The following is a 113,905-nucleotide window of genomic DNA, read 5'->3' as shown; positions in this document are numbered from 1 at the left end:
CGTTCCTCGAGGGAGACAGCGTGCATCCGCCGGCGAACGTCGCAAAGATGAGCGCGGGCACGCCGCTGAACGACGAGGATCGCTGGCCGTGGCTGCAGGCGATCGCCGAATGGATGTCGCAGCGGCTGCAACGCGGTGAAAGCGCCGTCGTGGCGTGCTCGGCACTGCGCCGCGTCTACCGCGACTGCTTGCGCCAGGCCGGCGCCGGCGTGCGTTTCGCCTACCTGCACGTACCCCACGACGAGCTGGCCCGGCGCATGCGCAGCCGCAACCACTTCATGCCGCCATCGCTGCTGGACAGCCAACTGGCCACGCTGGAAGAACCGGGCGCGGACGAGGATGCTTTGCGGGTCAGCGAGGAACACGGCGTGGAGGCAAGTCTGGCCGCCATTATCGACTGGGCCTGCCGTCCGTCCGCCCATACGAGTGCACCGGCGGAAGAACGATAAACCGGTTTGCCGGCGCACCCCTCGATGCGAGGTGATGGCGCCGGCAGGGTTCGCCTCAGAACTTGCCGGCGCGGAAGTCGGCGATGGCTTCCTGGATCTGCTCGGGTGTATTCATCACGAACGGTCCGTAGCGCGCGACGCGTTCGTTGAGCGGTTTGCCGGCGACCACCAGCAGGCGTGAGGGTTGCGCGCCGCCGGTCAGTTGCAGCGTGTCGCCGTCGGACAGCACGCCCAGCTCGCTGCGCTGCAGCCGTTCGCCGCCAACGATGGCTGATTCGCCGTCGAACACATAGGCGAAACCGTGGTGGCCGGCGGGCAAGTCCAGCGCCAGCTGTGCGCCCGGTTGCAGCGCGATGTCGAGATAGATCGGTGCGGTGACCACGCCTTCGACCGGGCCGGTGGCGCCGGCCAGTTCGCCGGCGATCACCTTGACCTCGACGCCCTCGGCCGGGTGCACCACCGGGATCCGTTCGGGGCCGATGTCCTGGTAACGCGGGGCCGTCATCTTGTCGCTGGCCGGCAGGTTCACCCAGAGCTGGAAACCCCACATCAGGCCGTTCTCCTGCTGCGGCATTTCCGAATGCAGGATGCCGCGACCGGCCGTCATCCACTGCACGCTGCCGGGCGTGAGGTCGCCCCTGTTGCCGTGGTTGTCGTGATGCTGCATGCGGCCAGCCAGCATGTAGGTGACGGTTTCGAAGCCGCGATGCGGATGCTCGGGGAAGCCGGCGATGTAGTCGTCGGCACTGTCGGAACGGAATTCGTCCAGCAGCAGGAACGGGTCGAGCATGTCCAGTCCGGGCTGGCCGATGATGCGTTTGAGCTTCACGCCGGCGCCGTCTGAAGTATCGGTGCCGCGGATGCGGTGGGTGATGTGGCGGTCGCTCATGGCTTGCTCCGGTAAAGGGTGGGATTGCCCGCCAAGATGGCCCCGTTCGGCCGCTTATCCAAGCATCGGCGCGGGAACGGATTGTTCCCGGGGTGCAACGCTGAGGTCATTCCAGCCAGCGAAACGCACGGGCCAGCTCGGTCGCCGCGTTTTCCAGATAGCAGCGGCCATGGGCAAGGATCACCCGTTGCGGTTGCCATGCCCGCATGCGTGCAAGCGATGCGCGGGCCTGGGCCTTGTGCCCGGCGTAGGTCAAGCGCAGGTCCAGCGGTGCCTTGCCGTCGGGATCGATCACGCCGCCGAGCCGCGCCATCCAGCGCATCGCTGTCGGCAGTTTTTCGGCCTCGAAGTTCTCGATCAGGTCAGCCAGGATCAGCGTGGCGCTGGCGCGGTGCAGAAACACGATTTCCTGCATCGCCCGGCTGCCACGAAAGTGCAACTGGTCGATCGTGGCAGCCCAGTCCGGTGGCGGCGCATCGTCGAGGTCGGCATCGAAGTGCACCTCGATGTGTTGGCAGGCGGCGCGCTCGCGCACGCCGGGCGAGGCCCACGCGTGCGCCTGCGGGTAGCGCTGTTTCCACGCGGCGATGTGCGCGTAATGCAGCAGGTTCGGCGACACCAGGTGGCGCACCGGGCCGAGCGCGTCGATGGCCGCGAACAAGGCCTGATCCGGCGCGATCGGGGAATGGCACCACAGCTCGCCATCGGCCAGTTGAACCAGCGTCATGCGGGTGGGGAACGGCGCGCGCATGCCGAATGCAGCCATGTACACGAGCGGGCCATCGGCGATCCATATCCCGGCCGCCACCGGTTTGAGGATATTCAGCGGTGTGTACAGGCCCATTGCCGACATGGATCACCTCGCCAGATTCCCGTCCCCGCAATGTTCTGTCAGTGCACCCAGTGACCGCTGCGCTGGCGCGGCGGCGAGTGGTCGTCGTCGTTGCCCGGGCGCTGCTGCAGCACCATCGTCTCCACCTCGGCCTCGGTGGCCGGCTTGGCTTGCCAGTACTGGTTGACCGCCACCAGCACGGCAGCCACCTGTGCCAGGCATTCGTCGTATTCGTCGTCGCTGAGTTTCTCGAACTCGGCGTCGGCGCTGAGCACGCCTTCGTCGACCGCCAGCGCCATCACCGGCCCCAGCAGTTCCATCAGTTGCGGGTCTTCGCTGAGGCGGCTTTCCCACAGGCCGGCACGCAGGTCGATACCGCGGCTGAAGCCTTCGCACCAGCCCGCGGCGGACAGCATCATGCCGGTTTCCAGTTCCACCTCACCCAGGATCGGCTCGTACGCATCCACGTCGAGCTCGGCGCTGATCGAGTCGTTGAGCTTGGCCAGCAACGCCAGCACGCGGTTGCCCTCAGCCTCGTCGGCGAAGGGTTCGTGCAGCACTTCGGGCAGCCACTCCTCCGGCAGCACCAGCAGGGGGCCGACCGCCAGCGCGCTGAGCAGGCCATGCACGCCGTCGAGCAGCAGGTCGTCCGCGCCCGTGTGGGCGCGCAGGTAGCGGTCCAGTTCATCCAGTTCGCTGTCGTCCAGCGAGCTGGGCCATTCACTCTTGGCAGTCATCTCAAAACCTGTTCGTGGTCGCATCGCGCCCGTTGCGGGCAGCACGGGCGGCAGGGAAAGTGTACGTCGGTGCCGGATGATCGCCGGATGACGAGGCAGGCGGACGCGTTCACCGGCATGCCTCCAGATCGAGCTCGAGCATCACCGGGGTGTGATCGGAGGGCCGCTCCCAGCGTCGTGGTTCGCGGTCGATGGTGGCGGCGCGGGCGACGGATTTGAGGGCTTCGCCGATCAGGATCAGGTCGATGCGCAGGCCCAAATTTCGGCGGAACGCGGCCTGGCGGTAATCCCACCAGCTGTAGTGGCCGGGTTCGGATTCGAACAGGCGGAAGCTGTCGTGCAGGCCCAGGTCGGTGATGGCCTTCAGGCCCGCCCGCTCCGGCGGTGAGCACAGGATGTCCTCGCCCCATGCCGCCGCGTCGTAGACGTCGCGGTCGTCCGGGCAGATGTTGAAATCGCCCAGCACGACCAATCGTGGATGACGGGTCAGTTCGTCGGCCAGGAAGTCGCGCACCCGCGCCAGCCAGTCCAGCTTGTACGCGTATTTCGGGTCGCCCACTGCCTTGCCGTTGACGACGTACAGGTTCACCACGCGCAACCCGCCCACGCTGGCAGCCAGGATGCGCCGCTGCGGGTCGTCCAGGCCGGGGATGTCGGTGACGATGTCGCGCGGCTCGTCGCGGGCCAGGATGGCCACGCCGTTATAGGTTTTCTGGCCGGAAAACACCGCCTGATACCCGGCAGCCGCCAGCTCGTCGACGGGAAACTTCGCGTCTTCCAGCTTGGTTTCCTGCAGCGCCACCACGTCGGGCTGCGCATCGGCCAGCCACTGGGTCAGGTGCGGCAGCCGTACCTTCAGTGAGTTGACGTTCCACGAGGCAATTTTCATTCAGCCATTGTAGGCGATGAACGGATGGAAACCGGAGGAAACGGCGCCGTCAGGCGGTTTGGCAGGCTTGTCGGGCGGCGTGTTCCAGTGGTGCCAACGAGGCGCAAAACCCACGGGAAACTATATTCACCAAAAGCTTGCATTCCAGTGTATGCTGGCGAGGCAGGGGTTTGGGGCAACCCAGAGTGCCTGCTTCTATTGCGGTCAAGTGCATTTCGCTCCAAGCCGCAAACCATCAATGCTTCAAAGGTAATGTTACATGTCGGATCGTCAGAGCGGTACAGTCAAGTGGTTCAACGACGCCAAAGGTTTTGGCTTCATCACCCCGGAAAGCGGTGACGACCTGTTCGTGCATTTCCGCGCGATCCAGGGCACGGGCTTCAAGTCCCTGCAGGAAGGCCAGCGCGTCACGTTCGTCGTCACCAAGGGCCAGAAAGGCCTGCAGGCTGAGGAAGTCCAGGTTGCCTGAGTCCAGCCGGACTTGAGCGATCTTTGAAAAGCCCGCTTCGGCGGGCTTTTTTTATGGCTGTCGTACCGCGCGCACGCTCACGCGTCGGACTTGGCGCCCGCGTCGTACCGCTGCTGATTGGCGGTCACTTCCTCCATGTGGGTCTCGGCCCAGACCCGCAAGGCATCCAGCGTGGCGGCGAGTGTCTGGCCCAGGGGCGTGATCGCGTACTCGACCGTGACCGGCACGGTTGCGAAGGCCTTGCGGCTGACCAGTCCATCGCGTTCCAGGCTCTTGAGCGTCTGCGAGAGCATCTTCTGGGAAATGCCCTCAACCGCCCGGCGCAACCGGTTGAAGCGGATCGGGCCCTCGATCAGCAGCCCCAGCACCAGCACCGCCCATTTGTCGGCAACGCGATCCAGCACCTTGCGCGTGGGACAGTTGGACGAATACGGGTTGGCGATATTCATGGTGGTTTCCTTGAGGTAACCAGGTAAGGTGCAGGTTCCTTATTTACACCAGTATACGTTCTGGAGCCTAATTACCAAAAGAAACCACCAAGGAAATCAACATGCACGTCGCGCTTATCGGTGCCTCCGGCAATGCCGGATCACGCATTCTTGCCGAGCTGGTCCAACGCGGGCACACGGTCACCGCCATCGTGCGTGACCCGGCCCGGGTACCGGTGTTGTCTGGAGTCGAGGCAAGTGCGGGGGATGTCGCCGATGCGACGGGTCTCGCGGCGCTTCTGGCCGGTCACGATGCGGTCGTCAGCGCCGTGCCCTTTGCCACCACCGATGCCGCCAGGCTGATCGCAACCGTGCGCGCCGCCGGCGTGCCGCGTTACCTCGTGGTCGGTGGTGCGGGCAGCCTTGAGGTCGCCCTGGGTGACTTCCCGTTGGGCTTGCTGCTGATCGACGCGCCGAATTTCCCCGAGGCCTACAAGCCGGAGGCAGCGGCTGGATGCGTTTTCCTCGATCTGCTGCGCGCGGAGGAACAGCTGGACTGGACGTTCCTGTCGCCGTCGGCGATGTTCATCCCCGGCGAGCGGACCGGCACGTTCCGACTCGGCACCGATCTGCTGCTGTCGAACGAGAGCGGCAGCAGCATCTCCTTCGAGGATTTCGCCATTGCCCTCGTGGATGAACTGGAAAAGCCGACGCATTCGCGCGCCCGCTTCACCATCGGTTATTGAGCACCCGCACGGCTTGCCCACGCGCTCGGGCAAGCCGGCTGAAGCAGGATCAGGCCAACCCGTGACTGCGTAGCAAGGCCTCGGGTTCGGGCTTGCGGCCGCGGAACGCGATGAAGCTTTCCAGCGCCGGGCGGCTGGCACCGACCGCCAGGAATTCCTTGCGGAAACGTTCGCCGGTGGCCCGGTCGATCACCTCGCCGCTCTCGCCTGCGCGTTCCTCGAACTCGCCGAACGCGTCGGTGCTCAACAGCTCCGCCCACAGGTAGCTGTAGTAACCGGCCGCGTAACCGCCGGCGAAGATGTGGCTGAAGCCGTGCGGAAAGCGCTGCCACGCCGGCGGATGCAGGACGGCCACTTCCTTGCGCACCTGCTCCAGCACGGCCAGCGGCCGGGCGCCGGCGGCGGGGTCGTATTCCAGGTGCAGCAGGAAGTCGAACAGCGCGAATTCCAGCTGCCGCACCAGGAACAAACCGGCGTGGAAATGGCGGGCGGCCAGCATGCGTTCGAACAGTTCGTGCGGCAGCTTTTCGCCGGTCTCGTAGTGTTTCGCGAACAGATCCAGCGCCTGCCGGTTCCAGCCGAAGTTCTCCATGAACTGGCTGGGCAGTTCGACCGCGTCCCACTCCACGCCGTCGATGCCGCCGATCGACGGCAGCGTGATCTCGGTCAGCAAGTGGTGCAGGCCGTGGCCGAATTCATGGAACAGGGTGAGCACGTCGTCGTGGATGAGCAGCGCCGGCTTGTCGCCGGTGGGAGGGGCGAAGTTGCAGGTGAGGAAGGCCACTGGCAACTGCATGTGCTCGCCATCGTCGAAGCGGGCGCGACACACGTCCATCCAGGCGCCGCCGCGCTTGCCGTTGCGTGCGTACAGGTCGACGTAGGCGCCGGCGAAAATGCGGCCGGCCGCATCGCGCACGTCGTAATAGCGCACGTCGGGATGCCACACGTCGACGTCGTCGCGCTGCGCCAGCGTGATGCCGTAGAGCTTGCCGGTAAGCGCGAACAATCCGTCGATGACGGCGGGCAGCGGGAAGTAGGGTTTCAGCTGCTCCTCGTCCAGCGCGTATTGCTGCTGGCGCAGTTTCTCGGAGGCGTAGCCCACGTCCCACGGTTCGAGGTTGTCCAGCTGCAACTCGTCATGGGCGAACGCGCGCAGCGTGGCCAGCTCCTGCTGGGCCACGGGTTTTGCGCGGGTGGCCAGGTCGTGCAGGAATTCCATCACCTCGGTGGGCGAGCCGGCCATCTTGGTCGCCAGCGATTCCTCCGCCGCATTGGCGAAACCCAGCAGCTGCGCCGCCTCGTGGCGCAGCGCCATGATCTTCTCGATGCGCGCGCTGTTGTCGAACTTGCCCGCGTTCGGGCCCTGGTCGGAGGCGCGGGTCTGGTAGGCCCAGTACACCCGCTCGCGCAGTGCGCGGTTGTCGGCGTAGCTCAGGACGGCCTGCACGCTGGGTTGTTTCAGCGTCACCAGATAACCGTCCAGATCCCGGTCCTGCGCGTACTGGCGCAACACCGCGCGGCCGGATTCGGGGATGCCGGCCAGGTCGCGCTCGTCGGTGATCTGTTCGTACCATGCCTCGCTGGCGTCGAGCACCGCATTCGAAAATTCGGTGGACAGTTTGCTCAGTTCCACTCCGATCTCGCGAAAGCGCGAACGCGCCGGCTCCTCCAGCGCAATGCCGGAAAGCCGGAAGTCGCGCAATGAATGTTCCACCAAGGCGCGCTGCGGGCGCGGCAGCGTGGCGAAATCCGGCGCGTCGGCCAACGCCTGCACCGCGGCGAACAACGGGCGGTTCTGGCCCAGCTCCATCGCGTAGTCGGTGAGCTTCTCCTCCGCCGGCCCGTACACCTCGCGCAAGGCTTCGCTGTCGGCCACCGAATGCAGGTGGGAAACCGGCGCCCAGGCGCGTACCAGGCGCTGTTCCAGCCGCTCCTGGGTCAGCATCACGGTGGCGAAATCGCGCGGCGCGTCGGGTGCGACGAGGGCGTCGATGCCGGCGCGGTAATCGGCCAGGATCGCGTCGATCGCCGGCTCCACGTGTTCGGGTCGAATCTGCGAGAACGCCGGCAAGGTGTCGTCGGCAAGCAGGGGGTTGTCGTGGCTCATGAACGCTCCTTTTCAGGCACCCAGCGTGGCGACCGCGCGGGGCGAAATCAAGCGTGGCGGCGTGACGAAGGCTGCAGCGACGCACGCCGCTAGAATGGACCGATGAACTCCCTGCGCAGCTTCAAGGGCATCGCGCCCGTCCTCGGTGATCGTGTGTACGTCGACCCCGCCGCCAGCGTGATCGGCGACGTGGTACTGGGCGACGACGTATCGATCTGGCCCGGCGCGGTGCTGCGCGGCGACGTCAACCACATCCGCGTGGGCGCGCGCACCAGCATCCAGGACGGCAGCATCGTGCACGTCGCCCACGCCGGCCCGTACGGCCCCGGCTTTCCCTGCCTGATCGGTGAGGGCGTCACCATCGGCCATGCCGCCGCGGTGCACGCCTGCACCATCGGCGACTACTGCCTGATCGGCATGCACGCCAGCGTGATGGATGGCGCGGTGGTGAAGAAGTACGGCTTCGTGGGCGCCGGCGCGCTGGTGCCGCCGGGCAAGGTGGTGGGCGAGCGCGAGTTGTGGCTGGGCAACCCGGCGCGTTTCGTACGGCTGCTCAGCGATGCGCAGGTCGAGCAGCTGCACTATTCGGCCGACCACTACGTGCGGCTGAAAGACGTCTATCTGGCTGCCGGGTAGCGTGGGTGTGATCGTTTCCCGCGGTGGCGGCTTCAGCGTCGGCGGGCGGCCTGGATACGCTCGGCTTCCATCTCATGCTGCTGGGTCAGGATGTTGCGCGCGGCGGAAAGTTTGCCGCCGAGCAGGGCCAGCGTGAAGTTGTCGCGATCGAATTCGCGCAACAGGTCGATCTCGCGGCGGGCCTCCTCCAGTTCGCCGCCGTTGATGGTGCCTTCGATCTCCACCGCGGCGCGCGGAAAGGTTTCGCGCAGCGCCTCCCGTGCGGTGAGGTTCGACGGGTCGAGCTGCAGCACGCTGAGATAGAACTCGAACGCATTGCTGCCTTGCGGCGCCACCAGTCGCCCGTCGCGCATCGCATCGCGGGCAAGGTCCAGCAGGATGGTGACCCCGCTGTCGGCATCGCCGGTGGCATTCGCCCCGGTGGACGTGGGTGTGCCGATATGGGCTATCGACGCCGCCACGCTGACGCGGCTGTACCAGACGATGCCGCAGGCCGACACCAGCAGAAGCGCCAGCGGAATCAGTACCAGGGCGTGGCGACGCGACGTGGCCAGAAAGGAACGGAACATGACACCTGCTGCATGGGCGACCGCTCGCGGGGCCGGCGCCTGCGGCGCACCCCGGCGGTGGGCGCCACGGTAGCGACGATGTGTTTCAGTCCTGTGGCGGCCGGTGTTTCAGCCCGCTGTCGCCGCTTCCAGTTGCGCCAGCCAGGCCAACGCGTGGGGGCGATCACTGCCGCACATCGCCGGCTCCGGTCGCAGGCTGGCGCATACGGCGGGGCGGTCGGCGCGGCCGAAAATCGCGCAGCGGTTGTCGGCGGTCAGCTGCACGCAGCGCACGCCGGCGGGTTTGCCATGTGGCATGCCGGGGATGGGCGAGCTGATCGACGGCGCGATGCAGCAGGCGCCGCAACCGCTGCGACAGGCCAGTGCATCCATCAGCCGAACTGCTGGCGCAACGCGTGGTAGACCGGGTCGGTATCCGGCCGCTTGCCATGCCACAGTTCGAATGCGTCGGCGGCGGTTTCCACCAGCATGCCCAGGCCGTCGAACGCATAGCGGGCACCCGCGGTTTTCGCCCAGGCCAGGAAGCTGCCGGCCGCCGCGCCGTAGGACAGGTCGTAGCAAAGTGCCCGCGCGCCGACGAGCGAAAACGGCAGTTGCAGCGAAGTGCCGAGCACGCCGGCGGAGGTGGCGTTGATGATCAGGTCGAAGCTGCCGATGTCGGCCAGATCCTGCCAGTAGCGGGTATGCGCCCGTGCGGGATCGCCGATGGCATCGGCCAGCGCGTCGGCCGGCGCGGGCGAGCGGTTGACGATGGTCAGCGTGGCCACGCCCGCGTCCAGCAGATGCCACGCCACGCCGCGCGCCGCGCCGCCGGCGCCCAGCAGCAGGGCGGTGTGGCCGCGCAGGTCAGTGCTGTGGCGCTCGGTGATGTCGCGCACCATACCGTCGCCGTCGGTGTTGTGCGCGGCCAGCGTGCCGTCGCCCTGCAGGGTCAGCACGTTGGCGCTGCCCACGCGAATGGCCGACTCGCTGCGCTGGTTCGCCAGTGCAAACGCGGCGGCCTTGTGCGGCAAGGTGACGTTGGCGCCGCGGCCGCCGTCGAGGAAAAAGCGCCGCACGGCTTCGGCAAACGCCTCGGGCGCGGCGTCGATGGCGCGGTACTCCAGCTCGATGCCGAACTGCTGCCCGAAGGCATGATGGATCTGCGGCGACAGGCTGTGGCTGATGGGGTGGCCGAACACGGCGAACTGGGCGGCTGGCATGCGGATTCCCTGATGGTGATTGACGCCATTCTACTGGGGCGGGATTCGGGATTCGGGATTCGCAAGAGCCCAAGGAAAGCCTGAACAAGCCGTCATCGCAGCGCAAGCTGGGATCCAGCGCCTTGGTAGCGGCATGAGGGCACTGGATGATCAGCCTTCGGCTGTTGTAAAGCTCCTCCAGCTTAGGCTGGAATGACGAGCAAGTGCCACGCGCTGGTGTCGGGGTCGCAGTCCTTGAGATGGGCGGGTCGCAAGCTGCGGCTCACTTCATCGAACGGAGACTGCCATGCGTATTCCGCCGCCCTCACCGCACCACCCGCGCCTGGTGGCCGTTGCCTTGCTATGGCTGGTAGCCGGTGCCGCGATGCTGCTGACCACGCTGGTGCCAGCGCATACCGAATTGCTGGGCTGGACGCCGCTGTTCTGGCTGGTCGGCGCGCCTGTCGTCGCCTTGCTGGGGCTGGAGCCGGCGCTGTTGCCACAGCTAGCGCGTCGGCGCCGACGCGTCACCCACGGCGCCGTGTGGCATTGAAAGTGTGGGATTGGATCGGGCGCCGGTCAGTGCCCGCCGCCCTGTCGCTTGTGCTCCATCCGGCGCAGGAATTCGCGCATGATCCGCAGGTAGAGCTCATCGCCCAGGTGCGCGTCTTCCACGCCGGCGTCGATCGAGGGGTTGTCGTTCACCTCGATCACCACCGGCTTGTTGCCGACCTGTTTCAGGTCGACGCCGTAAAGCCCGTTGCCGATCGGATGGGTGGCTTTCAGGGCCAGCTTGACCACCTCCGGCGGCGCGTCGGCCACCGCGATCGTCTCGAAGCCGCCGCTTTTGGCCGTGCCCTTGGCGCCGTGGTTGTAGATCTGCCAGTGGCCGCGTGACATGAAGTATTTGCAGGCATACAACGGCTCGCGGTTGAGCACGCCGATGCGCCAGTCGAACTCGGTGTAGACATATTCCTGCGCCAGCACCAGCGCGCTGTGCTGGAACAGCCGGCCCGCCGCCTCGGCCAGTGCCTGTTCGTTTTCCACCTTTACCACGCCGCGCGAGAACGAGCCGTCGGGAATCTTCAGCACCAGCGGAAAGCCCAGCCGCTCCACCACCTCGTGCGTGCCCTTGGCGTCGTCGCGGTAGAGAATTTCCGTACGGGGGACGGCAAGCTTGCGCGACACCATCAGGTCGTTGAGGAAGATCTTGTTGGTGCAGCGGAGGATCGAGGTGGGGTCGTCGATCACCACCATGCCTTCCTTCTCTGCACGGTGGGAGAAGCGGTAGGTGTGGTTGTCCGAGGCGGTGGTTTCGCGGATGAACAGGCCGTCGTATTCGGCCAGCCGCTGGTAGTCGTTCTTGTCGATCGGGTCGACTTCGATGCCCAGCTCGCGGCCGGCGGCGATGAACGATTTCAGCGCGCGCTTGTTCGACGGCGGCATCGCCTCGTTCGGGTCCACCAGCATCGCGATGTCGTAGCGGTACAGCTTGCGCGCCCGCGGCTTGCGCCACAGCTTCCTGGAGAAGCGGTCCAGCTCCTGCGCGAAGGCGTCCTCCTGCGCGTCGTCCAGCGTGTGCAGGCCCACCGGTTTGATCGAGCTGACCTGCCACACGCGATCGCGCTCGAACTCGATCCGCAGCAGCGGGCAGGGGAACATCTCGAACAGCTGCCGCGCCAGATCCTGCAGCGCCGGATACGCGGTTTCGCCGAAGTAGACCAGGATGCCGAAGTCGGTGGTGTCGCGGCCGCCGGCAGGCAGGAAGTGGGTGAGCTTGTGGTTCAGGTCGACAATGTCCAGCCCGTACAGCGAGCGCCGGCGCAGGTCGTTCACCGTGCGCACCGACGGCATCACCTTGTGCCCGCGCGCCTCGGCCAGCAGCGACACGTAGTAGCCGGTGCCCAGGTATTTGTAGCTGCGGCAAAGATTGATGACGTGGGTGCGCTCGTCGTCGGCGGCCACCGGTTGGCGCAGGTAGTCCATCGCGCTCATGACGTCGACGGACGGGTAGTACGAGCCCCAGTCGGAGGCCTTTTCCACAACGATGACCAAACGGGCCATGACACCACTCGGGCGATGTTCTACTTTCGGCGGCGTGCCCGATGAAGGGCGGCCGGCTGGCGCAAAGCGCGCAGTTTGGCACAGCGTTGGCGGGGTACAAGGGTGAGCGCTGAAGGTTTGGTAAATGGGTGGGTGGGGTGTTTTTGGAAGGGGCCGCTCCTGCTTTCCCCTAAACTGCAAATCTCCCCATCACCGCACTCCGAAACGTGCAACCCACACCTCCTCCTCGCATCGAAGTCCGCCACGCCACCCCCTCCGATCTCGACGCCCTGGTCGCCTTGGAGCAGCACACCTTCGACAGCGACCAGCTCAGCCGCGCGCAATACCGGCGGCATCTGGCCAGCGACTCTGCACTGGTGTTGGTGGTCGATGGTGCCGGCCCATCCCTGACCGGAGCCGCCGTGGTGTTCTTCCGCAAGGGCAGCGTGGTGGCGCGTCTGTATTCGCTGGCCACGGCCGCCGAGGCACGCGGTAAGGGTGTGGCCTCGGCGCTGATGGCGGCGACCACGAAGGCCGTCCGCGATCGTGGTTGCCGCGTCCTGCGGCTGGAGGTGCGCGCCGACAACGTTGCCGCCATCGGCCTCTACGAGCGGCAGGGTTATCGCCGTATCGACCAGCTGCCTGGCTACTACGAAGACGGCGCCGATGGCTGGCGCTACGAGCGGGTGCTGGGAAACCTGGCGGCGGAAACCGGCTGAGCGGGCAAAGCGGTTTTTTGTAGGAGCGACTTCAGTCGCGATGCTCCTCCTTTGGAGTTCCAGAGCAAGAGCATCGCGACTGAAGTCGCTCCCACAGAGGAGAGGCGCATCATCAACGACGAACGTCGAACGTTTCCCCGTCCATCAAGGCCATGACATCGGCCACGCCGACCGGGCAGAAATCGCCGGGGATGGAGTGTTTCAGACAGCCGGCGGCGAGGCCGAAGCGGATGGTGGTGGCGCCGTCGAAGTCTTCCATCAGGCCATGCAACACGCCGGCGGCGAAAGCGTCGCCGCCGCCGATGCGGTCGACGATGCCATCCAGTTCCCGCACCGGTGCCAGCGCGCGGGTGCCGTCACGGCCCAGCAGCATCGCGCCCAGCGCATGGTGGCTGGCGTTGTATGCCGTGCGCTGGGTGCAGGCCATGTACTGCAGTTGCGGGAAGGCCGCGAACGCCGTGGCTGCGGCCGCGTCCACGCGAGCCTGCGCGTCGCCCTGGGCGAACTCGCCGCCCAGCACCACGCCGATGTCTCGATGGTCGGCAAACACGATGTGCGCGCAGGCGAACAAGTCGCGCAGGATCGCCTGCGCGTCGCCACCCCAGCGCTCCCACAGGCGGGGGCGGAAATTGCCGTCGAATGACACCTTGATGCCCATGTCGCCGGCGGCCCGTGCGGCGGCAAGAGTCGCCTGCGCCGCCTGCGGGCCCAGTGCCGGGCTGATACCGGAAAGATGCAGCCATTGCGCACCCCGCAACAACGTCGGCCAGTCGTAGCCGTCCGCCGGCGCCGTGGCAAAAGCCGACTCGGCGCGGTCGTACACCACTTCGCCCGGGCGCAGGCCGGCGCCGGCGGTCATGAAGTAGAGGCCCATGCGCCCGGCGCTGCGTCGTACGTGGCGGGTGTCCACGCCGTGCCGGCGCAGCTCGCCCAGCGCGGCGCTGCCCAGCGCGTTGTCGGCCACCACGCCGGCCATCGCCACGTCCTGACCGAAGCACGCCAGTGCCACGCCCACGTTGGCTTCCGCGCCGCCGACATGCACGTCGAGGGAGGGCGTCTGCAGCAACTGCTGTTGGCCGGGTGCGCCAAGACGCAGCAACAGTTCGCCAAAACAAAGCACACTTGAGCTCATGGAGGTTTCCCGTTCGAACGACGATGGAGAATGTTGGCACAGATGGATGGGTACCGGTGTCATGTGTGTGGTTGCGGTGTTACCGCTACCATTGCGTTGACACATAACATGCTATTTTTGATGGGTTTATTATGGATTTCATCACTCTGCTGCAGTGCAAGATGCGATGCCCGGAGGTAGCTGTTACGTTTCCGTATGACTAGCGGTGTCATTTGCTGTTCACATGTCGCGTGACCAGGTCGCGTGACCAGATAACGGGCAAACCTTCGGGAGGGGAACAACATGCATCTACTCAACAGCCAGAAAAAGACACCGGTTACCGCGCTTGCGCTGGCGATCGGTCTGGCCTTGCAAACGGGCGCCGTCATGGCCCAGGACACCAACACGTCCAGCCAGGACAGCAGCGTGGCGCCGAGCGCCGCCGCTGCCGACAAGGACGTGACCTCGCTCACCTCGGTGACCGTCACCGGCTATCGCGCCAGCGTCCAGAAGGCGCTGGATGTGAAGCGCGGTGAGCTGGGCATGGTCGACGCGATCATGGCCGAGGACGTGGGCAAGTTTCCGGATCTGAACCTGGCCGAATCGCTGCAGCGCATTCCCGGCGTGGTTATCACCCGCGATGCCGGCGAGGGCCGCAACATCACGGTGCGCGGGTTGGGGCCGGACTTCACCCGCGTGCGCATCAACGGCATGGAGGCGCTGACCACCGTCGGCAGCAGCGACCAGACCGGGGGCACCAATCGCAGCCGCGGTTTCGATTTCAATGTGTTCGCCGCCGACCTGTTCTCCAGCATGATCGTGCACAAGACCGCTTCGGCCGACGTGGAAGAAGGCTCGCTTGGCGCCACGGTCGATCTGAACACCGCGCATCCGTTCGACTACGAGGGTTTCACGCTGGCGGCCAATACCCAGGCCAGCTACAGCGACATGTCCGGGAAGACCGATCCGCGCGTGTCGGCGCTGATCGCCAACACCTGGGCCGATGGCACCTTCGGCGCCCTGCTTTCGGTGGCCTACTCTGAAAAGCAGACGCTGGAGGAGGGCAGCGGCACCGGCCGCTGGGCCAACGGGCCCAGCAACGGTGGCTTCAACCCCGATTCGTCGTTCACGGAGGCGTTGGGTGAGGACGTCTACACGCCGCGCTTCCCCCGTTACACGCAGATGCTGCACGACCAGAAGCGCCTGGGCGTCACCGGCTCATTGCAGTGGAAGCCCAGCTCCGACACCTTGTTCACCCTGGATGCGATGTATTCCAAGATCGACGCCGAGCGCGACGAGCATTACATCGAAGCCATTTCGTTCAGCCGCAACGTGACCAAGCTGCCCGATGGCACCTCCTTCACCGGCAAGCCCGAGACCCTGGTCAACGACGGCTACGTCGACCCCGCCACCGGCGGCCTGTTGTACGGCAATTTCGACAACGTGGACGTGCGTTCGGAAAACCGCCACGACGAATGGTCCACGGTGTTCAAGCAGCTCTCGCTCACCGGCAAGCACAGCTTCACCGATGATTTCATGATTGACGGCAAGGTCGGCACGTCGTCGTCCAATCACGACAACCCGGTGCAGACGACGATCATGATGGACAAGCGCGACGTCGACGGTTACAGCTACGACTACCGCGGCAACAAGTGGGCGCCGGTGATCGACTACGGCATCAGCCCGACCGACCCGACCGGCTGGAATCTCTCCACCATCCGCATGCGCCAGTCCACCGTGGACAACGACTTCCACACCGGCGAGCTCAACTTCAACTGGCGCCTGTCGGACGGCTTCTCGCTGCGTGGTGGCGTGCTGGCCAAGAACTACAAGTTCGCGTCGACGGAGGCGCGCCGCACCGCCAACGAGGCCATCGTGCCCGACTTTGCCGATGGCACCACGGTGGTTCCCACCAACCTGGTCGACCAGGTCAGCCTGAAAGGCGTATCCGGCTCGCCGGGTACCTGGGTGGTGCCGGACTTCGGCGGCATCGCCGACCATTTCAACATCTTCAACGGCCAGGACACCTTCGCGCTGAGCCCGTACGCGGCCAGCGAGCGCAGCGTTACCGAGAAGGATCGCGGCGGTTGGCTGATGGGTGAATTCAGCTTCAACGTCGGCGCGATCCCGGTGTCGGGCAACCTCGGTGTGCGTTACGTCAAGACCAGCCAGAGCTCGCACGGCATCGCCGTCATCAATGGCGAAAACACCCCGGTCGAGGCCAAGCGCGACTACAACGACACGTTGCCGTCGTTGAACCTGGTGGCCGAGCTGACGCCGGACTTCCTGCTGCGCTTCGGCGCCGCCAAGGTGATGGCGCGCCCGGGCCTGGGCAGCCTCACCCCCGGCGTCACGGTCAGCGTCAGTGGCGGTGCGCGCACGGTCAAGGGCGGCAACCCGAACCTGGACCCGATCCGCGCCAAGACCTACGACTTCGCGGCGGAGTGGTACTTCCAGGAATCGTCGCTGCTCAGCGTCGGGCTGTTCTACAAGGACATCGACAGCTTCGCGCAGAACACCAACGAGATCCGCCCGTTCAACACCAGCGGCCTGCCTGACAACGTGGCCACCGACCTGGGCGCCAGCCCCGACGACGACTTCTCGTTCTCGGTGCCGATCAACACGCCCGGAGGCGCGCTCAAGGGTGCGGAGGCGAACTACGTGCAGACGTTCACCTTCCTGCCCGGCAAGTTCAGCAATTTGGGCGCACAGCTGAACTACACCTTCGTCGATTCGAAGATCCAGTACATGACCAGCAAGGGCGACAATTCGCTGAAGACGGACCTGACCGGCCTGTCGCGGCATTCCTGGAGCGCCACCCTGTTCTACGAGGGTGACCGTTTCTCCGGCCGCGTCTCGGCCACCAACCGCGACGACTACCTGATCGACGTGCCGGGCAGGGAGCAGGGCTTCACCGACGATGTGCATGGCCAGAGCGGCAACACCTTCGTGGACGCCTCGCTGCGCTACAAGCTCAACGACAAGATGGAATTGAGCCTGGAAGGCACCAACCTCACCAACGAACCCTCGCAGACCTGGATCGGCGCCAGCTCCCAACTGCCGCTGGACTACAGCGAAACGGGTCGCGTGTATCTTGTGGGCTTCCGTTACAAGCTCTGACGCCGTCTGACGTCCCGGTCGCAAGGCCGGGACGTTGTCGCAAGGAGCGACACCTGCGCCCGCCGCGGGTGTCGCTCACTTTCCACCGTGTGCGAGACGGCATTCCGCGCATGTTGCCGGGGGATGCACGATGTCACCACGTTTCAACCGCTGTTCGCGTTACCTCCTCACACTGGTCGGCGCCTTCGCCGCCGCCCTGCCTGCCGCCGCGCAGGGCACCTCGCCTGAGCTGCTGTTCCACGTTTCGGCCGACCACGGCTTCACCGCCGATCATGCCGAAGGCGACGCCGTTCCCAACTTCAAGGACAAGGTCAGCCTGGTTGCCGATGGCGCCATGGGGCAGGCGATCCAGTGGCAGGACAACGGCGTGCTGGCATGGAATGCGCCGGGCAATATCCGCGCCGAGCGCGGCACACTTTCGTTCTTCTGGCGCTCACGCTATCCCGTGGGTGAGGCGCCGTTCGTGATCTTCCGCGTCGGTTATGCCGACCACAGCAGCTGGGACATGGTCTGGCTGCGCATCGACTGGAACGGCCACGGCTTCGACGCCTTCGTCACCGACGCCAACCTGGCCCGCACCCGCGTCTCGTTCAAGCTGGACAAGAACCCCGACCCGAAACAGTGGATGCACCTGGCCTTCGGCTGGGATGAGGACAAGGGCGTCACCCTGTTCGTCGACGGCAAGCAGGTGGCGCGCGCCGAAACCACCGGCGATTACGACGCGGCGCTGGACCAGTTGGGCCTGGCCGGCCGCGTGATGGCGCCCTACCAGGTGCAGAGCCGCTACAACTTCCTGCGCGGCAGCGACGTCGACGACATCCGCGTGTACGACCGCATGCTCGATGCACGCGATGTTTCCGCGCTGGCGCATCATGGCGAGCCGAAAACCATGGCCGACGCCGTCACCTCGCAGCGCGCCTGGTGGCACCGCTACGGCTGGGATCGCACACCGCCGCCCGCGTTGACCGCGCCCGTCACAAGCATCCGCAAGGTCGAGTTCGCCGACGTGCGCGACCACAAGCAGTGGATGTGGAAAGGCACCGACGGCATCGCCGAAACCACCTGGCCCGGCGTCTACAACCGCTCGCGCCTGGCCGGCCGCCACGACTACTTCACCCTGCCGGACTGGAACACCTACGTCGACGGCGGCAAGACGCTGGACCTGACCGTGCCTGCCGGCGAAGCGATCAATCGCATCGAGATCCGCGGCGCGGCCTACGGCACGCTGTCGGGCAGCGCCGGCACCTTGTTCACGCGGCCCGAAGGCGTGGTGCGAAGCGTCAACAGTTTCGCCGCGCAAACCGGCGGCAAACTGCGCTTCACCAACGTCGCCCAGGAAACCCCTATCCAGGAGATCTGGGGCTACGACGTCAGCAACGCCGCCGAGCCCGCGGGCTCGGTCAAGCAGCGCTACATCATCGACAGCAACGCGCTACCGGATTACACCAACCTTGACCGCCTGCGCGACTACATCGACGGCCGTTTTGCGCCGGACGAACGTTCCACGGTGATGGCGCTGCCCAAGGGTGCGGGCTCACGCCAGCGCGGCGCCGACAGCCTGCCCGCGCATCCGCTGCCGATCGTGCAGGTGCTGATCCCGTCGGGCATCGGCAGTGCACCGGCCGCCCAGCCGCTGATCCGCAGTTGGGCCTACAGCTGGGAAAACATGTACGACGGGCTGGACGGCATCGCCATCGACCTTCCCGCGCTCGACCTGCCGGCCACGCACACCGGCCCCGACGGCAAGGTGATTCCGCTCGACATCCGCATCAAGGACCCGATCTGGCCGGGACGCGACATGATCGACGTGTCCGTCTCGGTGAAGCCGGGCCAGAAGCGCACGCTGTGGCTGGACCTGCGCGACCGCATCCTCACTGCCGACAGCCTGTGGATTTCCATCGCCTCGGCCGCGCCCGGCTTCAACGCGAAGTCGCTCAATGGCGCCGAGATCCGGTTGGTGTTCAAGGATCGCCAGCAGGCGATCAAGGAACACGTGGCTGACCGCTTCAACCAGGTGCGCGACAACTGGGGCTTCATGGTGGAAGAGCACACCACCTCCCGCCGCCAGCGCCTGTACGACCGTCTGTACGCCGACATCAGCGACCTGCTGCGGGTGGACCCCGAGCATGAGCAGGGCCGCATGTACTGGAACGACATCAGCTACAACAGCCAGGGCCTGCCGCCGTTCGTGCAGCCGCAGCCGCCGGCCGGCGTGCCGCTGTGGGCGTTCCGCCAGGTGGAGGACCTGAAGTACGTGCGCCGCTTCGTCGACTGGTGGATCGACAACCGCCAGATTGCCTACGGCGACTTCGGCGGCGGCATCTCCGACGACACCGACCTCACCCAGCAGTGGCCCGGGCTCGCCCTGATGGGCGTGCAGCCCGATCGCCTCAACGCCTCGCTGACCGCGCTGTCCGACGCGGTGTACAAGAACGGCATGTTCTCCAACGGTCTCAGCACCATCGAGACCGACGAGCTGCATTCCTATGAGGAAGGCATCAACGCCGACTCGGAAATGCTCTACCTCAACTGGGGCGATCCGCTCACCGTCGAACGCCTGATGGCCACGGTGAAGGCGCTCGATGAGCGCATCATCCGGCGCAACCCGCAAGGTCACCTGCATTTCTCCACCGACTGGTTCGGCGGCAACAAGATCTACCGCGATCCGAACTGGCAGTGGCAGAAACCGTACTCGTTCCCGATCCTTCACCCGGCCTTCCTGCTCGGCGTGTACAACGCCGATCCCACCGGCCGCGAACTCGTCACCGGTCTGGCGGACGGCTATCTGGCCCATGCCTACACCGACGCCAAGGGCCGCTGGGCCCTGCCCAACGAAATCCAGTGGTCCACCGACAAGACGCGCGGCGGCGAACTCAATCAGGGCTCCGGCGCCGGCGATCTGATGCACCTGTTCTGGGCCGCGTGGCGCTGGAGCGGTGACGCCGACTACCTAAAGGCGCTGGACTATCGCGTGGCACGCGGCGGCCCGGATGCCATCGCCAACCTGGGCGAAAACTTCATCGACGTGCTGGGCCGCCAGGGCGACTGGGGCAAGCGTCTCGTCGACGAAGCCCAAGCCGGCAAGATCGGCTTCCCCAGCGTGGTGGCGTGGCAGCTCACCGGCGACAAGCGCTACCTGGAGCAACTGTTCGGCCAAGGCATCCAGGACAAGGCCCAGCACGAATACATGATGACCGAGGGCCACTGGTGGAGCGACCGTGTCGAGGCGCCCAGCGAACTGCTGCAGCGCGTACGCCTGGGCGGCATCGCGCTGAAGCGCAACCAGAGCTACCCCGGCAACACGGTGAGCTGGCGCTTCGACCAGCCCGGCGCCGCCGAGCAGGTAGCGCTGCTGGTCAACGCACCCTCGCGCGACCGCTTCACGGTGACCGCCTACAACCTCGGTGACAAGCCGCTGGATGCGCACATGACCGGCTGGAACATCGACCCGGGCACCTGGCGCATCCGCAGCGGCATTGACCGCGACGGCGACGGCAAGATCGACGGCAAAACCGCACAACACGACGTGCCTCTGGAAACCAGCGCCAGCACCACGCTGCGCTTCCCGCCACGGCAAACCCAGGTGTTCGCGTTCGAACGCATCAAGGCCGGCACACCCGTAGCCACCCGCGCCGACCTGGGCATTGGCCGTGGTGATCTGCATATGGACGGCCAAACGCTGAAGCTCACCGTGCACAGCTTGGGGCACGTCGCGACCTTGCCGGGCCAGGCGGTGGTCAAGGATGCAAGCGGGCGCGAGGTTGCGCGAGTGGCAATCCCGGCACTGCAGGCACCGCTGGATCTTGTGCCCAAGATCGTCAAGCTTGAACTGAAACTACCGCAGGGTTTCAAGCGTGCCGGCGCCAGCGTGCAGGTATCGCAGCAAGGCGATGCCGCGGAAGTCACCCGGCTCAACAACCAGTTACCGCTGGATTGATCGCAGACCTCCCCTTGTGGGAGCGACTTTAGTCGCGATGCTCTTGCTCCGGTCTCGAAGCAACAGCATCGCGGCTAAAGCCGCTCCCACATTCAGCGCTCGACGACCTCGATCACCTGCTCAAGCTCATGCCGCTCCCCCGGCTGCAGTTCAATGGCATCAGGCGCCACATTGGTGACTTCCACGCTGAGGTAATGGCGCCAACCCGCGCCGATATCGTCGATCCGGCGAACGGCCTGTTCGCCCGCATTCCACACCACCGCCGAATGACTGCCGCGGGTGCTGATGCGAATGTCGCGGCCCAGGCTCGGGTCGTGCAGCACGTAAGGGCCGCTGGCCCCGGTGTAGATGCGGTCGCTGTATCCCGCCGGCAGCAACTGCCAGTTGCCGTGCTGCACGTGGGCGCGGCCGGCGTCCTTCTTGTCCAGATAGGTCAGCCCGTCCAAGCCGGCGACAGTCACCTTGCGCACGTCGCCGACATGGAAATAGTTGTGCAGGGCCTGGGTGAATACCACCGGCTTGTCGCCGACGTTCTCGGTTGCCAGCGTTTGCGACAGCGTGCGGCCGATGCGCAGCGTCATCGTCAGACGCAAGGGCAAGCCCGCGAGGGTGGGCGGCGCCAGCTTCAGCACAACCGTGCCGTCAGCCTCGCGTCGGGCCTCGTGCACGCTCCATGCCGTGGTGCGCACCAGCCCGTGCGACGGCATGTCGCCAGCCTGGCCCATCTTGGCGAAGTACGGCCAGCACACCGGCGTGCCGCCGCGGATCGGTTCCGGCTGATGTTGGGTCAGCGGCGACAGCCACAACACGTCCGGGCCACCCTTCGGCACGAATGAAAGCAACTGGCCACCGAACACGCTGATGGCGGCAGTGGCGTAGGGCGTGTCCACCAGCCACGCGGGGAAGCCGTGAAATTCGCCGCTGCTGAGGCCTGCTACCCGCACGTCCGGGTCAAGCCTGGCCGGCGCCGGCGCGTTGACCAGCTGGCTGTAGCCGTCGGGCAAATGGAACGTGCTCAACGGCGCGGTCTTGTCCGGTTGGGCCGCGAAGGCCGGCGCGGCCAGCAGCAGCCCCAACACGATGGAAGCGCAGATCGATTTCATGCAACGCCACCTCCGATGAAACACCCATGCAGATTGGCAGAAAACCCACTGCCCACGTCCGGCCGAAGCCGGACGTGGGCAGTGGGCTTCCAGGCGGGCTTTACTTGCCCAGCACGCTGCTGACGTAGGCGCGCAGCTTCTCGTCCTTCGCGTTGTCGAAGAACGCCTTCTGGAAACGCTCGCCGCTGACCGCGTGCTTCACCAGCTCCGGGTCGATCGACTTCAGGCCTTCGACCAGATCCTTCGCCGCGCCACGCTTCACCGCCGCCAGGATGCCGGCATTGGTCTGCTGCGACTGGCGCCCCGAGGCCGGGTAGCCCTGGCCACGCTCGCCGTCGAACGCCTTCTCGAAGATGTAGCGCACGTTGATCTCGCCGCCCCAGCCAAAACCCTTGGCGTAGGGCAGGGCCAGCGCGTTGCCGTTGTTGACCTGGGCAAACAGGAACGCGTCGGTGGGTTCGATGCAGTAGCCGCAATACACGCCCGGCCACGCATTGAGCGACATCATCGCGCCCTGGCCGGTGCCGCAGCCGCTGACCACGAAGTCGGCGGCGCCGGAGTTCAGCATCAACGCGCCGCAGATGCCCAGGTGGATGTAGGTGAGGCGATGGTCGTTCTCGCCATCCATGCCCACGTTGAACACTTCGTGGCCCTGGGCCGCGGCCACGCCCTGCAGCTGCTCGAGCACGATCGGGTTTTTGGGAGCCTGGCTGAACTCCATCATCAAGGCGATTTTCATGGGTGACTCCTTCGGTTCAAAAGTGGTGCAGAGGTAAGGGAAGCAGTTTTTCGCTATGGCTCTTGCTCGTCATTCCAGCGCACGCTGGAATCCAGTGACTGCAGTCGCTGCCAAAGCGCTGGATGACCCGTCTTCGGCTGTTGTAAAGCGCCCCCAGCTTTCGCCGGGATGACGGCGTACTGGTTTTCTCAGCGCGCCAGCCAACCGCCATCGACGGGAATCACCGCGCCGTTGACGTAATCGGCGGCGCGCGAGGCCAGGAACACGGCGGTGCCGCCCAGGTCCTCCGGCTTGCCCCAGCGCCCGGCCGGGATGCGGTCGAGGATGGCCTTGCTGCGATCCTCGTCGGCGCGCAACTGGGCGGTGTTGTCGGTGGCCATGTAGCCCGGCGCGATGGCGTTGATGTTGACGCCCTTGTCGGCCCATTCGTTGGCCAGCAGACGGGTAATGCCGGCGATGCCGCTCTTGGAGGCGGTGTAGGAAGGCACCCGCACGCCGCCCTGGAACGACAGCATCGAGGCGATGTTGATGATCTTGCCGCCGCCCTGCGCGATGAAATGCTTGCCCGCGGCCTGGCTCATGAAGAAGGCGGACTTGATGTTGACGTTCATCACGTCGTCCCAGTCCTTCTCGCTGAAGTCCACCGCGTCCGCGCGACGGATCAGGCCGGCGTTGTTAACCAGGATGTCCAGCCGACCCAGGCCTTCGATGGCTTCGGCCACCACGCGAGCAACCGGCTCCACGCTGATCAGGTTGGCGTCGATGTTGACGAACCGGCGCCCCAGCGCCCGCACCTTCTCGCCGGTCTCGTCGGCCGGCACGATGCCGGCGCCGGCAATATCGGCGCCGGCGGCGGCCAGCGCCACCGCAATACCCTGGCCCAGCCCGGTATTGGCACCGGTTACCAAAGCGACCTTGCCTTCGAGACTGAATGGATTCGTCATGGTGTTCTTCTCTCCGAACGGTGTACGTGGGTTGGGAAGACGGCCGTGGTCGACGGTTTTGGTGGTCGACGCGGCCGTGTGCGCACGCGACGGTTTGGGCTTCCGTCATGAGGCGGCTGAGTTTCATTATGCCTATTTTGGTAACCGGTGTCATTTTTCCGGAGAGGGCCGGTCATTCGGGTGCTCAGAGTCCGGAAAGCCGGTGCGTATGAACCGTCCAGACCAAGGATGAAAGCGCAGGCTGCTTCCTTCCTCCGCTCGCGGGGGAAGGAATCTGGAGTGCCGTTTGCCGTCCGTTGCGCCGAGAACGCAAGCGGGGTTTACAACCCTAACGCTGCGGCGGCTGACAGGAATCGCGAACCACCACATGCGGCCGCACGCTGGCGGAAGCCAGCGGCCCCTGGCCTTCGGGCTGGAGCAGCATGGCGGCCGCTGTACGCCCGGTGTCACGCGTGTTGCGGCGGACCGAGGTCAGTGACGGTGACAGGCGCGAGGCCAGCGAGCTGTCGTCGTAGCCGATCACCGACAGTTCGCGCGGAATGTCGATACCGGCGCGCAGGGCCACCTTGTACACACCCGCGGCCATTTCGTCGTTGCCGGTGAAGATGGCGGTGGGGCGGCGGTCGCCCAGCAGCAGCTTTTCGGCCGCCGCCAGGCCCGATTCGAAGGTGTAACCGGCTTCGACAATGCGGTCGTCCGGCAGCGTGATGCCGCGCTTGCGCAAGGCGTCGAGGAAGCCGGCGGAGCGCTCCAGCGTGGAGCGGTAGGCCACGGGGCCGGTGATCAGGGCCACGTCGCGGTGGCCCAGTGACAGCAGATAATCCGCCGCTTCCGCCGCGCCGTCGCGGTCATGGGTGATCACCATCTGCGAGCTTTCGTCCATCGGCACGGCGGCGATGCGCACGTAACGGCAGCCGATGTCCTTGAGCATCTCGACCAGCGCCTGGTCTTCCGACGCGCGCGGTACCAGGATCACGCCGTGCAGCTTGTGCTGCTGCGCAAACCGGCGCACGCCTTCGATGTAATCAGCGCTGCGGGAATCGCAGGGGTGAACCACCAGCTCGAAGCTGGACCCGCGCAGCGCGTCGAGCGCGCCGTACTGCATGTCCACCACGTATTGGGCGGTGGGGTTGTCGTACACCATGCCGATCAGGAACGAGCGCCGAAACGCCAGCCCGCGCGCCAGCGGATCGGGCGCGTAACCGACTTCGCGCATCAACGCCTCGACCTTGTCGCGGGTGTCTTTGCGCACCAGCGGCGAGTTGTTGATGATGCGCGAGACGGTTTTCTTGGAAACGCCCGACAGCCGTGCGATGTCGTTGATCGTCACGGTTTTGGAATCGGCCTTCTTGCTCAAGGGAATCCTTTGGAATCCTTCTGCGCGGGCCTTCGACCATCGGGTTTCAGTCCAGCGCGCGGTAACGGAAATGGTGGAATGTCACAGCCCCGGTTCCGGCCGCATAGATCGCCGGTTTCAGGGCCAGGAAGCCACCGGCCACATTGTGATGGTAACCCGAGACGTCCATTTGCACGGGATACTTCTGCCAGTGCTTGCCATCCTGCGAAGTGTGCACGGTCAGGATGTTGCGGTTGTTGGTGACCCGCAGCCACAGTTTTCCACCCGTGCGGCTGGGCGGCAGTGACGCGGGACGGTCCTCGCCATAGCGGTGCAGGATGAACTGCTCGCCGTTGCTGCCCACGCCGGCATACAGGCGGTCGCTGTAGAACAGCAGCGCGCCGCCGATGGCGCCGGGGGCGATATCCATCTCCACCTCGAACTCGTAGGCGCGGTCGCCGGCGATGACCGTCAGCGGCGAGCTGTCGCGGGGGGATTGGCCCTTGCCCTGCACCGTGAGGTCGCCGTCCTTGAACGACAGGCGCCTGTACTCGTCCGGGCCGGGCTTGAAGAATGCCCACTGCGGGCCGAGCTTGTCGCCGCTGAAACCGTCCGACAGCGCCATGCCATGGGGCAACGCCTCGCCGGCCGGTTTGGCCAGCGGCTGGCCCAGGTCGCCGCCCTTGGCCACGAACCAGCCGTCGGCCGTCCACGCGATCGGGTCCAGCAGCATCTGCCGGCCCAGCGTGTAATAGCCGTTTTCGTAGCCGTGGTAGACCATCCAGTCGCGCCCGTCGATGCCTTCCACGATGGTGGCGTGACCGCGCGACCACCACGGCTCGTCGCGGCTGGCGGTGCGCACGATGGGGTTGTGCGGCGAGTTCTGCCACGGCCCGTGGATGGAGCGCGAGCGCGCGCTGATCACCATGTGCCCGGTCGGCGGGCCGGCGGTGCCGCCCACCGCGGTGGTCATGTAGAACCAGCCGTCGTGCTGGCTGATCTTGGGGCCTTCCTGCGAATAGCTCTCCACGTCCCAGCTTTCCGGGTAATGCCAGCCGTCGTAGACGTGCTTGGGCACACCGACCACGCTGAGGCCGTCGTCGGCCAGTTGCACGTAGTCGCCGCCGGACAGGAACAGGTAGCGCTTGCCGTCCTCGCCCACGGCGTGGCCGGGGTCGATGTGGCGGGGCAGGCCCAGGCTCACCGGCTCGCTCCACGGCCCGCCGATGGCGTCGGCCCAGACCACGTAATTGCCGCGCTTTTCCGCGGTGCGCGCCGCGAAGTAGATGTAGTAGCGGCCCTTGTACTTGACCAGGTCCGGCGCCCAGATCGCGCCCACGTCGGTGCGGATCGCGTGCGCCAGCGGCTGCCAGTTCACCAGGTCGCGCGAATGCCAGATCGGCAGGCCCGGGTAGGCGTCGAACGAGGACAGCGTGAGGTAGTAATCCTTGCCGTCCTTGAGCACGGACGGATCGGGGTGGTCGCCGGACAGCACCGGGTTGAGGAAGCGGCCATCGCCCAGGTCGGCCATGCGCTGGTGCTCGATGCCGCGCTTCCAGGGCTGCGCGGCGTCGGCGGCCAGCGCGGAGCCGGCCATCACCATGCAGGCGGCCAGCATCAGCAGCCGCCTGCATGTCGTATCAAAAAGCCGTCCGTGGCTGGGGAGTAACCGGGTGATCGATCGTGGAGTCATGGGGTACTCGCTTGTCAGTGCCGCATCAGCGCCGGCAGCCACAGCGACAGCTGCGGGAAGAAGGTCACCACCAGCAGGCCGGCCACGGCCGCCAGCCAGAACGGCCAGATCGTCTTCATCGATTCGGCGATGCTGATCTTGCCGATGGCCGTGCCGATGAACAGCACCGAGCCCACCGGCGGCGTCACCAGGCCGATGCCGCCGCTGATCACCAGCACCATCGCGAAGTGCACCGGGTCGATGCCGTAGGCCTTCACCACGGGCAGGAAGATCGGCGTGCAGATCAGGATCATCGGCGCCAGATCCATGAACGTGCCCAGGATCAGCAGCAGCACCACGATCATCAGCAGCACCGTGGTCTGGTCGTGGGCGATCATGCCCAGGAAGTTCACCATTGCCACCGGCACTTCAAGATAGGCCAGCAACCAGCCGAACACCGCCGCCGTGGCGATCACGAACAGGATCACGCCGGTGCCCTGCGCCGCATGGATTACGGTGTCGAGGAAGCCGCGCAAACTGAAATTGCGGTACAGCACGCCGGTGACGAACAACGCGTAGACCACCGCGATCGCCGCCGACTCCACCGCCGTGAAAATGCCGGCGCGGATACCGATGAAGATCAGGGCCACCAGCCCCAGCCCGGGCAGCGCCGCGATCAGCAGTTTCGCCACCTTGCGAAAGCCGGGGAACGCTTCCACGCCGTAGCCGCGCCGACGCGCCACGCAGTAGCCGGTCACCATCAGCACCACGGTCATCAGCAGTGCGGGCAGGATGCCGGCGGCGAACAGGTCGGTGATGGAGATGCTGCCGCCGGCGGCGGCCGAGAACAGGATCAGGTTGTGCGATGGCGGCACCACCAGCGCCACCAGCGCCGCCGTGATGCTGACGTTGACCGCGAAATCCCGGTCGTAACCGCGCTTGACCATCTGCGGAATCATGGTGCCGCCCACCGCCGACACATCGGCTATGGCCGAGCCGGAGACGCCGCCGAAAAACAGCGAGGACAGGATCGACACCTGGCCCAGGCCGCCGCGCAGGCGCCCCACCAGCGAGGCGGCGAACGCGATCAGGCGCTCCGAGATGCCGCCGCGCATCATGATCTCGCCCGCGAAAATGAACAGCGGAATGGCGACCAGCGATGCGGTACCGATACCGGCGCCGATCTGCTGCACCAGCACCACCGCCGGCAGATCCAGGTACCACAGCGTGGCCAGCGCCGCCGCGGCCAGTGAGAACGCCACCGGCACGCCAAGCACCAGCAGCACACCGAAGACGATGAAAAGAATCGCGATGCCCATGGCTCAGTGGCCCCCTGCAGTGGTCGTGGGGCGCAAGGCCAGCACCAGGCGGTTGATCGCGAACACCAGCATCAGCGCGCCGCCGATGCTCAGCGGCAGGTAGTTGATGCTCTGCGGGAAATCCGCGCCGGCCGTCTTGATGTGCACGCCATCCATCCACAGCATCCAGCCCCACCAGGCCAGCACGGCGCCGATGGTGGCGACCACGATCTCCACCACCACTTCCAGCGCGCACTTCAGCCGTGGGCCGAGCTGACCGGCCAGCAGAAAAAAGCCGAAATGCCGGTTGCTGTGCACCGCCGCAGCGGCGCCCAGGCTCATCGCCGTGCTCAGCAGCAGGATCGTCAATGGCTCGGTCCAGCCCGGCGAATCGTTGATGACGTAGCGGGCAAACACCTGCCAGCCCTGCACGGCCACCAGGCCCAGCATGGCGAACGCGGCGATGTGGATGGCGATGCGCGCAAGCACTTCCAGCCATCGCTGGGGGCCAGTCACGATCGTGCGGTCGTCGGTCTCGGACATCGATGCCATCCCCTCAGGTGAATTCACGGATACGGCGATAGATCTCGGCGACATCCGGCTGTTGCAGGTATTTCTGCAGCAGCGGGGCGGCCGCCGTGCGGAACGCGACCATGTCCACCGCGTTCGCCTTCACCCCGTGCGCCAGCACCGTCTGCCGCGCCTTGCCCTCGGTGGCATCCCACTGCTGGCGCATCACGGTGACCGAGCGGCGACCCAGATCCAGCAGTAACTCGCGATCGGACGGCGTCAGCTTCTCGAAATTGCGGCGCGACATCAGCAGGATGTCCGGCGCGTAGGAGTGCTCGGTTTCGGACCAGTAGCGCGCCGACTCGTAGTGGCGGCTGGACTGGAAGCTGAGCATGTTGTTCTCGGCGCCATCGATCATGTGCGTCTCCAGCCCGGAGAACGTGTCGCCCAGCGACATCGGCGTGGGGTTGGCGCCGAACATGCGGATCAGCTCCAGGAAAATGTCCGAGCGCGCCACGCGCAGCTTCAGGCCGTGCAGGTCGTGCGGTTCCACGATCGGGTGCTTGGTGTTGTAGAAGTTGCGCGTGCCCGAGTCGTAGATGGCCAGGCCGATCAGGTCGCGGCTTTCGAAACCGCGCAGCACGGCCGCAGCCACGCCGCCGTCCAGCGCGTGGCGCATGTGCGCCACCGAATCGAAAACGTAGGGCAGGCACAGCGCCTGGGTCAGCGGAAAGGCGTTGTTCAAGGCGCCCGAATACACGCGGGTGATGTCGATGGCGCCGAAGCGCGCCATGTCGATCGCCTCGGACTCACGGCCAAGCTGGCCGGAGTGGTACATGCGCAAGCGCAGGCGGCCGTCGGTCTGCCGCTCCAGTTCCTTGCCGATCCAGTCGACCGCGGTCACGGTGGGGTAGTTGGCGACATGCACATCCGACGCAGTCAGCAGGTGGCCGCCGGCACTGTCCTTGCCACCCATGCCGGCCGAGGCGCCGTTGGAACAGGCGGCCAGCGCGGAGGCGGCCAGCGTGCCCAGGCCGGCACCGAGAAAACCGCGACGTGTAATCATTTGCCCCTCCCCTGCATGATCAAGTTTTCCCCTCAGCCCGCCGGATCAAGTCTGCTCAACCCGCCGGGCTGGGCGTGGCCCGACAGACGATCTTGGCACTGCCGAAATCGATCAGCGCCAGCTGGCCCACGTCGATGTCATGAATGCCGGTGGCGTTGCCGGTGGCGATCAGGTCGCCCTTTTTCAGCGGCCGGCCGCGCAGGGCGGAGCGACGCAGGGCGAAGGCGAATGCACCGCGCAATCCACCCGGCAGGTTGGCCGCGCCGCCGGTGCCCACCACCACACCGTCGATTTCGGTGCGCGCGGTGAGCTTTGATTCGTCGCACGTCGTCCAGTGGTCGATTTCCGGCCCCAGCACCAGGCCGTTGTTGTTGCCGAAATCGGATACCACCACGCGCGGGCCCAGCTTGTTGATCGTGGCCAGCGGGCTGCTGGCCACTTCCACGCCGACATGCAGCCGGGTGGGCAACAGTCCTGCTTCCTCGGGCGTCCAGTCCAGCTTGTCGGCTGGCGCATCCGCTTCCAGTTGCAGCACATACTCCGCTTCCACCGCGGCAAAACCACCCGCGCCGGAAAACACCGGGATATCCACGATGGCACCGGTAGCATTCCAGAGATTGCGGCGAAATATGGGGCCCAGCAGGCGTTCGTCGCCGGAGACATCGCGGCGATCGGCGGCGATGTAACCTATTTTCCAGCCCACCACCGCGTCGTCCCACTGCGCGATGGCCAGGTCCTGCACCCGGTAGGCGCTGACCAGATCCGGCGGAATCTCGCCGGGGAAATCCGGCAGTGATCGACCGGCGCGCCGCGCTTCCACGAATCGGTGGGCAATGTCTTCCCATGCGGAAACGGTCGCGTTCCGGTGACCTTGCTCGTTGCTCAAGTGACTCTCCTGATAGTTGCTGCACTGCCCATCGACAATACGGTGATTGCTATATATGGTCAACCGGTGTCATCTGGCAATAGGCAGTGCACAAAATTCGCCCATCCCGCTCACCACGGAGCCGCACATGTCCCCATCGCATCGGCGCAAGCGACTGTTTGTCATGGCATTGACGCTGTTTCTCTGTTTTTGCGCCCCGCTGGCGGCGGCCACCGCCGACGGTGAGCCGGCGCCCGGCTCGGCCGACCGGATCAGCTTGTGGGCGGCCGGATTGGCACCGGGAGACAAAGCGCTCGACCAACCACTGCAGCTCGTCGAGCGCAGCGCCGATCCGGCCCTGCCGGATCGCTACGTCACCCACGTCAGCGAGCCGTACCTGGTCGTCTACCGCCCGGCCCGGCCCAACGGCGTCGGCCTGCTGGTCACGCCGGGCGGCGGCTACAAGCGGGTGGTGCTGGACAAGGAGGGTTCGGCGATGGCGCCGGCCTTCGTCGAGCAGGGCGGCGTGACCTTGTTCGTGCTGCGCTACCGCCTGCCCGGCGAAGGCCGCGCTGACCGCGAGGCGGCGCTGGCCGATGCGCAGCGCGCGCTGCGCCTGATCCGCAGCCGCGCCGCGCAATGGCAGCTCGACCCGCATCGCATCGGTGTGATGGGCTTTTCCGCCGGCGGCCATCTGGCCGCGCGGCTGGGCACCGGTTTCGACAAGGCGGTCTACCCGGCCACCGATGCCATCGACAAGGTCAGTGCGCGACCGGATTTCGAACTGCTGATCTATCCGGTGATCGACATGGCCGGGCCGGACACGCATGGCGGTTCGCGGGATCGGCTGCTGGGTCCCCATCCTGATGCGCAACTGCTGCGCCAGTACTCGATGCAATACCAGGTGCGGCCCGACACGCCGCCCACCTTCCTGGTTCACGCGCAGGACGATCCAGCCGTGCCGGTAGGCAACGCGCTGCAGTTCTACCGCGCCCTTTTGACTGCGGGTGTGCCCGCCGAGATGCATTTGTTTCCGCACGGCGGCCACGGTTTCGGTGTGCGCGGCACGCACGGCCTGACTACCGCCGCCTGGCCGCGGCTGGCACTGGACTGGATCGCCACGCAACCCGGGAAGGTTTCGCCATGAGCGCTGAAGAGATGGACCCGCAACGCCGCCACTTCCTGCGCGCCGGCGCCTTCGGCTCACTGGCCGTCGCCTTGCCCGCCGTGGCCATGGCCGGTTCGGTCAGCACCAAATCCAGCCCGATCGCCCGCCTGCGCAGTGGCCGCGTCGCAGGGCAGCTGGAGCAGGGCATCCACGTATTTCGCGGCATTCCCTACGGTGCCGACACGGCGCCGCGCCGGTTCCAGCGCGCCGTGCAGGAGTTGCCGTGGCGCGGTGTGCGCGACGCGTTCGATTACGGCCCCGCCGCGCCGCAAACCAGCGCCGAGGGCCCGGGTAGCGAGGATTGCCTCTATCTCAACGTGTGGACGCCCGCACTGCGCGATGGCGGCAAGCGGCCGGTGCTGGTCTATATCCACGGCGGCGCCTTCAGCAACGGCTCCGGCAGCAGCCCGCTCTACGACGGCACCCATCTGAGCCAGCGCGGCGACGTGGTGGTGATCACGCTGAACCACCGGCTCAACCTGTTCGGCTATCTGTACCTGGCCCAGCTCGGCGGTGAGGCGTTCGCCGACTCCGGCAACGTGGGTCAGCTCGACCTGATCCAGGCCTTGCAGTGGGTGCAGCAGCACGCGGCCGAATTCGGTGGCGATGCGGGCAATGTCACCGTGTTCGGCCAGTCCGGCGGCGGCGCCAAGATCGCCACCTTGATGGCGATGCCGGAAGCGAAGGGCCTGTTCCATCGCGCCTGGACCATGAGCGGCCAGCAGGTCACCGCCGCCGGACCGCGGGCCGCCAGCCAGCGCGCGCAACTGGTGCTGGATCACTTCCACGTCGACGCCGACGCCTTGCGCCGCATGCCGCTGGAAAAACTGCTGCAGGCGATGAAGATCCACGATCCCTCGCGCATGGAAAGCACCAACCTGTACCTCGGCCCGGTGCTGGATTCGCATGCGCTGCCGTCGCACCCGTTCTGGCCGCAGGCACCGGCGCAATCGGCCGGCATCCCCATGGTCATCGGCAACACCCACGACGAAACCCGCGCCTTCCTGGGCCACGACCCGGCCAACTTCAATCTGACCTGGGACGACCTGCCGGCCAAGCTGGAAAAACAGCAATACGTGGACCTGCTGCCGTCCGTGGTGATCGCCGAATACCGCCGCCTGTACCCCGACTACACACCATCGGACGTGTTCTTCGCCGCCACCACCGCCGGCCGCTCCTGGCGCGGCGCCGTCGAGGAACTGGAAGCCCGCGCGCGGCAGGGCGCACCCACCTGGGCGTACGAGCTGGACTGGTACGACCGCCACGGTGACGCCGCCAGACTGCGCGCCTTCCACACCCTCGACATCCCGCTGGTTTTCCACAACCCGCAGCAACCGGGCTCACGCACCGGCCGCAGCGAGGACGCCACACGCATGGCCGACGCCATGAGCGACGCGCTGCTGGCGTTGGCCCGCCACGGCAACCCCAACCACAAGGGCCTGCCGCATTGGGACGCCTATTCGCTGGCACGCCGGCAAACCATGCTGTTCGACACCCATACCCGCCAGGCCGACGACCCCCGCGGCGCCGAACGCCGTCTCTACGCCCAGGTCCCCTTCATCCAGCGCGGCACGTTCTGAAGCTGTCCCTTCTCCCGCTCGCGGGAGAAGCAAGCGTTGGTTGCCGCGCGAAATGTTCCTTCCCCCGCTCGCGGGGGAAGGTGCCCGACAGGGCGGATGGGGGCGCACTTTCCCTTCTCCCGCTTGCGGGAGAAGGTGCCCGAAGGGCGGAAGAGGGCGCTCTTGATCCGGGCTTTCCCGCAGGAGCCAAAGGCCCCCCTTCAGCCCTCCGGGCAGCTTCCCCCGCAGGCGGGGGAAGCAAGCGTTGGTTGCCGCGCGAGATGTTCCTTCCCCCGCTCGCGGGGTAGGTGCCCGACAGGGCGGATGGGGGAGCGCTTTCCCTTCTCCCGCTTGCGGGAGAAGGTGCCCGAAGGGCGGAAGAGGGCGCTTTTGATCCGGGCTTTCCCGCAGGAACGAAAAGCCCCCTCAGCCCTCCGGGCAGCTCCCCCGCGCAGCGGGGAGCAACAGCGTCGTCACAACGGGCTGGCGATACGCGCCGCCGTCGCCTCATCCGGCCGTGCCACCAGCGCGCCGGTGCGCATCAAGCTGACGCTGTAATGCCCCTCATCCACCAGCGGCAGATACGCGCCGCTGCCGAAGACGGTATCCACCTCGGGCAGCCATTGCGGATAGCTGCGCTTGAGGTTCAGCAGGTCGAAACCATCGGTCGAACGAAAGCTGATCACCGTGCGCGGTGCGGTGGCTTCCTGTTCCGGATCGTCGTAGCGGCCGGACAGGCGATCGAGCCGGTACAGCGGCGGCAGACCGCTCAGCAGCGCCGGCAGTTTCCACTTCAGCACCACCGCCTCCACCCGCCAGTCGTCACCGGCCAACTGCACCTGCCGCGTGCTGCCGTCGGGCCAGCTCAAGGTGAGCGCCCAGCGCTGCGGCGACAGGATGCGCGCGTCGATATCCACCACCGGGCTCTCCTGCGCCAGCAGCCGGTAGCCGCGCAGCGCGTAACCCATGCCGCCGAGCACCACGGTCAGCGCGAAGAACAGCAGGCACAGCAGCGCGCGCCCGCTGGCTGCAAACGGCTGGCCGCCGTGCAATCGCTGGCGCACCATCACCAGTTGCACCAGCGTGGCCAGCGCAAAAAGCGCCGCCAGCACCAGCAGCACGGTTGTCGGCAGGCGCAGCCATGTGCTCCATTCCATCGTGGTTCCTCGTTGCGCGTGATGCGCGAATGCAGTCGCGCATGATAACGGCAGCGGGATGAAGGCAGCGGGCAGGCGCCGCGGGCGGCTCGCTATACTGCGGCGAGTCTGGCGCCGTGGCGCCTCCACCGCCCTCCGGATACCGACATGCGCCGATCCCTCCTACTGCTACCCGTCTGCCTCGCCGTCACCGCGCTTGCCGGCTGCGGCTTGAAGGGTCCGCTGGTGATGCCGCCGGCCAAGCCGGCCAGCGCACCGGCGCCCGCGCCGGCGAGCAGTGCACTGCCCGCGCCCGCGCCGGCTGGGGCTGCCATGCCATCTACGCCAGCGGGCACGGCTACGCTCCCCGCCACCGAGCTTTGAGGACAGTCATGTCCCTGGCGTTTTCCAAGATGCACGGCATCGGCAATGACTTCGTGGTGCTGGATTGCCGCCAGCAGCCGTTCGCGCTGGACGTGGCGCAGATCCGCGCGCTGGCCGACCGCCACACCGGCGTGGGCTTCGACCAGTTGCTCAGCGTGGAGCCGGCGCGTGACCCCTCGTGCGCGTTCTACTACGGCATCTGGAACGCCGACGGCACGCCCTCGGGCCAGTGCGGCAACGGCGTGCGCTGCGTGGCGGCATGGCTGCATCGCGCCGGCGCGCTGGCGCTGGGCGAGGATGTGCGCATTGAAAGCCCCTCCGGCGCGGTCACCATCCGCGTGCTCGATCCGCACCGTGTCACCGTGGACATGGGCGAGCCGCAGTTCGATCCGGCGCGGCTGCCGTTCCAGGCCGATGGCGTCGCCGCCGATTACGTCATCGATGCCGATGGCGAGGCGCTGCGCATCGGCGCGGTGTCGATGGGCAACCCGCACGCCGTGATTCCGGTGCCCGACCTGCACGCGCCCGCGCTGGAGCGCATCGGCCCGGCGTTGTCCGTCCACTCGCGCTTTGCCGAAGGCGTCAACGCCGGTTTCGTGCAATCGGTCGATCGCGGCCATCTGCGCCTGCGCGTGCACGAGCGCGGCGCCGGCTGGACGCTGGCCTGCGGCACCGGCGCCTGCGCCGCCATGGCGGTGCTGCGTGCGCGCGGCGAGGTCGACGAGTCAGTGACGGTGGACCTGCCCGGCGGCGCGCTGCAGATCGACTGGGCCGGCCCCGGCCAGCCCCTGTGGATGACCGGCCCGGCCGCGTTCGTGTTCGAAGGCGAATGGCTGGCCGTCGACGTCATCCATTGAAGCGCGGCGGCGTCCATCGCACACTGGCCGTTCGCTGGCGGATCGTTTCTGCCGCCACCCGTAGCCCCGAGGATCACCGCGCATGACCGAAACGCTGCTCGACGACGCCACCCAGGGCCGCGTGGTCGCTGCCTACCTGAAAAGCCACCCGCAGTTCCTCAGCGACTACCCCGAACTGGCCGCGCAACTCACCATGCCGCACGAAAAAGGCGCGGTGGCGTCGCTGGCGATGTATCAATTGCAGAGCCTGCGCGACAAGAACGCGGAGCTGGAGCGGCGACTGGCCGACCTTATCGCCATCGCCGCCGACAACGAAAAGCTGATGGAGCGCGTGCATGCGCTCACCGTGGCGCTGCTGCGCGCCAACACGGTGGAAGTCACCGCGCGCAGCGTGGTGGCCAAGCTCAGTGCCGATTTCCACACCGACCAGGTGCGCCTGCTGCTGTTCGGCAACCAGCCGGAACTGCCGCGGGCGGCGTGGCTGCAGCAGATTCCCGGCGGCGCCGCCGAGCTGCCGGAGTTCGCCGATTTCCTGCAACAGCTCGAGCCCGTTTCCGGCCGTCTGTCGCCGCAGAAACTGGAGCGGCTGTTCGGCGATGACGCCGATCACGTGCATTCCGCCGCCGTGATGCGGCTGGACCACACCGGCATGCTGGCCATCGGCAGCAAGGACCCGGACCGCTTCCAGCCCGGCATGGGTACGCTGTTCCTGAAGATGATCGCCGCCACCGTCACCGCCGCCCTGGCGCGCGCACGGGACGTTGCCTGAGAGCTTGTGAAAAAGCCGCCCGCCTACTGCGACCGCCGCCGAACGCCCGTGTCGGCGGTGCGCGGCTGGCAAATCCGGGTCATTTGGTTCACCAAACTCCCCGGATTTGCCACCCCCGCACCTTGTCACGGGCGCCCGGCGACGCTCTCGCTACGGCGGTCGGATTTTTCACAACCTCTGAGCCGGCAATGAGCCCCGCCAGCCAGGTCGACGCGTGGCTGCAGCGCCTGGCCAGCGAGCGCCAGGCGTCCGCGCACACGGTCGACGCCTACCGCCGTGACCTGGCCAAGCTGTTGCGCTTCATGGAGGCGCAGGGCGTGGCCACGTTCGATGCGCTTGATCCCAACCGCATGCGCGCGTTCATTGCCACCGAACACCGCGCGGGCCTCGCTGCGAAAAGCCTGCAGCGGCTACTCTCCTCCTGCCGCAGCCTGTTCCGCCAACTGATCCGCGAAGGCGCGCTGGCGCACGACCCGATGGCCGGCGTGCGCGGCCCCAAGGTGCGCCGCAAACTGCCGCAAGTGCTGGACGTGGACGAAGCCGGCGCGCTGGTGGAAACCGACAGCGGCGGCAAGCTGGCCGTGCGCGACCGCGCCATGCTGGAGCTGTTCTATTCCAGCGGCCTGCGCTTGTCCGAACTGGTCAACCTGCGCTGGATCGACCTGGACCTCGACGGCGGCGAAGTACGCGTGTTGGGCAAGGGCAGCAAGACCCGCGTAGTGCCCGTCGGCCGCCCGGCCATCACCGCGCTGCGTGCGCTGGGCGCCGCCGAAGGCATGCCGCCGGACAGCCCTATCTTCCGCGGCCGCGGCGGCGCCCCCATCAACCCGCGCACCGTGCAGCTGCGCATGAACAAGCTGGCGCTGGGCCTGCCCAAACACGTCCACCCCCACCTGCTGCGCCACACCTTCGCCAGCCACATGCTGGAATCCTCCGGCGACCTGCGCGCCGTGCAGGAGCTGCTTGGCCACGCCGACATCGCCACCACCCAGATCTATACGCATCTGGATTTCCAGCACCTGGCGAAGGTGTACGACGCGGCGCATCCAAGGGCCAAGCGGAAGCCGTAACGCGATACGCGAAAAGCGAGCGGCAAACCGCAAACGCCGCGCCTCAACGTCACAAAAAAGCCGTAATACCCTCTCCCCTGCGGGGAGAGGGCAGGGGAGAGGGGCACACGCCGCGGGAAAGCCTCCAACGAAGCGGATCACGTCGCCGCAAAGCTCCCAACGAAGCCAGCCACGCCGCCATAAACCCTCTTCCTCCACACTCCCCCGCAAGCACCGCCCCCTCTCCTGTGTCCTCTCCCCAAATGGGGAGAGGAGATTATGGTGCCCTCGAACTTTCATGTTCGTCGTCTTCGATCAGCCCACAACCTCCTCCCGTCCTCGGCGCTGCATGCACAGGCGACAAACCCCGCGCTCTGCTCCCTCCCCTGCTCGCAGGGGAGGGCTGGGGAGGGGCCGCTCTTGATCCACCCCGCTATCGAACCCATCTCATCGGCCCAAGCCAACGACTCGCGGAGCCCCCATGGAATCGTTCCACGCCACCACCATCGTCTGCGTTCGCCGCGAAGGACGCGTCGTCATCGGCAGCGATGGCCAGGTCACACTGGGCAATACGGTGATGAAGGGCAACGCGCGCAAAGTGCGCCGGCTGGGCAAGGCGGGCGATGTGGTAGCCGGGTTCGCCGGCGCCACCGCCGACGCCTTCACCCTGTTCGAACTGTTCGAGCAAAAACTCGAGAAGCACAACAACAACCTCACCCGCGCCGCCGTGGAAATGGCCAAGGAATGGCGCACCGACCGCCGCTTCGGCAAGCTCGAGGCGATGCTGGCGGTGGCCGACAGGGAGGTGTCCCTGCTGATTTCCGGCAACGGTGATGTGGTGGAGCCCGAGCACGGCCTCATCGCCATCGGCTCCGGCGGCCCGTTCGCCCAATCAGCCGCCATGGCCCTGCTGGAAAACACCGAACTCGACGCCCGCACCATCGTCGAAAAGGCGCTGAAGATCGCCGGCGACATCTGCATCTATACCAATCACAACGTGTCGATCGAAGAACTGTAAGCCGCCTCGATCCCACACCGTCATTCCGGCGGAAGCCGGAATCCAGCGCCTTTCACGGCAACGACACTGGATCCCGGCTTTCGCCGGGACGACGGCCGAAAACTCCTCTTCCCGGTGACCTCATGTCCGAATTGACCCCCCGCGAAATCGTCAACGAACTCGACCGCTACATCATTGGCCAGCAGGACGCCAAGCGCGCCGTGGCGATTGCGCTGCGCAGCCGCTGGCGGCGCATGCAGCTCGAGCCGGACATGCGCAACGAGGTCACGCCGAAAAACATCCTGATGATTGGCCCCACCGGCGTGGGCAAGACCGAGATCGCGCGGCGCCTGGCCACGCTGGCCAACGCGCCGTTCGTGAAAGTGGAGGCCACCAAGTTCACCGAGGTCGGCTACGTGGGCAAGGATGTGGAATCGATCATCCGCGACCTGGCCGACGTGGCCTACAAGCTCACCCGCGAGCAGGCGGTCAAGCGCGTGCGCACGCAGGCCGAGGACCGCGCCGAAGACCGCATCCTCGACGCGCTGCTGCCGCGCCGCCAGGCCCAGCCTACCGACTGGAGTCATGACGCCGCCGCCGCGCCCGCGATCGACAGCGACACCCGCCAGAAACTGCGCAAGCAGTTGCGCGAAGGCGCGCTGGACGAGCGCGAGATCGAGCTGGATTTCGCCATGAACGTGGGCGTGGAAATCATGTCGCCGCCGGGCATGGAGGAGATGGGCTCGCAATTGCGCCAGATGTTCCAGAATCTGGGCGGTGCCAAGACCCAGAGCCGCAAGCTGCCCATCAAGACCGCGCGCCCGCTGCTGATCGACGAAGAGGCTGGCAAGCTGCTCAACGACGAGGAGCTGCGCGCGCAGGCGATGGAAGCGGCCGAGCAGAATGGCATCGTCTTCATCGACGAGATCGACAAGGTGGCCCAACGCGGCGACCACGGCCATGCCGGCGTCAGTCGCGAAGGCGTGCAGCGCGACCTGCTGCCGCTGGTCGAAGGCTCCACCGTGTCCACCAAGTACGGCCCGATCAAGACCGACCACATGCTGTTCATCGCCTCCGGCGCGTTCTCGCTGGCCAAGCCGTCCGACCTGATCCCCGAGCTGCAGGGCCGCCTGCCGATCCGGGTGGAACTGAACGCGCTCAGCGTGGACGACTTCAAGCGCATCCTGCGCGAGCCGCACAACGCGCTCACCAAGCAATACGTGGCGCTGCTGGGCACCGAGGGCGTGGGGCTGGAATTCACCGACTCCGGCATCGACCGGCTGGCCGAGGTGGCGTTCCAGGTCAACGAGCGCACCGAAAACATCGGCGCCCGCCGCCTGCACACCGTGATGGAGCGGCTGCTGGAGAAAATCTCCTATGAGGCCGCCGACAAGTCCGGTGAAAACTACCGCATCGACGCCGAACACGTAGACAAAAGCCTCGAAAGTCTCGCCCAGGACGAGGATCTCAGTCGCTACATCCTTTAAACAAGCCCAAGGGCCCGCTCTGTTAAAATGACCGTCATGAACAGCAACATCATTGAACTCAAGAGCACCGGCCAGCGCGCCCAGCTGCGCGAAGCGCAAGAAAAGCAGACCCTCGTGCGGCTATGGCGCGAGGAGCTGGAGCACGGCAGCTTCTGCGGTTACGTGGGCGGCGTCGGCCGCGAGTTCTTCCTGCTGTGGGTGGTCGGCGACGGCATCACCTACGACGGCATGTACATCATGCGGCACCGCGACATCTCCGAGCTGGAAGCCCCCGACAAGCACCACGCCTTCTTCGAGAAAGCCCTGGCGCTGAAACACATCCTGCCGCGCCCCCCGCGCGGCTTCCCGCTCGACAACATCCGCGACGTCGTCCAGGCCGCCGGCGCCCAGTCGCCCGTCATCGGCGTGCACGTGGACAGCGAAGACGAGGCTGAAGTCTGCTACATCGGCCGCCTCGTCGCCGTCGAGGAAGACGGCTTCACCATGCAGGAACTCAGCCCCGACGCCGAGTGGATGCGCGAGGCTTCGTTCTTTGCGTGGGATGAGGTTTCGACCATCAGCATCGAGGACGGCTACGCGATGTCGTTGCTGGCCGTGGCCGGGCCGGCTCCGGCGTTGCTGGAAGGCGAGGCGGGCGTGTCGGAGCTGCCGACGCGGCAGTAGTCGAAGCCGTCGCGTTTGGCGGCAGCGATATGACGAGTTAGCTCGCTGCAGCGACTGAGCCGTCGTCAACCTAATAAGGTGCCCGTGATCGATCCGGCGCCACTTTTATTGAGTACACACCTATTGATCGCGGCTGACACCTGCTGATCACGCGCCCCTGGGCGTGGACGTCGTTCAGCCCGAGCAACCGTTCTTGCGCGAGTGATGATATGGAGAGAGCCCGTTACATCCCTATTTTGCCGGTGTAACTCATACACCCGAAAAAGTGGCGGACAACAAGGGAAGGTATGCAACGGCTGATCGCAGAGCCTCCGCGCAACCCCATGATCTGTCGCGGAATCCCTCGCTTGTGCGGCCAGGAGCCGGACTGCATACTCGATGCAACACCTCATTTTCGGGGTCTACTTAGCGTTAGGCTCCAATCAACCTATGAAGCGGCCACCCACTGACCTGCAAGTGCTTGAAGAGATCTACCGTCGCTACTACGGTGAATTTGCCGCGTTCTCTCGGGACTCTCCGGAGCGGGATACCAAGGTCTATGTGCCAATCGACATCGCCGCGATTGCCAAGCACTTCAAGATCGACGGCGACATAATTCATGGCCGGCTTTACTACTACCTAGACCACAAGTATCGGATCATCCGTTCCGACGGTAGTGAGGTTCCATTCTTCCATTTCAAGGAAGACGCGATGCCTAGCGACCGGCATCAAGTGCAGTTTCCTATACTCGCCTCAGCAATCGCGCAACTCAGGGAGGCGCGTAACCAATTCCTGTGGGCCACATGGCTTGCAGCAGCATCCTTCGTTATTGCGGTTCTGGCGTTCATCGTTAGCGTGCGCTGCTAGCGTCGGAGCGCCTAACATCTCATTCAAGCGGACGGCTCCGCCGCCGCTTAATTCCAGCGTTAGACATCACCATGACCTCGTCATATACGGGTTGTACAAATGGATCAGTCCAAGGAACTCATCAACCTCTTGGCCAACGAAGATCTGGCTAAGTTTTTAAACATCGAGAAGCTAGTCACCTCCACGGAATTTTCGCGTATGGCTGAATATGCAGCCACCCATTCTGTGGCGCATGGCGACCATAGCTATATAGTCAAGCTTCTAAGGCCACTGACTAGCTCTCAATATTTTTATTCTGCCGTTGGCTGGTTTTGCTCAAGAGCAGCCCTTGAGTATGCGGATGTAAAGGGTGTGCCCACATTCACCAAATCAGCTTCGGCACCCAATGGCTCGTTGAAGATCCTGGATGTCATAAAGGCCAAGCCGGCCCGGCTAAAGTCTGGCACCAAGCCGGTTAGCGCATCGGCACATGCAATCGTCGAAACCAAGAAACCAAAGAAGCGCCTTAAAAAAGTGGACATGTTAGATTCGTGGGCGAGGCTACCAGGTAGCTTTGGTGGCGGGAAAAGAAGCTGAAGCAAAGTCATTCATGCACCATTTTTCCATCACTCACAATCGGCGAGCCGTCTAACATTTCGTTCGAGGCGGACGGCTGCGCCGCCGCTCAACTCCAGCGTTAGGCCGCATTGAAACGTCTGCAGCGCGCCCACAGCTGATTTATTCCACCGTAACGGACAGTCCCGATGCCGCAGCTTTTCAGGCTCCGCCCCTTAGCTCTTGCCTTGCTGCTCAGCGCCTCTACAGTCGCAGGCGCGCAAGGAAACAATTCCTATGTCGAGGGCCTAGAGGACTCTATCGCCGCGTACACGGTTTCCGACTTTGCGTCTCACGGCCCACAGCCGGACGGCTTTCGGCACGTGAAGCTGCGCTTCCGCGAAACGGATACGGGCACGCGCAGCTACTTGCTCTGCGGGCAGGTGCATATCGGCACCGGAGCAAAGGCGGAGTGGGCGGATTTCGCCACGATCAAGACGGACCCGTATGAACAATGGCTGGGTGGCCCCGCCGCGGACATGTGTGCCAAGGCCACGCCGGTAACCGGGGGTCGAGACCTCGCCCCCCTCCTTGAGCAACAACTGGGTCCCAAGGCATCTCAGCCAACAGCGCCGTAAGCTGGGGCAGCGGGGCTGCGGCCTAACAATTCGTCCAAGCCGACGCCGCTTCGCGGCGCGGCTTAACTCAGGTGTTAGGCTCAATAGATGAAAAACCTTCGCAACGTGTTTGGGCATTGGCAACCATGGCTTGGTCTCGTAGCGTGCGGTATCTGTGGCGCAGCGGGCGGGCACATCGGCAAGCTTAACGGGCATTCGGCCATTGGGGCGGCAATCGGAGGTGGCATTGGCGGGTACATTTTCCACCTCTCAACCCGTTACGGCTCGGGCAAAGCCTAACAATGCGTTCGAGGCGGACGGCTCCGCCGCCGCTCAACTTAAGCGTTAGGCCTCACCCACAGCAGGGGAACGGACAGTGAAAGGGATGACTGGCAAGGGAGATCGCTTCGTGGTGTTCAAAGACGGGAATCTTTGGCGCTGGCATCTAATCGTTTCCAACTCGCCATCTGCCGTCCCAGTTGCAACGAGCGGCAGAGGTTACGCATCAAAAAGCATGGCGCTAAAGGCGGTTCAATCAGCGCGTCTGGCGGCATCGCACGCGCCGGCTGATCCGCTCGTGGAGCCGTAGTTGCAAACCTCGCATATTCACACCTGGCCGCTCCCATGGCCTAACAGGTCAGTCAAGCGGACGCGCGAAAAGCCGCGCGCCGCTTACCTCCAGCGTTAGATGAGCTTGGAAACATTGAATGCCAATTGCCATCGTTTTGCGGACTTCCGGCATCGTGAACGCATTTCGCGACGCCATAGTTGACGCGCTCAGCTCAAGTCGAATTGATAATGCGCTGTTGTGCTCCGGTTTCTTTCAAGAGAATTTCAAGGGATCTACGTATCAAGCTAGCAATGAGCAGCAGCTTGGCACCGCTTGCGCTACCAGCGGCGTTAAGCTCACTACTGTCGGCATACACAACTACGCATGGAAGCAGTCGTACAAGAACTTCAAAGCAAACATGCTCGCCGCAGGTGCAAACATTTCCTGCTTATACAAGCCGGGCATGAGTTGGCACGCAAAGGTGTTCATCGCTTCATCGTCAGGCGTTCCATCGTTTGGCATTGTAGGTAGCTCAAACCTCACACGGAATGCGTTTTCTATCGGCGCCCAATACAACAATGAGTGTGACGTGTTTTTGTGGTCGAAGAGTTCGCCGATTGCCGGGATCGCTGAACGCTTGGCGGATCTTCTAGCCGGGCAAATCGTCATCCACGCTCCCTACTTGAGTCGCTACAATCAGGGTTTGAGTTTGCCTCTGAAGCTTGAAGCAATCAGAGATGAAGTGATGGGGCAGGGCTTGGCACCGCTCACCTAACAATTCGTTCAAGGCGGACGGCTTCGCCGCCGCTTAACTCCAGCGTTAGGCCGCAGCAACATGTACCCACCCCACGCACGCATGACATCAACGGCCTTTCTTGAGGCCTACCGGCGCTGCATGGATGAAACGATACAAAGCGGAAAAAGTGAGGCAATGTTCATTCCCGCGCTCGTTTGCGCCGCGTTCTCCGCGGAAGTCGGGCTAAAAGCGCTCTTACTTCAAGCTGGGAAGACTGCGCGCGGGCATGACTTGGTAAAGCTTTTCAATAAATTGCCGGACGAGGTCCAGATGGATATCTTTGGCCGTATGGGCATGGAGGCGCCACAATTTGCGGGCCAATTGAATCATGTACGAGAAGCCTTTAAAGATTGGCGTTATATGTATGAGTTCAACGATGAGCGTTTCATCAGCATTGCCTTTGTTGCCAATTTTGCAACAGCAGTCGCATCGGCAAATTCGCTCAACCGGGCTTCGGCCTAACAGTTCATTCGAGGCGGGCGGCTACGCCACCGCTCAATTCCAGCGTTAGGTGTCGCAATGGAAGTGCATCGCGATCTTGTAGTCACCATTGAAAGCTTTGATGGTTGGGCATGTCCCTCGGAGTTCTACCCAACGGTGTCTTCGTTGCTGGGTCCTAGTGCACGTGCCGAGTTTGCGCACGTCTGGGCTACATCTATAGACGCGGTTGGCTGGTCTACCTGCACAGACCTAGCTCACGGCTGCTCACTCGCAGATGGTCGTCTTTCAGCAAGCTATCCCTGGCTCTCAGCAGAGGCGCGGAAGCAGTTGGTCAACGGCGCTGCGTACGTCTGGCTGTAGCAGCACCTAACAATTCGTCCAAGGCGGACGGCTTCGCCGCCGCTTAACTCCAGCGTTAGGTACCAATGGAACACACATGGGCCGTTGCAAGCTACATCCTTGGCGCCTTCTGCATCTACGGCGGCATAAGCGGCTTATTGTTTAAGACAATGACGTTCGGAGTCGAAGACGGCGAGCAATCCAGTTTTAGCCTCAGTGGGCGAAGGGCTCAATTAATTGGGCTTCTTTCTCTAATTGTTGGCGGGGTTGTTCTTCTTAATTTCGTACTTGGCCTCATATGCATGGTTGCTCTATCCGTGTTGGCTTCAATCCTTAAAGATTGAGTCTGTTCGGCCAATTAGCGTTAGGGCACGCAGTCAGCACTTCTGGGAGCACATGAAAGTCAAACGAATCATTGCCAACATTCGGACGTCCGAGCCGTCTGAGGCGGATGATTTCTATCGGAACATTCTTGGCCTTGAACTTGCCATGGATCATGGCTGGATTCGCACGTATTCTGGTTCCACCAAAATGGGAGTACAAGTCAGCTTTGCCAGTCAAGGCGGCTCTGGCACTCCAGTACCTGACCTGTCCATTGAGGTAGACGATCTTGATGAGGCCTTGCGCCGAGTCCAGAAAGCCAAGATTCCCGTAGAGTACGGCCCCGCCAGTGAGCCGTGGGGCGTTCGGCGGTTCTATGTCAGGGATCCACTCGGCAAGCTCATCAACATTCTTCAGCATGTGTAGCCCGGTGCGCCCTAACAATTCGTCCAAGCCGACGGAGAGTTCCCACGCTTTAGTGGACACCCTGAACTACCACTTCAGGAGTGCTCACCATGCCCAAACCAGGTCCAGCGCCAGAATTTCACCAGCGAATGCACGCTCCGAGCTGCCGTACGCAGCTACATCGATTACTACAACAGCAAGCGCTTACACTCGGCACTTGGCTATCGCTCTCCCATCGAGTTCGAAGCCTTCGCTGCATAACCAAAGAGTGTCCACTTTTGCGAGGAACTCTCGGGCTTCGCCGCCGCTTAATTCCAGCGCGAGCGGACCACGCGGGCTTCCAGAAGGCATCTGGGATCACCACCGCCTCACGGCCGCTTGACCGCCCCAGCGCTATCACGGTGGCTTTCGCAACGGAGGCAATCATGGCCAACGACGACAAGCCGGGCATTTTCGAGTCCCGCGAGGTGGTTCGTGAGCAGGCGGCGCATATGGCGCCGGCGGACAAGGCGGATTTCAGTGGTTTGTCTGAGCATCTTGGCTCCACGGTGGATCGAACGAGCGTTCATGCCGTGGTGGAGGGCGACACGCTGTCGAGCATTGCGCAACAGGTTTATGGCGACGGGGGTGCGTGGGAGCGGATCTATGCCGCCAATCGCGACCAGCTCACCACGCCGGACAAGCTGGAGCCGGGTCAGATGTTGAAGATTCCCGCCAAGCCCTGACGCTGTGGAAATCGGCAACGGTGGTTTCCCGGGGTCTTCGCGCGAAGCGCTGATTGGGCGCCGATTGGAGTCAGCAGCACGCGCACGTATATGTCCGTGAGGTAGCGCGTTTGCGCATCGACGCGTGGCTCGAGTCGCCCACGACGGCTCCTGCCCGGAGCCGCAGTGGGCGATGCCTGTTTGTGCGCCGCCGCCCGCGCTTTCCCCTGTGGGGCTAAAACGCGACAATGGGCAGCTTTCCCGAGCGCCGCCGATCGCGCTGGCGCATCCCGAACTGTCGTCGCAGAGAGGTCAATACCGACAATGTCTTCCACGCCAAAGATCATCTACACGCTGACGGACGAGGCACCGTTCCTGGCCACGCAGTCGCTGCTGCCGATCATCGACGCTTTCACCAGCACCGCCGGCATCGCGGTGGAGACGCGCGATATCTCCCTGGCGGGACGCATCATTTCGCTGTTTCCCGAGGCGCTGAAGGAAAGCCAGCGCATCGCCGACGATCTCGGTGAGCTGGGCCAGCTGGCCAATACGCCCGAGGCGAACATCATCAAGCTGCCCAACATCAGCGCCTCGATGCCGCAGCTGAAGGCTGCCATCAAGGAATTGCAGCAGCAGGGTTACGCGCTGCCGGATTACCCGGACGAGCCGAAGGACGCGCAGGAAAAAGACGTCCGCGCGCGCTATGACAAGGTCAAGGGCAGCGCCGTGAATCCGGTGCTGCGCGAAGGCAATTCCGATCGTCGCGCGCCGCCTTCGGTGAAGAATTACGCGCGCAAGCATCCCCATCGCATGGGTGCCTGGAGCGCGGATTCGAAGACCCGCGTGGCGCACATGGACCACGGCGATTTCTACGGCACCGAGAAATCGGCGCTGATCGAGCGCGCGGGCAACGTGAGCATCGAATGGTTCGGCAAGGACGGCAGCCGCGCCGTGCTGAAGGAGAAAACCGCGCTGCTGGAAGGCGAGATCATCGATGGCGCGGTGATGAGCAAGCGCGCGCTGGCCGCTTTCATCGACGCCCAGGTGGCGGATGCCAAGGCAACGGGCGTGCTGTTTTCGCTGCACCTGAAAGCCACCATGATGAAGGTCTCCGACCCGATCATGTTCGGCGTGGCGGTCTCCGAGTTCTACCGCGATGCGCTGGCGAAACATGCCGCCGCGCTGAAGCAGATCGGCTTCAACCCCAACAACGGCATCGGCGACCTGTACGCGCGCCTCGGCAGCCTGCCGGACGATCAGCAGACGCAGATCAAGGCGGACCTGCAGGCGGAATACGCGCAGCGCCCGAGCCTGGCGATGGTCAATTCCGACAAGGGCATCACCAACCTGCACGTGCCCAGCGACGTCATCATCGACGCCTCGATGCCGGCGATGATCCGCGACTCCGGCAAGATGTGGAACGCCGAAGGCAAGCTGCAGGACACCGTGGCGGTGATCCCCGACCGCAGCTACGCCGGCGTGTACCAGGCGACCATCGAGGACTGCAAGGCGCACGGCGCGTTCGATCCGGCCACCATGGGCAGCGTGCCCAACGTGGGCCTGATGGCGCAGAAAGCCGAGGAATACGGCTCGCACGACAAGACCTTCCAGATTGCCGGCGACGGCACGGTCAAGGTGATCGACGACGCCGGCAAGGTGCTGCTGCAGCACGAGGTTGAGGCCGGTGACATCTGGCGCATGTGCCAGGCCAAGGACGCACCGATCCAGGATTGGGTGAAGCTCGCGGTGAGTCGCGCGCGGCTCTCGTCCACGCCGGCGGTGTTCTGGCTGGACCCGCAGCGCGCGCACGATGCGCAGGTGATCAAGAAGGTCGAGCGCTACCTGAAGGATCACGACACCAGCGGGCTGGATATCCGCATCATGGATCCGGTGGCCGCCACGAAATTCTCGCTGGAGCGCATCCGCAAGGGCCAGGACACCATCTCGGTCACCGGCAACGTGCTGCGCGATTACCTCACCGACCTGTTCCCGATCATGGAGCTGGGCACCAGCGCCAAGATGTTGTCGATCGTGCCGCTGATGGCCGGCGGCGGCCTGTTCGAGACCGGCGCCGGTGGCTCCGCGCCCAAGCACGTGCAGCAGTTTGTGGAGGAGAACTACCTTCGCTGGGATTCGCTGGGCGAATTCCTGGCGCTGCAGGCCTCGCTGGAGTTCGTGGGCGAGCAGACCGCCAACGCGCAGGCCAAGGTACTGGCGCAGGCACTGGACCAGGCCAACGGCAAGGTGCTGGACAACAACAGGTCGCCCGCGCGCAAGGTGGGCGAGCTGGACAATCGCGGCAGCCATTTCTACCTGGCAATGTACTGGGCGCAGGCGCTGGCCACGCAGAACGACGATGCCGCGCTGAAGGCGACGTTCGCGCCGCTGGCCAAGGCACTTGCCGACAACGAGGCGGCCATCCTGGCGGAGCTCAATGGCGCGCAGGGCAAGGCGGTGGACATCGGCGGTTATTACCACCCGGATATGGACAAGGTGGGCCGCGCGATGCGTCCCAGCGCGACGTTCAATGCGGCGTTGGCGACGCTTTCGAAGGGTTGATCGGGTAGCGCATATGGCCGTCTTTACGGCTTGTTGAAAAGAGGCGCCTTCGGGCGCCTCTTTTTTGGGGTGTGGGGTGGGTTTTCCAGAGGCAAGGGCCCTCTCCTCGGTCCTCTCCCGCAAGCGGGAGAGGAGGCCAGGAGCAAACCCCTCTCCCGCTTGCGGGAGAGGGGCGGGGGGAGAGGGCTCACGCCGCGAAAAGGCCCCCAGTCAGCCTTCCCCTGACACAATGGCGGCTTCCCTGGCTGGAGCATCCCATGCGCCTGCGCTCAGCGATTTCCCTGTTCGCCCTGATCGCCTTGATGGCAGGCGCGCCCTTGTGCGCCGCGCCACCACCGCCACCGTCATCGACCAACGTGGCCGATCTCCCCGCCGTACTGGTCACCGGCGTGCAGCCGGGGCCGGGCATGTGGCGGGTGTCGCGCGGTGATCACGAGCTGTGGATATTGGGCACGCTGTCGCCGCTGCCGCGCGGCATGACGTGGCAGTCGCGCGAGGTGGAATCGGTGATCGCCTCCGCGCAGCAGATCCTGCTGCCGCCCTCGGTGAAGATGAAGGTGGACACCGGCTGGCTGGGCAAGCTCTTTCTGCTGCCGTCGGCCTACAGCGCGCGCAAGAACGAGGACGGCAAGACCCTGCAGCAGGTATTGTCCGCGCCCACCTACGCGCGCTGGCAGGCGTTGAAGCAGACCTATCTCAGCGACAAGCGCAGCGTCGAGCGGTGGCGGCCGATCTTTGCCGCGCAAGAGTTGTACAAGGCGGCGATCAAGGCCAATGGCCTCAGCAATTCCGGTGGGGTGAAGGCCGCCGTCGATGCGTTGGCCAAGCAGCATGGCGTGGCCGAAACGGCGGTCGAGTATCCGGTGACGATCGAGCACCCGCGGGCGGCGATCAAGGCGTTCAAGCAGGCCGCACCCAACGACGTGATGTGCATGAGCCGCACGCTGGATGCGATCGAGCATGACCTGCCGTCGATGAAAGCCCGCGCCAACGCCTGGGCCACCGGCGACCTGCAGTTGCTGCGCGAACTGCCCGACAGCAACCGCCGCCAGGCCTGCATCGATGCGCTGGCGGACGCGGGTTTTGCGCGCCAGCTGGGTATCGACGACATCCCCGAGAAAGTACAAGCCATCTGGCTGGCCGCGGCGCGCAAGGCGCTGGAAACCAACCGGCAAACCTTCGCCATGCTGTCGATGGAGGAGTTGCTGAAACCCGATGGCTACCTGGCGAAGTTGCGGGCCGAGGGCTACACGGTCGAGGCGCCGGTGGAGTGAGCTCGCCCTTGTAGGAGCGACTTCAGTCGCGATGCTCTTCGCCGGGCTTCCAGAGCAAAAGCGTCGCGACTGAAGTCGCTCCTACAGGTACGGGAAGCGTCAGGCGCTGACGCGATCCAGCTCCGCAATTTCGTCCGCGCTCAGCTGCAGCTTCACGGCGCCGATCAGGTCATTCAATTGCGTCACCGTGGTGGCGCTGGCGATGGGCGCGGTGATGCTGGGGCGGGCGATCAGCCAGGCCAGCGCCACCTGGGCCACGGTGGCCTGGTGTGTCGCGGCCACCGCGTCCAGTGCGGCCAGCACCTGCAGGCCACGCGGGTTGAGGTAGCGCTTTACCGCGCTGGCGCGGGCGCTGCTCTTGGCCAGATCCGCTTCGTCGCGGTACTTGCCGCTGAGGAAGCCGCTGGCCAGCGCGTAGTAGCTGATCACGCCGATGTTCTCTGCGCGGATTAGCGGCTCCAGTTCGTTTTCGTAGCCGGTGCGCTCGAGCAGGTTGTATTCCGGTTGCAGCACTTCGTAGCGGGGCAGGTTGTGTTCGCGGGCCGCCGCCAGCGCGTCGGCGAAACGGATGGCGCTGTAGTTGGAGGCGCCGATGGCGCGCACCTTGCCTTGCTCGATCAGCCGCGCAAAGCCGCCCAGCGTGTCGGCGAGCAGCACGCTGGCATCATCCTCGTGCGCCAGGTACAGGTCGATGTAATCCGTCTGCAGGCGCTGCAGCGAGCGGTCCACCGCCTGTTGCAGGTTCACCGGCGACAGGCCCGGCTGCTCGGCCCATTTGCCGACCTTGGTGGCGATCACCACCTTGTCGCGCTTGCCGCTGCGCTTGAGCCAGCGGCCGATGATGGCCTCGGACTCGCCACCCTGGTTGCCCGGCACCCAGGCGGGGTACACGTCGGCGGTATCGATCAGGTTGCAGCCGGCGTCGACGAAGGCATCCAGCAATTCGAATGAACGCGCTTCATCGGCGCTCCAGCCGAACACATTGCCGCCGAAGGCGAGCGGGGCGATGGAAAGCGGCGAGTTGCCTAGCGGGCGTAATGACATGGAGACGTCCGAACGAAACGTGGGGAGGCCCAAGTGTGGCCATTGCGGCACCCAGTTTCAAATCGTGCCCATGATCGGGCTGGACGTTTGCGGTCATTTGCTGCGAAATCGCCGGTGTTCTGGCGGGTGTTCACACTCAGCGGGGCGCTTCGACTCTGGTCGCGGTGCGGCCGACGCTCAGGCCCGGAATGGTGGCCGCTCAGCGCGGCGCTGCAATGCGCGGCAATGCGGTCGTCACCGCGCAGCACGCCACGCCGCACTTCAGTGCGTCGGGCCTCGGCTTGTTCGTGGTGGCGGCGTCCTGATTCGTGGTCTCTTCGACGTCGGACCAGATCAGCTGGGCGTGGGTCAGGTGGCCATGCAGAAACAGCAGATCCTTCCATAACGAACTCATGACGAAGCTCCTCCGCGGGTGCGCAACGACTTGGTAGGCGTTCAAGGTACGCGCGGTAAGGGCCGCCAAAAAGCGATATATTCGCAAGCCAGGCTTGAGGGAAATTCAATATGGCGAAGCTTCCGCTGGGCTTGTTGCAACAGTTTGTGCTGGTGGCGCGATTGGGCAACCTGTCGCGCGCGGCGACGCAGGCGAACCTCACCGTGAGCGCGCTCAGCCACCAGATGAAACAGCTGGAGGAGCGGCTGGATCGACGTCTGTTCGAGCGCGGCCCGCGCGGCGTCACGTTGACGGTCGAGGGTCACGCCCTGCTGGAGGCGGTGGGCGGGCATGTCGATGGCATTGAACAGGCGCTGGCGGCATATCGCACGCGCCACCACGACGCGCTCACGCTCAGCGCCAGCCCCGGCATCATGTCGAGCTGGCTGGTGCCGCGGTTGCCGCGCCTGGTGGCGGTGCATCCGGAGCTGGAGCTCACCCTGCAGTCGGGTTCGACCCTGGTCAATTTCGCACGCGAGCCGGTCGATGCCGGTTTGCGTTATGGCCGTGGCGAGTGGCCCGGTTTGCATAGCGAGCGCCTGTTCGGCGAGTGGATCGCGCCGGTGGCCGCGCCCGAGCTGATCGCGCAGATGGGCGATGCCGATCCCGGCGACCTGTCGTGCTGGCCGCTGCTGGGTGAGCCGGCCTCGTCCCGGCGCTGGCTCGACTGGTTCGAGCATCGCGGCGGCACGCCGCCGAAGCGCTACGTAGCGCAGTTCGACAGCCTTGATGCGCTGCGCCACGCGGCGCTGGAAGGGCTGGGCGTGGCGCTGGGGCGGATGGTGACGTCGAAGTCGCTGATCGACGCGGGCCGCCTGCAGGTGCTGGGCGACAACTACCTGCCGGTGTCCGAGGCGTACTGGCTGGTGTATCCGCCGCGTTCGCTGGAGCATCGCGGCCTGCAGGCTTTCCGCGAGTGGCTGCTGGCCGAGGCGGACGATTACTGCCGGCAACTGCCGGCCACGAGCCGCTGCGGCGCGGTCGAGGATTGAAGCGGCGAGCGGGTACCATGGAGCGTTCAACGCATCCGCACCGCATCGAGGAGCCGCATCATGAAATCACGCGCCGCCGTCGCCTGGGAAGCAGGCAAGCCGCTGTCGATCGAGCAGGTCGACGTTGCCGGTCCGAAAGCCGGCGAGGTGCTGGTACGCATCGTCGCCACCGGCGTCTGCCACACCGATGCGTTCACCCTGTCCGGCGCCGATCCGGAGGGCATGTTCCCGGTGATCCTGGGCCATGAGGGCGGCGGCATCGTCGAGGAAGTGGGCGAAGGCGTCACCTCGCTGAAAGTCGGTGACCACGTGATTCCGCTGTACACGCCCGAGTGCGGCGAGTGCAAATTCTGCCGCTCGGGCAAGACCAACCTGTGCCAGAAAATCCGCGTCACCCAGGGACAGGGCCTGATGCCCGACGGCACCTCGCGCTTCTCGTTGAACGGCAAGCCGCTGCTGCATTACATGGGCACCAGCACGTTCAGCGAATACACCGTGCTGCCGGAGATCTCGCTGGCCAGGATCAACAAGGCCGCGCCGCTGGACAAGGTGTGCCTGCTCGGTTGCGGCATCACCACCGGCATCGGCGCAGTGCTGAACACGGCGAAAGTGGAGCCGGGCGCCAGCGTGGCGGTGTTCGGCATGGGCGGCATCGGCCTGTCGGTGGTGCAAGGTGCGGTGATGGCGAAAGCCGGCCGCATCGTGGTGGTCGACACCAACCCGGCCAAGTTCGAGATGGCCAAACTGCTGGGCGCCACCGACTTCATCAACCCGAAGGACTACCCCGATACGCCGATCCAGCAGGTGATCGTGGAGCTCACCGACGGCGGCGTGGATTATTCGTTCGAATGCATCGGCAACGTCAACGTGATGCGCTCCGCGCTGGAGTGCTGCCACAAGGGCTGGGGCGAGTCGATCATCATCGGCGTGGCCGGCGCGGGGCAGGAAATCAGCACGCGGCCGTTCCAGCTGGTGACCGGACGCGTGTGGCGCGGCTCGGCGTTCGGCGGGGTGAAGGGCCGCTCGCAGTTGCCCGGCTACGTCGACCGCTACATGGCGGGCGACATCAAGATCGACGAGATGATCACCGAAGTGTTGCCGCTGGACGACATCAACCGCGCATTCGACCTGATGCACGAAGGCAAGGTGATCCGGTCGGTGATCCGCTACTGACGAAAGGGCGGCTGGCTGCTCAGCGCAGCCAGCGCCCGGCGAATTCATCCGCGGGGACGGGGCGGCCGATCAGGTAACCCTGCACAAGGTCGCAACCCATCGCGACGAGAACCGACAGCTGGGCCTCGTCCTCGACGCCTTCGCCGACCACGGTGTACGACAAGGTCTTGGCCAGGGCGATGATGTGCCGGACGATTTCCTGCTGCCGCGGGTCGTCGGGAAGGCTTCGGATGAAGGCCTGGTCGAGCTTCAGCACGTCGGCCGGTATGCGGGTCAGGTAGACGAGCGACGAGTAGCCCGTGCCGAAATCGTCGAGCGCGACCCGAATGCCTTCCGCCCGAAGCGCGACCAGGGTCTGCCTTGCCTTGTCGGAGTCATTGACCGCGGTGGCTTCCAGTATCTCGATTTCCAGGCAGCTGGCGTCCAGTTGATAGCGCTCCAGGCTCGCCCGCACCACTTCCAGGATGGACGTCCGTTCGAACTGGGCGGGCGACATGTTGACCGAGACGGAAATCGAGACTTGGCCGCTGTCCTGCCACTCCCGCATCTGCGCGCAGGCGCGGTCGAGCACCCACTCGCCAAGCCACACGCCCAACCCCATTTCATCGAGCAGGTGCACGAAAACGCCGGGTGACACCAGCCCGCGCGTGGGCGAGAGCCAGCGCACCAGCGCTTCCGCACCCACGATTTCCCGCGTGCGGGCATCGACCTTTGGCTGGAAATGCAGCACGAGCTCGTCGTTCTGGACCGCCCGGCGCAGTTCCTGGGTCAGGTCGAAGCGGGCTTTCGACTGCGTGTTGAGTTCGTTCGAGTAGAACTGGAACCCGCCCCGCTGCTCGCGCTTGGCCTTGTACATGGCGGCGTCGGCCATCTGCAGCAGCTCATTGAAATGGCCGGCATGCGCGGGATAAAGCGCCACGCCCATGCTGGCCGGGGTGTTGATCCGGTACTCGTGCACGGTGATCGGTACGGACAGGTCGCTCATCAATGCCCGCAACCGTTCGTCGAGAACGGTGCGCTCCTCGCCGTTCGCGAGGCCTTGCAGCAGGAGAACGAATTCATCGCCGCCCAGCCGGGCGAGCGTGTCGTCCTGGTGCAGGCGCTTCCTGAGGTTGGTCGCGCATTGCAGCAGCAGCTCGTCACCGGCGGCGTGGCCGAGGGTGTCGTTGACCTGCTTGAAGTTGTCCAGATCGATCAGGATCAGCGCGACCGAGGTCTGCTCGCGTTGCGCGCGGTCGATGGCTTGCTCGCAGCGCTGGCGCAGCAGCACGCGGTTCGGCAGGTCGGTCAGCGAATCGTGGTGGGCCTGGTGATGAAGCTTTTCCTCCTGCGCCAGGCTGGACAGCGCGATACCCAGCCGGTCGGCCAGCGCCCGGCCGCCCTGCACGATGTCGTCGATGGGCTCGGGCCGCTTCGCATGGGCCAGCACAAGCACGTGCTCAAGCCGATCGCCGTGGCGGATCGGGAAGGCCACCAACTGCGCCGGCGGGGTGGGGCAAAGCCGATCCAGGAATTCGTTCGGCAGGCTGTCGGGCGGGAGGACGGTGGCGGGCCGGGCGGGGCTCAGCCGGGTCGTATCGATTTTCCGGGTCGACGTGCGCAGGCAGCCAGCGGTGTGCTGGGGGTCGCCGGTCAGCAGGTAATGGCCTTGCTCGCCGCTGGGTACCAGCAGGCCGGCACCGTCGCAGGGGATCGCCTTGCGGACATGCCGCAGCACGTCGCTGGCGAGTTGCTCCATGCCGGATGCGCTGATGATGGCGCGGTCGAGTTCGCTCAGCATGGCGAGCATGTGGAACCTGTATTCCAGGTTGCCCGCCATGTCGTTGAACGTCTCGCCCAGCTCGGTGAACTCGTCGTTGCCGGCCAGCGCGATGCGGGCGCCCAGGTCACCCGCCGCAAGTCGCTGGCTGGCGTCCGTGAGCAGGTCGAGCGGCTTCATCTGGCGCTGGACCTGCCTGACCGCGAGGGCGGCGGCCAGGATCAGCGCCAGCAGGAAGGTGAGCGGGAAGAAATGCCGGAAGTTGTTCAGCGTGCGCAGGGCGTCGGCGCGGGACGCGACCTGCATGATGACGAAGCCCGGGCTGTCAAACGCGGGCAGAAACTTGGGGCGCCACAGGCCCACCAGCAGATCCTCGCCGGCATGAGTCCAGCGCACGGTGCCACCCGTGCCCGTCCCCAACGCCGAATACAGCATCTGCCTGCTTGGCGGCACCAGCCCCGGGGTGCAGAAGAGCGCCACAAGGTCGGCATCGAGAACGCAGTAACGTTCGGGTGAGAAATCGTTGATCCACAACGAGGCGGCTTCGATTTCCCCGGCCAGGGCCGTGCCCGGCGAGGCGGAGGGAGCAACCAGTTCGATGGGGTTTCCGGCGGCCAGCCGCAACACCACGCCGCCATGGTCGAGCCGGGTCCGTTGCTCCGCCGTCAGCGCTGCCAGCGGCTGCATGGAGGTGCCGGTGAAACCGGATCGGGTCGCCGCTTGCGCGTTGCCGACGTCCGCGTGCGCAAGCTGCTTCAGCGCGCTGGCGTGAACGTTCAGGCTTTCGATCACGGCCATGCCGAACGACTTGCTGTCGGCGCGCAGGTGCTCGTAAGCCGAGTTCAACAGCAGCGTGCTGGCCTGATGGTAGGCATACCAGGCCACGCCGCTCATGGGGACCAGCGCGGCCAGCACGAATTGAAGGATGAGCCGCCGGCTGACCTTTCCGCGCAGGTAAGTACGCATCGCGTACCTAGAAATCCTGCGCCTTGCCGACGTAGCTGCCGTTGCCGGCGCGCACGATGTCGTCGCGGGCAAATCGCGCCATCAGCTGGGTCTGGCTGCGACCATCCGGGCCGGCGCTGTACAAGTCATAGTCGGTGTTGATCGGATTCATGTTCTTGTCCCGGCGCACCTTCCCCTTGTTCGGCGGCGGATCGATGTCGATGGGCAGGTACTGGTAGGGATTTCCCCAGGGATCGATGGCGTCCTTGATGCCGATGTCGGACAAGCTGGCGGGGTAGCTCAGGTGCTGGGCGTAGTACGCCTCGAGGCCCAGCGACGTCGTTGTCATGAACTGCACGGCCTGGCTGGTCCTCACGCGATTGATGTACCGCGAATAGGTAGGCAACGCGATGACCGTGAGCAGCGCCACCATGGCAAGCACGATCATGAGTTCGACCAGCGTAAGGCCATGGCGCCGCGTGTTCAGTGTGTTGTGCATGGCCAATGGTTGAGCCGTGTAGACAAGGAGACAGCGACGGCACGGGGGTCGGATGGACGGCAGAAGCTCCTTGTGGTTAACGGCGCCGGTTGGCCGGCCTTGAATGTCGGCGGTTACGGCTGCCAGCGCAGGTCCACGCCCAGCAGGAAGGTGCGGCCGGCGCCAGGCTCGAAATAACGGCCATTGCCATCGTTGACGATCACCGAGCCCACGTAGCGACGGTCGGCCAGGTTGTCGATGCGGGCGAAGGCGTGCGTGCGCCAGTGGCCGCCTTCGACGACGTAACCCATGCCGGCGCCGAACACGGCGTATGGCGGCGCCTGCACGGTGCCCAGGTCGTCGGTGGGCACGGCGGCCATGTAGCTGCCATCGAGATCCGCCTGCCAGCCGGTTTCGCCGCCGAAGCGCAGCGCGGCGTAACCGTTGGAGCGTGGCACGCCGGCGATCCGCGCACCCGCGTCGACGGGGGTATTCGGCGCGGTGCAGCGGCCGGCGCAGGCCAGGAACGGCGAGCGGAAGCTGGCATCCAGCCAGGTATAGGCCAGCTGCAGTTTCCAGCGCGGGGCGAGCGTCGTGGTCAGCGATGCTTCCGCCCCCTGCCGGCGGGCGCGCGGGATGTTCTGGTACGTGGTGCGACCGCCCAGGCTGGTGGCCACCGCGACCTCGTCGCGGCTGTCGGCGCGGAACAGCGCGATATCGGCTTGCGTGCCCGGCCCCGGCCGCAGCTTCAGGCCCACTTCGGCGCTGCGCGTGCGCGAGGGTTGCAGGCCGAAGTTGAGCCCGCTGCCGCCGTCGTTGCGGTAGCCCAGTTCGGAAAACGTGGGTGTTTCGAAGCCCTTGCCGTACGACGCGTACAGGTGCGCGGTGGGCGACAGGCGATACAGCACGCCGGCCACGGGCGTGGTGGCCGAATAGTCCACGCGGCCGCTGTCGTCGGGGTTGCGGGCGGTGATGTAGCGGTCGTCGGTGGCGAACTTCACTTCGCTGTGGCGCAGGCCGGCCATCACCGTCCACGCATCGGCCACGCGCCAGCTGGCCTGGGCGTACTGGTCGAAATCGTGGACGCGATCCTGCTCGTCGCGACGCAGGGCGCCGCGCACGCCCACAGTGTCGTCGACGAAGTTCTCGAAGCCGCGGCGGTGCTGGTGCTGGTTGTCGTAGCTGGCGCCCACGGTCAGCTCGAACGGCAGCCCGGCCAGCGTGCTGGCCCAGGTCCAGCGCGCGTCGCCGCCGCCATATTCGTTGCCCAGGTCGACCACGCCGCCGGCGCTCAGCGGACTGATCTGCGCCGTGGCGGGAATCGACAGGTATTGCAGCACGCTGCGCTGGCCGTAATAGCCCATCAGGCGCAGGTGGCTGGCGTTGCTGAGCTGGTCGTCGTAGATCAGGCCGGCCTGCTGCTGCGACACGCTTTTGCGCGTGTTGAACGTGGTGGCGGCCTCGTCCGCCTGGCGCGGGTTGTCGTGGAACTGCTCGGGCGTCAGGCCCAGCGGGTCCTGCGCGCCGGGCAGGTTCATCGTGTTCAGCACCACGGTGAGCTTGCGGCGGTCATCCAGTTTCCAGCCCAGCACGGCGTTGCCCGACTCGCGCTGCGCGCGGCTGTGGTCGCGGTAGCCGTCGGTACGGAAATGGCTGAAGTCGAGGTTGTAATCCAGCGCCTCCTGCACGCCGCGGGCATTGAGCGCGGCGCGCAGCATGCCGTCGCTGCCGCCGGCCAGGCCGAGGCGCACTTGCGGCGGGTCGGTGCCCTCGGCGCTGAACAACTGCACCACGCCGCCGGAAGCGTTGCCGTACAGCGCCGAGAACGGGCCGCGCAACACCTCGATGTGGTCGGCGGCATCGAGATTGAAATGCGACACCTGGCCCTGGCCGTCGGGCATGGTGGCGGGGATGCCGTCGCTGTACAGGCGCACGCCGCGGATGCCGAAGGTGGCGCGCGCGCCGAAGCCGCGGATCGAGATCTGCGTGTCCTGCGCGTAGTTCTGCCGGTCGCGCGCCAGGATGCCGGGCACGCCCTGCAGCAGCTCGGACGCGTTCACATCCAGCGAGCCGCTGGCCGGCGCGGCCACCACGTCGACCGAGGCGGCCACGTCGAACGGCGATTGCGCCGTGCGCGTGGCGGTGACGGTGATCGGCGCCACCTCGGCCCGCGGCGCGGTTTGTGGTGCGGCGGCGACGGTGGTGGCCAGTGCCCATGTGGGCAACAGCAGGCCGCGGCGAAACATTCGCTGGGTACACATGGGGGAGAGGATTCCTTCAATGCGCTTGCGGCGGTGGCAGCGCGATACGGCCATGGTAAGCGGCCGGCGCCCGCCATGCATGTAAACGGTATCGTCACGCCCGCGTACAAGAAAATGATGAACCGATTATCCTTGTCACTGGCGGGCCGGATTCATCTTCCCCCACGGGTCTCGCGCCCGGCCTGCGCGCCCGAAGTCTCCACCCATCAGCCACCGGCGGTGCATGACGCCACCGCTCCGGGATCAGGATTATGTCGATGACGCACTTGAAGAAGTTCGGCCTGCTTCTCGCCCTGTCGCTGGCGGGCAGCGGTCTGGGAGCCAGCGCGCAGGTGGTTGCGGCCGGCACGGCCGAGCCCGACCAGCCCACCGACGCACTGGTGCCGCCTACCAGCGCCAGCGACTTCACCGCCAGCCAGCTCGACGACGTGCTGGCCGGCAGCTGGCGCAGCGAGGCCAACCGCGCCCGCGATGCGTGGCGCCACCCCAAGGCCACGCTGCAGTTCTTCGGCATCCAGCCCGACCAGACGGTGATCGAGATCACCCCTGGCGGCGGCTGGTACGCCGAACTGCTGGCGCCGCTGCTGCACGACAACGGCCACTACATCGCCGCCGAGCAGGCGCCATCGACCGACAGCGAGGCACGCACCGACGACAGCAAGCTGCGGCGCAAATTCGCGGCCGATCCGGCGCACTTCGGCAACGCCGCCATCGTCAGCTTCGATCCGAAAAAGCCGGTGTTCGGTGCGCCTGCCTCGGCCGATCTGGTGCTGACCTTCCGCAACGTGCACAACTGGGTCATGGCCGACACCGCGCCGGCGATGTTCAAGGCGTTCTACGCGGTGCTGCGGCCGGGCGGCGTGCTGGGCGTGGTCGATCACCGCGCCGCTGACGGCGCCACCCTGGCGGCGGTGAAGAGCAGCGGCTACCTGCCCACCGCTGCGGTCATCAAGCTGGCCACCGACGCCGGTTTCAAGCTCGATGAGCGCAGCGAGATCAACGCCAACCCGGCCGACGACCACGGCCATCCCAAGGGCGTGTGGACGCTGCCGCCCACCCTGGCGCTGGGCGATACCGACCGGGCGAAGTACCAGGCCATCGGCGAGTCCGATCGCATGACCCTGCGTTTCGTCAAGCCGGCCGCCGCCACGCATTGAGTCGTCGCACCGCATGCTGATCGCCCTCAACAAGCCGTTCGGCGTGCTGTGCCAGTTCACCGACGACCGCGGCCGGCCCACGCTGGCCGGTTTCGTTCGCCAAACGGACGTCTATGCGGCTGGACGGCTGGATCACGACAGCGAGGGATTGCTGCTGCTCACCGACGATGGAAAGCTGGCCCACCGCCTCACCGACCCGCGCCACAAGCAGCCCAAGACCTACCTGGCCCAGGTCGATGGCGAAATCGACGACGCCGCGCTGGCGACCTTGCGCCGTGGTGTCACGCTGAAGGATGGCCCCACGTTGCCAGCGCTGGCCGAATACGCGGCCGAACCCGACTGGCTGTGGCCGCGCGATCCGCCCGTACGCTTCCGCAAGAGCATCCCCACCAGCTGGCTCAGCCTCACCCTGCGCGAAGGCCGCAACCGCCAGGTGCGGCGCATGACGGCGGCGGTGGGTTTTCCCACGTTGCGGCTGATCCGCGTGCGCATCGGCGACTACGCGCTGGAGGGTTTGGCGCCTGGCCAGACCCGCGTGCTGCAACGGTAGAACCGACTTCTGTAGGCGCGACTTTTTTGTGGGAGCGACTTCGGTCGCGATGCTCTTGTTCTGGAGCCCCAAAGAAGAAGCATCGCGACTGAAGTCGCTCCCACATCGGAGCCGCTTTACAGGCCCGCCAGCCCGAAGAACGCTTCCGCGGTGGCCGTGCTGTTCGCCGCCGTCACCTCGGCGCTCTCGCCGCGGTCGTGGGCGATCTCCTCGCAGATATGTCGCAGGTACATCGGTTCGTTGCGCCGGTGCGCGGGCGGCGGGCGCACGGTGCGCGGCAGCAGGTAAGGCGCGTCGGTTTCGATCATCAGCCGGTTGGCGGGAATTTCGCGCACCAGTTCGCGCAGATGCATGCCGCGGCGTTCGTCGCAGATCCAGCCGGTGATGCCGACGTGGCAGTCCAGCGCCAGGTAGTCGCGCAAGGCGTCGGCGGTGTCGGTGAAGCAATGCACCACGGCGGCCGGCACGCGGTCGCGGTAGCGGCGCAGCAGGGCCAGGAAATCGGCGTGGGCGTCGCGCTGGTGCAGGAACAGCGGCATGCCGCGGTCGACGGCGATCTGCAGCTGGCGTTCGAATACGCGCAGTTGCACATCGCGCGGCGAATAGTTGCGGTTGTAGTCCAGCCCGGTTTCGCCGATGGCGCGCACGATCGGGTCGAGTGACAACTCGCGCAGTCGCGCGTCAGTGGCGTCGTCGTAGTCGATGGCGTGGTGCGGATGTACGCCGGCGGTGGCGTACAGGCGACCGGGATGGGTGGTGGCCAATGCCAGCGCGTGTTCGCTGCCTTCGCGCGAGGCGCCGGTGACCACCAGTCGATTCACGCCCTGGGCGGCGGCGCGTTGCAGTACCGCGTCCATGTCGTGCTGGAACGATTCGTGGCCGAGGTTGGCGCCGATGTCGACAAGATCCATGCGATCCGCGTCCTGGCAAAACTCCCATTGTGGCGTGCCGGTGCGGCGGCGCAAGTGCAGGAAGACGTGAAAACCTGCATGCAGATTCGTCACGGTGGGCTGCGTATAAAAACCCGGTGCCGCAAGCGGTGAAGGGGGCGACAGCGTTCGCGCGGTCGTGCATCGCAAGCGGCATTCGGGGTTGCAACAGAGTGCACGAGGCGTCGTCCGACGGCTTTCGTGTCGAGCCGCATACCGTTGTCTGGGAGAGAGACATCATGCGTAGCCAGGTTTCCGTTTCCGTCGTATCGCAAACCCTTCGCCGCCGACCCATGGTGCTGCTGCGCTGAGAGCTGACTGACAGTCCGGGCGGTGGCGGCCGTGGTCATCGCGGCGCGTTGTCGTCCCCGGTTGTCGTCGGCTTTCCTGCTCATGGCCCGGCCATGCCTGTCGTTGCGCATCGTTCCGCGGCCTTCGCGGTGGCGTCGTTTGCCGTTGGCGGCGCATCGACCACGCGCGCGGCACGCAGCCCACCCGTATCCCTTGTCGCCCGGCACGACGAGCCGCGCGGTGCCGGGAGAAGGCGTCATCCGCGGGCCGCCGCTCGCCAACAGTAGCCCTCCGCATGCGGCAACGCAGCGGCCATCCGCTTGATACAGCGATCACCACCGTCTGGGAGTTCACATGAACAACAACGTTTTTCGCAGGGGCGTACTCGCCGCTGCGCTGGCCGCCGCCATGGCCAGCACGGTCAGCTTTGCCGCCGCGGTTTCGCCGACCGGCGATCCGGCGCGGATGGACCTCACCTCGCTGCAGGGCCAGCCAACATTCAACCGCTTCATCGTCACTTACCGCCAGGGCAGCAGCGAGCGCGCCAATCGCGCCGCTGCCGTGCAGACCGCCACCGCGGCGCTGAACCGGGCCGGGCTGGTGCGCGCCGGGCGTAGCGTCGCCGGCGCACCGGCCTCGGTCAGCATGCGTTTCCAGCGCAAGCTGGCGGTGGGCGGCGACCTGTTGCGCACGTCGCGGTCGCTCGACCGCACCGAGGCGGAGGCGCTGATCCGTCAGTTGTCGACCGACCCGGCGGTGGCCTACGTGGTGCCCGACGTGATGCGCCATCGCGTGCGCGACGTGGCGGCCTCGACGCTGCTGCAACCGCAAACCGTGACGCCGAACGACACCTACTACGCCAAGTACCAGTGGAACCTGAAAGCGCCCGACGGCACCGTCACCACCGAGGGCCACGCCAACCTGGGCGGCACCAACGTCAACAACGCGTGGGACCTGGCCGACGGCACCGGCGTGGTGATCGCCGTGCTGGATACCGGCATCACCACGCACGTGGACGTGGACACCTCGCTGGGCGACGCCGGTTATGACTTCATCGTGGACAGTTTCGTCTCTGGCCGCGCCACCGACGGCCGCGTGCCGGGCGGCTGGGACACCGGCGACTGGACCACCGAGGAGCCCTGGCTCACCGAGTGCACCGATGCCACCCACCCGCCGGAAGACAGCTCCTGGCACGGCACCCACGTGGCCAGCACCGCCGGTGCGGAGCTCACCAACAACGCGCGGGGCATGGCCGGCATCGCCCACGGCGCGAAGATCCTGCCGGTGCGCGTGCTCGGCCATTGCGGCGGCTATGACAGCGACATCAACGACGCCATCGTGTGGGCGGCGGGCGGCCACGTGGACGGCGTGCCGGACAACACGCACCCGGCGAAAGTGATCAACCTCAGCCTCGGCGGCCCCGGCACGTGCAAGGCCAAGGATCCGGCGGCGCAGGCGGTGGCCGCGGCCAACGCGCTGGGCGCGGTGGTGGTGGTGGCGGCGGGCAACGAGGATATCGATGCCTCGAAAACCTCGCCCGCCAGCTGCCCCGGCGTGATCACCGTGGCCTCCACCGGCATCACCAGCAGGCGCGCCTTCTATTCCAACTACGGCAAGGCGGTGGAGATCGCCGCACCCGGCGGTGGCGTGTACGAAAACGATGCCGACAGCGGCACCCCGGTCAACGACGGCTTCATCTGGCAGGCGCTGAACAGCGGTGCCACCACGCCGGTGCCCAACGACACACTCTACGGCGGCTATGCCGGTACCTCCCAGGCCACCCCGCACGTGGCTGGCGTCGTGGCCCTGATGCAGAGCGCGCGGCTGGCCGCCGGCATGGCCTTGATGACGCCGGCCGAGGTGCTGGCCACCTTGCAGCAAACGGCACACGCGCCCAGCGTGAAGCCGCCGGCCAACCGCCGCATCGGTGCCGGCATCGTCGATGCCGACGCGGCGGTGCGAGCCGCCGTCGGCGACGGCGACGCCACCGTGCTGACCAACGGCGTGCCGCTGATGGGCCAGTCCGGCAGCACCGGCAGCAGCACCGTCTACATGCTGTCGGTGCCGGCCGGCGTGCATACGCTGAGCCTGCGCGCCGATGGCGGGCGCGGCAACGTGTCGATGTACGTCAAGGCCGGCGCCGCCGGCGGCGCCTCGGACTATGACTACAAGTCCGCGCGACCGGGCAATCGCGAGTCGGTGGTGGTGCCGCGCCCCGCGGCAGGCAGCTGGTACGTGACCGTGGTGGGCGAGACGGCGTTTACCGGGATGAACGTGGTGGGCAGCTTCCGGGCGCCGCGTTGATTCACCGTTGAACCAGGCGGGCTCGCACCCGGCGAGCCCGCCGCTTCTTTCGATTCCCCAGCCGTCAGCCAGCGGCTGGGTCGGGTCGCCTCCATCAGGCTGCAACGCCAGCACCCATGCCATCGCCGCCGCCGCCGCGTTGTGCTACCAATGCGGGTTCGCGGCGCGTTGGAGCGTTGCCCCACCGGAGGAACCCATGTCGGCCTTGTCCAGCCCTGCGCAACCACGCGATACGGCCGTCGACGACGTGCAGGCGTGCGCGTTGCTGGTGGCGCGGGGGCGCTTGAAGGAGTCCGACCTGGGCCGCGCCCGGCGGCTGCACGAGGAGTCGCCCGAGGGCACGCTGACATCCTTGCTGGCGCGGCTGGGGTTGGTGTCCGAACGCGACCTGGCCGAAGCCTGGGCCGAGCTGCTGCAGGTGCCGCTGCTGGCCGCGCGCGATGCGCCGGAGTTGCCGCCAGCGGAGCTGGAAGTGTCGCTGCGCTTCCTCAAGCAGCAGCACGTGGTGCCGGTGCACGACGCGTCGGGCCTTGCCTTGGTGGTGGCCGATCCGGCCGATCCCTATCCACGGCAAGCCATGGAGCTGGCCGCCGGGCGACCGGTGGCGTTGCGCATCGGCCTGCGCTCGGACATCGACGGGCTGATCGAGCGCTATTACGGCAGCGGTCGTTCGGCGATGGGCACCATCGTGGAAAACCTTGACGGCGGCGCGGCCGAGGAAGACGACGTCGAGCATCTGCGCGACCTGGCCTCCGAGGCCCCCGTCATCCGGCTGGTCAACCTGATCCTGCAGCGCGCGGTGGAGCAGCGCGCTTCGGACGTCCATGTCGAACCGTTCGAAAACCAGCTGAAAGTGCGCTACCGCATCGACGGCGTGCTGCATGACGTGGAGGCGCCGCCCGCGTCGTCCACCGCCGCGGTGATCTCGCGGGTGAAGATCATGGCGCGCATGAACATCGCCGAGCGTCGCCTGCCGCAGGATGGCCGCATCCAGTTGCGGGTGCAGGGCAAGGAGCTGGACCTGCGCGTGTCCACCATGCCGACCAGCTTCGGCGAGTCGGTGGTGATGCGTATCCTGGATCGCGAATCGGTGGTGTTCGATTTCGCCGCGCTGGGCTTCACTGACAGCTTCCAGCAGCGTTTCGTCGACGTGCTGCAGCGCCCGCACGGCATCCTGCTGGTCACCGGCCCCACCGGCTCGGGCAAGACCACCACGCTGTACACCGCGCTGTCGCGGATCAACACGCCCGACGTGAAAATCATCACGGTCGAGGACCCGGTCGAATACCAGATCGAGGGCATCAACCAGATCCAGGTGAAACCGCAGATCGGGCTGGATTTCGCCGGCGCGCTGCGCTCGATCGTGCGGCAGGACCCGGACGTGATCATGATCGGCGAAATGCGCGACCTGGAAACCTGCCGCATCGCGATCCAGTCCGCGCTCACCGGTCACCTGGTGCTGTCCACCCTGCACACCAACTCGGCCGCCGGCGGCATCACCCGGCTGCTGGACATGGGCGTGGAGGATTACCTGCTCGGTTCCACCGTCAACGGCATCCTGGCGCAGCGGCTGGTGCGCACGCTCGACCCGGAAACCGCCGTGGCGTACGAGCCCGCGCCCGAAGTCATCGCCCAGTTCGAGCTGGAGAAATACACCGATCAGCGCCCCATCCGCCTGTGGAAACCGGGCAGCAGCACCGCCAACCCCAGCGGCTACCGCGGCCGCCAGGCGATCATGGAATTCCTGCCCATGACCGACCCGCTGCGCCGCCTGGTGATGCAAAAGGCCGACGCCGGCGCCATCGAAAAACAGGCCCGCGCCGAAGGCATGCGCACCATGTACGAAGACGGCATCGCCAAGGCCGTCGCCGGCGTGACCACGCTGGAGGAGGTGCTGCGTGTTACGCAGGAGGGCTAAAAAGCACGCCGCCGCGCCGCTGGAAGCTGCCGTAATCCCCTCTCCCCTGCGGCGACCGAAGGGAGTCCCCTTGTGGGTGGAGGAGGGTAGGGAGAGGGGGACATGCCGCGGGGAAGCTGATCGAAGCGAAACACGCCGCGGGGAAGCTCATCGAAGCAAAACACGTCGCGGCAAAGCTCAACGAAGCGACGCACGCTGCGGGAGGGTTTCCTATCTGTCTTCCCCGCAAGCCCCGGCCCCTCTCCCCAACCCTCTCCCCCACGGGGAGAGGGGGCAAACGTGCCGTGCAGTTTCGCTTCTGGGTGAGCTCGCGGAGCTGTGCGGGGAGTGGGTTCCATGACCCTTTTTCGATACCGCGCCATCACTGGCGCGGGGGAATCCCTGCGCGGCCAGATGGAAGCGTCCAGCGCAGAGGAGGTGATCGCCCACCTGCAGGACCAGGGCCACACCCCGCTGGAAGCGCAGCCGGCCGACGCGGCCGACGGTGGCGCTGGCGTCGCGGCACTGTTCACGCGCGGCCCGTTCAGCGGTGACCAGCTGGCCCAGTTCACCCATCAGCTGGCGACCTTGCTGGGCGCCGGCCAGCCGCTGGACCGGGCGTTGGGCATCCTGCTGGATCTGCCCGAAAGCGAGCGGGCCAGGAAACTGATTGAGCGCGTGCGCGAGCGGGTGCGGGGCGGCAATACGTTGTCTTCGGCGCTGGACGAGGAGCACGGCGTGTTTCCCCGCCTGTACGTGAGCCTGGTGCGCGCGGGCGAGGCCGGTGGTTCGCTGGAGGAAACCCTGCGCCGCCTCGCCGATTACCTGGAGCGCGCCCAGCAACTGCGTGGCAGCGTCATCAACGCGCTGATCTACCCGGCGTTCCTGCTGGTGGGTGTGCTCGGTTCGCTGGTGCTGCTGCTGGCCTACGTGGTGCCGCAATTCGTGCCGATCTTCCAGGACATGCAGGTGCCGATTCCCTGGATCACCCGCGCGGTGCTGCTGTTGGGCAATACCTTGCAGGCGTGGTGGTGGCTGATCGCACTGTTGCTGATCGGTGGCGCGGTGGCGTGGCGCGCGCGGCTGCGCGATCCGCAGGCACGGCTGGCGTGGCATGCCCGCCTGCTGCACCTGCGCTGGATCGGCCCGCTGCTGCTGAAAGTGGAAACCGCGCGCATCGCCCGCACCCTGGGCACGCTGCTGAAAAACGGCGTGCCGCTGCTGAGCGCGCTGGCCATTGCGCGCCAGGTCACCGGCAACCGCGCACTGGATGCGGCGCTGGCCAGCGCCCACGAGCAGGTCAAGGGTGGCTCCGGCCTGAGCCTGGCGCTGGCGCAACCGGCCCTGTTTCCAAGGCTGGCGCTGCAGATGGTGCAGGTGGGCGAGGAAGCCGGCCAGCTCGACACCATGCTGCTGAAAGTGGCCGACACTTTCGAGATCGAATCGCGCCGCGCCATCGACCGCCTGCTGGCCGCGCTGGTGCCCGCGCTGACCATCGTGATGACGGTACTGGTGGCGATCATCATGGCCGCGATCCTGCTGCCGCTGTTGAGTTTGACCAGCAATATTCAATGAGGAGGAGTACGGCAATGGCGAAGTTTCTGGCGTCGGTGGGGCAGGGAATCGGGAATCGGGAATCGGGAATGGAGAGAGCGAAAGGCCGGTGCTTGCCAGCCTTCCCCATTCCCCATTCCCGATTCCCCATTCCCGGGCGCGCTTCGCGCGCCAAAGGCTTCACCCTCCTGGAAATGCTGGCCGTGATCGTGTTGATCGGCATCGTGGGCACCATCGTGGTGCGGCAGGTGGGCAACAGCGTGGACAAGGGCAAGTACGGCGCGGGCAAGGTGCAATTGCAGGTGCTGGGCCAGGCCATCGACAGCTATGCGCTGGACAACGGCTCACCGCCACGGCAGCTGCAGGATCTGGTGACCAAGCCCGCCAACGCGCCGAACTGGCAGCGTCCGTACGCCAAGCCGTCGCAGTTGCTGGATCCCTGGGGCCATGCGTTCGGCTACACCGTGCCCGGCGAACACGGCAATTTCGACCTGGTCTTCTACGGCCAGGACGGCAAGCCCGGCGGCGACGGTTACAGCCAGGATGTGGGTAGCTGGCAATGAAGCGGGGAATGGGGAATGGAGAATGGGGAATGGGAAGAGCGAAAAGCTGGCGCTCGCCGGCTTTTCCCATTCCCCATTCTCCATTCCCCATTCCCGGGCGCGCAACGCGCGCCCAAGGCTTCACCCTCCTTGAAATGCTGGCCGTGATCCTGCTGATCGGTGTGGCCACGGCGGCGGTGGCATTCTCGGTGACGCAGGGCCTGGCCGGCACCCGTGCCGCGGCGGCCAGCGCCGACCTGGCCGCCGCGCTGCGCGCCACCCGCGCCCAGGCGATCGTGCGCGGCAAGGCGCAGGTGTTCGACCTCGATACCCGCGACAACCGCTGGCGCAACGCGCGCGGACAAACCGTGCAGCTGCCACCGGACATGAAGTTGAGCATCACCAGCGCCCGCGAGGATGCGCCGGACGACCATACCGGCCGCATTCGCTTCTTTCCCGACGGCAGCTCCACCGGCGGCAACATCATCGTGCAGCGCGGCGAGCGTCAATGGCGTATCGACGTGGCGTGGCTGACGGGCGCGGTGGTGGTGCGATGAGAGCGGGGGCTTGGCGGGGCGCGCCCGGGAATGGGGAATGGGGAATGGGGAATGGGAAGAGCGAAAAGCTGGCGCGCGCCGGGCTTTCCGATTCCCTATTCCCCATTCCCCATTCCCAGGCGCGCGCTACGCGCGCCAACGGCTTCACCCTCCTCGAAGTCCTGGCCGCGATCGCGCTGCTCGGCATCGCGTTCGCAGTACTCATGCAGGTCGTCGGTGGCGCCATCGGTCTCACCGGGCAGGCGGCCGATGCCAGTGAGGCGGCGATGTGGGCGCGCAGCAAGCTCGACAGCGTGTACGTGGTTGAGCCGCTGCGCCCGGGTCACAGTGCCGGTCGTTTCAATCGCAAATTCCAGTGGCAACTGGACGTGACGCCATGGAACGCTGCCGCTACGGCCAATGACCAGACGCCGCTGCAGCTCTACCAACTGGATCTGCAGGTCAGCTGGGGTGTTGCCGCACATCCGCACACGGCGAATTTCCGCACCCTGCGTCTGCTCTCGACTGGCGCGGATGCCAACCCGATGGCGCCGAAGCCATGATTGGGCGCGGTAGTGGTGCGATGAGAGCCGGAGCTTGGCGGGGCGCGCCCGGGATTTGGGATTCGGGATTCGGGATTCGGAAAGCACTCGGTGCCCAGCCTGCCGGCACGGTGCCAACTCCACGGCTTGCTGAGAGGCGTTTTTGCTCTAACAAATCCCGAATCCCGAATTCCCAATCCCGGCTCCAACAAGGCTTCACCCTCCTGGAAGTCCTGGCCTCGCTGGCCTTGCTGGCCTTGCTGATGCTGGGTGTCTACGCCGGCGTCCGCATCGCCACGCGCAGCGTGCATGCCGGCAATGCGCGGGTCGACCGGCTCGACCAGGTGCGCGCGGCGCAGCAGCTGTTGCGTCGCGAGCTGGCGCAGGCGTTGAATCAGACCATTGATCACGATGACCACGGCGCGCCGCTGGTTGTCGATGGCGCGCCGCAGCGGTTGCGTTACGTAGCGCCGTTGCCGGGTTACCTCGGCCAGTTGGGGCCGCAGCTGCAAACCCTGCGCCTGGTTGATGACGGCACGGGCGGCTTCCGGCTGGAACTTGGCCTGACCCTGTTGCCGCCCGATGGCAGTGAACCGCAGCCGGTGGGTGAACCGCAGGTGCTGGTCGATCATGTGCGTGCCGGCCGTTTCAGCTATCGCGGCGTCGACGTGCGGGGGCGCGCCACGCCGTGGCTCGCCAGCTGGCCCGATGGCCGCGTGTTGCCGCGGCTGGTGCGGGTGGAATTGCAGCTGGATGGCATGGTGCCCTGGCCCACACTGGAGGTACCGCTGCGCGTGGAGGCTGGCGATACCCGTCGCGATGCGTCGACCCTCCCGATCCGTCGCATGGGGACGCAGTGATGCGCGCATGTCCATCACCTCGACGGCAGCGCGGCGTGGCCTTGCTGCTGGTGTTGTGGGCGTGCGCGCTGCTGGCCGTGCTGCTGGGCGGCTACGCGGCCGTGGTGCATACCGAGGCGGTGCTGGCGCGCCATCAACTGGCGCAGACCCGCGCCCACTACGCCGCCGAGGCGGGCCTCATGCGCGCCTTGCGCGGGTTGCACGATACGCGCGCCAAACAGCGCTGGATCGGTGATGGCCGTCTGTACACGATGTCTTACGACGGCGCCGAGGTGCGGATTCATGCCGTGGACGAGAGCGGCAAGGTGGATTTGAACAGCGCCACGCCAGCGGTGTTGCAGGGCTTGTTCCAGGCCGCGGGCGTGGCCCCGGATGCGGCGCAGGCGCTGGCCGTGCGGGTGGTGGAATGGCGCAGCCCTTCCGTGTTCGATGGCACGACCGGCGATGCCGCGGGATACGCGGCGGAGGGTCGCCGCTACCGGCCGCGGCACGCCCCCTTCGCCAGCGTCGAGGAGTTGCAGATGGTGCTGGGCATGACGCCGGCGCTGTATCGCACGCTGGCGCCGCACATCACCTTGTGGTCGGGCCAGGCCAGCCCGGACCCGAACGTGGCCACGTCGCTGGCGCTGGCCGCGATTCCCGGCATGACCGCCGGGCGCGTGCAGGAAATCCTGGCCGCGCGGCAGCGCAATGCCGCTGATCCCGAGCTGACCGTTGGCAGCGGAGTCACCCACAGCGTGCGTTCGCAAGCTACGCTAGCGGATGGCACGCAAGCGGTATTGCGGGCCACGGTTCGCTGGCGGGCGGGGAGCGCCGCTGCGCAACCTTACGCGGTGTTGCGCTGGCAGGAGGGAGACGAGGAATGAATACGCTGCTGCCGCCGCTGCGGTCGGGGCGCGATCGCCTGCGCCAGGCTTGGCGCAGCTCGCCGTGCCCGGCGTTTTTCGCCTGGTGGGGTACTGAACTGCGCGCGCTGTTGCCGCCGCGCTGGCGTGGCTGGCTGGGCGATGGCGTGGCGTGGCATCTGCTGCAGCAGGAACAGGGGCAGTGGACTTTGCGCCGCGTCGGCGAGGTGCAGCCGCTGGCGCGCTGGTCCGTCGACGACGGCGCGCCCGCCCAACGCACCGCGGTGAGCACGGCGCTGCAAGGTGTGGACCGCGAAGACCGCCGCCTCGCCTTGCTGCTGGATCCGCGCACGGTATTGCGGCGCGCCGTTTCGCTGCCGCTGGCCGCGCGCAGCCAGCTGGCGCAGGTGATGGCGTTCGAGATGGATCGGCAGACGCCGTTCACCGTTGAACAGGTGCATTACGCCGCGCGCGAACTGCCGTCGGCCACGCTGGCCGCGGCCGGGCTTTTCCGTGCCGAGCTGCTGGCCACGCCGCGCAACAGGCTCGATCCGTTGCTGGCGTCCCTGGCGGCCGTCGGTGTGGTCATCGATGCGGTGGATCTGCCCGAGGGGAATGGACGGCTGGGCATCAACCTGCTGCCGCCCCCGCGCCGGCCGCATCATGTCCATCCGCGCCGCCGCTGGAATCGCGCGTTGGCGGTGGCCTGCGTGACGCTGCTGGCGCTGGTGCTGTGGCAATACCTGCACAACCGTCGGCAGGCGCTGGTGCGGATGCAGGCGCAGGTGGAAAGCCTGCACGCCGATGCGCAGCAGGTGCTCGCCCTGCGCCAGCAACTGCAGGACAACGCCGGCGCCGCCGGTTTCCTGGTGCAGCGCAAACAGCATGCGACGACCATGCTGGCGCTGCTTGCCGACCTGACCAGACGTCTGCCTGACAGCGCCTGGCTGGAGCGGCTCAGCATCGATACCGATGGCCAGGTCGGCATGCAGGGCCAGAGCCGGCAGGCGGCACGATTACTGGATGCCTTGAAGGATTCACCGCTGATCACCGACGCCAGTTTCCAGGGCTCGATCCAGCCTGATGCGCTCACCGGCAAGGAGCGTTTCTACCTGGTGGCGCAGTTGCGGCAGGCGCAGGCGCAAGCCGGCAGCGCCGTGCCGGCCAGCAGCGGCAGCGCGCCATGAGTTATTCGCCCACCCCGCGCGAGCGCCGCATCGCCGCCATGCTGTTGCTGCTGGCGGCGCTGGCGCTGGCCTATTTCCTGCTGCTGCACTGGTGGTGGGTGGCGCCGCTGCGGCAGATCGATGCCCGCATGGATGAGCTGCAACAGACGCACGCCCACTACGCCGCGGCGATCGCCGAGCAGCCACGGCTGGAGCAGCGGCTGGCTGCGTTGGGCGCGGGCCAGGCGGCCAGCAGTGCGTTCCTTCCCGAAAGCGATACCAACACCGCGGCGGCAGGTTTGATGCAGCGCGTGGTCGACGTGGTGGCCGCACAGACCGCCAACCGGGGTTGCGTGGTCAGCCAGAAAATGCCCATCCCCGATCCACCGGCGGCAGGCAACGAGCCTTATCGCAAGGCGTCCGCTCGCGTCAGCCTGAGTTGCGCCATCGAACCCTTGGCGGCGGTGCTGCACGCGCTGGAGCAGGGCACGCCGTACCTGTTCGTCGATGAGCTCAACATCTACCGCAACCCGACGGCAGCGCAGCAGGACGGTACCGCGCCGCTGGAAGTGCAGCTCACCGTATCGGGCTATCTGCGCCCCGCCCGCACCACCACGCAGGTGCAGCCATGAATGCCGCCAGCCAGCGCCGGCTGACCCCGGCCCTGCTGCTGTTGCTGGCCGTGCTGGCGGGTTTGTGGCTGCTGCTGTTGTCCGGCGCTGGCAGCCGCGCGCACTGGCCGGCCGCCAGCCCGCCGTCGGTGGCGCCGGTGGCGGATCGTGCCGCGCCGTTGCCGCCTCCGGTGCCGCGCAACCAGTTCGCCGTGGTCTGGCAGCAACCGCTGTTCAATCCCGATCGCAAGCCCGTGACGCCGTCGGCAGGCAGCGGCAGCATTGGCGAGCTGGAACTCACCGGGGTGATCATCACGCCGACCATGCAAATGGCGCTGCTGTACGACCACCAGGGCAATCGGCAGGTGCGGCTGCGTGCTGGCGAGCGGGTATCCGGTGGTGACATCACCCTGGTCGAGGTGAAGCCGCGCTCGGCGGTTTTCGACACCGCCAGCGGTCGCGTGGAGTTGTCCCTGCGCGCGGGTGCGCCGATCGATGGCCCGTTGCCGGCGCCGGGTCAGGCTGTTGGGCCAGGTCCCGGCAGCAGCGTGTCCTGGCCGTCGACGTCGCTGGTCACCCCGGCTCCAGCGGCCGGGCCGGGCGGCCGTCCCGGCGAGCCTGTTGCGGGTGTAATCCGCGCTCCGGCGCAGACGTCTCCCGACACTCAAACCAATACCCAAACGCAGCGCATCCGCGCGCTGCGCGAGATCATCCAGAAACGTCGCGCCGCGCAAGCCGCCGCGGTCCACGAAGGAGAACATTGAGCATGCATCGCACGCATAGACAGACCCATCCGCTACGTGCGCTGGGGTTGGCGCTGGCGGTATGGCTGGTGGGCTGCTCCAGCCTGCCGCAACCGCGCGACAACGATGCGTTGCAACGCGAGGCGGTGGCCGGCACCCGGAACCCGGTGCCGGCGCCGTTGCCGCTGAACACCACGGTCGCTCCCGATTCGGCATCGGCAATGCGCCCACAACTGAGCGAGGGCAGCGGCCAGTTCATCCATCCCAGCGGGCTGGCCACGCCGCGCGCGCCCGCGGCCGGCCCCGATGGCGTCACCTTCAACTTCGAGAACCAGCCGGTGCAGGCGGTGGTCAAGGCGATCCTGGGCGACTTGCTGAAAAAGAACTACACCATCGTGCCCGGCGTGCAGGGCAACATCTCGTTCTCCACCTCCGAACCGGTCGATGCCAGCGAGGCGTTGCCGATCCTGGAGACGCTGCTGTCGTGGACCGGCAACGCGCTGGTGCTGCGCGGCGGCAGTTACGTGGTGCTGCCGGCGAAGGACGCGCTGGGCGGCAACCTGGTGCCCAGCCTCGGTGCATCGGCGCCGCAAGGCGGCTTGCAGGCGCGGCTGTTTCCGCTGCGCTACATCTCGGCCACCGAGATGCAGAAACTGATCAAACCGTTCGCGCGGCCGGATTCGATCCTGCTGGTCGATCCGTCGCGCAACCTGCTGGTGATGTCCGGCACCTCGCAGGAGCTGGCCAATTACCAACGCACCGTGCGCACGTTCGACGTGGACTGGCTGCGCGGCATGTCGGTGGGCGTGTTCAGCCTGCAGCGCGCCAGCGTCGATGAATTGATGCCCAAGCTGGACGACATGTTCGGTCCCAAGGGCGACACGCCGCTGGCGGGCATGCTGCGCTTCATTCCGATCGAGCGCACCAACGCGCTGGTGGTGATCAGCACCCAGGCCGACTACCTGCGCGAAGTGGGCGACTGGATCGCCCGCATCGATCGCGGCGGCGGCAACGAGCCGCAGTTGTTCGTGTACGACGTGCGCAACATCAAGGCGTCGGACCTGGCCCGCTACCTGGCGCAGATCTACACCAACGGCGCCGGCACCGGCGCTGGCGACAACGGCGGCCAGGTCGGCCCCGGCCTGAGCAGCGCCACCCTGGGCAATGCCGATGGCGACACCGGCAACACCTTGGTCAGCGGTATCGACAACGGCGGCGCCATGACCGGATCGGCCACGCAGCCTGTCGACGGCAATGCCGCGCCCAGCAAGTCGTACAGCTCCAGCGACGGCAGCGTGCGCATCAGCGCGGTCGACAGCAACAACCAGTTGCTGGTGCGCGCACGGCCCTCGCAATGGAGCGAGATCGAGTCGGCAATCCAGAAACTCGACAGCGTGCCGCTGCAGGTGCAGATCGAAACCCGCATTCTCGAAGTCAGCCTCACCGGCGAGTTCAGCTTCGGCGTGCAGTGGTATCTGGAGGGGCTCCGCGGCGCCACCAGCACCACCGACAGCAACGGCAACATCACGTTTTCGCCGGGGGATGCCAACAACCCGCGACAGATCGCGCTGGGCCAGGGCGGCGTGAATTTCGGCGGCGAGCCGTTCTTCTATTCGTTCATGAACAGCAACCTGCAGGTGGCGCTGCGCGCGATGGAAACCAGCGGCAACACCAAGGTGTTGTCCGAGCCGTCGCTGGTGGTGATGAACAACCAGCAGGCGAACATCCAGGTCGGCAACGAGATCCCGGTCAACCAGAGCTTCATCAGCCCTGGCCTGGGCAACGCGGGCAGCGGCATCAGCACGCTGGGCGAGGTGCAGTACAAGCCGACCGGCGTGATCCTGAAAGTCGTGCCGCGGGTCAATCCCGGCGGCCTGGTGTACCTGAAGCTCAGCCAGGAAGTCAGCGCGCCCGGCATCAAGGACAACAACGGCAACTTCCCCATCCAGAAGCGCCTGCTGGAAACCCAGGTGGCCGTGCAGAGCGGCCAGACCGTGCTGCTCGGCGGCCTGATCCAGCAGAACGAAGGCACCACCGACACCGGCATCCCCGTGCTCAACAAGATCCCGCTGATCGGCCGCCTGTTCGGCACCACCAACCGCCACCGCGACCGCACCGAACTGCTGGTGCTGATCACCCCTCGCGTGATCACCAGCGGCAACGATGCGCGCCAGGTCACCGACGAGTACCAGCGCAAGTTCGAATCGCTGGCGCCGCTGCGGGCGAAGTAGCTGCTCTGCTTCCTCTCCCCTGCGGGGAGAGGATTGAGGAGAGGGGGCGGTGCTCGCGGGGAAGTTGGTGACGGGGCTCTCGGCGTCGTGGGCAACTTCGTTGGGACTTTCCCGCGGCGTGTCCCCTCTCCCCAGCCCTCTCCCCAAGGGGAGAGGGGATTACGGATTCTTCCAGCGTTGAGGCGGGGCGCGGGGTAGCCACACCCCTCGCCGTTATCATTCGCTGAATGACCGTCTTTCCCATCACTCCGCTGCTGCCCGGCATTCGTGCCTCGCTCGCCGATCATCCGCGGCTGGTGCTGGAGGCGCCGCCGGGCGCGGGCAAGACCACCCAGGTGCCGCTGGCCCTGCTCGACCAGCCGTGGCTGGCGGGTGGCAAGGTCCTGATGCTGGAACCACGCCGCATCGCGGCGCGCGCGGCCGCGCAATACATGGCGCAGCAGTTGGGCGAGGCGGTGGGGCAGACGGTGGGCTATCGCATCCGTTTCGAGGCGAAGGTCGGTCCTGCCACGCGGATCGAGGTGATCACCGAGGGCATCCTCACCCGGTTGATCCAGCGCGATCCGGAGTTGGCCGGCATCGGTGCGATCGTGTTCGACGAATTCCACGAGCGGCATCTGGCCGGCGACCTGGGCGCGGCGCTGGCGCTGGACATCCAGGCCACCTTGCGGCCCGACCTGCGGCTGCTGTTGATGTCGGCCACGCTCGATGGCGAGCGCATCGCGCAGTGGCTGGATGCGCCGCGCATCACCAGCCCCGGCCGCAGTTTTCCCGTGCACATCGTGCATCCACCCGCGCGCGCGCAGGAGAGCGTGGAGCAGCAGCTGGCCCGGGTGACGCGGCTGGCGCTGCAGGAGAACGCCGGCGACGTGCTGGCCTTCCTGCCCGGCCGGCGCGAGATCGCGCGGACGCAGGCCTTGCTGGCTGCACTGGCCGATGACTACCCCGCGCTGGAGATCGTGCCGCTGCATGGCGAGCTTTCGCTGGCCGAACAGCAGGCGGCCTTGAGCGATGCGGAGCCGGGGACGCGCCGCGTGGTGCTGGCCACCAACGTGGCCGAGTCCAGCATCACGCTGCCGGGCATCCGCGCGGTGATCGACAGCGGGCTGGCGCGCGAGCCGCGTTTCGATCCGAACTCCGGCTTCAGCCGCCTGGAAACGGTGAACATCTCGCAGGCCTCCGCCGATCAGCGCGCAGGCCGTGCCGGCCGCGTGGCCGCGGGTACGGCGTACCGGCTGTGGCCGCAGAGCAGGCGCCTGGAAACCGCGCGCACGCCGGAGATCGCCCAGGCCGACCTGTCCGGTCTGGCGCTGGAACTGGCCGCATGGGGCAGCGATGCACTGCCGTGGCTGGATCCGCCGCCGCCCGGTGCATTGGCGCAGGCGCGCGAACTGCTGCGCGCCCTGGCGGCGGTGGGCAACGACCACCGCATCACCGCGCTGGGCCGCGACCTGCTGGAACTGGGTGCCACGCCGCGGCTGGGCGCCGCTGCCTTGCGCGCGCCGGCCACGCTGCGCCCGCTGATCGCCGACCTGCTGGCGCTGATGGAGGCGCGCTCGCCGCTGCGCGGCGAGCAGTCGCGCAGCGATGATTTCCGCGACCGGGTCACCGCCCTGCATGCCTGGCGCGACCGGCGCGGCGCGCTGGCGCGGGGCGCGGTGGATGCCGGCGCGCTGGCCGCGATCGAGCAGGCCAGCAAGGGCTGGCGCAGACGTCTGGACGTCCATACGTCCGCCAGCGGTACGCCGGGAAGCCATGCCGTCGGCGACCTCCTTCTGCACGCGTTTCCCGACCGGGTGGCGCATCGCAGCGGCAGCGATCCGCTGCGCTACACGCTGGCCAACGGCCGTGGTGCACGACTGCATGAGAACACTGCCCTGCATGGCGAGCCATGGCTGGTGGCGCTGGATCTGCGCCACGAGGCGCGCGACAGCCTGATCCTGGCCGCCGCACCGCTGGACACGGACGTGCTGGAGCGCGATTACCCGGAACAATTCACCCGCCAGCGCACGCAGCGCTGGAACGACGAGCGCGGTGCAGTGGAGGCGTTCGAGGAGCACCGCTTCGGCGCCATCGTGCTGGAGCGTCGCAGCGTGCCGGTGGACGCGCGCGATGCGTTGCCGGCCTTGCTCGCCGCCGTGCGCAACGGCGGGCTTGACCTGTTGCCGTGGAGTGAATCGGCGCGCCGCTTGCGCGCCCGCATGCAGGCATTGCGCGCCTGGATGCCGGCGCTGGGTCTGCCCGACGTTGCCGACACCGCGTTGCTGGCCACGCTGGAACAATGGCTGGCGCCGTATCTGGACGGCGTGCACCGGCTCGATGCGTTGCGCGCCGACACGCTGTCGCAGGCGCTGTCGGCGATGCTCGATCATGCGCAGCGTCAGGCGCTGGACCAGCACGCGCCCGAAAGCCTCACCGTGCCCAGTGGCCAGCAGCGGCGGCTCGACTACGTGCCCGGCGAACCACCGGTGCTGGCGGTGAAACTGCAGGAACTGTTCGGCCTGGCCGACACGCCGCGCATCGGTGGTGGACGCATTCCAGTCACGCTGCATCTGCTGTCGCCGGCCGGCCGGCCGATCCAGGTGACCCAGGACCTGCACGGTTTCTGGCAGCGCACCTATCCCGAGGTCCGGCGCGAACTGAAAGGTCGCTATCCGCGCCACCCGTGGCCGGACGATCCATGGACGGCGCCACCGACCCATCGCGCCAAACCTCGCCCGCGCTGACGATTGTCGAGGAATTCTGGCGACCTTCACCGGGCTGCGTGGCCGGTCAACTGCGGTGTTCGCGCTGCGTGGTTATCTGTACCATCGATCACGCCATGGCTATCCATGGGGGACGTCTTGCGTACAACCAAACGCTCCATTGCTCCAGCAGCGCCGGACACCGCAGTCTTCGGCCCGGATCGGGGTATGCCCGCGCCGGGGCCTCGGCGATCCTCCGCTTACGGGTGGAGCCTGCTGGCGTTGTTGCTGGGCCTGGCGCTGACGATGCTGCTGCGTTACCAGCAGATCCAGCGGGAGCAAGCCGCGCTGGAGCTCACCCGCAGCGCCCTGGTCGACAAGAGCTCGGTCGCATTGATAACGCAGTTGCATGCGGCGGAAAGCCTGCTGCGCGCGGTGCAGAGCCTGTTCCTTTCCTCCGACGAGGTAAGCGAGCAGGAGTTCGCCAACATCTACGCCAACCTGCAGCCACGCCGCCGCTTCCCTTCGCTGCAGGCGCTTGCCTATGCGCGAAAAGAGATAAAGGCGGATGGCGTCCACTACGTCACTACCTGGGTGCAACCGCTGTCGGGCAATGCCGCCCTGGCCGGGCTGGACGTCAACGCGCAGCCGAACAACCTGCAAGGCGTGATCGCCTCGCGTGATACCGACCTGCCCACCTTGTCGGCCCCGTTCCGGCTGGCGCAGCAGACGGGTGCGTTGCCGCGCAACGACGGCATCACCCTGCGCATGCCGATCTTCAACCCCGGGTCGCCACCGGCGTCGGTGGAGGAGCGGCGTCGGCGCGAGGCCGGGTCGCTGGCGGTGTCGTTTCGGGTCAGCGGCCTGATCGGCAATGCGATTTCGCAAGACGTCACGCAGATGTTCCGCGTGCGCATCACCGACGTCACCGATGCCGGGCAGCAACTGCTGTTCGACTCGGCCGCGACGGCGAAGGTCGATGACGACAAGGATTTCCACCGTCGGCTTGCCTATGGCGGGCGGGTGTGGCGCCTGGACCTGCAACCGCGCGCGACCGCCCGGGCCGGCTTCGACCTGGGCGACTCGGCGCTGCCTGTCGGCGTGCTGGCCAGCATCCTGCTGGCGATGCTGGTGTTCACCATCGCCAGCACCCGCCAGCGGGCGATCGCCCTGGCGTGGCACATGACCAGTCGTTACCGCGAGAGCGAAGAGCGCTTTCGCGCGCTCAACGATCTGCTGCCGGCGCTGGTCCTGCTGGCCGACGGGCATGACGGCGCCATCACCTATGCCAACCGCGCGTCCCGCGAGCGGCTTGGCGAAAACGTGGGTGAGCGGCGGCTGTCGGACCTGTTCGAGGACCCGCGTCTGTATCCCGACATGGGGCAACCGGACCAACGCGATTTCCACCGCCTCAGCGCTCAGCTGTGCGATGAGCAGGGTTACCGGTTCTGGGCCGACGTGGCCATCTCCAAGGTGGTTCTGGACGGCGCCGACAAGTTGCTGATGGTGGCGATCGACGTCACCGAGCAGCGGCAGTTGAACGAGATGCTGAGCTTCCAGGCCAGCCACGACGCGCTGACCGAGCTGTACAACCGGCGCGAATTCGAGAGCCGCCTGCAAAGCATCCTCAACGCCACCGAAACCGGTGCGCCGATGGCGGTGCTGCTGTACATCGACCTGGACCAGTTCAAGCTGATCAACGACACCTCCGGCCATATCGCCGGCGATCATCTGCTGGCGCAATTGGCCGCCACCATGCACAAGCAGCTTTCGGCCACCGACGTGCTGGCGCGGCTGGGTGGCGACGAGTTCGGCGTGCTGGCGCTGGGCGTGCGCGATCGCGAGGACGCCGAAGCGGTGGCCGAGCGCGTGCGCCACTGCATCGACGAGTGGATCTTCGTGTGGGAGCAGCGCAGCTACACGGTCAGCGCCAGCATCGGCGTGGTGATGATCGACCAGCCGGGCATGACCATGAAGGACCTGCTGGCGCGCGCCGACACCGCCTGCTACATGGCCAAGGAGCTGGGCCGCAACCGCGTGCATTTCTATTCCGAGCGCGACGACGAGGCGGCGCGTCGCCGCGGTGAGATGGAGTGGGCCAATCGCCTGCGCTGGGCCATCGATGAAAAGCGTCTGGTGCTGGTCTACCAGGAACTGATACCGCTGTCGCCGCGGCCCGGCTCGGGCCCCCGGGTGGAGTTGCTGCTGCGCTTCCGTGACGATTCCGGCGCGCTGGTGCTGCCGGGCGTGTTCATGCCCGCGGCCGAGCGCTACAGCCTGATGCCGATGCTCGATCGCTGGGTGGTCGAGACCGCGCTGGCGCATTTCGACCAGTTGCACCCGGCTGGGGCCGACCTGCGGCTGGCGACGATCAACCTGTCCGGCGCCAGCGTCGAGGACGACGCGCTGGCCGACCTGATCATCGCCTTGCTGAAGAAACACGGGGTGGCGCCGTCGCGGGTGTGTTTCGAGATCACCGAAACCGTGGCGGTGCGCAACCTGTCGCGCGTGGCCCGTTTCATGGAGCAACTGCGCCAGGTCGGCTGCAAGACCGCGCTGGACGATTTCGGCGTCGGCATGTCGTCGTTCGCGTATCTGAAGAACCTGCCGATCGACATCATCAAGATCGATGGCAGCTTCATCCGCGACATGCTCACCGACCCGGTAAGCCACGCCATCGTGCGTGCGGTCGCCGACATCGGCCAGCGGCTGGGGCTGGAAGTGGTGGCCGAGTGGGTGGCCGACGAGGAAACGCTGCGAGTGCTCACTGCGATGGGCGTCGGCCACGCGCAAGGTTTCAGCCTGCATGCGCCGGAGCCGGCGCGATTCCAATCCGGCGGAACGGTGCATCCGCCTGCACCGTGATGCGCAGGCGTGGCCAGGTCATGCAACGTTCCTAGACGCGGCGTTCATCGCGGCTGTCGTCTGATGGCGAGATTCCACCCAGGAGAGGTCGCCATGAACATGCGTATCGGATTGGGAGTACTGGCGCTGGCGATGATGCCGCTGCTTGCCCACGCGTCCTGCGACACGGTGAAGGCGGATATCGACGCCAAGATCAAGGCCAACGGCGTGGCCGACTACACGCTGGCCGTCGTGCCGGCGGGGCAGGAGGCAGCGTCGGGCAAGGTGGTGGGGCATTGCCAGGGTGACCAGCAGATCGTCTACACGCGCGGCGCCGTCAGCGCTTCGAGCCCGACCAGCGACAGCCCGGCCAGCCCGGCCATGCCGATGAATGACGACAGCGCCAAGGGCAGCGAGCCGGCACCGGCATCCACCGCCGGTCATTGATCCGCGGGCGCCGTTGCGCCCATACAACGCTGATGTTGATGGCACGGATGCCATCGCGGGCGCCCGTGCGACCATGGACGCATGACGCAAGAAAACCATTCACCGCACCTGACCATCATCGGCGGCGGCCCCGCCGGATTGATGGCGGCGGAGGCCGCCGTCGCGGCGGGCGTGGCAGTCGACGTGTACGACGCGATGGGTTCGGTCGGGCGCAAATTCCTGCTCGCCGGCAAGGGTGGCCTCAACCTCACCCACGGCGAGCCACTGGCCGCTTTCGTGCAGCGCTATGGCGAACGCCAGCACGCCGTGGCGTCATGGCTGGCGGCGTTCGATGCCGACGCGCTGCGTGAGTGGGCGCGCGGGCTGGGCGTGGAAACCTTCGTCGGCAGTTCCGGGCGGGTATTCCCGCGCGACATGAAGGCCGCCCCGCTGCTGCGCGCGTGGCTGCGACGCCTGCGCGAATCGGGCGTGGGCTTTCACATGCATCATCGCTGGCTGGGCTGGAACGCCTCCGGCGCACTGTGCTTCGCCACACCCGCGGGAGAACAGGAACGACAAGCCGATGCCGTGCTGCTGGCGTTGGGTGGCGCCAGTTGGCCACGGCTGGGTTCCGACGGCGCCTGGGTCGGCGCGCTGGAGCAACTCGGCGCCGAAGTGGCGCCGCTGCAACCGGCCAACGGCGGTTTCGAGGTGCGCTGGAGCGAATACCTGATCCAGCGTTTCGCCGGCGCGCCATTGAAACCGGTGGTGGCGCACTGGCGCGATCGCGCCGGGCAGACGCACGCGCGCCAGGGCGAGTGCGTGATCAGCGAGTACGGCATCGAGGGCAGTCTCATCTATGCCATCGGCGCCGAACTGCGCGAGCAACTGGCCACGCGCGGCGAAGCGCAGCTCATGCTGGATCTGGTCCCCGGCTACAGCCAGAGCGTGCTGGCCGAACGGCTGGCGGCACCGCGCGGCAAACACAGCATCGGCGACTGGCTGCGACGGCGGGCGGGGCTCGATGGCGCCAAGGCGGCACTGGTATTCGAGCTGACCGACAAGCCCACCCTGGCCGATCCCGTCGCGCTGGCCGCACAGCTGAAAGCGCTACCGCTGCAACTATGCGCACCGCGCCCGCTGGCCGAAACCATCAGCACTGCCGGCGGCGTGCGGCTGGAATCGTTGGATGATGCACTGATGCTGCGCACGCGCCCCGGCGTGTTCTGCGCCGGCGAAATGCTGGACTGGGAAGCCCCCACCGGCGGCTACCTGCTGACCGCCTGCTTCGCCAGCGGCCTGATCGCCGGCCGCGGCGCCGCGCAGTGGTTGCAGGAACAGGCGCGCAGCAAATCAAAACCGTAACCGCCGCACCTCAGCGCCGAAAAGAGCCGTAATACCCTCTCCCCGGCGGGGAGAGGGCAGGGAGAGGGGGACACGCCGCGGGGAAGCTTCAACGAAGCCACCCACGACGCCGAAAAGCTCCGCCCGACCTCTCCGCAAGCACCGCCCCCTCTCCTGTGTCCTCTCCCCAATGGGGAGAGGAGATTAAGGTCCCTTCGGGCTTCTCTGTTGTCAGGAAGCGAAGGACAGGCCTTCGTTCGCGGCTCTCATCACCCCAACGGCCTTACCCGGAAATTCCGCCCCTTGATCCTGCCGGCGCGCAGCCGCTCCAGCGCCTTGTTCGCCAGTGCGCGGCTGATCGCCACGTAGGCGCGGGTGGCGAATACGTCGATCTTGCCGATGTCCTTCGCGTTCAATCCCGCGTCGCCGGTGAGCGCGCCCAGGATGTCGCCGGGGCGCAGCTTGTCCTGGCGGCCGGCATCGATCACCAGGGTTTTCATCGGCGCCAGGTGCAGGGTCTTGCCGCGCGACGGCGCGACTTTCAGCGGACGCCACGGCAGCGGCGCGCCGCTGAGTTCCTCGATGTTGGCGGCTTTCGGCCGCTCGCGCGGCGCGCACAGCGTGATCGCCAGCCCGGCCTGGCCGGCGCGGCCGGTGCGGCCGATGCGGTGGGTGTGGGTTTCCGGATCGTGGGCGATGTCGTAGCTGACCACCAGCGGCAGCGCGGCGATGTCCAGGCCGCGCGCCGCCACGTCGGTGGCGACCAGCACCGCGCAGCTGTGGTTGGCGAAACGCACCAGCACTTCATCACGATCGCGCTGTTCCATGTCGCCGTGCAGGGCCAGCGCGGAGAAGCCGCGGCGATCAAGCTCCTGCGCCACCGCATCCACCTCGCGGCGCATGTTGCAGAACACCAGCGCCTGCTCGGCGTGCGCGCCACCCAGCAATTGGGTCAGTGCGTCGATCTTCTGCGCCGGCTCCACTTCGTGGAAACGCTGCTCGATGGCCGGCTTTTCATCGGCCGGCGCTTCCACCGTCACTTCCATCGGATCGTTCTGCACGCGCTGGCTCACGGCGCGGATTTCATCAGGGTAGGTGGCCGAGAACAGCAAGGTCTGATGATGCTTCGCGATGCGCCCGATGATGTCGTCGATGGCTTCGGTGAAGCCCATGTCCAGCATGCGGTCGGCTTCGTCCAGCACCAGCACCTTGATGCCGCCGCCGTGCAGGCTCTGCCGTTTCAGGTGCTCCTGCACGCGGCCGGGCGTACCCACCACGATGTGCGGGTCGTGTGCGAGCGAGGCCAGTTGCGGGCCCAGCGGCATGCCGCCGCACAGGGTCAGCAGTTTCACGTTGGGGATGTTGGCGGCCAGCTTGCGGATCGCCTTGCTGACCTGGTCGGCCAGCTCGCGGGTGGGGCACAGCACCAGCGCCTGCAGCCGGATCGTGTCCACGTCGATCGCCTGCAGCAGGCTCAGCCCGAACGCGGCGGTCTTGCCGCTGCCGGTCTGCGCCTGCGCGATCACGTCGCGGCCGTCGAGCATCGGCGGCAGGCTTTGCGCCTGCACCGGGGTCATTTCGGTGTAGCCGAGGGTTTCCACGCTGGCGAGCAGGGCGGGTTTGAGCGGGAGCGTGCTGAAGGAAGTCATGCGCCATGATCGCATCTATGCCGCGCGCTCGTTGGGTGTGCGGCTGGCGGCCCTTCGACTCCGCTGCGCTACGCTCAGGGAGAACGGTGGTTGGATTGCAGCGCTACACGCCGATGGCCCTGAGCACAGCGGAGTCGAAGAGCATGCATCGCCACGCTTGCATCCGCCCGCGCACTGACCGACCCTGTGCGGCTACCGTCATCAGTGGTCACCGCCATGGATATCGTTTTCATCGAGGATCTGCGCGTCGATACCGTCATCGGCATCTACGACTGGGAGCGTCGCGTGCGCCAGACCCTGTCGCTGGATGTGGAGATGGCGTTCGACAACACCGTGCCCGCCGCCGACGACGACATCGAGAAGACGCTCAACTACAAGGACATCGCCAAGCGTCTCAGCGCCTACGTGGGCGAGTCCAGCTTCGGCCTGGTGGAGACGCTGGCCGAGCGTTGCGCGGCGATCATTCGCGAGGAATTCGGGGTGAGCTGGGTGCGGCTGAAATTGTCCAAGCCAGGCGCGGTGCGCGGCGCGCATGCGGTGGGCGTGCGGATCGAACGCGGCGAGCGGCCCGCTTGATGGCACGTGTCTATCTGAGTCTGGGCTCCAATATCGAGCCGCAGCGCTACCTGCCCGCCGCGTTGGCGGAATTGCGGCAGGCCTTCGGCCCGGTCACGGTATCGCCGGCGTATCGCAGCCGCTCGGTGGGTTTCGATGGCGCGGATTTCGTGAACCTGGCGGTGGGGCTGGATACACCGCTGTCGCCGGCCGCGCTGAACGACTGGCTGCACGCGCTGGAAGATCGCCACGGCCGTCGCCGCGATGGCCCGCGTTACTCCGATCGCACGCTGGATCTGGACATCGTGTTCTACGACGCGCTGGTCATCGACGGTCCGGGCCACCTGCAACTGCCGCGCAAGGAGTTGAAGCACGCGTTCGTGCTGCGGCCGATCGCCGATATCGCACCGGATTTCCGCCACCCGATCAGCGGCCAGCGCATGGCCGAGCTGTGGGCGACATTCCCGGTGGAACGCGAGCCGCTGACGCCGGAACCGTTGCCGGAGTGATGCCGAGCCGACGTGTCGCGTGCCAGTCGGCAACGCGACACGCGCCTGTTTACTCGCCGATGGTCAGCAGCGAGGCATTGCCGCCGGCGGCGGTGGTGTTGATGGTCAGCGTGCGCTCGGTGGCGAAACGCAGCAGGTAATGCGGGCCACCGGCCTTGGGGCCGGTGCCGGAGAGGTTCTCGCCACCGAACGGCTGCACACCCACCACCGCGCCGATCTGGTTGCGATTGACGTAGCAGTTGCCCACGCGGGTGTGCGTGGCCAGGTAGTCGACGGTATCGTTGATGCGGCTGTGGATGCCCAGGGTGAGGCCGTAGCCGGCGGCGTTGATCTGCGCCACCACGCCAGCCAGGTCGTTGGCCTTCCAGCGGATCACGTGCAGCACCGGGCCGAAGATTTCGCGTTGCAGGACATCGAGCGATGCGATTTCGTAGGCGCGCGGCGCGAAGAAGCTGCCATGCTCGGTGCGCGCGGGGTCGAGCGTCACCTCGGCGATCTTCTTCGCCTCGCGATCCATCCGCGCGGCATGGTCGACCAGGATCTTCAGCGCGTCCTCGTCGATCACCGGTCCCAGGTCGGTGGACAGCAGGCCGGGGTCGCCCACCTCCAGCTCGGCCATCGCGCCGGCCAGCATCGTCACGACCTTGTCGGCGATGTCGTCCTGCACGAACAGCACGCGGGCGGCCGAGCAGCGCTGGCCGGCGGACTGGAACGAGGACGCCATCACGTCCTTCACGATCTGCTCGGGCAGGGCGGAGGAGTCGGCGATCATCGCGTTCTGGCCGCCGGTTTCGGCGATCAGTGCGGCGATCGGCGCGTTGCGCGCTGCCAGCGCGCGGTTGATCGCCCACGCGGTGTCGGTGGAGCCGGTGAAGGCCACGCCGGACACGCGCGGGTCCTTCGTCAGCGCCACGCCCACCACGGCGCCATCGCCTGGCACGAACTGCAGCACCTCGGCGGGCACGCCCGCTTCGTGCAGCAGCTTCACCGCCAGGTAGCCGATCAGGCTGGTCTGCTCGGCGGGCTTGGCGATCACCGCGTTGCCCGCGGCCAGTGCCGCGCTGACCTGGCCCAGGAAAATCGCCAGCGGGAAATTCCACGGGCTGATGCAGACGAACACGCCGCGGCCGTTGAGGAACAACTGGTTGCTTTCGCCGGTGGGGCCGGGCAGTTGCTCCGGCTGGCCGAACAGGCGCCGCGCCATGGCGGCGTAGTAGCGCAGGAAATCGGCCGCTTCGCGGATTTCGGCGATCGCGTCGGGCAGGTTCTTGCCCGCCTCGCGCACGCACAGCGCGATGAATTCGCCGCGGCGCGCTTCCAGCAGATCGGCGGCGTGCTCGAGGATGGCGGCGCGGCTGGCGGCGGGCAGGCGGTCCCAGCCCAGTTGCGCGGCCAGCGCGTTGTTCAGCGCCTTGTCGACGGTGGCGGCATCGGCGCTGACGTAGCTGCCCAGGCTCTGGCGGCGGTCGGCGGGGTTGGTCACCGGCACGGTCACGTTGCCGGCGGCGGCGCCGGGCACCAGCGGTGTGGCCGTCCACGGACCGGTATGCGCGTTGACCGCCTCGGCCATCGCCTTCAATTCGTTGTCGTTGGAAAAGTTGACGCCCATGGAATTCTTCCTGGAGACAGCGTTGGGATTCTGCGCAAGCGCCGTGCTCTCGGCGTAGAGATTCACCGGCAGGGGAATGCGCGGATGCGGGATCGAGGCGAACGCGCGCACCGTCTCGCACGGGTCGGCCACCAGGTCGCGCACCGGGACGCTCTCGTCCACCACGCGGTTGACGAAACTGGTGTTGGCGCCGTTTTCCAGCAGGCGGCGTACCAGGTAGGGGAGCAGGTCTTCGTGCGTCCCCACCGGCGCGTACACGCGGCAGGGCACGTTCAAGTTGTCCGGCCCGATCACCTCGGCGTACAGGTCGGTGCCCATGCCGTGCAGGCGCTGGTATTCGAACGCGCGACCCTGGGCGATGTGATGCACGGCGGCGATGGTGTGCGCGTTGTGGGTGGCGAACTGCGGATAGATCAGCTCGCTGCCGCCATCGAACAGGCGACGCGCGCAGGCCAGGTAGGACACGTCGGTGTTCGGCTTGCGCGTGTAGACGGGGTAGCCGGCCAGGCCGGTTTCCTGCGCGCGCTTGATTTCGGCATCCCAGTAGGCGCCCTTCACCAGGCGCACGTACCAGCGGCGGTTGGCAGTACGCGCGGTTTCGATCAGCCAGTCGATCACGAACGGGGTGCGCTTGGCGTAGGCTTGCACCACGATGCCCAGGCCGTTCCAGCCTTCCAGCGACGGGTGGGCGAAGACGTCGCCGATGATGTCCAGCGACAGCTCCAGCCGATCGGCCTCCTCGGCATCGACCGACAACGCGATGCCGTGCTTCATCGCCAGCTGTGACAGCTCCAGCAGTTTTTCGCCGAGCGCGCGACGGGCCAGCTCGCGCTTGGCCACTTCGTAGCGCGGGTACAGCGCCGACAGCTTCACCGAGATCGACGGCGCGTCGGTGTGGTTGGCGAACGGGCCGCGTGCGCCGATGGCGGCGATGGCGCGGCGGTAGTCCTCCTGGTAGCGCTCGGCGGTTTCGGCGGTGATCGCCGATTCGCCGAGCATGTCGTACGAATAGCGATAACGCGCGTTTTCCTTCTTCGCGCAACGGTCCAGCGCTTCGTCGATGGTTCGGCCCATCACGAACTGGTGGCCCATGATGCGCATCGCCTGGCGCACCGCCAGGCGGATCGCCGGCTCGCCTGCACGGCCCACCAGCCGCCGCAGCGAGCCGGTGAAGTCATGGCGGGTGTCCTCGCTGAGGTTCACCAGCCGGCCGGTCAGCATCAGTCCCCAGGTGGAGGCGTTGACGAACAGCGACTCGCTCTGGCCCAGGTGCTTTTTCCAGTCGGCGTCGCCCAGCTTGTCGCGGATCAGCTTGTCGGCGGTGCCCTTGTCGGGAATGCGCAGCAATGCCTCGGCCACGCACATCAGCAGCACGCCTTCCTCGGAGGAGAGGTCGTACTGGCGCATGAAGGATTCGATTGCGCTCTGGTCATTCGATCGCGCACGCACGCGCGTGACCAGGCCGGCGGCGACGTCGATCACCTGTTCGCGTTCGACTGGCGGCAACGTGGCCTGCGCCAGCAGGTCGTTCACCGCTTCGGTTTCGTCGCGCAGCCAGGCGGCGGTGATGCGGGCGCGGGCGGGTTCGACAGTCTCCGGCAATTCGGGGCTGAGGATGGGTGATGCAGGGGGAGGGTAGTTCACGGAAGGACCGCAGGTATGCTGGGGAATCCGCCGGGGAGGGGCGGGAATCGCCGGATTGTACGCCGCGGCATGACCGCCCGGACCCCTGCCAAAAGGGGGGGTATGGCGTGCTGTCATGCATGCGCCTGACGGGCGACGCCGGGCGCTATTGGCGTTGCGCGACGGCGCGTCTTTCGGGCTGATCCAGGTCAGCAGGGTGCGACATTCTTGCCCACTGCCTCGCCGCGGCCTATCATTCCGTCGTTCCAGGCGCGCCGGATGTTCATGATCGTGCTTCGACCAACCGCCGCCGGGCTGCCGTGCGTGACGATGTGGCTTCGGCCCAATCGCATGCTGAGCCGGAGGGGGCTGGTACGGCTCATCGTGGCTCTGGTGGTTCTGGCGTTGATGTCGGCGGGGCTTGGCGTGTGGCAGGGGAATGTGTTTGCCCCGCTGTTTGCCGTGATCGAGTCGGTCGCCGTGGCCTGCGCGCTGAGCGTGGCCTGGCGTGCTGGCGATCGCGGCGAACGCATCACCCTCGACGAATCGTCGCTGGAGGTGCAATCGCTGCCTGGGCGGCGTTGCACGCGATTCCAGTCGTACTGGGTGCGCGTGGTGCTGGAGCCGGGCGAAGGACGCCATCGGCTTTTGCTGGCATCGCACGGAAACGCGTTGGAAATTGGTGCGTTCCTGGCCGAACAGGAGCGTGCCGAGCTGTCGAAGAAACTCATGGTGTTGCTGTCCGCCATTCACGGCCAGCCGCGCAAGTAGGTACAACAAAGGTGCAAGACATGACATCTGGCAGCATCAGGCATCACGGCATCAGGCGGGCATTCACCACACTGACCATTGGCGCGCTCGCGCTGTTCGGTGGCGCCGCCCAGGCCAATCCGCACTCCTGGCAGTTGAACCTGACTCGCGGCGCGAGCACCTGGTCCCCGGTGCCATATCACTTGAACAACATCTCGCTGGCCGTTTGCACGGTGATCGGCCTGCTGGTGTTCGGCGCGATGTTCGTCGCGATGTTCCGCTTCCGCAAATCACGCGGCGCCGTGGCCGAGAAGTGGTCGCACAACACCATGGTCGAAGTGGTCTGGACCACGATTCCGGTGCTGATCCTGATCACGCTGGCCTGGCTTGCCACCACCGGCGTCACCTCGTGGGCGGACACCACTGGCTCGCAGATGACGGTCAAGGTCACTGGCTACCAGTGGAAATGGCGCTACGACTACGTCGATTACATGGGCAAGCCGGTCGCCAAGGTCGGCTTCATGTCCAAGCTGGACCAGCAGAGCGACGACACCCGCCAGCTCGATTCGGGCATGGACCCGTACGCGGTCAAGGTCGGTGACGAAAACACCTACCTGCTGAATGTCGACAAGCCGCTGGTGGTTCCGGTCGACACCAAGATCCGTTTCGTGATCACCAGCGGCGACGTGATCCACTCATGGTGGGTCCCGGCAACCGGCTGGAAGATCGACGCGATCCCGGGCATCGTCAACTCGGCGTGGGCCAACTTCACCACGCCGGGCACGTACCGCGGCCAGTGCGCCGAACTGTGCGGCCAGGATCATGGCTTCATGCCGATCGTGGTGGTGGTCAAGTCCAAGGCGGATTTCGCCACCTGGCTGGCCGCGCAGGAAGCTGCTTCCGGCGCGCCGGCAGCGGCGCCGCAGACCGCGCAAGTGGCCGCACCCGCACCGGTACCCGCTGGCGGGCAGGGCTGATCGCTCCGCACTCTTTTCGCCCTCCGCAGTTTCACGCAGTCGCATTCAATATTTCAGGTTAGAGGTGCACGGCCATGTCCTACGCAGCCACCCATGATCAGCACGACGATCACCACGGCGCGCCGAAAAGTTTCTTCCAGCGCTGGTGCATGTCCACCAACCACAAGGACATCGGCACGCTGTATCTGGTTTTCGCGCTGACGATGTTCTTCATCGGCGGCTCGTTCGCCATGGGCATCCGTGCCGAGTTGTTCAAGCCCGGCCTGCAGCTGATGCAGCCGTACTTCTTCAACGAGCTGACCACCATGCATGCGCTGGTGATGATCTTCGGCGCGATCATGCCGGCCTTCGTGGGCCTGGGTAACTGGATGATCCCGTTGATGGTCGGCGCGCCGGACATGGCGCTGCCGCGCATGAACAACCTGTCGTTCTGGATCCTGCCGTTCGCCTTCATCCTGATGCTGTCCACCCTGTTCCTGCCCGGCGGTGGCCCGGCCGGTGGCTGGACGATGTACCCGCCGCTGTCGCTGCAGAGCAACTCGCTGGCGTACGTGGTGTTCGCGATCCACCTGATGGGCATCAGCTCGATCATGGGCGCGATCAACATCATCGCCACCATCCTCAACATGCGCGCGCCCGGCATGGACCTGATGAAGATGCCGGTGTTCGTGTGGAGCTGGCTGATCACCGCGTTCCTGCTGATCGCCGTGATGCCGGCACTGGCCGGCGCGGTGACGATGCTGCTCACCGACAAGTACTTCGGCACCAACTTCTTCAACCCGGGCGGCGGCGGCGACCCCGTCCTGTATCAACACATTTTCTGGTTCTTCGGCCACCCCGAGGTCTACATCATGATCCTGCCCGCGTTCGGGATCATCTCGGAAATCGTGCCGACCTTCGCCCGCAAGCCCATCTTCGGCTACAAGGCGATGGTGTTCGCGATCGCCTGCATCGCGTTCCTGTCGTTCATCGTGTGGGCGCACCACATGTTCGCGGTGGGCCTGCCGCTGGGCGCCGAAATCTTCTTCATGTACGCCACCATGCTGATCTCGGTGCCGACCGGTGTGAAGGTGTTCAACTGGGTCGCCACCATGTGGGGCGGTTCGATGACGTTCGAGACGCCGATGCTGTTCTCGATCGCCTTCATCATCCTGTTCACCATCGGCGGCTTCTCCGGCCTGATGATGGCGCTGGTGCCGGCCGACTTCCAATATCACGACACCTACTTCATCGTGGCGCACTTCCACTACGTGCTGGTGACCGGTGCGCTGTTCGCGATCATCGCTGCTGCGTATTACTGGATGCCGAAGTGGACCGGCAACATGTACAGCGAGTTCTGGGGCAAGGTGCATTTCTGGAACAGCGTGATCTGGGTGAACGTGCTGTTCTTCCCGCAGCACTTCCTGGGCCTGGCCGGCATGCCGCGCCGCATCCCCGACTACAACGTGGCGTTCGCCAACTTCAACATGATCAGCTCGATCGGCGGTTTCCTGTTCGGCGCCTCGCAGTTGATCTTCATCGGCGTGCTGATCCATTGCGTGTTCTTCTCGAAGAAGAAGGCCACCGACCGCGTGTGGGAAGGTGCCAAGGGGCTGGAGTGGACCGTGCCGTCGCCGGCGCCGTATCACACCTTCGAGTTGCCGCCGGTGGTTCGTGACGAAGAACTGGCCCACGGCCACGTGAACGACTGATTCTTCCCGCACCCTTGCGCCTTCGTGGCTGCAAGGGTGCAAAGAGAGCCGAGGACATGAGCGAGCATCAACAAGACGACGAAAGCCGCAAGGGTGTGAATCGCACCGTGAAGATACTTCTCGTCATCGTGCTGGTGTTCTTCGCGCTGTCGTTCGTGCAGATCCTGCTGATGAAGTAGCGGTTGCCACATCTTTCCTTTCAACCGGTCGGTTACTGACCGGCATGCAGTTCCCCGGGCGGCACGACGGGGCAAAAGTCATCAAGAGAAATCCACGGGGTCTCACCATGGGTCAGCAGCACGACGCGTATTTCGTTCCGACCAAGAGCTACTGGCCGATCGTGGCCGCAGTAGTCATGTTCATCACCGTGTTCGGTGCCGCGCACTGGTTGAACGCCGGCCCCGGCGAAGCCGGCTTCGGCAAGGGTGTGCTGACGATCGGCGTGATCGGCATCATCGGCATGTTCTTCGGCTGGTTCCGCTCGGTGATCAACGAATCGCTGGCTGGCAACTACAACGCCCAGGTGGACACCTCGTTCCGCATGGGCATGATGTGGTTCATCTTTTCCGAAGTGATGTTCTTCGGCGCCTTCTTCGGCGCCCTGTTCTACGTCCGCATGTACTCGCTGCCGTGGCTCGGTGGCCATGGCCACGGTGTACTGACCCACCAGTTCCTCTGGAGCGATTACGTCGCCTCCTGGGGCGCCAATGGTGGCGGCGGCCCGGAGCAGGTCGGTGGCGCGTTCCGCACCGTGCCGGCGTGGGGCCTGCCGCTGCTCAATACGATGCTGCTGCTCACCTCCAGCGTCACCGTGACGATCGCCCATCACGCGCTGCGCGCGGGGCAACGCGGCAAGATCCTGCTGTTCCTGGGCCTCACTGTTCTGCTCGGCGCCACCTTCCTGTATTTCCAGGCGCACGAGTACATGGAGGCCTACAACGAGCTGAACCTCACCCTGCGTAGCGGCGTCTACGGTGCCACCTTCTTCATGCTGACCGGTTTCCACGGCCTGCACGTGACGCTGGGCACGATCATGCTTCTGGTGATCTGGTTCCGCGTGTTGAAAGGTCATTTCAACAAGGATCACCATTTCGGTTTCGAGGCGGTGGCGTGGTACTGGCACTTCGTCGACGTGGTCTGGCTGTGCCTGTTCCTGTTCGTCTACATCCTCTGAACGACAGATCCGCCGCATGAAAAAACCCGCCATGTCGGCGGGTTTTTTTTGGCCGGTGATCCGGCGCGTTCTGCAAGGGGCGGTTCGTGCGTGTGGGGTGGGTGCGTTGCGAAAGCGTGCGCGAATGTCGCGTGCGGCGCGCGGGCGCCGCGGGGGCAGTACAATCAGCCGCCGACGGCGTGCGGTTGCAGCCATCCCATCCAGATGCCGAACGCGACCATGCCGATCAACACGATCGACAGGCCGATGCGCCGGGTCAGCGCCCACACCGTGCGCTTGTCGTCGTCCTTGTCGGTCATCATGAAGTACAGCGCCTGGCCGAGGCTGAAAATCACCACCAGCAGCATCACCACCAGCGCATATTTGTAGATGGTTTCCACGTGATTGATCCGAAGGAATTCGACATCGCCAGTATAACCACCGACGGCGGGCGTTCCGCATGATGCGGCTGCGTCGTCCGCCCTGGTGGGCGTTGTTGCTTGCCGTGGTCGGAGCGGCGCTGTTCGTGTATCTGGGCGTCTGGCAGCTGCATCGGGCCGACTACAAGGAAGCGCTTCTGCGGCGCTATGCCACATCCGTTTCGGCCGCGCCGCAGGACTTTGCCGGCGTCGCGGTGCGGCCGCCGACGGACAGCTTTCCGCGCGTTCGCGCTCGCGGCCGCTATCTGCTCGATCGCATCTATCTGCTGGACAACCCGCACCACGATCATCGCGGTGGCGTCGAGGTGTTCGTACCGTTTGCGGTCGAGGGTGAAACCAGTTTGCTGCTGGTCGACGCGGGCTTCCTGCACCCCGGCGCCAACGGCGCCACGCCAACGCTGCCAGCCTTGCCGAAAGAGGAAACCACGCTGCAGGGGTTGTACGTGCCGCCGCCGCCGGTTGGTTTCGAGATGGGCGGCAACGCGCTGGCGCGGCAGACGCACTGGCCGAAGGAAAGCATTTTTCTCGACCCGACCGAGCTCGCCGCCGATCTGGGCCGCCCGCTGTTTCCACGCGTGCTGGCGCTGGATGCAGACCCCGCTTCCGGCTACATCCGCCAGCATTCGCTTGAACTTTCGATGACGCCCGCGCGCCATCGCGCCTATGCGTTCCAGTGGTTCTCGTTTGCGCTGGCGGCGGTGGCGATCCTGCTGGTGTTGAATCGCGACAAGCGCCGCCGTTCCCCTTGAAGATGCCTGACCATGAATGAAACCCGCTCCCCTTCGTCGCCCCATTCGCGCAAGCGAAGCCGACTGTATCTGGTGCTGATCGCGCTGGTGTTTGCCGCGCCCATGCTGGTGGCCGGCCTGCTGACCCTGGCGGGGTGGCAGCCTGGCACCAAGGGCAACGGCGAGCCCATCGTGCCGCAGCGGAATTTCGTGGCGGAGAAGCTCGACGTGCAACTGGCGGATGGCCATCCGTATGCCTGGCGCGACAGCAAGCCGCGGATGACCCTGGTAGCGCTGCCGGGGCCCGATTGCGCAGCGCAGTGTTTCGACCTGCTCACCGGCCTGGCCAAGGCGCGGGTGATGCTCAACCGCAACCAGGGACGTCTGCGCCTGCTCTATCTCGGCGCGCCGCCGGCCGACCCGCAACGCCGCGAGGCGATGCAGCCGTTCTGGCTGCTGGGCAACGACGTGGGCGACAAGCTGGCCAAGTTCCGCCCGTCCGCGCCGGACAGCCTCAGCGTGGTGCTGGTGGAATCCAACGGCACCGCGCTGTCGTATTACCCGGCCGGCTTCGATGGCCCCGGGTTGGCGCGTGATCTGCAGAAGGTGGTCAAGTGATGTCGCCGCGAATGAAGGGATGGTTGCGCTGGCTGGCGGCCTTTGCGGCCCTGTTCGCGTTCGGGCTGGTGATGTTCGGCGCGTTCGTGCGGCTGTCCAATGCCGGACTGTCGTGCCCGGATTGGCCGACCTGCTATGGCCAGGTCACCTGGCCGCAGCATGCGCAGGCGGTGGCGCATGCCGACGCCAGTTTCCCGGATCGTCCCTACGAGGCGCACAAGGCCTGGCGTGAGCAGGTGCACCGCTTTCTTGCCGGTACGCTCGGCGTGATGGTGCTCGTGCTGGCCTTGCTGGCCAGCTGGCGCCGTCGCCGCGCGCTGGCGGCAGTGGTGGCAGGCGCCGTCTTCGCGGCCGTCGGCGTGGGCATGTACATGCACGGCGAACACCTGTGGTCGTCCGCGCTGGCCGCCTGCGCCATCGCGCTGCCGCTGTTTGCGTCGCTGGGCCTGCATCGGCCGGGCGCGTGGAAGATCAGCGTGTTCGCGCTGGCGGTGATCATCTTCCAGGCCATGTTGGGCATGTGGACGGTGACCCTGCTGCTGAAGCCGGTGGTGGTCACCAGCCACCTGCTCGGCGGCATGACCACGTTCGGCCTGCTGGCCTGGGCGGCGCTGCGCTTTGCCGGCGTGGGCGCGGCGGACAATGGCCTGGCCAGCCTGCGCAAGCTGGTGGTGATCGGCGTGGTGTTGCTGGCCTGCCAGATCGCGCTGGGTGGGTGGACCTCGGCGAATTACGCGGCGCTGGCCTGCGGCTACGGCCCGGGCTCGTTCCCCGAATGCCTTGGCCAATGGATGCCGGCGACGGATTTCAAGCAGGGCTTCATCCTGTGGCGCGGCATTGGCGTCAATTACGAGGGCGGCGTGCTGGACCTTCCGGCGCGCAGCGCGATCCAGCTGGTGCATCGCTTGGGGGCGCTGGTGGTGTTCTGCTATCTGGCATGGCTATCGTTCAAGGCATCGCGGCAGGGCCTGCGCGGGTTTGGCATCGCCATCGCGGTGACCCTGGTCTGCCAGGTGCTGCTGGGCATCAGCAACGTGCATTTCGGCCTGCCGTTGCCCGTGGCCACTGCGCACAACGGCATGGCGGCGCTGTTGCTGTTCGCCTTGCTGGCCACGCTGGCGCGCACCCAGCGCCGGGCGGCGGTCGCCGCGGACGAACCGGTGCGTGGGGATTGAACTGCCACACGCCATGCCGCCGGCATCGTCAGGCATTACACTAGGCAGTCGCCCGTTGCCGAGTTGCCCGTGAAGCTGTCCTTATCCCAATACCTGCAACTGACCAAGCCGCGCATCGTGGCGCTGCTGGTGTTCTGCGCGGTGATCGGCATGTTCCTGGCCGTGCCCGGCATGCCGCCATGGCGTGCGCTGGTGTTCGGCACGCTGGGCATCTGGCTGGCGTCATCGTCGGCGGCGGCATTCAACCAGCTGATCGACCAGCGCATCGACAAGGTGATGGTGCGCACCGCGAACCGGCCGCTGGCCACTGGCAACCTCAACCCGCGTCAGGTGTTCGTCTTCGCGATGGCGCTGGGCATCGCCTCGATGGTGGTGCTGGTGCTGCTGGTCAACACGCTGACTGCGGTGCTGACCTTCGCGGGCCTGATCGGCTATGCGGTGATCTACACCGCGTTTCTCAAGCGCGCGACGCCGCAGAACATCGTGATCGGCGGGCTGGCCGGCGCGATTCCGCCCGTGCTGGGCTGGACCGCCGTCACCGGTTCGCTGCACCCGTACGCGTTGCAGCTGTGCCTGATCATCTTCGTGTGGACGCCGCCGCATTTCTGGGCGCTGGCGATCTTCCGCCGCGACGATTACTCGCGCGCCCAGGTGCCGATGCTGCCGGTGACGCATGGCGTGGTCTACACGCGCTGGCACATCCTGTTCTACACCGTGCTGCTGGTGCTGGTGACCCTGCTGCCGGCGCTGACCGGCATGAGCGGGCTGATCTACCTGGGCGGCGCGGCCGTGCTTGGCGGGGCCTTCCTGTATTACGCGGTGCGCCTGCTGAACCCGCCCGACGAGCGCTTCGCGATGAAGGTGTTCAGTTATTCGATCGTCTACCTGATGGCGCTGTTCGCGTTCCTGCTGGCCGACCACTGGCTGGTGGAGCCGATCCTCCAGCAGGGGCAGATGCTGCAGCAGACGGTCTGATCGGCCGCCGGGTTCAAGGCTAGCGGTCGCAATCGATCCCTGCATCGCTCAGCAGGGTACGCAAGTCCTTCAGTTGGTCCTCGTACTTCGTCCAGCGCCTCACGGCGTCGCGATGCATGGGCGCGCGCACCTGCACCGAGCTGGCCGTGGTGGACGGCGCCTGGTTGCGTTCGAAGTGCAGGCAGGCGTCGTTCCATGGCAGGTCGCAATGCTCCAGCAGCTGGCGTGTGCTGGCCTCTTGCGTGGCCACCAGGGTTTCGTAATCCACTTCCAGGATGCGACCGGGCAGGACCCTTTTCCAATGCGCCATCAGGCGGTCGAACAATACGTAATAGCGGCCGGTGTCGAGCAGGTCGAACGAGTAGCCATGCAGCGGCGACGTCTCCGAGAACGGCTCGCGGAAATTGCTGAGGCAGCTGTCCAGAGGATTGCGCCGCAGGCAGATGATGCGGGCGTTCGGCAAGGCGTTGGCGATGAAGCCGGCATAGAGAAAATTGTGCGGCAGCTTGTCGATGAAACGCGGTTTCAGGCTGGTCGCCGGGCGCGTGCTGGCGATGTAGACCTCGCCCAGGGTTTCCCACGAAATATTGCCGGCGCGACGGATCACATCCGGGCTCAGCATCACCGGTGAGTTGGCGCCAGAGAGGCGTTCCAGCGCGACGCCAAAGTTCTCCAGTTCGCCGGCGGCGTAGACCTCCGGATGGCTGCAGAGGATGCGCTCTACCAGCGTGGTGCCGCTGCGCGGCATGCCCATCACGAAGATGGGCTCGGCCGACGGGTGGCCCGCCGGTTGCGGTCGTGGTTCGGGAAACGCGCGGATCAAGGCGTCCACGATGGCCTGGTCGCGATCGACCGTGTAGCCGGTGGCCGCTTTGACCGCGGACTTGCCTATCACCAGGTGATCGAAGGCTTTCGCGAAATCGCCGAGATCCTCGTACTCCTTGCTGAGCGCCACGTGCGTATGCATCGAGGCCACCGGCTCATCGCCGACTTCCGCGGCCAGCGCGAGCAGTCTGTCGATGTGGTTGTGGGCCGGGGTCTGGCGGCGGATGCGCGAAAGCGTGGCGTGGGCGTGCCAGTGCCCGGGTGCCAGCGCCAGGCAAGCCTCCAGTTCAGCCTCGGCCTGAGCGACCTCGCCGGAAAAGATCAATGAGGTGGCGAAGCTGAAGCGGCATACGGGGTTGTTCGGCGCCAGCGTGGCTGCCTGGCGAAACGCCGCGGCGGCCCGCTCGTGAGCGTGGCATTGCGTGTACGTGGTGCCGAGGCTATGGAGCAACAGGGGATCGTCGGGCGCCAGTCCAAGCGCGATGTTGGCCACCTGCAAGGCATCACCGGTGCGGTGCGCCGCCGCCAGCGCGCGGGCGAAGTGCACGGCGTACGCCGCGTGCCGGGGCACGGCGCTGGCCGCGCGGTGCAGATGATCCAGCGCTTCGGGCAAGCGCCGCAGCGCCAGCGCGGCCTTGCCTGCGATGTAGCGTGCTTCCGGCTGGTCGACATCCATCTGCAGCGCCTGCAATGCAAGCTCCCTCGCTTTGCCCGGGTCTCCCTGCAGGAGGGCGGCGTGGGCCTCGGCAAGCAACTTCGCGGCCTGCGGCCTGGGTGGGGCGGGTGGGGTCATGGGCTTCCAGATGAGACGTGTCGTTCGGCAGCGACCGTGGATTCCACCGCCGCCCAAACTGCGCCATGAGGGAATGAACCGGTAGCGGCGCATCTTAGCAAACGGGTTCATGGCGGCGATCGACGGTCGCCGTGAAATGGATTGACAGCCGCGCAATGCAGCACAACAATGCGCGCGCCCTCCGGCGCGCCCGCGCCGGTGAGTATCCAGTCCTGACTGATCAAGGCCTATGGACGTCTACCCTAGTCGCACCGTCGACATCCGCTTGCTTCGGGTGCCGGCGTCGCATTTCACATTGAACGCCTGCAGCGATCGCCTGCGGACGGTTGGTGCTTTCCGCTAGGGAAGTCCGGCCCTCCCCCTGACGACACCGTTGGCGCCGTTACGAGGAGATGGGCCCATGAAGCTCATACGTGAATTCTGCCGCCGGCGCCTCGCCGGCCGGCCCTGGTTGACCGTTGGCGCCGACCGGCACGAGCGTGGCTTTGTGGTGACCGTGCCGCCCCCGCTGGCCGCGCCGGTGGCCGATGGCGTGCATGCCGCCGAGCCGGTGACGCCACCTGCGACTGGCCCGTCTTTCGCGCCACTCAGCCACTGACGGGCGACTGCCCGGCAGACGGGCCTTGACCGCTGCGCGATATCAAGGCTTTTTCCGTTTTTTCATCGAATGGACGTCCATACGTCCATTCGTGATGACGCGTGGCGACTGCGACCTCACCGCATTCAAAGCAGTATCCGATGAACAACTTCACGATCCAGCGACCGGAAAAGAAGGGTGCGCGGCCAGGCGCCGCGGCGGAGGCGTTTCGTCCCGTCGATGCGTTGCTGCGGGCGTTGGAGACCACGCACGGCGGCCTCGACGAGGCGCAGATCAGGGCGCGACTGCATCGTGACGGGCCAAACGAGGTGGCGCACGAGAAGCCGCCGCACTGGGCGCGGCAGCTGCTGCGTGCGTTCAAGAACCCCTTCATTGTGGTGCTGCTGGTGCTGGCCGGGGTGCAGCTGTTCACCGATCGCACGGACCTGACCGGGCCGGCGATCATCGCGGTGATGGTGGCGATCAGCGTGGCGCTGAGCTTCAGCCAGGAATACCGTTCGTCGCGCGCGGCGGACAGCCTGAAGGCGATGGTGCGCAACACCGCCAGCCTGACCCGGCGCGCGTCCGACGGCCACAGCGAGATGATCGAGGTGCCGGTGGCCGAGCTGGTGGCGGGCGACATCGTGCACCTGGGCGCGGGGGACATGGTGCCCGCGGACGTGCGCCTGCTCAGCGCCAAGGATCTGTTCATCAGCCAGGCGATCCTCACCGGCGAATCGCTGCCGGTGGAAAAGTCCGCACCTGTCGCCGCCGCCGAAGCGCAGGCGGATGGCGATCCGCTGGAGTTGCCCACGATCTGCTACATGGGCACCAACGTGGTGAGCGGTACCGCGGTGGCGGTGGTGCTTGCCACTGGCCCGCGCACGTATCTGGGGTCGCTGTCGCACAGCATGACCGGCCAGCGCGTGCAGACCAGTTTCGATCGCGGTGTGAGCGGGGTCAGCTGGCTGCTGATCCGCTTCATGGCGGTGATGGTGCCGGTGGTTTTCCTGATCAACGGGTTGGACAAGCACAGCTGGACCGAGGCCTTCCTGTTCGCGTTGTCGATCGCGGTGGGCCTGACCCCGGAGATGCTGCCGCTGATCGTCACCGCCAATCTGGCCCGCGGCGCGATGGCGATGTCGCGGCGCAAGGTGGTGGTGAAGCGGCTCAACGCGATCCAGAACTTCGGCGCGATGGACGTGTTGTGCACGGACAAGACCGGCACGCTCACGCTCGATCGCATCGTGCTGGAGCGCCACCTCGACCTGGATGGCGAGGCCTCCGGTGAGGCACTGGAGTACGGCTATCTCAACAGCCGCTTCCAGACCGGCCTGCGCAACCTGATGGACAAGGCGGTGCTGGAACACCGCGAGCTGGAGACGGCGGCGGCGCGCTTCCGGGTGATCGACGAGATCCCGTTCGACTTCCAGCGCCGGCGCATGTCGGTGGTGGTGGCCGAAGGCGATGGCGACCACCTGCTGATCTGCAAGGGCGCGGTCGAGGAGATGCTGGCGATCTGCGATTTCGCCCGGACCGGCGACGCGATCGAGCCGATGACCGATGCCCGGCGCCGCGCCATCAAGGCGATGACCCACCGCCTCAACGAGGACGGCTTGCGCGTGCTGGTGGTGGCCATGCAGCGCCAGAGCGCACGCGGCCAGCCCTACAGCGTGGCCGACGAAAGCGGCTTGATCGCCGTCGGTTGCCTGGCGTTTCTCGATCCACCGAAGGATTCGGCTGCCACCGCGATCCGCGCGCTGCACCAGCACGGTGTCGCGGTGAAGGTGATCACCGGCGACAACGAGGCGGTGACGCGCAAGATCTGTCGCGAGGTGGGGCTGGATGTCCGCCACTCGATGCAAGGCAGCGAGATCGAGGCGCTCGATGACCCGGCGCTGGATGCGCAGGTGGCGCGCGTCACCGTGTTCGCCAAGATGTCGCCGCTGCAGAAGTCGCGGGTGGTGCGCTCGCTGCAGCGGCTGGGCCACACGGTGGGTTTTCTCGGCGACGGCATCAACGACGCGCCGGCGCTGCACGATGCCGACGTGGGCATCTCGGTGGATACCGCCACCGACATCGCCAAGGAGTCGGCCGACATCATCCTGCTGGAAAAAAACCTGATGGTGCTGGAGGAGGGCGTGCTGGAAGGGCGCGTCACCTTCGGCAACATCATGAAGTACATCAAGATGACCGCCAGCTCCAACTTCGGCAACGTCTTCAGCGTGCTGGTGGCCAGCGCGTTCCTGCCGTTCCTGCCGATGCTGCCGCTGCAGATCCTGGTGCAGAACCTGCTCTACGACATCTCGCAGCTGTCGATCCCGTTCGACCGCATGGATGAGGATTACCTGAGCCGACCGCGCCAATGGGATGCCGGCGACATCGGTCGGTTCATGGTGTGGGTGGGGCCGGTCAGCTCGATATTCGACATCACCACGTTCTGGCTGATGTGGCATTACTTCGGTGCAAACTCACCGGCGCAGCAGTCGCTGTTCCAGTCCGGCTGGTTCATCGAGGGCCTGCTGTCGCAGACCCTGATCGTGCACATGATCCGCACCCGTCGCATCCCGTTCCTGCAAAGCACGGCCGCCGCGCCGGTGCTGGGCCTGACCATCGCCATCATCATTGCCGGCATGCTGATTCCGTTCAGCGCGCTGGGCGCGAAGATCGGCATGGTGCCACTGCCGCCGATCTACTTCGCGTGGCTGGCGCTCACTCTGGCGAGTTATTGCGTGCTGACCCAGCTGGTGAAGGTGATCTACATCCGCCGCTACGGCCGCTGGCTGTAGCGTCACGCGCTGTTTCCTGTGGGAGCGACTTCAGTCGCGATGCCTTTCCCTTGGGGCTCCAGAGCAGGAGCATCGCGACTGAAGTCGCTCCCACAACACCTTCAAGTGGCTTGGTCTTCGGAATTCGGGTGATCGCCACGCATCGCGTACCGCCGCGCCACCACCGCGCACACCATCAACTGCAACTGATGAAAAATCATCAACGGCAGCACCAGTGCGCCGAGGCCGCCGAGCTGGCCGGCGAACAGGATCTTGGCCATCGGGATGCCGCTGGCCATGCTTTTCTTGGAGCCGCAGAACACGATGGCGATCTCGTCCTTGCGCGAGAAGCCCAGCCGTCGCGCGGCCCAGGTCACGGTGGTCATCACCAGCGCCAGCAGCAGCGCGCTCAGCGCCAGGGTGGAAACCAGCGCGCCGACCGGCGTGTCATGCCACAGACCCTGCACCACGGCGGCGCTGAACGCGGTGTACACCACCAGCAGGATCGTGCTCTGGTCGGTGAGGCGCAGCAGCGGCTTGTGCCGGTCCACGAACGTGCCGATCCAGCGCCGTGCGACATGGCCCAGCACGAACGGCAGCAACAGCTGCAGCACGATATCCAGCACGCCGTGCCATGAGATGCCGCCGCCATGGCTGGCCAGCAACAAGCCCACCAGCAGTGGCGTCAGCACGATGCCGATCAGGTTGGACACCGAGGCGCTGACCACCGCTGCCGGTACATTGCCGCCGGCGATCGAGGTGAAGGCAATCGACGACTGCACGGTGGATGGCAGCGCGCAGACAAACAGCACGCCAAGATAAAGCTGTGGCGTCAGCAGCGCCTGGCCCAGCGGCTGCAACGCCAGTCCCAGCAGCGGAAACAGCACGAAGGTGCTGGCGAACACGGTCAGGTGCAATCGCCAGTGGGTCACGCCCTGCACGATCGCCTGGCGCGGCAGCTTGGCGCCATGCAGGAAAAACAGCAGCGCGATCGCGCCGTCGGTGATGAGGTCGAACACCCGTGCCGTCTCGCCGCGACAGGGCAGCAGCGAGGCCAGCACCACCGTGGCCAGCAGGGCCAGGGTGAAGTTGTCCGGGAGCAGGCGTCGCAGCGACATGGGATCAGTACCCGATCGAGCGGCAACGCGGCCTGCGGCGGGTGGCGATCAAGGCAGGTTGCAGCGCGCGCGGCAGCGATGGCGCCACCACAACACCAGCAGCGTCACCAGCAGGATGCCCAGCACCACCCACAGGCTGGTCTGGCCGCGGTGCATCCACTTCACCAGCCACTCGTGGTTGTTGGCGCCGATGTAGCCGAGGTAAACCCAGAACGGCACGCTGATCAGCGCCGCCAGCGTGTCGATCAGCAGAAAGCGCCAGAACGACACCCGGTGCGTGGTGCCGGCGGTGATGTACACGGTGGTGCGCATGCCGGGCAGGAAGCGCGCGAAAAACAGCATGCGGTTGCCATAGCGGTCGAATTTTTCCTGCACCTGTGCATAGCGCGTCGGCGTCAGCACGCGCGCCACCAGGCGCCATTTCAGCATGCGCGCGCCATAGTGATGACCCAGCAGAAAGATCGCCGCGTCGCCCAGCAGCACGCCGAACATCGTCAGCGCGAACATCACATGCACGTTGGCGTAGCCCAGCCCGGCGATCACGCCACCGGCCACCAGGGTGATGTCCTCCGGCAACGGCAGGCCCGCGCCGCAGATCATCAGCGCGATGAACACGGCAACGTAGCCGTTCTCGGCAAACACCGTAATCAGTTGTTGCAGAAGATCCATCGATATCCTTGCGCGCCATGCGCGACATGCATCGCGGGCCGGCATGATCCCACAGTCGGTCGGCGGGGGAGGGGAGGCGAGGCACGATGACGCGGTGCGTATACCCGGATGCGGCTGTGCAGCACCGTCATGTCGACGCCACGGGTGGACGCGCGCGAGCAGCCAGCAATTCGCGCAGCTCGGCCTTTTCGGCGCTGTCCAGCGCACCGCTGCGGCTCTTGTCCAGCAGGCTGTCGCGGCGCTGGGTGGTGGCCTGGTCGTCCATGCGTGCCAGGGCGTCGAAGAATTCCATCGCCTGCGCTTCCGGCTCGCCCACCGACAGCGTGGCCATCAGTTTCTTCAGCGCAGCATATTCGGGCCGCTCGGTGAAATGCTCCACCAGCATCGCCGAGTTGATCCCCGGCCGTGCCCGCGCCATGTCCAGCAATTCGGCCAGCAGGCCTACGCCGGGCTTGTCCAGGCGCAGAAAGCGGTACGGCTTCTCGACCCGGTCGGCCAGCGTCGGCTGGGCCAGCAGCAGCGAGATGGCGCTGCGCACAAGGCTGCGCTGCACCGTCGTGGGCTGGTGCGCGGCGCGATGGAGCACGCTGGCGGGGAGGTTGGCACCCACGCCGCTGCGCTTCTCCAATTCCTGCACCATCAAGTCGCGGAACGCACCATCGGGCAGCCTGCCGATCAGCGGGCGCGCCCGTTCGGCCAGCCGCGCGCGGCCGTCGAGGCTGCCCATGTCCACGTCGTGCGACAGCTCGCTGAAGAAATAATCGGACAGCGGCATCGCTTCCTTGATGCGCTTCTCGAAGCCGTCCTTGCCTTCCTTGCGCACCAGCGAATCGGGGTCCTCGCCATCGGGCAGGAACAGGAAATACGCCTGGCGGCCATCGCGCAGCCGCGGCAGCGCGGCCTCCAGCGCCTTCCACGCGGCGGCGCGGCCGGCGCGGTCGCCATCGAAGCAGAACACCACGTCGGGCGCCGCGCGGAACAGGATCTCAGTGTGGTCGGGCGTGGTCGCGGTACCCAGCGTGGCCACCGCGATCGGCAGGCCGGCCTGGTGCAGGGCGATCACGTCCATGTAGCCCTCGACCACCACGATGCGCGCCAGGCTCTGGTTGGCCTGCTTCACCTGCCACAGGGCGAACAGTTCGCGACCCTTGTGGAACAGCGGCGTCTCGGGCGAATTGAGGTATTTCGGCGGCGCCTGGCCCGACGCCGGCGCGGCCTGCACCACGCGGCCGCCAAATGCGATCACGCGGCCGCGGCGGTCCAGGATCGGGAACATCAGCCGCTCGCGGAAGCGGTCGTACTTGCCGCGGTCACCGCTGGCCAGCATGCCGGCCTGATCGAGCAGGTCGCGCCGACGGGTGCTGTTGCCCAGCGCCTTCATCACGCCGTCGTAGCCGGCGGGCGCCCAGCCGATGCGAAAACGCTTGATGGTGTCGGGGTCCAGGCCGCGTTTCTTGCAATACGCCTGGGCGTCGGCGTGGCGTGGCAGTTCACGCTCGTACCAGCTGGCCGCGTCCTCAAGCAAGCTGTAGAGATCGGTCTTGTCCTCGCGCGGGGCGGCGTCGCGGCCCGCTTCGCGCGGCACCGTCATGCCTGCCGTCTGCGCCAATTCCTCCACCGCATCGGGGAATTCCAGGCGGTCGAAGTCCATGATGAACTTGATTGCGCTGCCGCTGACGCCGCAGCCGAAACAGTGGAAGAACTGCTTGGCGGGGCTGACGTAGAACGACGGCGTGCGCTCGTCGTGGAAAGGACAGCAGGCGGTCCATTCGCGGCCGGCCTTCTTCAGCGGCACCCGCCGCTCGACCACGTCGACGATGTCGACGCGGGCAAGCAGTTCATCGATGAAGCTGTCGGGGATCAGGCCGCGCATAAGCGGCCTAGTTTAGTCGGTTGTGGGAGCGACTTCAGTCGCGATGCTCTTGCCCTGAAGCTGCAAAGCAGAAGCATCGCGACTGAAGTCGCTCCCACAGCGCCAAATGGCGCTCAAAGGATGTGGAATACGCCGATGACCGCCAGTATCGCCAGCAGGAACAGGATCACGAAACAGGCGAACAGGATCTTGGCGATCGTGGCGGTGGCGCCGGACACGCCGCCAAAACCCAGCCAACCGGTGATCAGCGACACGATGGCGAAAATGATGGCCCACTTCAGCATGCGTTTCTCCCACCCATGAGGTCTCGCGCGGCGGTATGCCGGCAGATGCCGTCATGTTTTAGCGGGATAGGCGTGAATGCGGTGCATCGGCGCCCCGCGGCGGGTCAGGGTGCCAGGCGTGCCTTGATCTTGCCGGAGACCACGGCCATGTCGGCGCGGCCGGCGGCCTTGTCCTTCACCGCGGCCACCACCTTGCCCATGTCGCGCGGCGAGCTGGCGCCGGTTTCGGCGATGGCGGCGTCGATCAGCGTGTCGATCTCCGCCTCGCTCAGCTTGGCCGGCAGATAGGCCTCGATCACCACCATCTCGGCGCGCTCGATCGCGGCCAGGTCGTCGCGGTTGGCTGCATCGAACTGGCTGACCGAATCGCGGCGCTGCTTCAGCATCTTTTCCAGCGTGGCCAGCACCATGGCGTCGGTCTGTTCCACGCGCTCATCCACTTCGTGCTGCTTGATCGCGGCCAGCATCAACCGGATCACCCCCAGCCGGTGCTTGTCGCCGCCGCGCATGGCGGTTTTCATGTCGTCGGTAAGCTGTTGCTTGAGCGTCATGGCGAAAGCCTCGTGGGGTAGGGCGAAAAATCGATTTTACGGAAACGGCAAAGCCGGCGTTGCCCCGAGGACAACACCGGCCAATTCGCGTCCGAGTGCTTGCGGTGGCTGCGAGCGGCTCTCGTCAAAGAGCTGGCGCCGACCGCGCTTCCTGTGTGCGGACCCACCGACGGGCGGTGGATCGAGACAGGAATCAGTACAGGCGGACTTTGCGCGACACGTCGCGCGACAGGCGGCGCAGGTGACGCTTGACGGCGGCAGCGCGCTTGCGCTTGCGCTCCTGGGTGGGCTTTTCGTAGAACTCGCGCTTGCGCGTTTCAGCCAGGACGCCGGCCTTTTCGCAGGTACGCTTGAAACGACGCAGTGCAATCTCGAACGGCTCGTTCTCGCGAACTTTTACGTTGGGCATGGAAACTCCGAGTGGTAATCTGTCCCGCTGTCGGGACTGTTGGATAGAGCGAGCCGCGAATTATACCGTGGATAACAAAGAATTTTCAAAGCCGGTCAACAACCGGCCAATCCTGGGCATCGAGAGCTCCTGCGACGAGACCGGTGTAGCCCTGCTGCGCTGGGAGCCGGACGCGCCGGGCCGTGGCTTGCTGGCCCATACGCTGTACAGCCAGATCAAGCTGCACGCCGATTACGGCGGCGTGGTGCCGGAGCTGGCCAGCCGCGACCACGTGCGCAAGCTGCTGCCGTTGATCCGCGAGGCGCTGGCCCAGGCGGGCCTCACCGTGCAGGACCTGGGCGGGGTGGCGTATACCGCCGGCCCCGGCCTGGTCGGCGCGCTGCTGGTGGGTGCCTCGGCGGGCCGCGCGCTGGCCTGGGCGCTGGGCGTACCGGCCGTGGGTGTCCATCATATGGAGGGCCACCTGCTGGCGCCGTTGCTGGAGGAAAACCCGCCCGAGCCGCCGTTCGTGGCCTTGCTGGTGTCCGGCGGCCATTCGCTGCTGGTGGAGGTCAAGGCGATCGGCCAGTACACCATCCTGGGCGATACCCTGGATGACGCCGCGGGCGAGGCCTTCGACAAGACCGCCAAGATGATGGGCTTGCCGTATCCCGGCGGCCCGGCGCTGGCGAAGCTGGCCGAGCAGGGCACGGCCGGCGCGTTCCGCTTCTCGCGCCCGATGACCGATCGGCCCGGGCTTGATTTCAGCTTCTCCGGCCTGAAGACCCAGGTCCTGCTGGCCTGGCAGAAATCGGACCAGAGCGAGCAGACCCGCGCCGACATCGCCCGCGCGTTCCAGGAGGCGATCGTCGACACCCTGATCATCAAGTGCCGTCGTGCGCTGCAGGCCTGCGGCGCCAGGCGGCTGGTGATCGCCGGCGGCGTGGGCGCCAACCGGCACCTGCGCGCGGAGCTGGCGAAGGCCGGCGAGAAAGACGGTTTCCAGGTGTATTTCCCGCGGCTGGTGTTCTGCACGGACAACGGCGCGATGATTGCGCTGGCCGGCGCCATCCGTCTGGCCAGCGGCCAGCATCAGGACGAAACCGTGCAGGTGCGCCCGCGCTGGGATCTGCAGACGCTGCCTGCCGCCTAGCGGATCGTTGTTGTAGGAGCGGCTTCAGCCGCGATGCTCTTGGGGCTGCCCGAAAAGCATCGCGGCTGAAGCCGCTCCTACAGAAGATCGGCGCGGCATCACCACTGCGTACGGCCGGGCAGCAGGCCCTTCAATTCCGCTTCGGTGAGGTTGCGCCACTGGCCGGGTTTCAGGTGGGCCAGCTTCACGTTGTCGATGCGCACGCGACGCAGCTGGGTGACGCGGTAGCCGAAGGCGGCGGCCATCAGCCGGATCTGCCGGTTCAGGCCTTGGGTCAGCACGATCGAGAAGCCAAACTTGGCGATGCGCCGCACGCGGCAGGGGTTCGTCATCTGGTTGTGGATGCGCACGCCCTTGCTCATGCCGCTGAGGAAGTCGTCGGTGACCGCCTTGTTCACGCCGACCAGGTATTCCTTCTCGTGGTGGTTTTCCGAGCGCAGGATCTCGTTGACGATGTCGCCGTTGCTGGTCAGCAGGATCAGCCCCTCGGAATCCTTGTCCAGCCGGCCGATCGGAAAGATCCGCTGCGGGTGATCCACGAAATCCACGATGTTGCCGTCCACGCCCTGATCGGTGGTGCAGGTGATGCCGACCGGCTTGTTCAGCGCGATGTAGACCGCCTTCTTCGCCGCTGGCGTGGCGGCCAGGATGCGCGCCTTGACGACCTCACCATCCACGCGCACCTCGTCCCCGTCCAGCGCCTTGGCGCCCGTCGTGACCACCTCGCCGTTGATGGTGACGCGCCCGGCCAGCAGCAACTCGTCCGCCTCGCGGCGCGAGCACAGGCCAGCTTCGCTGATGTATTTGTTTACGCGCATGGATGGAAGGCCGGGAATGGGGAATAGGGAATGGAGAATGGATGAGGTGAGGCGAGAGGGTGCTGATTTGGCGGCCCGATCATGAGCAAAGCGTGCCGCTTATGGTCGCGGCGCTTCACCCATTCCCTATTCCCCATTCCCGATTCTCAGCTCCTCAGCCCCACGCCGCGCTTCAACAGCTGCAGCGCCAGCGCCGAGAGGCCGACCGCGAAGCCCAGCATTACCGCGAACGCCACGCCCAGGTGCACGTCGCTGATGCCGAGCACGCCGAAGCGGAAGGCGTTGACCATGTACAGGATCGGGTTGGCGCGCGAGATCGCCTGCCACGGTTCGGCCAGCATGTTGACCGAGTAGAACACGCCGCCGAGGTAGGTCAGCGGGGTCAGGATGAAAGTCGGCACCAGCGCGATGTCGTCGAATTTCTTCGCGTACACCGCGTTGACGAAGCCGGCCAGCGAGAAGATGGTGGCGCCCAGCAGCACCGAGGCGAACGTGATCAGCGGGTGCATCACGTGCAGGTCGGTGAAGAACAGCGCGATCAGCAGCACCAGCACGCCCACCACCAGACCGCGCGCCACCGCGCCGGTGACGTAGCCCAGCAGGATCACCCAGTTCGGCATCGGCGACACCAGCATCTCCTCCACTGCGCGGCTGAACTTGGCGCCGAAGAACGAGCTGGAGATGTTGCCGTAGCTGTTGGTGATGATGCTCATCATCACCAGTCCCGGCACGATGTACTGCATGTAGCTGAAGTGACCCTGGATCGGGCCGATCTTGCTGCCGATCAGCTTGCCGAAGATCACGAAGTACAGCGTCATGGTGATCGCCGGCGGAATCAGCGTCTGCGTCCAGATGCGCATGATGCGCACGATCTCGCGGCGCACCAAGGTGTTGAGGGCGACCAGGTTGGCGGTGGTGTTGCTCATGCGCGGATCTCGCTTTTGTTCGATGCGCTCATGCGGCCTGCTCCCCGTCCACCTTCCACCAGCCGCACGAACAGCTCCTCCAGCCGGTTGGTCTTGTTGCGCATCGAGGTCACCATGATGCCGTGCGTGGAGAGCTGCGCGAACAGCGAATTGAGGTCGTGCGAGCGGGCCATTTCGGCCTCCAGCGTGTGTTCGTCGCGGCGGCGCAGGGTGACGTTGGGCAGGTTCGGCAGCTCGTCGGGGATGGTGATCACGTCGAGCACGAAGGTCTCCACGTCCAGCGTCGCCAACAGCCGCTTCATGCTGGTGTTCTCGATGATGGTGCCGTGGTCGATGATCGCGATGTTGCGGCACAGCGACTCGGCTTCCTCCAGGTAATGCGTGGTGAGGATCACGGTGGTGCCGGCCGCGTTGATGGCGCTGACGAACTGCCACATCGAGCGGCGGATCTCGATGTCCACGCCCGCGGTGGGCTCGTCCAGGATCAAGAGCTTCGGCTCGTTCATCATCGCGCGGGCGATCATCAGGCGCCGCTTCATGCCGCCGGACAGCGTGCGCGCCTGCATCTGCGCCTTGTCCCACAGGCGCAGCTCCTTCAGGTATTTCTCCGCGCGGCGGGCGGCTTCCTTGCGCGGGATGCCGTAGAAACCGGCCTCGTTGACGCAGATGTCGAACGGCTTCTCGAACTGGTTGAAGTTGATTTCCTGCGGCACCAGCCCGATCAGCCGCATCGCGGCGCTACGGTCGTCGTTGACCGACACACCGAACACCTTCGCGTCGCCGCTGGTGGAGTTGACCAGCGAGGAAAGAATGCCGATCAAGGTGGATTTGCCCGCGCCGTTGGGGCCGAGCAGGGCGAAGAAATCACCCGGCTGCACCGTGAGGCTGATGCCCTTCAGCGCTTCCACGCCGTTGCCATAGACCTTGCGCAGGTTGTCGACCACGAGCGCGGGTGCGGAAGAAAGGGACTGCAATGACATGGGCTGCACCGAAAAGGCTAGCCCCTTATTATAGCGGGCTACATCCTGCCGTCTGGCCGTGCCAGAAGCACACACCGTTTCCGGAATCACCATGGCCGATCACTTCCAGCTCCGCCTCGTCGACAGTCACATGCTGGCCTCCGCCGTACGCCATCTGGTGTTCGAGCGGGTCGACGGGCAACCGCTGGCGTTCACGCCCGGCCAGTTCCTGCAGATCCATTTCCATTACGACGACGGCACGGCCACCAAGCGCAGCTATTCGGTGGCCAGCGTGGGCGACGGCAGTTCGCCGGTGTCGCGCATCGAGATCGCCGTGAGCTACGTGGAAGGCGGTGCGGCCACCAGGCTGCTCGGCGACCTGCCCGTCGGCGGCATCGTGGACGCCAGCGGCCCCTACGGCCGTTTCTGCCTGCAGGCCACCGACGCGCATCCGCGCTACCTGCTGCTGGCCACCGGCACCGGGGTTACGCCTTACCGCGCCATGCTGCCGCAGATCGAGCAACTGCTGGCGCGCGGTGATCGCGAAGTGGTGCTGCTGTATGGCGCGCGCAACGAAACCGAGCTGCTCTACGGCGAGCAATTCGAGGCGTTCGCGCAGACGCACCCGGGCTTTTTGTTCCACGGCTGCCTCAGCCGCGAGGCGCGTGCCGTGCCGCGTCCCGGCGATCGCAGCGGCCACGTGCAGAACGTGCTGGCCGAGCTGGGCCCCGCCGCCGAGCGCGACATCGCCTACCTCTGCGGCAACCCCAACATGGTCGACGCCGCCTTCGGCGCGCTGAAGGAATTCGGCCTGCCGGTGTCGCAGATCAGGCGCGAGAAATACATCTCGTCGCGTTGAGAGGCGTTTCGTATCGATCGGAATGGCCTTGGCGTGGCGATGGCGCGATGACCTCCGCACCCTTTCGCGTCATGTAAAGTTTGCTTGACATCACGATCGTGGTGCTTCTAGTCTTGTGTCAAGTTTACTTGACATAGACGGAGGCATGGCCATGAACAAGATCGGATATCGGATGATGGTCCCGCTGTTGCTCGGGCTCGCGGCATGGCTGTCGCATGGCCCCGTGTATGCGCAACCGCTCGCGGCGACAGGCAAGGTCGGCACGCTGAAAGTCGAACGCCATGGCAACCATGGCCAACCAGTGATCCTGATTCCCGGGCTGGAGGGCGGGCCGTGGGTGTGGGAGCGGACGATTCGGGCGCTGCAAAAAGACCACGTGGTGTATGCGGTGACGCTGGCCGGGTTTGATGGCGTGCCGCCTCCGGCCGGCGGCGGCAACCTGTTCGATCAGGCGGATGCGTCGCTGAAGCAGTTGATCGAGCTGCGGAAGATCGACAAGCCGGTGCTGGTGGGCCACAGCCTGGGCGGCACGCTGGCGTTGCGCTTTGCCGGGGAGCATCCGCAAATGATTTCCGGCGTGGTGGCGGTCGACGGGTTGCCCGTCTTCCCCGGCATGGAGCGGATGGGCGTGGATCAGCGCAAGGCCATGGCCGCGCGGATACAGCAGCAGGTGGCCGCGCTCTCGCCCGGGCAGTTTGCGGCGCAGTCGCTGGCCTACATGCAGAACGTCGGGGTGATCGATCCGCAACTGGCCGCGCGCTATGCGCCAATGAATGCGCGCAGCGACATCAAGGCCAGCGCGCAGTACATGGCAGAAGACATGGCGGCCGATTATCGCCCGCTGTTGAAGAATGCGAACGTGCCGATCCTGGAGATCTCGCCGTACAACGCGCCGGACTTCAGTCAGCCACCGAAGGCGATGAGCGAAGCGCAGAAGACCGCATACTACGAGGGCCTGCTGGCACAGGCTCCGCAGGCGAAAGTGGTCTCGATCTCGCCTTCGCGGCATTTCGTGATGCTCGACCAGCCGACGGAATTCCAGCGGACGCTGGATGGCTTCCTGGCAGCGCTGGGAGACTAGGCCATGATTGCCAGCATGGAAGATGACAGGAGCCGCCGCATGTCCGGACCATCGAAATCACCGTCGAAACTCACCAACCGCCGCGCACTGGCGATGATGGGGGGCGTGGCCGTACTTTGCGCCTTGCCCTGTCTGCTCGCGGGTATGCTCACCGGTCGCCGCTGGCTGGTCACCCTGGGCCTTGTGGTTGCCGCCACCGGTGCAGCGTGGCTGCTGTGCGCACGCTTCGCCCGCGAGGAGGTGATGCGCCCGGTGCATGTGCGCTACCTGCGCGAATTTTTTCCGGCGATGGCGGGCTATGTAGTGCTGATGATGGTGTCCGGCGCGCTGGTGCCCCGCATGGAAAGTGTCGCCGCACGGGTGGCGCTGGCTGCGCTGCCGCTGCTGCCGATCGCGCTGCTGGTTCGCGCCATGGTTCGCGTGCTGCGCGACCAGGACGAACTGGAGCGGCGTATCGACCTGGAGGCCATCGCGATCGCCGCGATGTCGACGGCATTCGGCTTCTTCAGTTTCGGCCTGCTGCCGCTGGCGGACATCGGGTGGCAGGTGAGTGGCCATACGGTCGCGATCTGGGTGATGCCGTGCCTTTTCGCCATCTTCGGTATCACCAAGCCGCTGGTCGCCAGGCGTTACCGCGACCGTGAATAACCATGTCCGCGAATTGCGTGGTGACCAGGGCTGGTCGCAGGCGGAAATGGCCGAGCGGCTGGACGTCTCGCGGCAAACCGTCAACGCGATCGAAACCGGCAAGTACGATCCCAGCCTGCCGCTGGCGTTCAAGATTGCCGCCCTGTTTGGCCGTCCGATCGAATCGATCTTC

General features: G+C 66.2%; 103 protein-coding genes and 1 pseudogene (2 of these 104 only partly in view). 64 read left to right on the top strand and 40 right to left on the bottom strand.

Features of this window, described 5'->3' with window-relative positions; genetic code table 11:
- Nucleotides 1-449, top strand: partial view of a gluconokinase gene (locus ASD22_RS10865; protein WP_235577616.1) — the 3' portion only. The gene continues 112 nt to the left of window position 1, outside the view; only the last 449 of its 561 coding nucleotides appear in the window; its start codon lies off the left edge, out of view; its stop codon occupies nt 447-449.
- 55 nt (nt 450-504) lie between these two features.
- Here ASD22_RS10865 and ASD22_RS10860 read toward each other — a convergent pair whose 3' ends face one another.
- From ASD22_RS10860 to xth, 4 genes are all read right to left on the bottom strand, one after another.
- On the bottom strand, nt 505-1,338 hold the full coding sequence (locus ASD22_RS10860) for a pirin family protein (protein ID WP_056082923.1): 834 nt from the start codon (nt 1,336-1,338) through the stop codon (nt 505-507).
- Between the two features lie 106 nt (nt 1,339-1,444).
- The gene (locus ASD22_RS10855; protein WP_056082920.1) at nt 1,445-2,191 is read right to left on the bottom strand and encodes a DUF4336 domain-containing protein; all 747 of its coding nucleotides are present in this window, start codon (nt 2,189-2,191) and stop codon (nt 1,445-1,447) included.
- A gap of 38 nt (nt 2,192-2,229) precedes the next feature.
- Entirely contained in the window at nt 2,230-2,907 is a 678-nt protein-coding gene (locus ASD22_RS10850; protein WP_056082916.1) for a YecA family protein, read from the bottom strand.
- 109 nt (nt 2,908-3,016) lie between these two features.
- Nucleotides 3,017-3,796: an exodeoxyribonuclease III gene (xth, locus tag ASD22_RS10845; protein WP_056082914.1), complete on the bottom strand. Its 780-nt coding sequence runs from the start codon at nt 3,794-3,796 to the stop codon at nt 3,017-3,019.
- Nucleotides 3,797-4,055: 259 nt separating this feature from the next.
- Here xth and ASD22_RS10840 point away from each other — a divergent pair, with 259 nt between their 5' ends.
- Nucleotides 4,056-4,265: a cold-shock protein gene (locus ASD22_RS10840; RefSeq protein WP_007809889.1), complete on the top strand. Its 210-nt coding sequence runs from the start codon at nt 4,056-4,058 to the stop codon at nt 4,263-4,265.
- Nucleotides 4,266-4,342: 77 nt separating this feature from the next.
- On the opposite strand, the gene ASD22_RS10835 is transcribed toward ASD22_RS10840, so the two are convergent.
- On the bottom strand, nt 4,343-4,714 hold the full coding sequence (locus tag ASD22_RS10835; RefSeq protein WP_056082912.1) for a helix-turn-helix domain-containing protein: 372 nt from the start codon (nt 4,712-4,714) through the stop codon (nt 4,343-4,345).
- Nucleotides 4,715-4,815: 101 nt separating this feature from the next.
- On the opposite strand from ASD22_RS10835, the gene ASD22_RS10830 reads away from it, so the two are divergent.
- Complete coding sequence (locus ASD22_RS10830) at nt 4,816-5,439, top strand: NAD(P)-dependent oxidoreductase (protein WP_056082909.1); 624 nt, start codon at nt 4,816-4,818, stop codon at nt 5,437-5,439.
- Nucleotides 5,440-5,488: 49 nt separating this feature from the next.
- Here ASD22_RS10830 and ASD22_RS10825 read toward each other — a convergent pair whose 3' ends face one another.
- A complete protein-coding gene (locus ASD22_RS10825; RefSeq protein ID WP_056082906.1) occupies nt 5,489-7,546 on the bottom strand; it encodes a M3 family metallopeptidase in 2,058 nt (685 codons plus the stop codon).
- Nucleotides 7,547-7,648: 102 nt separating this feature from the next.
- On the opposite strand from ASD22_RS10825, the gene ASD22_RS10820 reads away from it, so the two are divergent.
- Nucleotides 7,649-8,182 (top strand): gamma carbonic anhydrase family protein, encoded by a 534-nt coding sequence (locus tag ASD22_RS10820; protein WP_056082903.1) that lies wholly within the window; start codon nt 7,649-7,651, stop codon nt 8,180-8,182.
- 32 nt (nt 8,183-8,214) lie between these two features.
- On the opposite strand, the gene ASD22_RS10815 is transcribed toward ASD22_RS10820, so the two are convergent.
- The 3 genes from ASD22_RS10815 to aroE all read right to left on the bottom strand — a co-directional run bounded on the left by ASD22_RS10815 (nt 8,215) and on the right by aroE (nt 9,953).
- Nucleotides 8,215-8,751, bottom strand: a complete 537-nt coding sequence (locus ASD22_RS10815; protein ID WP_056082900.1) for a hypothetical protein — start codon at nt 8,749-8,751, stop codon at nt 8,215-8,217.
- 108 nt (nt 8,752-8,859) lie between these two features.
- On the bottom strand, nt 8,860-9,123 hold the full coding sequence (locus ASD22_RS10810) for a YkgJ family cysteine cluster protein (RefSeq protein WP_056082897.1): 264 nt from the start codon (nt 9,121-9,123) through the stop codon (nt 8,860-8,862).
- A complete protein-coding gene (aroE, locus tag ASD22_RS10805) occupies nt 9,123-9,953 on the bottom strand; it encodes a shikimate dehydrogenase (RefSeq protein WP_056082894.1) in 831 nt (276 codons plus the stop codon). Before aroE ends, ASD22_RS10810 begins: the two co-directional genes overlap by 1 nt.
- Nucleotides 9,954-10,239: 286 nt before the next feature.
- Here aroE and ASD22_RS10800 point away from each other — a divergent pair, with 286 nt between their 5' ends.
- Nucleotides 10,240-10,485 (top strand): hypothetical protein, encoded by a 246-nt coding sequence (locus ASD22_RS10800; RefSeq protein WP_056082892.1) that lies wholly within the window; start codon nt 10,240-10,242, stop codon nt 10,483-10,485.
- Nucleotides 10,486-10,511: 26 nt separating this feature from the next.
- On the opposite strand, the gene ASD22_RS10795 is transcribed toward ASD22_RS10800, so the two are convergent.
- Nucleotides 10,512-11,996 (bottom strand): RimK family protein, encoded by a 1,485-nt coding sequence (locus ASD22_RS10795; protein WP_056082889.1) that lies wholly within the window; start codon nt 11,994-11,996, stop codon nt 10,512-10,514.
- Nucleotides 11,997-12,202: 206 nt separating this feature from the next.
- Here ASD22_RS10795 and ASD22_RS10790 point away from each other — a divergent pair, with 206 nt between their 5' ends.
- A complete protein-coding gene (locus tag ASD22_RS10790; RefSeq protein WP_056082887.1) occupies nt 12,203-12,694 on the top strand; it encodes an N-acetyltransferase in 492 nt (163 codons plus the stop codon).
- Nucleotides 12,695-12,806: 112 nt separating this feature from the next.
- On the opposite strand, the gene ASD22_RS10785 is transcribed toward ASD22_RS10790, so the two are convergent.
- Nucleotides 12,807-13,826, bottom strand: coding sequence for a sugar kinase (locus tag ASD22_RS10785; RefSeq protein WP_056082884.1), 1,020 nt, complete (start codon nt 13,824-13,826; stop codon nt 12,807-12,809).
- A 282-nt stretch (nt 13,827-14,108) separates the two neighbouring features.
- Here ASD22_RS10785 and ASD22_RS10780 point away from each other — a divergent pair, with 282 nt between their 5' ends.
- Both ASD22_RS10780 and ASD22_RS10775 read left to right on the top strand, forming a co-directional pair.
- Entirely contained in the window at nt 14,109-16,925 is a 2,817-nt protein-coding gene (locus tag ASD22_RS10780; RefSeq protein WP_056082881.1) for a TonB-dependent receptor, read from the top strand.
- 130 nt (nt 16,926-17,055) lie between these two features.
- A complete protein-coding gene (locus ASD22_RS10775) occupies nt 17,056-20,862 on the top strand; it encodes a LamG-like jellyroll fold domain-containing protein (RefSeq protein WP_200946351.1) in 3,807 nt (1,268 codons plus the stop codon).
- A gap of 92 nt (nt 20,863-20,954) precedes the next feature.
- Here ASD22_RS10775 and ASD22_RS10770 read toward each other — a convergent pair.
- The 9 genes and pseudogenes from ASD22_RS10770 to ASD22_RS10730 form a co-directional block, all read right to left on the bottom strand.
- Nucleotides 20,955-21,794 (bottom strand): annotated as a pseudogene (locus tag ASD22_RS10770) (D-hexose-6-phosphate mutarotase); the annotation flags it as partial.
- Nucleotides 21,795-22,065: 271 nt separating this feature from the next.
- Nucleotides 22,066-22,704 (bottom strand): RpiB/LacA/LacB family sugar-phosphate isomerase, encoded by a 639-nt coding sequence (locus ASD22_RS10765; RefSeq protein ID WP_007082391.1) that lies wholly within the window; start codon nt 22,702-22,704, stop codon nt 22,066-22,068.
- Nucleotides 22,705-22,892: 188 nt separating this feature from the next.
- A complete protein-coding gene (gene kduD, locus ASD22_RS10760) occupies nt 22,893-23,648 on the bottom strand; it encodes a 2-dehydro-3-deoxy-D-gluconate 5-dehydrogenase KduD (protein WP_056082878.1) in 756 nt (251 codons plus the stop codon).
- 328 nt (nt 23,649-23,976) lie between these two features.
- On the bottom strand, nt 23,977-25,005 hold the full coding sequence (locus ASD22_RS10755) for a LacI family DNA-binding transcriptional regulator (RefSeq protein WP_056082875.1): 1,029 nt from the start codon (nt 25,003-25,005) through the stop codon (nt 23,977-23,979).
- 46 nt (nt 25,006-25,051) lie between these two features.
- A complete protein-coding gene (locus ASD22_RS10750) occupies nt 25,052-26,602 on the bottom strand; it encodes a family 43 glycosylhydrolase (RefSeq protein WP_056082872.1) in 1,551 nt (516 codons plus the stop codon).
- An 89-nt stretch (nt 26,603-26,691) separates the two neighbouring features.
- Nucleotides 26,692-27,975, bottom strand: coding sequence for a TRAP transporter large permease (locus ASD22_RS10745; protein ID WP_056082869.1), 1,284 nt, complete (start codon nt 27,973-27,975; stop codon nt 26,692-26,694).
- A 3-nt stretch (nt 27,976-27,978) separates the two neighbouring features.
- A complete protein-coding gene (locus tag ASD22_RS10740; RefSeq protein WP_056084200.1) occupies nt 27,979-28,497 on the bottom strand; it encodes a TRAP transporter small permease in 519 nt (172 codons plus the stop codon).
- A gap of 13 nt (nt 28,498-28,510) precedes the next feature.
- Nucleotides 28,511-29,530, bottom strand: coding sequence for a TRAP transporter substrate-binding protein (locus ASD22_RS10735; protein ID WP_056082867.1), 1,020 nt, complete (start codon nt 29,528-29,530; stop codon nt 28,511-28,513).
- 55 nt (nt 29,531-29,585) lie between these two features.
- Entirely contained in the window at nt 29,586-30,416 is an 831-nt protein-coding gene (locus ASD22_RS10730) for a hypothetical protein (protein ID WP_056082864.1), read from the bottom strand.
- Between the two features lie 127 nt (nt 30,417-30,543).
- On the opposite strand from ASD22_RS10730, the gene ASD22_RS10725 reads away from it, so the two are divergent.
- Both ASD22_RS10725 and ASD22_RS10720 read left to right on the top strand, forming a co-directional pair.
- On the top strand, nt 30,544-31,542 hold the full coding sequence (locus ASD22_RS10725; RefSeq protein ID WP_235577615.1) for an alpha/beta hydrolase: 999 nt from the start codon (nt 30,544-30,546) through the stop codon (nt 31,540-31,542).
- Nucleotides 31,539-33,143: a carboxylesterase/lipase family protein gene (locus tag ASD22_RS10720; RefSeq protein ID WP_056082859.1), complete on the top strand. Its 1,605-nt coding sequence runs from the start codon at nt 31,539-31,541 to the stop codon at nt 33,141-33,143. Before ASD22_RS10725 ends, ASD22_RS10720 begins: the two co-directional genes overlap by 4 nt.
- Nucleotides 33,144-33,595: 452 nt before the next feature.
- On the opposite strand, the gene ASD22_RS10715 is transcribed toward ASD22_RS10720, so the two are convergent.
- Nucleotides 33,596-34,279, bottom strand: coding sequence for a hypothetical protein (locus ASD22_RS10715; protein WP_056082856.1), 684 nt, complete (start codon nt 34,277-34,279; stop codon nt 33,596-33,598).
- A gap of 147 nt (nt 34,280-34,426) precedes the next feature.
- Between ASD22_RS10715 and ASD22_RS16425 the strand changes: the two genes are divergently transcribed.
- The 16 genes from ASD22_RS16425 (at nt 34,427) to ASD22_RS10645 (ending at nt 49,850) form a co-directional block, all read left to right on the top strand.
- A complete protein-coding gene (locus ASD22_RS16425; RefSeq protein ID WP_082520222.1) occupies nt 34,427-34,642 on the top strand; it encodes a lipoprotein in 216 nt (71 codons plus the stop codon).
- Between the two features lie 8 nt (nt 34,643-34,650).
- The gene (gene dapF / locus ASD22_RS10710; RefSeq protein ID WP_056082854.1) at nt 34,651-35,499 is read left to right on the top strand and encodes a diaminopimelate epimerase; all 849 of its coding nucleotides are present in this window, start codon (nt 34,651-34,653) and stop codon (nt 35,497-35,499) included.
- Nucleotides 35,500-35,581: 82 nt separating this feature from the next.
- Nucleotides 35,582-36,268, top strand: coding sequence for a DUF484 family protein (locus ASD22_RS10705; protein WP_056082851.1), 687 nt, complete (start codon nt 35,582-35,584; stop codon nt 36,266-36,268).
- Between the two features lie 188 nt (nt 36,269-36,456).
- Complete coding sequence (gene xerC / locus ASD22_RS10700) at nt 36,457-37,338, top strand: tyrosine recombinase XerC (protein WP_056082848.1); 882 nt, start codon at nt 36,457-36,459, stop codon at nt 37,336-37,338.
- A 460-nt stretch (nt 37,339-37,798) separates the two neighbouring features.
- The gene (gene hslV / locus ASD22_RS10695; protein ID WP_056082845.1) at nt 37,799-38,335 is read left to right on the top strand and encodes an ATP-dependent protease subunit HslV; all 537 of its coding nucleotides are present in this window, start codon (nt 37,799-37,801) and stop codon (nt 38,333-38,335) included.
- 122 nt (nt 38,336-38,457) lie between these two features.
- A complete protein-coding gene (gene hslU, locus ASD22_RS10690; protein WP_056082840.1) occupies nt 38,458-39,801 on the top strand; it encodes an ATP-dependent protease ATPase subunit HslU in 1,344 nt (447 codons plus the stop codon).
- A 27-nt stretch (nt 39,802-39,828) separates the two neighbouring features.
- Nucleotides 39,829-40,464, top strand: a complete 636-nt coding sequence (locus tag ASD22_RS10685) for a hypothetical protein (RefSeq protein WP_040671089.1) — start codon at nt 39,829-39,831, stop codon at nt 40,462-40,464.
- Nucleotides 40,465-40,842: 378 nt separating this feature from the next.
- Complete coding sequence (locus tag ASD22_RS10680; protein ID WP_082520221.1) at nt 40,843-41,310, top strand: hypothetical protein; 468 nt, start codon at nt 40,843-40,845, stop codon at nt 41,308-41,310.
- A gap of 99 nt (nt 41,311-41,409) precedes the next feature.
- Nucleotides 41,410-41,886, top strand: a complete 477-nt coding sequence (locus ASD22_RS16715) for a hypothetical protein (protein ID WP_156458990.1) — start codon at nt 41,410-41,412, stop codon at nt 41,884-41,886.
- Nucleotides 41,887-42,053: 167 nt separating this feature from the next.
- Entirely contained in the window at nt 42,054-42,482 is a 429-nt protein-coding gene (locus ASD22_RS10675) for a hypothetical protein (protein WP_056082839.1), read from the top strand.
- A gap of 686 nt (nt 42,483-43,168) precedes the next feature.
- Nucleotides 43,169-43,786: a phospholipase D family protein gene (locus ASD22_RS10670; RefSeq protein WP_056082836.1), complete on the top strand. Its 618-nt coding sequence runs from the start codon at nt 43,169-43,171 to the stop codon at nt 43,784-43,786.
- A gap of 120 nt (nt 43,787-43,906) precedes the next feature.
- A complete protein-coding gene (locus ASD22_RS10665) occupies nt 43,907-44,269 on the top strand; it encodes a HEPN domain-containing protein (RefSeq protein ID WP_056082833.1) in 363 nt (120 codons plus the stop codon).
- A 714-nt stretch (nt 44,270-44,983) separates the two neighbouring features.
- Complete coding sequence (locus ASD22_RS10660; protein WP_056084194.1) at nt 44,984-45,334, top strand: VOC family protein; 351 nt, start codon at nt 44,984-44,986, stop codon at nt 45,332-45,334.
- Nucleotides 45,335-45,738: 404 nt separating this feature from the next.
- On the top strand, nt 45,739-46,038 hold the full coding sequence (locus tag ASD22_RS10655) for a LysM peptidoglycan-binding domain-containing protein (protein ID WP_056082830.1): 300 nt from the start codon (nt 45,739-45,741) through the stop codon (nt 46,036-46,038).
- 303 nt (nt 46,039-46,341) lie between these two features.
- Entirely contained in the window at nt 46,342-48,576 is a 2,235-nt protein-coding gene (locus ASD22_RS10650) for an NADP-dependent isocitrate dehydrogenase (protein WP_056082827.1), read from the top strand.
- A gap of 257 nt (nt 48,577-48,833) precedes the next feature.
- On the top strand, nt 48,834-49,850 hold the full coding sequence (locus ASD22_RS10645; RefSeq protein WP_056082824.1) for a TraB/GumN family protein: 1,017 nt from the start codon (nt 48,834-48,836) through the stop codon (nt 49,848-49,850).
- A gap of 99 nt (nt 49,851-49,949) precedes the next feature.
- Here ASD22_RS10645 and ASD22_RS10640 read toward each other — a convergent pair whose 3' ends face one another.
- Nucleotides 49,950-50,894 carry an aldo/keto reductase gene (locus tag ASD22_RS10640; RefSeq protein WP_056082821.1) on the bottom strand — a complete coding sequence of 315 codons (945 nt, stop codon included), beginning with the start codon at nt 50,892-50,894 and terminating at the stop codon, nt 49,950-49,952.
- 199 nt (nt 50,895-51,093) lie between these two features.
- A complete protein-coding gene (locus tag ASD22_RS10635) occupies nt 51,094-51,288 on the bottom strand; it encodes a hypothetical protein (protein ID WP_056082818.1) in 195 nt (64 codons plus the stop codon).
- A 110-nt stretch (nt 51,289-51,398) separates the two neighbouring features.
- Here ASD22_RS10635 and ASD22_RS10630 point away from each other — a divergent pair, with 110 nt between their 5' ends.
- Both ASD22_RS10630 and ASD22_RS10625 read left to right on the top strand, forming a co-directional pair.
- The gene (locus ASD22_RS10630) at nt 51,399-52,319 is read left to right on the top strand and encodes a LysR substrate-binding domain-containing protein (protein ID WP_056082816.1); all 921 of its coding nucleotides are present in this window, start codon (nt 51,399-51,401) and stop codon (nt 52,317-52,319) included.
- A 60-nt stretch (nt 52,320-52,379) separates the two neighbouring features.
- Nucleotides 52,380-53,492, top strand: coding sequence for an S-(hydroxymethyl)glutathione dehydrogenase/class III alcohol dehydrogenase (locus ASD22_RS10625; RefSeq protein WP_056082813.1), 1,113 nt, complete (start codon nt 52,380-52,382; stop codon nt 53,490-53,492).
- A 19-nt stretch (nt 53,493-53,511) separates the two neighbouring features.
- Here ASD22_RS10625 and ASD22_RS10620 read toward each other — a convergent pair whose 3' ends face one another.
- From ASD22_RS10620 to ASD22_RS10610, 3 genes are all read right to left on the bottom strand, one after another.
- On the bottom strand, nt 53,512-56,166 hold the full coding sequence (locus ASD22_RS10620; RefSeq protein WP_162245072.1) for an EAL domain-containing protein: 2,655 nt from the start codon (nt 56,164-56,166) through the stop codon (nt 53,512-53,514).
- A 58-nt stretch (nt 56,167-56,224) separates the two neighbouring features.
- Nucleotides 56,225-56,695, bottom strand: a complete 471-nt coding sequence (locus ASD22_RS10615) for a prepilin-type N-terminal cleavage/methylation domain-containing protein (protein ID WP_056082806.1) — start codon at nt 56,693-56,695, stop codon at nt 56,225-56,227.
- A 113-nt stretch (nt 56,696-56,808) separates the two neighbouring features.
- The gene (locus ASD22_RS10610) at nt 56,809-58,935 is read right to left on the bottom strand and encodes a TonB-dependent receptor (protein ID WP_082520219.1); all 2,127 of its coding nucleotides are present in this window, start codon (nt 58,933-58,935) and stop codon (nt 56,809-56,811) included.
- Between the two features lie 257 nt (nt 58,936-59,192).
- On the opposite strand from ASD22_RS10610, the gene ASD22_RS10605 reads away from it, so the two are divergent.
- Both ASD22_RS10605 and ASD22_RS10600 read left to right on the top strand, forming a co-directional pair.
- Nucleotides 59,193-60,092, top strand: coding sequence for a class I SAM-dependent methyltransferase (locus tag ASD22_RS10605; RefSeq protein WP_082520266.1), 900 nt, complete (start codon nt 59,193-59,195; stop codon nt 60,090-60,092).
- Nucleotides 60,093-60,105: 13 nt separating this feature from the next.
- Nucleotides 60,106-60,642, top strand: a complete 537-nt coding sequence (locus tag ASD22_RS10600) for a pseudouridine synthase (protein ID WP_056082804.1) — start codon at nt 60,106-60,108, stop codon at nt 60,640-60,642.
- 116 nt (nt 60,643-60,758) lie between these two features.
- Here ASD22_RS10600 and ASD22_RS10595 read toward each other — a convergent pair whose 3' ends face one another.
- Nucleotides 60,759-61,553 (bottom strand): TatD family hydrolase, encoded by a 795-nt coding sequence (locus ASD22_RS10595; RefSeq protein ID WP_056084185.1) that lies wholly within the window; start codon nt 61,551-61,553, stop codon nt 60,759-60,761.
- 663 nt (nt 61,554-62,216) lie between these two features.
- Between ASD22_RS10595 and ASD22_RS10590 the strand changes: the two genes are divergently transcribed.
- The 16 genes from ASD22_RS10590 to ASD22_RS10515 all read left to right on the top strand — a co-directional run bounded on the left by ASD22_RS10590 (nt 62,217) and on the right by ASD22_RS10515 (nt 83,012).
- On the top strand, nt 62,217-64,166 hold the full coding sequence (locus tag ASD22_RS10590) for a S8 family serine peptidase (RefSeq protein WP_056082801.1): 1,950 nt from the start codon (nt 62,217-62,219) through the stop codon (nt 64,164-64,166).
- A gap of 196 nt (nt 64,167-64,362) precedes the next feature.
- Nucleotides 64,363-66,084 carry a type II secretion system ATPase GspE gene (gspE, locus tag ASD22_RS10585; protein ID WP_056082798.1) on the top strand — a complete coding sequence of 574 codons (1,722 nt, stop codon included), beginning with the start codon at nt 64,363-64,365 and terminating at the stop codon, nt 66,082-66,084.
- 336 nt (nt 66,085-66,420) lie between these two features.
- Nucleotides 66,421-67,638: a type II secretion system inner membrane protein GspF gene (gene gspF / locus ASD22_RS10580; RefSeq protein ID WP_056082795.1), complete on the top strand. Its 1,218-nt coding sequence runs from the start codon at nt 66,421-66,423 to the stop codon at nt 67,636-67,638.
- Between the two features lie 128 nt (nt 67,639-67,766).
- Nucleotides 67,767-68,180, top strand: coding sequence for a type II secretion system major pseudopilin GspG (gene gspG, locus ASD22_RS10575; RefSeq protein WP_255357433.1), 414 nt, complete (start codon nt 67,767-67,769; stop codon nt 68,178-68,180).
- An 89-nt stretch (nt 68,181-68,269) separates the two neighbouring features.
- Nucleotides 68,270-68,716: a GspH/FimT family pseudopilin gene (locus ASD22_RS10570; RefSeq protein ID WP_255357432.1), complete on the top strand. Its 447-nt coding sequence runs from the start codon at nt 68,270-68,272 to the stop codon at nt 68,714-68,716.
- A 44-nt stretch (nt 68,717-68,760) separates the two neighbouring features.
- Nucleotides 68,761-69,258: a type II secretion system protein gene (locus ASD22_RS10565; RefSeq protein ID WP_082520217.1), complete on the top strand. Its 498-nt coding sequence runs from the start codon at nt 68,761-68,763 to the stop codon at nt 69,256-69,258.
- A 161-nt stretch (nt 69,259-69,419) separates the two neighbouring features.
- Nucleotides 69,420-70,097, top strand: coding sequence for a prepilin-type N-terminal cleavage/methylation domain-containing protein (locus ASD22_RS10560; protein WP_056084181.1), 678 nt, complete (start codon nt 69,420-69,422; stop codon nt 70,095-70,097).
- Nucleotides 70,097-70,963 carry a type II secretion system protein GspK gene (locus ASD22_RS10555; protein WP_056082787.1) on the top strand — a complete coding sequence of 289 codons (867 nt, stop codon included), beginning with the start codon at nt 70,097-70,099 and terminating at the stop codon, nt 70,961-70,963. The genes ASD22_RS10560 and ASD22_RS10555 overlap by 1 nt, the downstream gene beginning before the upstream one ends.
- On the top strand, nt 70,960-72,129 hold the full coding sequence (locus ASD22_RS10550; protein WP_056082782.1) for a PilN domain-containing protein: 1,170 nt from the start codon (nt 70,960-70,962) through the stop codon (nt 72,127-72,129). Before ASD22_RS10555 ends, ASD22_RS10550 begins: the two co-directional genes overlap by 4 nt.
- Nucleotides 72,126-72,740 carry a type II secretion system protein GspM gene (gene gspM, locus ASD22_RS10545; protein ID WP_056082779.1) on the top strand — a complete coding sequence of 205 codons (615 nt, stop codon included), beginning with the start codon at nt 72,126-72,128 and terminating at the stop codon, nt 72,738-72,740. Before ASD22_RS10550 ends, gspM begins: the two co-directional genes overlap by 4 nt.
- A complete protein-coding gene (locus ASD22_RS10540; RefSeq protein ID WP_056082778.1) occupies nt 72,737-73,483 on the top strand; it encodes a hypothetical protein in 747 nt (248 codons plus the stop codon). The genes gspM and ASD22_RS10540 overlap by 4 nt, the downstream gene beginning before the upstream one ends.
- A 2-nt stretch (nt 73,484-73,485) precedes the next feature.
- Nucleotides 73,486-75,693, top strand: coding sequence for a type II secretion system secretin GspD (gene gspD, locus ASD22_RS10535; RefSeq protein ID WP_056082775.1), 2,208 nt, complete (start codon nt 73,486-73,488; stop codon nt 75,691-75,693).
- Nucleotides 75,694-75,920: 227 nt separating this feature from the next.
- On the top strand, nt 75,921-78,419 hold the full coding sequence (hrpB, locus tag ASD22_RS10530) for an ATP-dependent helicase HrpB (protein ID WP_056082772.1): 2,499 nt from the start codon (nt 75,921-75,923) through the stop codon (nt 78,417-78,419).
- 186 nt (nt 78,420-78,605) lie between these two features.
- Nucleotides 78,606-81,242, top strand: a complete 2,637-nt coding sequence (locus tag ASD22_RS10525; RefSeq protein ID WP_056082770.1) for an EAL domain-containing protein — start codon at nt 78,606-78,608, stop codon at nt 81,240-81,242.
- A 93-nt stretch (nt 81,243-81,335) separates the two neighbouring features.
- Complete coding sequence (locus ASD22_RS16415; RefSeq protein ID WP_200945369.1) at nt 81,336-81,668, top strand: DUF1161 domain-containing protein; 333 nt, start codon at nt 81,336-81,338, stop codon at nt 81,666-81,668.
- 81 nt (nt 81,669-81,749) lie between these two features.
- Nucleotides 81,750-83,012, top strand: a complete 1,263-nt coding sequence (locus ASD22_RS10515) for a TIGR03862 family flavoprotein (protein WP_056082768.1) — start codon at nt 81,750-81,752, stop codon at nt 83,010-83,012.
- 248 nt (nt 83,013-83,260) lie between these two features.
- Here the strand turns inward: ASD22_RS10515 and dbpA are convergent, their stop codons facing one another.
- Nucleotides 83,261-84,640, bottom strand: a complete 1,380-nt coding sequence (gene dbpA, locus ASD22_RS10510; protein WP_056082765.1) for an ATP-dependent RNA helicase DbpA — start codon at nt 84,638-84,640, stop codon at nt 83,261-83,263.
- Nucleotides 84,641-84,856: 216 nt separating this feature from the next.
- Between dbpA and folB the strand changes: the two genes are divergently transcribed.
- Both folB and folK read left to right on the top strand, forming a co-directional pair.
- Entirely contained in the window at nt 84,857-85,216 is a 360-nt protein-coding gene (gene folB / locus ASD22_RS10505; RefSeq protein WP_056082762.1) for a dihydroneopterin aldolase, read from the top strand.
- Entirely contained in the window at nt 85,216-85,704 is a 489-nt protein-coding gene (folK, locus tag ASD22_RS10500; RefSeq protein WP_056082760.1) for a 2-amino-4-hydroxy-6-hydroxymethyldihydropteridine diphosphokinase, read from the top strand. Before folB ends, folK begins: the two co-directional genes overlap by 1 nt.
- Before the next feature lie 49 nt (nt 85,705-85,753).
- On the opposite strand, the gene putA is transcribed toward folK, so the two are convergent.
- Nucleotides 85,754-88,930, bottom strand: a complete 3,177-nt coding sequence (gene putA, locus ASD22_RS10495) for a bifunctional proline dehydrogenase/L-glutamate gamma-semialdehyde dehydrogenase PutA (RefSeq protein WP_056084177.1) — start codon at nt 88,928-88,930, stop codon at nt 85,754-85,756.
- 336 nt (nt 88,931-89,266) lie between these two features.
- Between putA and ASD22_RS10490 the strand changes: the two genes are divergently transcribed.
- From ASD22_RS10490 to ASD22_RS10475, 5 genes are all read left to right on the top strand, one after another.
- Nucleotides 89,267-89,707 (top strand): DUF2244 domain-containing protein, encoded by a 441-nt coding sequence (locus tag ASD22_RS10490; protein WP_056084176.1) that lies wholly within the window; start codon nt 89,267-89,269, stop codon nt 89,705-89,707.
- A 20-nt stretch (nt 89,708-89,727) separates the two neighbouring features.
- A complete protein-coding gene (coxB, locus tag ASD22_RS10485; RefSeq protein WP_056084173.1) occupies nt 89,728-90,663 on the top strand; it encodes a cytochrome c oxidase subunit II in 936 nt (311 codons plus the stop codon).
- A 74-nt stretch (nt 90,664-90,737) separates the two neighbouring features.
- The gene (gene ctaD / locus ASD22_RS10480) at nt 90,738-92,354 is read left to right on the top strand and encodes a cytochrome c oxidase subunit I (RefSeq protein WP_056082757.1); all 1,617 of its coding nucleotides are present in this window, start codon (nt 90,738-90,740) and stop codon (nt 92,352-92,354) included.
- 56 nt (nt 92,355-92,410) lie between these two features.
- On the top strand, nt 92,411-92,533 hold the full coding sequence (locus ASD22_RS17090; protein WP_255357426.1) for a hypothetical protein: 123 nt from the start codon (nt 92,411-92,413) through the stop codon (nt 92,531-92,533).
- Between the two features lie 107 nt (nt 92,534-92,640).
- Nucleotides 92,641-93,528, top strand: coding sequence for a cytochrome c oxidase subunit 3 (locus ASD22_RS10475; RefSeq protein WP_056082755.1), 888 nt, complete (start codon nt 92,641-92,643; stop codon nt 93,526-93,528).
- A gap of 164 nt (nt 93,529-93,692) precedes the next feature.
- Here the strand turns inward: ASD22_RS10475 and ASD22_RS10470 are convergent, their stop codons facing one another.
- The gene (locus ASD22_RS10470) at nt 93,693-93,908 is read right to left on the bottom strand and encodes a twin transmembrane helix small protein (RefSeq protein ID WP_082520216.1); all 216 of its coding nucleotides are present in this window, start codon (nt 93,906-93,908) and stop codon (nt 93,693-93,695) included.
- Nucleotides 93,909-93,967: 59 nt separating this feature from the next.
- Between ASD22_RS10470 and ASD22_RS10465 the strand changes: the two genes are divergently transcribed.
- The 4 genes from ASD22_RS10465 to cyoE all read left to right on the top strand — a co-directional run bounded on the left by ASD22_RS10465 (nt 93,968) and on the right by cyoE (nt 97,443).
- A complete protein-coding gene (locus ASD22_RS10465; RefSeq protein WP_056082752.1) occupies nt 93,968-94,696 on the top strand; it encodes an SURF1 family protein in 729 nt (242 codons plus the stop codon).
- A 12-nt stretch (nt 94,697-94,708) separates the two neighbouring features.
- Nucleotides 94,709-95,293: a hypothetical protein gene (locus tag ASD22_RS10460; protein ID WP_056082749.1), complete on the top strand. Its 585-nt coding sequence runs from the start codon at nt 94,709-94,711 to the stop codon at nt 95,291-95,293.
- Nucleotides 95,293-96,468: a COX15/CtaA family protein gene (locus ASD22_RS10455; protein WP_056082745.1), complete on the top strand. Its 1,176-nt coding sequence runs from the start codon at nt 95,293-95,295 to the stop codon at nt 96,466-96,468. Before ASD22_RS10460 ends, ASD22_RS10455 begins: the two co-directional genes overlap by 1 nt.
- Nucleotides 96,469-96,537: 69 nt before the next feature.
- On the top strand, nt 96,538-97,443 hold the full coding sequence (cyoE, locus tag ASD22_RS10450; RefSeq protein ID WP_200945368.1) for a heme o synthase: 906 nt from the start codon (nt 96,538-96,540) through the stop codon (nt 97,441-97,443).
- A gap of 19 nt (nt 97,444-97,462) precedes the next feature.
- Here the strand turns inward: cyoE and ASD22_RS10445 are convergent, their stop codons facing one another.
- Nucleotides 97,463-99,061, bottom strand: coding sequence for a sulfotransferase (locus tag ASD22_RS10445; RefSeq protein WP_082520215.1), 1,599 nt, complete (start codon nt 99,059-99,061; stop codon nt 97,463-97,465).
- A gap of 400 nt (nt 99,062-99,461) precedes the next feature.
- On the opposite strand from ASD22_RS10445, the gene ASD22_RS16710 reads away from it, so the two are divergent.
- Together ASD22_RS16710 and mgtA are read left to right on the top strand one after the other, a co-directional pair.
- Nucleotides 99,462-99,659, top strand: a complete 198-nt coding sequence (locus ASD22_RS16710) for a hypothetical protein (protein ID WP_156458988.1) — start codon at nt 99,462-99,464, stop codon at nt 99,657-99,659.
- Between the two features lie 140 nt (nt 99,660-99,799).
- On the top strand, nt 99,800-102,427 hold the full coding sequence (mgtA, locus tag ASD22_RS10440) for a magnesium-translocating P-type ATPase (protein ID WP_056082742.1): 2,628 nt from the start codon (nt 99,800-99,802) through the stop codon (nt 102,425-102,427).
- Between the two features lie 101 nt (nt 102,428-102,528).
- On the opposite strand, the gene ASD22_RS10435 is transcribed toward mgtA, so the two are convergent.
- From ASD22_RS10435 to rpsU, 6 genes are all read right to left on the bottom strand, one after another.
- Complete coding sequence (locus ASD22_RS10435) at nt 102,529-103,524, bottom strand: bile acid:sodium symporter family protein (protein ID WP_056082737.1); 996 nt, start codon at nt 103,522-103,524, stop codon at nt 102,529-102,531.
- Nucleotides 103,525-103,572: 48 nt separating this feature from the next.
- Nucleotides 103,573-104,193: a DedA family protein gene (locus tag ASD22_RS10430; RefSeq protein WP_056082736.1), complete on the bottom strand. Its 621-nt coding sequence runs from the start codon at nt 104,191-104,193 to the stop codon at nt 103,573-103,575.
- 127 nt (nt 104,194-104,320) lie between these two features.
- Nucleotides 104,321-106,066, bottom strand: coding sequence for a DNA primase (dnaG, locus tag ASD22_RS10425; protein ID WP_056082732.1), 1,746 nt, complete (start codon nt 106,064-106,066; stop codon nt 104,321-104,323).
- A gap of 113 nt (nt 106,067-106,179) precedes the next feature.
- Nucleotides 106,180-106,350, bottom strand: a complete 171-nt coding sequence (locus tag ASD22_RS16410) for a DUF1328 domain-containing protein (RefSeq protein ID WP_007081641.1) — start codon at nt 106,348-106,350, stop codon at nt 106,180-106,182.
- 104 nt (nt 106,351-106,454) lie between these two features.
- On the bottom strand, nt 106,455-106,901 hold the full coding sequence (locus ASD22_RS10420; protein ID WP_056082730.1) for a GatB/YqeY domain-containing protein: 447 nt from the start codon (nt 106,899-106,901) through the stop codon (nt 106,455-106,457).
- A 193-nt stretch (nt 106,902-107,094) separates the two neighbouring features.
- A complete protein-coding gene (rpsU, locus tag ASD22_RS10415) occupies nt 107,095-107,310 on the bottom strand; it encodes a 30S ribosomal protein S21 (protein ID WP_007081639.1) in 216 nt (71 codons plus the stop codon).
- 67 nt (nt 107,311-107,377) lie between these two features.
- On the opposite strand from rpsU, the gene tsaD reads away from it, so the two are divergent.
- Complete coding sequence (tsaD, locus tag ASD22_RS10410; protein WP_235577614.1) at nt 107,378-108,442, top strand: tRNA (adenosine(37)-N6)-threonylcarbamoyltransferase complex transferase subunit TsaD; 1,065 nt, start codon at nt 107,378-107,380, stop codon at nt 108,440-108,442.
- 98 nt (nt 108,443-108,540) lie between these two features.
- Here the strand turns inward: tsaD and ASD22_RS10405 are convergent, their stop codons facing one another.
- From ASD22_RS10405 to ASD22_RS10395, 3 genes are all read right to left on the bottom strand, one after another.
- The gene (locus ASD22_RS10405; protein ID WP_056082727.1) at nt 108,541-109,260 is read right to left on the bottom strand and encodes a pseudouridine synthase; all 720 of its coding nucleotides are present in this window, start codon (nt 109,258-109,260) and stop codon (nt 108,541-108,543) included.
- A gap of 146 nt (nt 109,261-109,406) precedes the next feature.
- A complete protein-coding gene (locus ASD22_RS10400; RefSeq protein WP_056082725.1) occupies nt 109,407-110,186 on the bottom strand; it encodes an ABC transporter permease in 780 nt (259 codons plus the stop codon).
- A complete protein-coding gene (locus tag ASD22_RS10395; protein WP_056082722.1) occupies nt 110,183-111,166 on the bottom strand; it encodes an ABC transporter ATP-binding protein in 984 nt (327 codons plus the stop codon). Before ASD22_RS10395 ends, ASD22_RS10400 begins: the two co-directional genes overlap by 4 nt.
- Before the next feature lie 91 nt (nt 111,167-111,257).
- On the opposite strand from ASD22_RS10395, the gene ASD22_RS10390 reads away from it, so the two are divergent.
- The 4 genes from ASD22_RS10390 to ASD22_RS10375 form a co-directional block, all read left to right on the top strand.
- Nucleotides 111,258-112,004 (top strand): FAD-binding oxidoreductase, encoded by a 747-nt coding sequence (locus tag ASD22_RS10390; protein ID WP_056082717.1) that lies wholly within the window; start codon nt 111,258-111,260, stop codon nt 112,002-112,004.
- A 151-nt stretch (nt 112,005-112,155) separates the two neighbouring features.
- On the top strand, nt 112,156-113,085 hold the full coding sequence (locus ASD22_RS10385; protein WP_056082714.1) for an alpha/beta hydrolase: 930 nt from the start codon (nt 112,156-112,158) through the stop codon (nt 113,083-113,085).
- A 39-nt stretch (nt 113,086-113,124) separates the two neighbouring features.
- A complete protein-coding gene (locus ASD22_RS10380) occupies nt 113,125-113,733 on the top strand; it encodes a hypothetical protein (protein WP_235577613.1) in 609 nt (202 codons plus the stop codon).
- Nucleotides 113,726-113,905, top strand: partial view of a helix-turn-helix transcriptional regulator gene (locus ASD22_RS10375; protein ID WP_082520214.1) — the 5' portion only. It continues 15 nt past the right edge of the window; 180 of the gene's 195 nt are visible here — the first part of the coding sequence; its start codon is at nt 113,726-113,728; the stop codon falls past the right edge of the window. The genes ASD22_RS10380 and ASD22_RS10375 overlap by 8 nt, the downstream gene beginning before the upstream one ends.

Origin of the sequence: Rhodanobacter sp. Root480, from assembly GCF_001426645.1 — a bacterium.
In the GTDB taxonomy this organism is placed as follows: domain Bacteria; phylum Pseudomonadota; class Gammaproteobacteria; order Xanthomonadales; family Rhodanobacteraceae; genus Rhodanobacter; species Rhodanobacter ginsenosidimutans.
The sequence above is the reverse complement of the archived record's forward strand: the minus strand, read 5'-3'. Positions and strand labels throughout refer to the sequence as shown.

Excerpts from the sequence above, each read along its gene's own strand:
- ASD22_RS10860 (WP_056082923.1), bottom strand. The coding sequence starts at position 1,338 with ATGAGCGACCGCCACATCACCCACCGCATCCGCGGCACCGATACTTCA.
- ASD22_RS10855 (WP_056082920.1), bottom strand. The coding sequence starts at position 2,191 with ATGTCGGCAATGGGCCTGTACACACCGCTGAATATCCTCAAACCGGTG.
- ASD22_RS10850 (WP_056082916.1), bottom strand. The coding sequence starts at position 2,907 with ATGACTGCCAAGAGTGAATGGCCCAGCTCGCTGGACGACAGCGAACTG.
- xth (WP_056082914.1), bottom strand. The coding sequence starts at position 3,796 with ATGAAAATTGCCTCGTGGAACGTCAACTCACTGAAGGTACGGCTGCCG.
- ASD22_RS10840 (WP_007809889.1), top strand. The coding sequence starts at position 4,056 with ATGTCGGATCGTCAGAGCGGTACAGTCAAGTGGTTCAACGACGCCAAA.
- ASD22_RS10835 (WP_056082912.1), bottom strand. The coding sequence starts at position 4,714 with ATGAATATCGCCAACCCGTATTCGTCCAACTGTCCCACGCGCAAGGTG.
- ASD22_RS10830 (WP_056082909.1), top strand. The coding sequence starts at position 4,816 with ATGCACGTCGCGCTTATCGGTGCCTCCGGCAATGCCGGATCACGCATT.
- ASD22_RS10825 (WP_056082906.1), bottom strand. The coding sequence starts at position 7,546 with ATGAGCCACGACAACCCCCTGCTTGCCGACGACACCTTGCCGGCGTTC.
- ASD22_RS10820 (WP_056082903.1), top strand. The coding sequence starts at position 7,649 with ATGAACTCCCTGCGCAGCTTCAAGGGCATCGCGCCCGTCCTCGGTGAT.
- ASD22_RS10815 (WP_056082900.1), bottom strand. The coding sequence starts at position 8,751 with ATGTTCCGTTCCTTTCTGGCCACGTCGCGTCGCCACGCCCTGGTACTG.
- ASD22_RS10810 (WP_056082897.1), bottom strand. The coding sequence starts at position 9,123 with ATGGATGCACTGGCCTGTCGCAGCGGTTGCGGCGCCTGCTGCATCGCG.
- aroE (WP_056082894.1), bottom strand. The coding sequence starts at position 9,953 with ATGCCAGCCGCCCAGTTCGCCGTGTTCGGCCACCCCATCAGCCACAGC.
- ASD22_RS10800 (WP_056082892.1), top strand. The coding sequence starts at position 10,240 with ATGCGTATTCCGCCGCCCTCACCGCACCACCCGCGCCTGGTGGCCGTT.
- ASD22_RS10795 (WP_056082889.1), bottom strand. The coding sequence starts at position 11,996 with ATGGCCCGTTTGGTCATCGTTGTGGAAAAGGCCTCCGACTGGGGCTCG.
- ASD22_RS10785 (WP_056082884.1), bottom strand. The coding sequence starts at position 13,826 with ATGAGCTCAAGTGTGCTTTGTTTTGGCGAACTGTTGCTGCGTCTTGGC.
- ASD22_RS10780 (WP_056082881.1), top strand. The coding sequence starts at position 14,109 with ATGCATCTACTCAACAGCCAGAAAAAGACACCGGTTACCGCGCTTGCG.
- ASD22_RS10775 (WP_200946351.1), top strand. The coding sequence starts at position 17,056 with ATGTCACCACGTTTCAACCGCTGTTCGCGTTACCTCCTCACACTGGTC.
- ASD22_RS10765 (WP_007082391.1), bottom strand. The coding sequence starts at position 22,704 with ATGAAAATCGCCTTGATGATGGAGTTCAGCCAGGCTCCCAAAAACCCG.
- kduD (WP_056082878.1), bottom strand. The coding sequence starts at position 23,648 with ATGACGAATCCATTCAGTCTCGAAGGCAAGGTCGCTTTGGTAACCGGT.
- ASD22_RS10750 (WP_056082872.1), bottom strand. The coding sequence starts at position 26,602 with ATGCTGGCCGCCTGCATGGTGATGGCCGGCTCCGCGCTGGCCGCCGAC.
- ASD22_RS10745 (WP_056082869.1), bottom strand. The coding sequence starts at position 27,975 with ATGGGCATCGCGATTCTTTTCATCGTCTTCGGTGTGCTGCTGGTGCTT.
- ASD22_RS10740 (WP_056084200.1), bottom strand. The coding sequence starts at position 28,497 with ATGTCCGAGACCGACGACCGCACGATCGTGACTGGCCCCCAGCGATGG.
- ASD22_RS10735 (WP_056082867.1), bottom strand. The coding sequence starts at position 29,530 with ATGATTACACGTCGCGGTTTTCTCGGTGCCGGCCTGGGCACGCTGGCC.
- ASD22_RS10725 (WP_235577615.1), top strand. The coding sequence starts at position 30,544 with ATGTCCCCATCGCATCGGCGCAAGCGACTGTTTGTCATGGCATTGACG.
- ASD22_RS10720 (WP_056082859.1), top strand. The coding sequence starts at position 31,539 with ATGAGCGCTGAAGAGATGGACCCGCAACGCCGCCACTTCCTGCGCGCC.
- ASD22_RS10715 (WP_056082856.1), bottom strand. The coding sequence starts at position 34,279 with ATGGAATGGAGCACATGGCTGCGCCTGCCGACAACCGTGCTGCTGGTG.
- ASD22_RS16425 (WP_082520222.1), top strand. The coding sequence starts at position 34,427 with ATGCGCCGATCCCTCCTACTGCTACCCGTCTGCCTCGCCGTCACCGCG.
- dapF (WP_056082854.1), top strand. The coding sequence starts at position 34,651 with ATGTCCCTGGCGTTTTCCAAGATGCACGGCATCGGCAATGACTTCGTG.
- ASD22_RS10705 (WP_056082851.1), top strand. The coding sequence starts at position 35,582 with ATGACCGAAACGCTGCTCGACGACGCCACCCAGGGCCGCGTGGTCGCT.
- xerC (WP_056082848.1), top strand. The coding sequence starts at position 36,457 with ATGAGCCCCGCCAGCCAGGTCGACGCGTGGCTGCAGCGCCTGGCCAGC.
- hslV (WP_056082845.1), top strand. The coding sequence starts at position 37,799 with ATGGAATCGTTCCACGCCACCACCATCGTCTGCGTTCGCCGCGAAGGA.
- hslU (WP_056082840.1), top strand. The coding sequence starts at position 38,458 with ATGTCCGAATTGACCCCCCGCGAAATCGTCAACGAACTCGACCGCTAC.
- ASD22_RS10685 (WP_040671089.1), top strand. The coding sequence starts at position 39,829 with ATGACCGTCATGAACAGCAACATCATTGAACTCAAGAGCACCGGCCAG.
- ASD22_RS10680 (WP_082520221.1), top strand. The coding sequence starts at position 40,843 with ATGCAACACCTCATTTTCGGGGTCTACTTAGCGTTAGGCTCCAATCAA.
- ASD22_RS16715 (WP_156458990.1), top strand. The coding sequence starts at position 41,410 with ATGGATCAGTCCAAGGAACTCATCAACCTCTTGGCCAACGAAGATCTG.
- ASD22_RS10675 (WP_056082839.1), top strand. The coding sequence starts at position 42,054 with ATGCCGCAGCTTTTCAGGCTCCGCCCCTTAGCTCTTGCCTTGCTGCTC.
- ASD22_RS10670 (WP_056082836.1), top strand. The coding sequence starts at position 43,169 with ATGCCAATTGCCATCGTTTTGCGGACTTCCGGCATCGTGAACGCATTT.
- ASD22_RS10665 (WP_056082833.1), top strand. The coding sequence starts at position 43,907 with ATGGATGAAACGATACAAAGCGGAAAAAGTGAGGCAATGTTCATTCCC.
- ASD22_RS10660 (WP_056084194.1), top strand. The coding sequence starts at position 44,984 with ATGAAAGTCAAACGAATCATTGCCAACATTCGGACGTCCGAGCCGTCT.
- ASD22_RS10655 (WP_056082830.1), top strand. The coding sequence starts at position 45,739 with ATGGCCAACGACGACAAGCCGGGCATTTTCGAGTCCCGCGAGGTGGTT.
- ASD22_RS10650 (WP_056082827.1), top strand. The coding sequence starts at position 46,342 with ATGTCTTCCACGCCAAAGATCATCTACACGCTGACGGACGAGGCACCG.
- ASD22_RS10645 (WP_056082824.1), top strand. The coding sequence starts at position 48,834 with ATGCGCCTGCGCTCAGCGATTTCCCTGTTCGCCCTGATCGCCTTGATG.
- ASD22_RS10640 (WP_056082821.1), bottom strand. The coding sequence starts at position 50,894 with ATGTCATTACGCCCGCTAGGCAACTCGCCGCTTTCCATCGCCCCGCTC.
- ASD22_RS10635 (WP_056082818.1), bottom strand. The coding sequence starts at position 51,288 with ATGAGTTCGTTATGGAAGGATCTGCTGTTTCTGCATGGCCACCTGACC.
- ASD22_RS10630 (WP_056082816.1), top strand. The coding sequence starts at position 51,399 with ATGGCGAAGCTTCCGCTGGGCTTGTTGCAACAGTTTGTGCTGGTGGCG.
- ASD22_RS10625 (WP_056082813.1), top strand. The coding sequence starts at position 52,380 with ATGAAATCACGCGCCGCCGTCGCCTGGGAAGCAGGCAAGCCGCTGTCG.
- ASD22_RS10615 (WP_056082806.1), bottom strand. The coding sequence starts at position 56,695 with ATGCACAACACACTGAACACGCGGCGCCATGGCCTTACGCTGGTCGAA.
- ASD22_RS10610 (WP_082520219.1), bottom strand. The coding sequence starts at position 58,935 with ATGTGTACCCAGCGAATGTTTCGCCGCGGCCTGCTGTTGCCCACATGG.
- ASD22_RS10605 (WP_082520266.1), top strand. The coding sequence starts at position 59,193 with ATGACGCACTTGAAGAAGTTCGGCCTGCTTCTCGCCCTGTCGCTGGCG.
- ASD22_RS10600 (WP_056082804.1), top strand. The coding sequence starts at position 60,106 with ATGCTGATCGCCCTCAACAAGCCGTTCGGCGTGCTGTGCCAGTTCACC.
- ASD22_RS10595 (WP_056084185.1), bottom strand. The coding sequence starts at position 61,553 with ATGGATCTTGTCGACATCGGCGCCAACCTCGGCCACGAATCGTTCCAG.
- ASD22_RS10590 (WP_056082801.1), top strand. The coding sequence starts at position 62,217 with ATGAACAACAACGTTTTTCGCAGGGGCGTACTCGCCGCTGCGCTGGCC.
- gspE (WP_056082798.1), top strand. The coding sequence starts at position 64,363 with ATGTCGGCCTTGTCCAGCCCTGCGCAACCACGCGATACGGCCGTCGAC.
- gspF (WP_056082795.1), top strand. The coding sequence starts at position 66,421 with ATGACCCTTTTTCGATACCGCGCCATCACTGGCGCGGGGGAATCCCTG.
- ASD22_RS10565 (WP_082520217.1), top strand. The coding sequence starts at position 68,761 with ATGGGGAATGGGAAGAGCGAAAAGCTGGCGCGCGCCGGGCTTTCCGAT.
- ASD22_RS10555 (WP_056082787.1), top strand. The coding sequence starts at position 70,097 with ATGCGCGCATGTCCATCACCTCGACGGCAGCGCGGCGTGGCCTTGCTG.
- ASD22_RS10550 (WP_056082782.1), top strand. The coding sequence starts at position 70,960 with ATGAATACGCTGCTGCCGCCGCTGCGGTCGGGGCGCGATCGCCTGCGC.
- gspM (WP_056082779.1), top strand. The coding sequence starts at position 72,126 with ATGAGTTATTCGCCCACCCCGCGCGAGCGCCGCATCGCCGCCATGCTG.
- ASD22_RS10540 (WP_056082778.1), top strand. The coding sequence starts at position 72,737 with ATGAATGCCGCCAGCCAGCGCCGGCTGACCCCGGCCCTGCTGCTGTTG.
- gspD (WP_056082775.1), top strand. The coding sequence starts at position 73,486 with ATGCATCGCACGCATAGACAGACCCATCCGCTACGTGCGCTGGGGTTG.
- hrpB (WP_056082772.1), top strand. The coding sequence starts at position 75,921 with ATGACCGTCTTTCCCATCACTCCGCTGCTGCCCGGCATTCGTGCCTCG.
- ASD22_RS10525 (WP_056082770.1), top strand. The coding sequence starts at position 78,606 with ATGCCCGCGCCGGGGCCTCGGCGATCCTCCGCTTACGGGTGGAGCCTG.
- ASD22_RS16415 (WP_200945369.1), top strand. The coding sequence starts at position 81,336 with ATGAACATGCGTATCGGATTGGGAGTACTGGCGCTGGCGATGATGCCG.
- ASD22_RS10515 (WP_056082768.1), top strand. The coding sequence starts at position 81,750 with ATGACGCAAGAAAACCATTCACCGCACCTGACCATCATCGGCGGCGGC.
- dbpA (WP_056082765.1), bottom strand. The coding sequence starts at position 84,640 with ATGACTTCCTTCAGCACGCTCCCGCTCAAACCCGCCCTGCTCGCCAGC.
- folB (WP_056082762.1), top strand. The coding sequence starts at position 84,857 with ATGGATATCGTTTTCATCGAGGATCTGCGCGTCGATACCGTCATCGGC.
- folK (WP_056082760.1), top strand. The coding sequence starts at position 85,216 with ATGGCACGTGTCTATCTGAGTCTGGGCTCCAATATCGAGCCGCAGCGC.
- ASD22_RS10490 (WP_056084176.1), top strand. The coding sequence starts at position 89,267 with ATGTGGCTTCGGCCCAATCGCATGCTGAGCCGGAGGGGGCTGGTACGG.
- coxB (WP_056084173.1), top strand. The coding sequence starts at position 89,728 with ATGACATCTGGCAGCATCAGGCATCACGGCATCAGGCGGGCATTCACC.
- ctaD (WP_056082757.1), top strand. The coding sequence starts at position 90,738 with ATGTCCTACGCAGCCACCCATGATCAGCACGACGATCACCACGGCGCG.
- ASD22_RS17090 (WP_255357426.1), top strand. The coding sequence starts at position 92,411 with ATGAGCGAGCATCAACAAGACGACGAAAGCCGCAAGGGTGTGAATCGC.
- ASD22_RS10475 (WP_056082755.1), top strand. The coding sequence starts at position 92,641 with ATGGGTCAGCAGCACGACGCGTATTTCGTTCCGACCAAGAGCTACTGG.
- ASD22_RS10465 (WP_056082752.1), top strand. The coding sequence starts at position 93,968 with ATGATGCGGCTGCGTCGTCCGCCCTGGTGGGCGTTGTTGCTTGCCGTG.
- ASD22_RS10460 (WP_056082749.1), top strand. The coding sequence starts at position 94,709 with ATGAATGAAACCCGCTCCCCTTCGTCGCCCCATTCGCGCAAGCGAAGC.
- ASD22_RS10455 (WP_056082745.1), top strand. The coding sequence starts at position 95,293 with ATGTCGCCGCGAATGAAGGGATGGTTGCGCTGGCTGGCGGCCTTTGCG.
- ASD22_RS10445 (WP_082520215.1), bottom strand. The coding sequence starts at position 99,061 with ATGACCCCACCCGCCCCACCCAGGCCGCAGGCCGCGAAGTTGCTTGCC.
- ASD22_RS16710 (WP_156458988.1), top strand. The coding sequence starts at position 99,462 with ATGAAGCTCATACGTGAATTCTGCCGCCGGCGCCTCGCCGGCCGGCCC.
- mgtA (WP_056082742.1), top strand. The coding sequence starts at position 99,800 with ATGAACAACTTCACGATCCAGCGACCGGAAAAGAAGGGTGCGCGGCCA.
- ASD22_RS10435 (WP_056082737.1), bottom strand. The coding sequence starts at position 103,524 with ATGTCGCTGCGACGCCTGCTCCCGGACAACTTCACCCTGGCCCTGCTG.
- ASD22_RS10430 (WP_056082736.1), bottom strand. The coding sequence starts at position 104,193 with ATGGATCTTCTGCAACAACTGATTACGGTGTTTGCCGAGAACGGCTAC.
- dnaG (WP_056082732.1), bottom strand. The coding sequence starts at position 106,066 with ATGCGCGGCCTGATCCCCGACAGCTTCATCGATGAACTGCTTGCCCGC.
- ASD22_RS16410 (WP_007081641.1), bottom strand. The coding sequence starts at position 106,350 with ATGCTGAAGTGGGCCATCATTTTCGCCATCGTGTCGCTGATCACCGGT.
- ASD22_RS10420 (WP_056082730.1), bottom strand. The coding sequence starts at position 106,901 with ATGACGCTCAAGCAACAGCTTACCGACGACATGAAAACCGCCATGCGC.
- rpsU (WP_007081639.1), bottom strand. The coding sequence starts at position 107,310 with ATGCCCAACGTAAAAGTTCGCGAGAACGAGCCGTTCGAGATTGCACTG.
- ASD22_RS10405 (WP_056082727.1), bottom strand. The coding sequence starts at position 109,260 with ATGCGCGTAAACAAATACATCAGCGAAGCTGGCCTGTGCTCGCGCCGC.
- ASD22_RS10400 (WP_056082725.1), bottom strand. The coding sequence starts at position 110,186 with ATGAGCAACACCACCGCCAACCTGGTCGCCCTCAACACCTTGGTGCGC.
- ASD22_RS10395 (WP_056082722.1), bottom strand. The coding sequence starts at position 111,166 with ATGTCATTGCAGTCCCTTTCTTCCGCACCCGCGCTCGTGGTCGACAAC.
- ASD22_RS10390 (WP_056082717.1), top strand. The coding sequence starts at position 111,258 with ATGGCCGATCACTTCCAGCTCCGCCTCGTCGACAGTCACATGCTGGCC.
- ASD22_RS10385 (WP_056082714.1), top strand. The coding sequence starts at position 112,156 with ATGAACAAGATCGGATATCGGATGATGGTCCCGCTGTTGCTCGGGCTC.
- ASD22_RS10380 (WP_235577613.1), top strand. The coding sequence starts at position 113,125 with ATGTCCGGACCATCGAAATCACCGTCGAAACTCACCAACCGCCGCGCA.